Source organism: Salmonella sp. A29-2, from assembly GCF_020150755.1.
In the GTDB taxonomy this organism is placed as follows: Bacteria; Pseudomonadota; Gammaproteobacteria; order Enterobacterales; family Enterobacteriaceae; genus Salmonella; species Salmonella enterica.
This window is the reverse complement of record NZ_CP083731.1, coordinates 3,918,255-4,031,168: the sequence shown is the minus strand read 5'-3', so window position 1 is coordinate 4,031,168 and position 112,914 is coordinate 3,918,255. Positions and strand designations below refer to the sequence as shown.

115 protein-coding genes and 15 pseudogenes (2 of these 130 running past the window's edge) are annotated in these 112,914 nt (G+C 50.7%); 75 read left to right on the top strand and 55 right to left on the bottom strand.

The window, feature by feature from the left end; translation table 11 throughout:
• The 3 genes in view from thrA to thrC are tightly spaced (at most 3 nt apart) and all read left to right on the top strand, a layout consistent with a single transcriptional unit that may run on beyond the window.
• A protein-coding gene (thrA, locus tag K8W53_RS19660) for a bifunctional aspartate kinase/homoserine dehydrogenase I (protein WP_023216929.1) crosses the window boundary here: on the top strand, positions 1-1,619 show its 3' portion. 844 nt of this gene lie to the left of the window's left edge; only the last 1,619 of its 2,463 coding nucleotides appear in the window; its start codon lies beyond the left edge, outside the window; it ends in the stop codon at positions 1,617-1,619.
• A gap of 1 nt (position 1,620) precedes the next feature.
• A complete protein-coding gene (gene thrB, locus K8W53_RS19655) occupies positions 1,621-2,550 on the top strand; it encodes a homoserine kinase (protein WP_000241685.1) in 930 nt (309 codons plus the stop codon).
• A 3-nt stretch (positions 2,551-2,553) separates the two neighbouring features.
• Entirely contained in the window at positions 2,554-3,840 is a 1,287-nt protein-coding gene (gene thrC / locus K8W53_RS19650; protein ID WP_000781110.1) for a threonine synthase, read from the top strand.
• 93 nt (positions 3,841-3,933) lie between these two features.
• Here the strand turns inward: thrC and yaaA are convergent, their stop codons facing one another.
• Positions 3,934-4,707, bottom strand: a complete 774-nt coding sequence (gene yaaA / locus K8W53_RS19645) for a peroxide stress protein YaaA (RefSeq protein WP_000906175.1) — start codon at positions 4,705-4,707, stop codon at positions 3,934-3,936.
• A 78-nt stretch (positions 4,708-4,785) separates the two neighbouring features.
• On the bottom strand, positions 4,786-6,216 hold the full coding sequence (locus K8W53_RS19640; protein ID WP_001113812.1) for an alanine/glycine:cation symporter family protein: 1,431 nt from the start codon (positions 6,214-6,216) through the stop codon (positions 4,786-4,788).
• Positions 6,217-6,484: 268 nt separating this feature from the next.
• Here K8W53_RS19640 and tal point away from each other — a divergent pair, with 268 nt between their 5' ends.
• Positions 6,485-7,438 carry a transaldolase gene (gene tal, locus K8W53_RS19635; RefSeq protein WP_000130175.1) on the top strand — a complete coding sequence of 318 codons (954 nt, stop codon included), beginning with the start codon at positions 6,485-6,487 and terminating at the stop codon, positions 7,436-7,438.
• A 110-nt stretch (positions 7,439-7,548) separates the two neighbouring features.
• Positions 7,549-8,139 (top strand): molybdopterin adenylyltransferase, encoded by a 591-nt coding sequence (gene mog / locus K8W53_RS19630; protein ID WP_000380373.1) that lies wholly within the window; start codon positions 7,549-7,551, stop codon positions 8,137-8,139.
• Positions 8,140-8,195: 56 nt separating this feature from the next.
• On the opposite strand, the gene satP is transcribed toward mog, so the two are convergent.
• The 3 genes from satP to K8W53_RS19615 form a co-directional block, all read right to left on the bottom strand.
• Positions 8,196-8,762 carry an acetate uptake transporter gene (satP, locus tag K8W53_RS19625; RefSeq protein ID WP_000528525.1) on the bottom strand — a complete coding sequence of 189 codons (567 nt, stop codon included), beginning with the start codon at positions 8,760-8,762 and terminating at the stop codon, positions 8,196-8,198.
• Between the two features lie 149 nt (positions 8,763-8,911).
• Positions 8,912-9,625, bottom strand: a complete 714-nt coding sequence (gene msyB / locus K8W53_RS19620) for an acidic protein MsyB (protein WP_001103477.1) — start codon at positions 9,623-9,625, stop codon at positions 8,912-8,914.
• Between the two features lie 35 nt (positions 9,626-9,660).
• Positions 9,661-10,065, bottom strand: coding sequence for a DUF2541 family protein (locus K8W53_RS19615; RefSeq protein WP_023224128.1), 405 nt, complete (start codon positions 10,063-10,065; stop codon positions 9,661-9,663).
• Positions 10,066-10,413: 348 nt separating this feature from the next.
• Between K8W53_RS19615 and dnaK the strand changes: the two genes are divergently transcribed.
• The 4 genes from dnaK (at position 10,414) to K8W53_RS19595 (ending at position 15,254) form a co-directional block, all read left to right on the top strand.
• The gene (gene dnaK, locus K8W53_RS19610; RefSeq protein WP_000516126.1) at positions 10,414-12,330 is read left to right on the top strand and encodes a molecular chaperone DnaK; all 1,917 of its coding nucleotides are present in this window, start codon (positions 10,414-10,416) and stop codon (positions 12,328-12,330) included.
• 85 nt (positions 12,331-12,415) lie between these two features.
• On the top strand, positions 12,416-13,555 hold the full coding sequence (gene dnaJ / locus K8W53_RS19605) for a molecular chaperone DnaJ (protein WP_001119009.1): 1,140 nt from the start codon (positions 12,416-12,418) through the stop codon (positions 13,553-13,555).
• A 280-nt stretch (positions 13,556-13,835) separates the two neighbouring features.
• Positions 13,836-14,783 carry a LysR family transcriptional regulator gene (locus K8W53_RS19600; protein WP_000534911.1) on the top strand — a complete coding sequence of 316 codons (948 nt, stop codon included), beginning with the start codon at positions 13,836-13,838 and terminating at the stop codon, positions 14,781-14,783.
• Positions 14,784-14,909: 126 nt separating this feature from the next.
• The gene (locus K8W53_RS19595; RefSeq protein WP_000026889.1) at positions 14,910-15,254 is read left to right on the top strand and encodes a phage holin family protein; all 345 of its coding nucleotides are present in this window, start codon (positions 14,910-14,912) and stop codon (positions 15,252-15,254) included.
• Positions 15,255-15,314: 60 nt separating this feature from the next.
• Here K8W53_RS19595 and K8W53_RS19590 read toward each other — a convergent pair whose 3' ends face one another.
• Together K8W53_RS19590 and K8W53_RS19585 are read right to left on the bottom strand one after the other, a co-directional pair.
• On the bottom strand, positions 15,315-15,848 hold the full coding sequence (locus tag K8W53_RS19590; RefSeq protein WP_001068132.1) for a glycoside hydrolase family 108 protein: 534 nt from the start codon (positions 15,846-15,848) through the stop codon (positions 15,315-15,317).
• A gap of 16 nt (positions 15,849-15,864) precedes the next feature.
• The gene (locus K8W53_RS19585) at positions 15,865-16,308 is read right to left on the bottom strand and encodes a winged helix-turn-helix domain-containing protein (RefSeq protein WP_000860681.1); all 444 of its coding nucleotides are present in this window, start codon (positions 16,306-16,308) and stop codon (positions 15,865-15,867) included.
• Between the two features lie 380 nt (positions 16,309-16,688).
• Between K8W53_RS19585 and K8W53_RS19580 the strand changes: the two genes are divergently transcribed.
• The 13 genes and pseudogenes from K8W53_RS19580 to K8W53_RS19520 all read left to right on the top strand — a co-directional run bounded on the left by K8W53_RS19580 (position 16,689) and on the right by K8W53_RS19520 (position 32,022).
• Positions 16,689-18,788 carry a glycosyl hydrolase family 18 protein gene (locus tag K8W53_RS19580; protein ID WP_023224131.1) on the top strand — a complete coding sequence of 700 codons (2,100 nt, stop codon included), beginning with the start codon at positions 16,689-16,691 and terminating at the stop codon, positions 18,786-18,788.
• 92 nt (positions 18,789-18,880) lie between these two features.
• Entirely contained in the window at positions 18,881-21,877 is a 2,997-nt protein-coding gene (locus K8W53_RS19575) for a hypothetical protein (RefSeq protein WP_052939527.1), read from the top strand.
• 280 nt (positions 21,878-22,157) lie between these two features.
• Complete coding sequence (locus tag K8W53_RS19570; RefSeq protein WP_000738619.1) at positions 22,158-22,862, top strand: winged helix-turn-helix transcriptional regulator; 705 nt, start codon at positions 22,158-22,160, stop codon at positions 22,860-22,862.
• Between the two features lie 429 nt (positions 22,863-23,291).
• The gene (locus tag K8W53_RS19565) at positions 23,292-23,834 is read left to right on the top strand and encodes a fimbrial protein BcfA (RefSeq protein WP_000743357.1); all 543 of its coding nucleotides are present in this window, start codon (positions 23,292-23,294) and stop codon (positions 23,832-23,834) included.
• A gap of 100 nt (positions 23,835-23,934) precedes the next feature.
• Positions 23,935-24,621, top strand: coding sequence for a fimbrial biogenesis chaperone BcfB (bcfB, locus tag K8W53_RS19560; RefSeq protein ID WP_000739906.1), 687 nt, complete (start codon positions 23,935-23,937; stop codon positions 24,619-24,621).
• A 4-nt stretch (positions 24,622-24,625) separates the two neighbouring features.
• Positions 24,626-27,247, top strand: a complete 2,622-nt coding sequence (gene bcfC, locus K8W53_RS19555) for a fimbrial usher BcfC (RefSeq protein WP_023224133.1) — start codon at positions 24,626-24,628, stop codon at positions 27,245-27,247.
• Positions 27,248-28,255 (top strand): fimbrial protein BcfD, encoded by a 1,008-nt coding sequence (locus tag K8W53_RS19550; RefSeq protein WP_023224134.1) that lies wholly within the window; start codon positions 27,248-27,250, stop codon positions 28,253-28,255.
• On the top strand, positions 28,256-28,801 hold the full coding sequence (locus K8W53_RS19545) for a fimbrial protein BcfE (RefSeq protein WP_001082039.1): 546 nt from the start codon (positions 28,256-28,258) through the stop codon (positions 28,799-28,801).
• Positions 28,802-28,816: 15 nt separating this feature from the next.
• Entirely contained in the window at positions 28,817-29,335 is a 519-nt protein-coding gene (locus tag K8W53_RS19540; protein WP_023224135.1) for a fimbrial protein BcfF, read from the top strand.
• Positions 29,301-30,032, top strand: a complete 732-nt coding sequence (gene bcfG, locus K8W53_RS19535) for a fimbrial chaperone BcfG (protein ID WP_077944503.1) — start codon at positions 29,301-29,303, stop codon at positions 30,030-30,032. Before K8W53_RS19540 ends, bcfG begins: the two co-directional genes overlap by 35 nt.
• A 64-nt stretch (positions 30,033-30,096) precedes the next feature.
• A pseudogene (locus K8W53_RS19530) lies at positions 30,097-30,273 on the top strand (DsbA family protein); the annotation flags it as partial.
• 53 nt (positions 30,274-30,326) lie between these two features.
• Entirely contained in the window at positions 30,327-31,031 is a 705-nt protein-coding gene (locus K8W53_RS19525; protein WP_001067855.1) for an IS6-like element IS26 family transposase, read from the top strand.
• A 175-nt stretch (positions 31,032-31,206) separates the two neighbouring features.
• On the top strand, positions 31,207-32,022 hold the full coding sequence (locus K8W53_RS19520; RefSeq protein WP_000018321.1) for an aminoglycoside O-phosphotransferase APH(3')-Ia: 816 nt from the start codon (positions 31,207-31,209) through the stop codon (positions 32,020-32,022).
• A 293-nt stretch (positions 32,023-32,315) separates the two neighbouring features.
• On the opposite strand, the gene K8W53_RS19515 is transcribed toward K8W53_RS19520, so the two are convergent.
• Positions 32,316-33,020 (bottom strand): IS6-like element IS26 family transposase, encoded by a 705-nt coding sequence (locus K8W53_RS19515; protein ID WP_001067855.1) that lies wholly within the window; start codon positions 33,018-33,020, stop codon positions 32,316-32,318.
• Here K8W53_RS19515 and K8W53_RS19510 point away from each other — a divergent pair.
• Positions 33,011-33,367 carry an H-NS family nucleoid-associated regulatory protein gene (locus K8W53_RS19510; protein WP_065311124.1) on the top strand — a complete coding sequence of 119 codons (357 nt, stop codon included), beginning with the start codon at positions 33,011-33,013 and terminating at the stop codon, positions 33,365-33,367. The genes K8W53_RS19515 and K8W53_RS19510 overlap by 10 nt on opposite strands.
• Before the next feature lie 341 nt (positions 33,368-33,708).
• Here K8W53_RS19510 and K8W53_RS19505 read toward each other — a convergent pair whose 3' ends face one another.
• The 14 genes from K8W53_RS19505 to K8W53_RS19440 all read right to left on the bottom strand — a co-directional run bounded on the left by K8W53_RS19505 (position 33,709) and on the right by K8W53_RS19440 (position 43,054).
• The gene (locus tag K8W53_RS19505) at positions 33,709-33,912 is read right to left on the bottom strand and encodes a hypothetical protein (protein WP_001194555.1); all 204 of its coding nucleotides are present in this window, start codon (positions 33,910-33,912) and stop codon (positions 33,709-33,711) included.
• 61 nt (positions 33,913-33,973) lie between these two features.
• Positions 33,974-34,831 (bottom strand): HNH endonuclease signature motif containing protein, encoded by an 858-nt coding sequence (locus K8W53_RS19500; RefSeq protein ID WP_000784387.1) that lies wholly within the window; start codon positions 34,829-34,831, stop codon positions 33,974-33,976.
• 15 nt (positions 34,832-34,846) lie between these two features.
• Positions 34,847-35,155: a hypothetical protein gene (locus K8W53_RS19495; protein WP_001224687.1), complete on the bottom strand. Its 309-nt coding sequence runs from the start codon at positions 35,153-35,155 to the stop codon at positions 34,847-34,849.
• A gap of 548 nt (positions 35,156-35,703) precedes the next feature.
• Positions 35,704-35,877: a hypothetical protein gene (locus K8W53_RS19490; RefSeq protein WP_224435200.1), complete on the bottom strand. Its 174-nt coding sequence runs from the start codon at positions 35,875-35,877 to the stop codon at positions 35,704-35,706.
• A gap of 95 nt (positions 35,878-35,972) precedes the next feature.
• Entirely contained in the window at positions 35,973-37,508 is a 1,536-nt protein-coding gene (gene tnpC / locus K8W53_RS19485; protein ID WP_001000406.1) for an IS66 family transposase, read from the bottom strand.
• A gap of 49 nt (positions 37,509-37,557) precedes the next feature.
• A complete protein-coding gene (gene tnpB / locus K8W53_RS19480; protein WP_000609174.1) occupies positions 37,558-37,905 on the bottom strand; it encodes an IS66 family insertion sequence element accessory protein TnpB in 348 nt (115 codons plus the stop codon).
• Complete coding sequence (locus K8W53_RS24055) at positions 37,902-38,234, bottom strand: transposase (protein WP_050586387.1); 333 nt, start codon at positions 38,232-38,234, stop codon at positions 37,902-37,904. Before K8W53_RS24055 ends, tnpB begins: the two co-directional genes overlap by 4 nt.
• A gap of 130 nt (positions 38,235-38,364) precedes the next feature.
• Positions 38,365-38,574: a hypothetical protein gene (locus tag K8W53_RS19470; protein ID WP_223533973.1), complete on the bottom strand. Its 210-nt coding sequence runs from the start codon at positions 38,572-38,574 to the stop codon at positions 38,365-38,367.
• 253 nt (positions 38,575-38,827) lie between these two features.
• Positions 38,828-39,643 carry an HNH endonuclease signature motif containing protein gene (locus K8W53_RS19465; protein ID WP_001572439.1) on the bottom strand — a complete coding sequence of 272 codons (816 nt, stop codon included), beginning with the start codon at positions 39,641-39,643 and terminating at the stop codon, positions 38,828-38,830.
• A gap of 12 nt (positions 39,644-39,655) precedes the next feature.
• Positions 39,656-40,066: a hypothetical protein gene (locus tag K8W53_RS19460; protein WP_000985911.1), complete on the bottom strand. Its 411-nt coding sequence runs from the start codon at positions 40,064-40,066 to the stop codon at positions 39,656-39,658.
• A gap of 101 nt (positions 40,067-40,167) precedes the next feature.
• On the bottom strand, positions 40,168-40,374 hold the full coding sequence (locus K8W53_RS19455; RefSeq protein ID WP_000134171.1) for a hypothetical protein: 207 nt from the start codon (positions 40,372-40,374) through the stop codon (positions 40,168-40,170).
• 60 nt (positions 40,375-40,434) lie between these two features.
• Positions 40,435-41,760 carry a type II toxin-antitoxin system HipA family toxin gene (locus K8W53_RS19450; RefSeq protein WP_000088046.1) on the bottom strand — a complete coding sequence of 442 codons (1,326 nt, stop codon included), beginning with the start codon at positions 41,758-41,760 and terminating at the stop codon, positions 40,435-40,437.
• 4 nt (positions 41,761-41,764) lie between these two features.
• Positions 41,765-42,058 (bottom strand): helix-turn-helix transcriptional regulator, encoded by a 294-nt coding sequence (locus tag K8W53_RS19445; protein WP_024136327.1) that lies wholly within the window; start codon positions 42,056-42,058, stop codon positions 41,765-41,767.
• Positions 42,059-42,661: 603 nt separating this feature from the next.
• Complete coding sequence (locus K8W53_RS19440; protein WP_000341066.1) at positions 42,662-43,054, bottom strand: hypothetical protein; 393 nt, start codon at positions 43,052-43,054, stop codon at positions 42,662-42,664.
• Between the two features lie 372 nt (positions 43,055-43,426).
• On the opposite strand from K8W53_RS19440, the gene K8W53_RS19435 reads away from it, so the two are divergent.
• Positions 43,427-43,762, top strand: a complete 336-nt coding sequence (locus tag K8W53_RS19435) for a hypothetical protein (RefSeq protein ID WP_065311125.1) — start codon at positions 43,427-43,429, stop codon at positions 43,760-43,762.
• 38 nt (positions 43,763-43,800) lie between these two features.
• Here K8W53_RS19435 and istB read toward each other — a convergent pair whose 3' ends face one another.
• Together istB and istA are read right to left on the bottom strand one after the other, a co-directional pair.
• On the bottom strand, positions 43,801-44,598 hold the full coding sequence (gene istB, locus K8W53_RS19430; protein WP_000544828.1) for an IS21-like element IS21 family helper ATPase IstB: 798 nt from the start codon (positions 44,596-44,598) through the stop codon (positions 43,801-43,803).
• Positions 44,598-45,770, bottom strand: coding sequence for an IS21-like element IS21 family transposase (gene istA, locus K8W53_RS19425; protein ID WP_000952349.1), 1,173 nt, complete (start codon positions 45,768-45,770; stop codon positions 44,598-44,600). Before istA ends, istB begins: the two co-directional genes overlap by 1 nt.
• Positions 45,771-45,835: 65 nt before the next feature.
• Between istA and K8W53_RS19420 the strand changes: the two genes are divergently transcribed.
• From K8W53_RS19420 to K8W53_RS19375, 10 genes are all read left to right on the top strand, one after another.
• Positions 45,836-46,291 (top strand): hypothetical protein, encoded by a 456-nt coding sequence (locus K8W53_RS19420; protein WP_224435199.1) that lies wholly within the window; start codon positions 45,836-45,838, stop codon positions 46,289-46,291.
• Positions 46,292-46,356: 65 nt separating this feature from the next.
• Positions 46,357-46,638, top strand: a complete 282-nt coding sequence (locus K8W53_RS19415; protein ID WP_000710431.1) for a hypothetical protein — start codon at positions 46,357-46,359, stop codon at positions 46,636-46,638.
• Between the two features lie 184 nt (positions 46,639-46,822).
• Positions 46,823-47,101, top strand: a complete 279-nt coding sequence (locus K8W53_RS19410; RefSeq protein WP_000953953.1) for a hypothetical protein — start codon at positions 46,823-46,825, stop codon at positions 47,099-47,101.
• Positions 47,102-47,221: 120 nt separating this feature from the next.
• Positions 47,222-47,518 (top strand): hypothetical protein, encoded by a 297-nt coding sequence (locus K8W53_RS19405; protein WP_000744346.1) that lies wholly within the window; start codon positions 47,222-47,224, stop codon positions 47,516-47,518.
• Between the two features lie 44 nt (positions 47,519-47,562).
• A complete protein-coding gene (locus K8W53_RS19400) occupies positions 47,563-48,000 on the top strand; it encodes a hypothetical protein (RefSeq protein ID WP_000286107.1) in 438 nt (145 codons plus the stop codon).
• A gap of 67 nt (positions 48,001-48,067) precedes the next feature.
• Complete coding sequence (locus K8W53_RS19395; protein WP_000800252.1) at positions 48,068-48,604, top strand: hypothetical protein; 537 nt, start codon at positions 48,068-48,070, stop codon at positions 48,602-48,604.
• Between the two features lie 164 nt (positions 48,605-48,768).
• Positions 48,769-49,137 (top strand): hypothetical protein, encoded by a 369-nt coding sequence (locus K8W53_RS19390; RefSeq protein WP_000537761.1) that lies wholly within the window; start codon positions 48,769-48,771, stop codon positions 49,135-49,137.
• Between the two features lie 432 nt (positions 49,138-49,569).
• A complete protein-coding gene (locus K8W53_RS19385) occupies positions 49,570-49,872 on the top strand; it encodes a hypothetical protein (RefSeq protein WP_000442694.1) in 303 nt (100 codons plus the stop codon).
• A 356-nt stretch (positions 49,873-50,228) separates the two neighbouring features.
• Positions 50,229-50,513 (top strand): hypothetical protein, encoded by a 285-nt coding sequence (locus tag K8W53_RS19380; RefSeq protein ID WP_001032029.1) that lies wholly within the window; start codon positions 50,229-50,231, stop codon positions 50,511-50,513.
• A gap of 65 nt (positions 50,514-50,578) precedes the next feature.
• The gene (locus K8W53_RS19375; RefSeq protein ID WP_000210769.1) at positions 50,579-50,932 is read left to right on the top strand and encodes a hypothetical protein; all 354 of its coding nucleotides are present in this window, start codon (positions 50,579-50,581) and stop codon (positions 50,930-50,932) included.
• A gap of 286 nt (positions 50,933-51,218) precedes the next feature.
• Here the strand turns inward: K8W53_RS19375 and K8W53_RS19370 are convergent, their stop codons facing one another.
• From K8W53_RS19370 to K8W53_RS19355, 4 genes are read right to left on the bottom strand one after another with little or no spacing between them, the layout of a single operon-like run.
• Complete coding sequence (locus K8W53_RS19370) at positions 51,219-51,950, bottom strand: nuclease-related domain-containing protein (protein ID WP_000338612.1); 732 nt, start codon at positions 51,948-51,950, stop codon at positions 51,219-51,221.
• Between the two features lies 1 nt (position 51,951).
• A complete protein-coding gene (locus tag K8W53_RS19365) occupies positions 51,952-53,133 on the bottom strand; it encodes a S49 family peptidase (protein WP_000952983.1) in 1,182 nt (393 codons plus the stop codon).
• A gap of 10 nt (positions 53,134-53,143) precedes the next feature.
• On the bottom strand, positions 53,144-53,806 hold the full coding sequence (locus tag K8W53_RS19360; RefSeq protein WP_000718549.1) for a DUF4400 domain-containing protein: 663 nt from the start codon (positions 53,804-53,806) through the stop codon (positions 53,144-53,146).
• A complete protein-coding gene (locus K8W53_RS19355; RefSeq protein WP_223533971.1) occupies positions 53,793-54,134 on the bottom strand; it encodes a hypothetical protein in 342 nt (113 codons plus the stop codon). The genes K8W53_RS19360 and K8W53_RS19355 overlap by 14 nt, the downstream gene beginning before the upstream one ends.
• Before the next feature lie 94 nt (positions 54,135-54,228).
• On the opposite strand from K8W53_RS19355, the gene K8W53_RS19350 reads away from it, so the two are divergent.
• On the top strand, positions 54,229-54,933 hold the full coding sequence (locus K8W53_RS19350; protein WP_001067858.1) for an IS6-like element IS26 family transposase: 705 nt from the start codon (positions 54,229-54,231) through the stop codon (positions 54,931-54,933).
• 53 nt (positions 54,934-54,986) lie between these two features.
• Here K8W53_RS19350 and intI1 (K8W53_RS19345) read toward each other — a convergent pair.
• Positions 54,987-55,430, bottom strand: a pseudogene (intI1, locus tag K8W53_RS19345) (class 1 integron integrase IntI1); the annotation flags it as partial.
• A 155-nt stretch (positions 55,431-55,585) separates the two neighbouring features.
• Here intI1 (K8W53_RS19345) and dfrA14 point away from each other — a divergent pair.
• The 7 genes and pseudogenes from dfrA14 to mphR(A) all read left to right on the top strand — a co-directional run bounded on the left by dfrA14 (position 55,586) and on the right by mphR(A) (position 60,849).
• Positions 55,586-56,059, top strand: coding sequence for a trimethoprim-resistant dihydrofolate reductase DfrA14 (dfrA14, locus tag K8W53_RS19340; RefSeq protein ID WP_004201280.1), 474 nt, complete (start codon positions 55,586-55,588; stop codon positions 56,057-56,059).
• A gap of 110 nt (positions 56,060-56,169) precedes the next feature.
• Entirely contained in the window at positions 56,170-56,622 is a 453-nt protein-coding gene (locus K8W53_RS19335; RefSeq protein WP_000237816.1) for an NAD(+)--rifampin ADP-ribosyltransferase Arr-2, read from the top strand.
• A gap of 320 nt (positions 56,623-56,942) precedes the next feature.
• Positions 56,943-57,236 (top strand): annotated as a pseudogene (locus tag K8W53_RS19330) (MFS transporter); the annotation flags it as partial.
• Positions 57,237-57,298: 62 nt separating this feature from the next.
• Positions 57,299-58,003, top strand: a complete 705-nt coding sequence (locus K8W53_RS19325; RefSeq protein ID WP_001067855.1) for an IS6-like element IS26 family transposase — start codon at positions 57,299-57,301, stop codon at positions 58,001-58,003.
• A gap of 121 nt (positions 58,004-58,124) precedes the next feature.
• The gene (locus K8W53_RS19320; protein WP_000219391.1) at positions 58,125-59,030 is read left to right on the top strand and encodes an Mph(A) family macrolide 2'-phosphotransferase; all 906 of its coding nucleotides are present in this window, start codon (positions 58,125-58,127) and stop codon (positions 59,028-59,030) included.
• Entirely contained in the window at positions 59,027-60,265 is a 1,239-nt protein-coding gene (gene mrx(A), locus K8W53_RS19315; protein ID WP_000004159.1) for a macrolide resistance MFS transporter Mrx(A), read from the top strand. The genes K8W53_RS19320 and mrx(A) overlap by 4 nt, the downstream gene beginning before the upstream one ends.
• Positions 60,265-60,849 carry a macrolide-binding transcriptional repressor MphR(A) gene (mphR(A), locus tag K8W53_RS19310; protein WP_001137892.1) on the top strand — a complete coding sequence of 195 codons (585 nt, stop codon included), beginning with the start codon at positions 60,265-60,267 and terminating at the stop codon, positions 60,847-60,849. Before mrx(A) ends, mphR(A) begins: the two co-directional genes overlap by 1 nt.
• Before the next feature lie 492 nt (positions 60,850-61,341).
• Here the strand turns inward: mphR(A) and K8W53_RS19305 are convergent, their stop codons facing one another.
• Complete coding sequence (locus K8W53_RS19305; protein WP_100250109.1) at positions 61,342-61,695, bottom strand: DDE-type integrase/transposase/recombinase; 354 nt, start codon at positions 61,693-61,695, stop codon at positions 61,342-61,344.
• Here K8W53_RS19305 and K8W53_RS19300 point away from each other — a divergent pair.
• Positions 61,672-62,376, top strand: coding sequence for an IS6-like element IS26 family transposase (locus K8W53_RS19300; protein ID WP_001067855.1), 705 nt, complete (start codon positions 61,672-61,674; stop codon positions 62,374-62,376). The genes K8W53_RS19305 and K8W53_RS19300 overlap by 24 nt on opposite strands.
• A gap of 52 nt (positions 62,377-62,428) precedes the next feature.
• Here K8W53_RS19300 and intI1 (K8W53_RS19295) read toward each other — a convergent pair.
• Positions 62,429-63,226 (bottom strand): annotated as a pseudogene (intI1, locus tag K8W53_RS19295) (class 1 integron integrase IntI1); the annotation flags it as partial.
• 148 nt (positions 63,227-63,374) lie between these two features.
• Here intI1 (K8W53_RS19295) and K8W53_RS19290 point away from each other — a divergent pair.
• The 3 genes and pseudogenes from K8W53_RS19290 to K8W53_RS19280 all read left to right on the top strand — a co-directional run bounded on the left by K8W53_RS19290 (position 63,375) and on the right by K8W53_RS19280 (position 65,976).
• Positions 63,375-64,213, top strand: a pseudogene (locus K8W53_RS19290) (AadA family aminoglycoside 3''-O-nucleotidyltransferase).
• An 84-nt stretch (positions 64,214-64,297) separates the two neighbouring features.
• Positions 64,298-65,119: a lincosamide nucleotidyltransferase Lnu(F) gene (gene lnu(F), locus K8W53_RS19285; protein ID WP_000939727.1), complete on the top strand. Its 822-nt coding sequence runs from the start codon at positions 64,298-64,300 to the stop codon at positions 65,117-65,119.
• A gap of 152 nt (positions 65,120-65,271) precedes the next feature.
• Entirely contained in the window at positions 65,272-65,976 is a 705-nt protein-coding gene (locus K8W53_RS19280; protein WP_001067858.1) for an IS6-like element IS26 family transposase, read from the top strand.
• A 52-nt stretch (positions 65,977-66,028) separates the two neighbouring features.
• On the opposite strand, the pseudogene K8W53_RS19275 reads toward K8W53_RS19280, so the two are convergent.
• Positions 66,029-66,703: pseudogene (locus K8W53_RS19275) on the bottom strand (IS4-like element ISVsa5 family transposase); the annotation flags it as partial.
• Between the two features lie 142 nt (positions 66,704-66,845).
• Here K8W53_RS19275 and aac(3)-IId point away from each other — a divergent pair.
• The 10 genes and pseudogenes from aac(3)-IId to K8W53_RS19225 all read left to right on the top strand — a co-directional run bounded on the left by aac(3)-IId (position 66,846) and on the right by K8W53_RS19225 (position 74,386).
• On the top strand, positions 66,846-67,706 hold the full coding sequence (aac(3)-IId, locus tag K8W53_RS19270) for an aminoglycoside N-acetyltransferase AAC(3)-IId (RefSeq protein WP_000557454.1): 861 nt from the start codon (positions 66,846-66,848) through the stop codon (positions 67,704-67,706).
• Between the two features lie 12 nt (positions 67,707-67,718).
• A complete protein-coding gene (locus K8W53_RS19265; protein WP_065523405.1) occupies positions 67,719-68,228 on the top strand; it encodes an AAA family ATPase in 510 nt (169 codons plus the stop codon).
• Between the two features lie 11 nt (positions 68,229-68,239).
• Entirely contained in the window at positions 68,240-68,944 is a 705-nt protein-coding gene (locus tag K8W53_RS19260) for an IS6-like element IS26 family transposase (protein WP_001067858.1), read from the top strand.
• Positions 68,945-69,224: 280 nt separating this feature from the next.
• Positions 69,225-69,782 (top strand): recombinase family protein, encoded by a 558-nt coding sequence (locus K8W53_RS19255; protein ID WP_001235713.1) that lies wholly within the window; start codon positions 69,225-69,227, stop codon positions 69,780-69,782.
• Positions 69,783-69,964: 182 nt separating this feature from the next.
• The gene (locus K8W53_RS19250) at positions 69,965-70,825 is read left to right on the top strand and encodes a broad-spectrum class A beta-lactamase TEM-1 (protein WP_000027057.1); all 861 of its coding nucleotides are present in this window, start codon (positions 69,965-69,967) and stop codon (positions 70,823-70,825) included.
• Positions 70,826-70,994: 169 nt separating this feature from the next.
• The gene (locus tag K8W53_RS19245) at positions 70,995-71,750 is read left to right on the top strand and encodes a 16S rRNA (guanine(1405)-N(7))-methyltransferase RmtB1 (protein WP_012372818.1); all 756 of its coding nucleotides are present in this window, start codon (positions 70,995-70,997) and stop codon (positions 71,748-71,750) included.
• Positions 71,751-71,875: 125 nt separating this feature from the next.
• Positions 71,876-72,580 (top strand): IS6-like element IS26 family transposase, encoded by a 705-nt coding sequence (locus K8W53_RS19240; RefSeq protein WP_001067855.1) that lies wholly within the window; start codon positions 71,876-71,878, stop codon positions 72,578-72,580.
• 54 nt (positions 72,581-72,634) lie between these two features.
• A pseudogene (locus K8W53_RS19235) lies at positions 72,635-73,060 on the top strand (TetR/AcrR family transcriptional regulator); the annotation flags it as partial.
• Between the two features lie 19 nt (positions 73,061-73,079).
• Positions 73,080-73,868, top strand: coding sequence for a winged helix-turn-helix domain-containing protein (locus K8W53_RS19230; protein WP_014839978.1), 789 nt, complete (start codon positions 73,080-73,082; stop codon positions 73,866-73,868).
• Positions 73,868-74,386 carry a FidL-like protein gene (locus tag K8W53_RS19225; RefSeq protein WP_014839979.1) on the top strand — a complete coding sequence of 173 codons (519 nt, stop codon included), beginning with the start codon at positions 73,868-73,870 and terminating at the stop codon, positions 74,384-74,386. Before K8W53_RS19230 ends, K8W53_RS19225 begins: the two co-directional genes overlap by 1 nt.
• 4 nt (positions 74,387-74,390) lie before the next feature.
• Here K8W53_RS19225 and K8W53_RS19220 read toward each other — a convergent pair whose 3' ends face one another.
• Entirely contained in the window at positions 74,391-74,807 is a 417-nt protein-coding gene (locus K8W53_RS19220) for a fosfomycin resistance glutathione transferase FosA3 (RefSeq protein ID WP_014839980.1), read from the bottom strand.
• A 385-nt stretch (positions 74,808-75,192) separates the two neighbouring features.
• On the opposite strand from K8W53_RS19220, the gene K8W53_RS19215 reads away from it, so the two are divergent.
• The 3 genes and pseudogenes from K8W53_RS19215 (at position 75,193) to K8W53_RS19205 (ending at position 77,425) form a co-directional block, all read left to right on the top strand.
• Positions 75,193-75,897: an IS6-like element IS26 family transposase gene (locus tag K8W53_RS19215; RefSeq protein ID WP_001067855.1), complete on the top strand. Its 705-nt coding sequence runs from the start codon at positions 75,193-75,195 to the stop codon at positions 75,895-75,897.
• A 49-nt stretch (positions 75,898-75,946) separates the two neighbouring features.
• Positions 75,947-76,690, top strand: a pseudogene (gene bla / locus K8W53_RS19210) (class A beta-lactamase); the annotation flags it as partial.
• A 258-nt stretch (positions 76,691-76,948) separates the two neighbouring features.
• The gene (locus K8W53_RS19205) at positions 76,949-77,425 is read left to right on the top strand and encodes a WbuC family cupin fold metalloprotein (RefSeq protein ID WP_013023839.1); all 477 of its coding nucleotides are present in this window, start codon (positions 76,949-76,951) and stop codon (positions 77,423-77,425) included.
• 46 nt (positions 77,426-77,471) lie between these two features.
• Here K8W53_RS19205 and K8W53_RS19200 read toward each other — a convergent pair whose 3' ends face one another.
• Positions 77,472-78,347: an extended-spectrum class A beta-lactamase CTX-M-55 gene (locus tag K8W53_RS19200; RefSeq protein WP_015387340.1), complete on the bottom strand. Its 876-nt coding sequence runs from the start codon at positions 78,345-78,347 to the stop codon at positions 77,472-77,474.
• 421 nt (positions 78,348-78,768) lie between these two features.
• A complete protein-coding gene (locus K8W53_RS19195) occupies positions 78,769-79,473 on the bottom strand; it encodes an IS6-like element IS26 family transposase (protein ID WP_001067858.1) in 705 nt (234 codons plus the stop codon).
• 63 nt (positions 79,474-79,536) lie between these two features.
• Between K8W53_RS19195 and K8W53_RS19190 the strand changes: the two are divergent.
• A pseudogene (locus tag K8W53_RS19190) lies at positions 79,537-79,815 on the top strand (tetracycline resistance MFS efflux pump); the annotation flags it as partial.
• Here K8W53_RS19190 and K8W53_RS19185 read toward each other — a convergent pair.
• The 11 genes and pseudogenes from K8W53_RS19185 to K8W53_RS19135 form a co-directional block, all read right to left on the bottom strand.
• Positions 79,761-79,970, bottom strand: a pseudogene (locus tag K8W53_RS19185) (IS91 family transposase); the annotation flags it as partial. The pseudogenes K8W53_RS19190 and K8W53_RS19185 overlap by 55 nt on opposite strands.
• A gap of 111 nt (positions 79,971-80,081) precedes the next feature.
• A complete protein-coding gene (locus K8W53_RS19180) occupies positions 80,082-80,387 on the bottom strand; it encodes a LysR family transcriptional regulator (protein ID WP_001255015.1) in 306 nt (101 codons plus the stop codon).
• A 27-nt stretch (positions 80,388-80,414) separates the two neighbouring features.
• The gene (gene floR / locus K8W53_RS19175) at positions 80,415-81,629 is read right to left on the bottom strand and encodes a chloramphenicol/florfenicol efflux MFS transporter FloR (protein WP_065311137.1); all 1,215 of its coding nucleotides are present in this window, start codon (positions 81,627-81,629) and stop codon (positions 80,415-80,417) included.
• A 216-nt stretch (positions 81,630-81,845) separates the two neighbouring features.
• A complete protein-coding gene (locus tag K8W53_RS19170; protein WP_012728215.1) occupies positions 81,846-82,730 on the bottom strand; it encodes a DUF3363 domain-containing protein in 885 nt (294 codons plus the stop codon).
• Between the two features lie 30 nt (positions 82,731-82,760).
• On the bottom strand, positions 82,761-84,254 hold the full coding sequence (locus tag K8W53_RS19165) for an IS91-like element ISVsa3 family transposase (protein ID WP_001120888.1): 1,494 nt from the start codon (positions 84,252-84,254) through the stop codon (positions 82,761-82,763).
• A gap of 210 nt (positions 84,255-84,464) precedes the next feature.
• Positions 84,465-84,689 (bottom strand): hypothetical protein, encoded by a 225-nt coding sequence (locus tag K8W53_RS19160; RefSeq protein ID WP_000743213.1) that lies wholly within the window; start codon positions 84,687-84,689, stop codon positions 84,465-84,467.
• On the bottom strand, positions 84,686-85,423 hold the full coding sequence (locus K8W53_RS19155) for a recombinase family protein (protein ID WP_001366550.1): 738 nt from the start codon (positions 85,421-85,423) through the stop codon (positions 84,686-84,688). Before K8W53_RS19155 ends, K8W53_RS19160 begins: the two co-directional genes overlap by 4 nt.
• 485 nt (positions 85,424-85,908) lie before the next feature.
• The gene (locus K8W53_RS19150) at positions 85,909-86,049 is read right to left on the bottom strand and encodes a hypothetical protein (RefSeq protein ID WP_001044210.1); all 141 of its coding nucleotides are present in this window, start codon (positions 86,047-86,049) and stop codon (positions 85,909-85,911) included.
• Positions 86,050-86,054: 5 nt separating this feature from the next.
• Positions 86,055-86,759, bottom strand: a complete 705-nt coding sequence (locus K8W53_RS19145; RefSeq protein WP_001067855.1) for an IS6-like element IS26 family transposase — start codon at positions 86,757-86,759, stop codon at positions 86,055-86,057.
• A 266-nt stretch (positions 86,760-87,025) separates the two neighbouring features.
• Positions 87,026-88,030, bottom strand: coding sequence for an IS110-like element IS4321 family transposase (locus K8W53_RS19140; protein ID WP_021546935.1), 1,005 nt, complete (start codon positions 88,028-88,030; stop codon positions 87,026-87,028).
• Between the two features lie 417 nt (positions 88,031-88,447).
• Positions 88,448-89,884, bottom strand: a complete 1,437-nt coding sequence (locus tag K8W53_RS19135; RefSeq protein ID WP_000105383.1) for a glutathione synthase — start codon at positions 89,882-89,884, stop codon at positions 88,448-88,450.
• Positions 89,885-90,150: 266 nt separating this feature from the next.
• Here K8W53_RS19135 and K8W53_RS19130 point away from each other — a divergent pair.
• A pseudogene (locus K8W53_RS19130) lies at positions 90,151-90,387 on the top strand (IS6 family transposase); the annotation flags it as partial.
• A gap of 264 nt (positions 90,388-90,651) precedes the next feature.
• Entirely contained in the window at positions 90,652-90,900 is a 249-nt protein-coding gene (locus K8W53_RS19125; RefSeq protein WP_065809026.1) for a DUF1158 domain-containing protein, read from the top strand.
• 17 nt (positions 90,901-90,917) lie between these two features.
• Here K8W53_RS19125 and K8W53_RS19120 read toward each other — a convergent pair whose 3' ends face one another.
• Positions 90,918-91,259 (bottom strand): RamA family antibiotic efflux transcriptional regulator, encoded by a 342-nt coding sequence (locus tag K8W53_RS19120; RefSeq protein WP_004202492.1) that lies wholly within the window; start codon positions 91,257-91,259, stop codon positions 90,918-90,920.
• A gap of 30 nt (positions 91,260-91,289) precedes the next feature.
• Positions 91,290-91,637 (bottom strand): annotated as a pseudogene (locus tag K8W53_RS19115) (MBL fold metallo-hydrolase); the annotation flags it as partial.
• Between the two features lie 177 nt (positions 91,638-91,814).
• On the opposite strand from K8W53_RS19115, the pseudogene K8W53_RS19110 reads away from it, so the two are divergent.
• The 3 genes and pseudogenes from K8W53_RS19110 to K8W53_RS19100 all read left to right on the top strand — a co-directional run.
• Positions 91,815-92,111, top strand: a pseudogene (locus K8W53_RS19110) (helix-turn-helix domain-containing protein); the annotation flags it as partial.
• A gap of 676 nt (positions 92,112-92,787) precedes the next feature.
• A complete protein-coding gene (gene dqlB, locus K8W53_RS19105) occupies positions 92,788-92,883 on the top strand; it encodes a DinQ-like type I toxin DqlB (RefSeq protein ID WP_000609149.1) in 96 nt (31 codons plus the stop codon).
• A 66-nt stretch (positions 92,884-92,949) separates the two neighbouring features.
• Positions 92,950-93,129: a hypothetical protein gene (locus K8W53_RS19100; RefSeq protein ID WP_000347021.1), complete on the top strand. Its 180-nt coding sequence runs from the start codon at positions 92,950-92,952 to the stop codon at positions 93,127-93,129.
• Between the two features lie 386 nt (positions 93,130-93,515).
• On the opposite strand, the gene K8W53_RS19095 is transcribed toward K8W53_RS19100, so the two are convergent.
• The 3 genes and pseudogenes from K8W53_RS19095 to K8W53_RS19085 form a co-directional block, all read right to left on the bottom strand.
• Positions 93,516-95,417: an AAA family ATPase gene (locus K8W53_RS19095; protein WP_065311127.1), complete on the bottom strand. Its 1,902-nt coding sequence runs from the start codon at positions 95,415-95,417 to the stop codon at positions 93,516-93,518.
• Positions 95,418-95,522: 105 nt separating this feature from the next.
• Entirely contained in the window at positions 95,523-96,032 is a 510-nt protein-coding gene (locus tag K8W53_RS19090; protein ID WP_065311128.1) for a peptidase M14, read from the bottom strand.
• Between the two features lie 161 nt (positions 96,033-96,193).
• Positions 96,194-97,012, bottom strand: a pseudogene (locus K8W53_RS19085) (Tn3 family transposase); the annotation flags it as partial.
• Between the two features lie 60 nt (positions 97,013-97,072).
• Here K8W53_RS19085 and K8W53_RS19080 point away from each other — a divergent pair.
• The 3 genes and pseudogenes from K8W53_RS19080 (at position 97,073) to K8W53_RS19070 (ending at position 98,674) form a co-directional block, all read left to right on the top strand.
• Positions 97,073-97,777 carry an IS6-like element IS26 family transposase gene (locus K8W53_RS19080; protein WP_001067855.1) on the top strand — a complete coding sequence of 235 codons (705 nt, stop codon included), beginning with the start codon at positions 97,073-97,075 and terminating at the stop codon, positions 97,775-97,777.
• Positions 97,778-97,820: 43 nt separating this feature from the next.
• Positions 97,821-98,348: pseudogene (locus K8W53_RS19075) on the top strand (DsbA family protein); the annotation flags it as partial.
• 38 nt (positions 98,349-98,386) lie between these two features.
• Positions 98,387-98,674 carry a hypothetical protein gene (locus K8W53_RS19070; RefSeq protein WP_000839833.1) on the top strand — a complete coding sequence of 96 codons (288 nt, stop codon included), beginning with the start codon at positions 98,387-98,389 and terminating at the stop codon, positions 98,672-98,674.
• 99 nt (positions 98,675-98,773) lie between these two features.
• Here the strand turns inward: K8W53_RS19070 and K8W53_RS19065 are convergent, their stop codons facing one another.
• Positions 98,774-99,223 carry a winged helix-turn-helix domain-containing protein gene (locus K8W53_RS19065; RefSeq protein WP_023224137.1) on the bottom strand — a complete coding sequence of 150 codons (450 nt, stop codon included), beginning with the start codon at positions 99,221-99,223 and terminating at the stop codon, positions 98,774-98,776.
• A 369-nt stretch (positions 99,224-99,592) separates the two neighbouring features.
• Between K8W53_RS19065 and K8W53_RS19060 the strand changes: the two genes are divergently transcribed.
• Positions 99,593-100,597 carry a LysR family transcriptional regulator gene (locus K8W53_RS19060; RefSeq protein ID WP_052939526.1) on the top strand — a complete coding sequence of 335 codons (1,005 nt, stop codon included), beginning with the start codon at positions 99,593-99,595 and terminating at the stop codon, positions 100,595-100,597.
• Positions 100,598-100,604: 7 nt separating this feature from the next.
• Here K8W53_RS19060 and K8W53_RS19055 read toward each other — a convergent pair whose 3' ends face one another.
• Entirely contained in the window at positions 100,605-101,042 is a 438-nt protein-coding gene (locus tag K8W53_RS19055) for a winged helix-turn-helix domain-containing protein (RefSeq protein WP_023224140.1), read from the bottom strand.
• Between the two features lie 522 nt (positions 101,043-101,564).
• Here K8W53_RS19055 and K8W53_RS19050 point away from each other — a divergent pair.
• Positions 101,565-103,283, top strand: a complete 1,719-nt coding sequence (locus K8W53_RS19050; RefSeq protein ID WP_023224141.1) for an aryl-sulfate sulfotransferase — start codon at positions 101,565-101,567, stop codon at positions 103,281-103,283.
• 45 nt (positions 103,284-103,328) lie between these two features.
• Here the strand turns inward: K8W53_RS19050 and K8W53_RS19045 are convergent, their stop codons facing one another.
• Together K8W53_RS19045 and K8W53_RS19040 are read right to left on the bottom strand one after the other, a co-directional pair.
• The gene (locus K8W53_RS19045) at positions 103,329-104,900 is read right to left on the bottom strand and encodes a bifunctional metallophosphatase/5'-nucleotidase (RefSeq protein WP_000262866.1); all 1,572 of its coding nucleotides are present in this window, start codon (positions 104,898-104,900) and stop codon (positions 103,329-103,331) included.
• Positions 104,901-104,998: 98 nt separating this feature from the next.
• Complete coding sequence (locus tag K8W53_RS19040) at positions 104,999-105,760, bottom strand: outer membrane protein OmpK (RefSeq protein ID WP_000791534.1); 762 nt, start codon at positions 105,758-105,760, stop codon at positions 104,999-105,001.
• A 594-nt stretch (positions 105,761-106,354) separates the two neighbouring features.
• On the opposite strand from K8W53_RS19040, the gene K8W53_RS19035 reads away from it, so the two are divergent.
• From K8W53_RS19035 to nhaA, 5 genes are all read left to right on the top strand, one after another.
• Positions 106,355-107,848, top strand: a complete 1,494-nt coding sequence (locus tag K8W53_RS19035; RefSeq protein WP_000831886.1) for a sulfatase — start codon at positions 106,355-106,357, stop codon at positions 107,846-107,848.
• Between the two features lie 98 nt (positions 107,849-107,946).
• The gene (locus tag K8W53_RS19030; protein WP_000971150.1) at positions 107,947-109,137 is read left to right on the top strand and encodes an anaerobic sulfatase maturase; all 1,191 of its coding nucleotides are present in this window, start codon (positions 107,947-107,949) and stop codon (positions 109,135-109,137) included.
• An 18-nt stretch (positions 109,138-109,155) separates the two neighbouring features.
• The gene (locus K8W53_RS19025) at positions 109,156-110,409 is read left to right on the top strand and encodes a hypothetical protein (protein ID WP_001055829.1); all 1,254 of its coding nucleotides are present in this window, start codon (positions 109,156-109,158) and stop codon (positions 110,407-110,409) included.
• Between the two features lie 126 nt (positions 110,410-110,535).
• Positions 110,536-112,251, top strand: a complete 1,716-nt coding sequence (locus tag K8W53_RS19020) for an aryl-sulfate sulfotransferase (protein ID WP_023224144.1) — start codon at positions 110,536-110,538, stop codon at positions 112,249-112,251.
• 162 nt (positions 112,252-112,413) lie between these two features.
• On the top strand, positions 112,414-112,914 hold the 5' end (the start) of the coding sequence (gene nhaA / locus K8W53_RS19015) for a Na+/H+ antiporter NhaA (RefSeq protein WP_000681340.1). 666 nt of this gene lie beyond the right edge of the window; only the first 501 of its 1,167 coding nucleotides appear in the window; its start codon is at positions 112,414-112,416; the stop codon falls past the right edge of the window.

Sequence of the window (112,914 nt, the reverse complement as noted above, 5' to 3'; positions counted from 1 at the left end):
TTAAAAATACCGGTAATCCGCAGGCGCCAGGAACGCTGATCGGCGCGTCCAGCGACGATGATAATCTGCCGGTCAAAGGGATCTCTAACCTTAACAATATGGCGATGTTTAGCGTCTCCGGCCCTGGAATGAAAGGGATGATTGGGATGGCGGCGCGTGTTTTCGCCGCCATGTCTCGCGCCGGGATCTCGGTGGTGCTCATTACCCAGTCCTCCTCTGAGTACAGCATCAGCTTCTGTGTGCCGCAGAGTGACTGCGCGCGTGCCCGCCGTGCGATGCAGGATGAGTTCTATCTGGAGCTGAAAGAGGGGCTGCTGGAGCCGCTGGCGGTTACTGAGCGGTTGGCGATTATCTCTGTTGTCGGCGACGGTATGCGCACGCTACGCGGCATTTCAGCGAAATTCTTCGCCGCGCTGGCGCGGGCCAATATCAATATCGTGGCGATCGCTCAGGGATCTTCTGAGCGTTCCATTTCTGTGGTGGTGAATAACGACGATGCCACCACCGGCGTGCGGGTAACGCACCAGATGCTGTTCAATACCGATCAGGTGATTGAAGTGTTTGTCATTGGCGTCGGCGGCGTCGGCGGCGCGCTACTGGAACAGCTTAAACGTCAACAAACCTGGCTGAAGAACAAGCACATCGATCTACGCGTGTGCGGCGTGGCGAACTCAAAGGCGTTGCTAACCAATGTGCATGGCCTGAATCTGGACAACTGGCAGGCGGAACTGGCGCAAGCGAACGCGCCGTTCAATCTGGGACGCTTAATTCGCCTGGTGAAAGAATATCATCTACTCAATCCGGTGATTGTTGATTGTACCTCCAGTCAGGCGGTGGCCGACCAGTATGCCGACTTCCTGCGTGAAGGGTTCCATGTGGTGACGCCAAACAAGAAAGCGAACACCTCGTCGATGGACTACTACCATCAGCTACGTTTCGCCGCCGCGCAATCACGGCGCAAATTCTTGTATGACACCAACGTCGGCGCCGGTTTGCCGGTAATCGAAAACCTGCAAAACCTGCTGAATGCGGGTGATGAACTGCAAAAATTTTCCGGCATTCTTTCCGGGTCGCTCTCTTTTATTTTCGGTAAACTGGAAGAGGGGATGAGTCTCTCACAGGCGACCGCCCTGGCGCGCGAGATGGGCTATACCGAACCCGATCCGCGCGACGATCTTTCCGGTATGGATGTGGCGCGGAAACTGTTGATCCTCGCCCGCGAGACGGGCCGCGAGCTGGAGCTTTCCGATATTGTGATTGAACCGGTGTTGCCGGACGAGTTTGACGCCTCCGGCGATGTGACCACCTTTATGGCGCATCTGCCGCAGCTTGACGACGCGTTTGCCGCCCGTGTGGCGAAAGCTCGTGATGAAGGTAAGGTATTGCGCTATGTGGGCAATATCGAAGAGGATGGCGTGTGCCGCGTGAAGATTGCCGAAGTTGATGGTAACGATCCGCTCTTCAAAGTGAAAAATGGTGAAAACGCGCTGGCGTTCTACAGCCACTATTATCAGCCCTTGCCGTTGGTGCTGCGCGGCTACGGCGCAGGCAATGATGTGACGGCGGCGGGCGTGTTTGCCGATCTGTTACGGACCCTCTCATGGAAGTTAGGAGTTTAACATGGTGAAAGTGTATGCCCCGGCTTCCAGCGCGAACATGAGCGTCGGTTTCGACGTGTTGGGCGCAGCCGTCACACCCGTTGACGGCACGTTGCTGGGCGATGTGGTATCCGTTGAAGCAGCGGACCATTTCCGTCTGCATAACCTGGGGCGATTTGCCGATAAACTGCCGCCGGAGCCGCGTGAAAATATTGTTTATCAGTGCTGGGAACGTTTTTGCCAGGCATTGGGGAAAACCATCCCGGTGGCGATGACGCTGGAAAAAAATATGCCGATTGGTTCCGGGTTAGGGTCCAGCGCCTGTTCCGTCGTCGCCGCGCTGGTCGCGATGAATGAGCACTGCGGCAAACCGTTAAACGACACGCGTCTGTTGGCGCTGATGGGCGAGCTGGAAGGCCGTATCTCCGGCAGCATCCATTACGATAACGTCGCGCCGTGCTTTCTTGGCGGTATGCAGTTGATGATTGAAGAAAACGGCATTATTAGTCAGCAGGTGCCGGGCTTTGATGAGTGGCTATGGGTACTGGCTTATCCGGGCATTAAAGTTTCCACCGCAGAAGCACGGGCCATTTTGCCTGCGCAGTATCGCCGTCAGGATTGCATTGCGCATGGACGGCATCTGGCCGGTTTTATTCACGCCTGTTACTCGCGGCAGCCGCAGCTTGCCGCCGCGCTGATGAAAGATGTTATTGCCGAACCATACCGCGCGCGTTTACTGCCGGGCTTTAGCCAGGCGCGGCAGGCGGTGTCGGAGATCGGCGCGCTGGCGAGCGGGATTTCCGGGTCGGGGCCGACGCTGTTTGCGCTATGCGATAAACCGGAGACGGCGCAGCGCGTTGCGGACTGGCTGAGCAAACATTATCTGCAAAATCAGGAAGGCTTCGTTCATATTTGCCGGCTGGATACGGCGGGCGCACGAGTAGTGGGATAATCAATGAAACTCTATAATCTGAAAGACCATAATGAGCAGGTCAGCTTTGCGCAGGCCGTCACGCAAGGACTGGGCAAACAGCAGGGACTTTTTTTTCCGCACGAACTGCCGGAGTTTAGCCTGACGGAAATTGATGAGATGCTCAACCAGGACTTTGTCAGCCGTAGCGCAAAGATCCTCTCGGCATTTATTGGCGATGAAATACCGCAGCAAATTCTGGAAGAGCGCGTCCGCGCGGCGTTTGCGTTCCCGGCGCCGGTAGCGCAGGTAGAAAGCGATGTCGGCTGCCTGGAGCTGTTCCATGGTCCAACGCTGGCCTTTAAAGACTTCGGCGGGCGTTTTATGGCGCAAATGCTGACGCATATCAGCGGCGACAAACCGGTGACGATTCTGACCGCAACGTCAGGTGATACCGGCGCGGCGGTGGCTCACGCGTTCTATGGCCTGGAAAATGTGCGGGTCGTCATTCTCTACCCGCGCGGTAAGATCAGTCCGTTGCAGGAAAAACTGTTCTGTACGCTGGGCGGCAACATTGAAACCGTGGCGATCGACGGCGATTTCGACGCTTGCCAGGCGCTGGTGAAACAGGCATTTGATGACGAAGAACTGAAAACGGCGCTGGGGCTGAATTCGGCTAATTCGATTAATATCAGCCGCCTGTTGGCGCAAATTTGCTACTACTTTGAAGCCGTGGCGCAACTGCCGCAGGGGGCGCGTAACCAACTGGTAATCTCCGTCCCCAGCGGCAACTTTGGCGATTTGACGGCAGGACTGCTGGCGAAGTCGTTAGGCCTACCGGTGAAACGTTTTATCGCCGCCACCAACGTCAACGACACGGTGCCGCGTTTTCTGCATGACGGGAAGTGGGCGCCGAAAGCGACGCAGGCGACCCTGTCGAATGCGATGGATGTCAGCCAGCCGAATAACTGGCCGCGCGTGGAGGAGCTATTCCGCCGTAAAATCTGGCGCCTGACTGAGCTGGGCTATGCGGCGGTGGATGACACTACGACACAACAGACGATGCGCGAGCTGAAAGCGAAAGGTTATATCTCGGAACCTCATGCGGCGGTAGCGTATCGGGCATTACGCGACCAGTTAAACCCTGGCGAGTATGGCTTGTTTCTCGGAACGGCGCATCCGGCGAAGTTTAAAGAGAGCGTGGAGTCCATTCTGGGAGAAACGCTGGCCTTGCCTGAAGCGCTCGCCGAACGCGCCGATCTGCCGCTGCTTTCACATCATCTGCCTGCGGATTTTGCCGCCCTGCGTAAGCTGATGATGACCCGCCAGTAACCATTGCGCCCGGTGGCGCTGTCGCTTACCGGGCCTATGGGGTGGTGTCGATTTGTAGGCCGGATAAGGCGTAACCGCCATCCGGCGATGCCGTTACTGCTCGTAGCGTTTAAAGACCAGCTCGTCTTGTGTGGAGGTTTCTTCATCAAAGAAATACCCTTCACGGTCAAACGCGGTAAGCTGTTCCGGCTTCGTTAAGCGGTTTTCAATAATAAAACGGCTCATCAGTCCGCGCGCTTTTTTGGCGTAGAAGCTTACCACCTTAAACTTGCCGTTTTTCTCATCAAGGAACACGGGCTTAATCAGTTCGGCATTCAGTTTCTTCGGCTTCACCGATTTAAAATATTCCTCAGAGGCCAGATTCACCACCACCCGATCGCCCTGCGCCTCAAGCGCTTCGTTGAGCTTATCGGTAATGATATCGCCCCAGAATTGATAAAGATCTTTGCCGCGCGGATTCTCCAGGCGAATCCCCATCTCCAGACGATAAGGCTGCATTAAATCCAGCGGGCGCAATACGCCATACAAGCCAGAGAGCATACGCAGATGTTGTTGAGCAAAATCAAAATCCGCGTCGTTGAACGTTTCCGCCTGTAGGCCGGTATAAACATCGCCTTTGAACGCCAGAATCGCCTGGCGTGCATTATCCGGCGTAAAATGAGGCTGCCAGTCATGAAAACGCGTGGCGTTGAGATCCGCCAGTTTGTCGCTAATTCCCATCAGCCTGGAAATTTGCGGCGCCGAAAGCTGGCGGGCCTGTTGAATAAGCTGCTGGCTGTGATCCAATAGCTCCGGCTGGGTATAGCGGGTCGTGGCCAGCGGGCTTTGATAATCAAGCGTTTTTGCAGGTGAAATCAGAATCAGCATATCCAGTCCTTGCAGGGAATTTTCTGCGACTTTAGCAAAAAAACGCCGCAGAGTTGACCGATGGTTGCGATTGTCGGCTTAATCGCGCGATGCCGCATCCCAGGTATCTGGCGCCAGTTGTGGTTCGATATCCGGGAAGCGCCGCGGATCGAACTGCGGTCTTACGCCCAGTTTCCGTTGTCGCAGATAATCGCCGGCGAGGGTATACACCACCGGTGAGAGCAACAAAATCGCCGTCAGATTGGTAATAGCCATACAGGCCATGATCATGTCAGCAAGCTGCCATATCAGCGGAAAACTGATGAGCGTACCGGCGATGACCATGCCAAGCGTCGCAAGGCGTAATAGCCAGATGGCCTTTGCGTTATGTAACCGCAGAAAAAACAGATTGTTCTCGGCGTAAATATAGTTGGCGACGATAGAACTGAACGCGAACAGAATGACGATAAGCGCGACAAAACTGGCGCCCCATTCACCGGTCAACGAAACCATTGCATGTTGGAGAAGCTGAATGCCTTCTGTTGACGAATGGGACGCGTGATTCCCCGCCAGCAGGATAATCATCGCGCTGGCGGTACAGATGATAATGGTGTCGCTGAATACGCCAATCATTTGCACAATCCCCTGCGCGACAGGGTGAGGGGGATACGACGTTGCCGCTGCGGCCGCATTAGGCGTCGACCCCATTCCCGCTTCATTAGAGAACATCCCACGCTGAAAACCGCTGGTAATAGCCTGGGTGAGCGTATATCCGGCTGCGCCTGCCGCGGCTTCCTGCCAGCCAAATGCGCTTTTGACTATCGAGGCGATAACGCCAGGCATTTGCTCAATATGCCAGAGGCAAATGAATACGCTGCCGGCGACCCACAATAACGCGATGATGGGAATCAGCCATTGCATCAGGCGGGCGACGCCTTTGATGCCGCGAATGATAATTAACAGGGCACAGAACGCCAGAGCAATGCCGGAGATAAGCGGCGGAATGTTGAAGGCGAAATGGAGCGCGCGTGAGACGGCATTCGCCTGCACGCTATTAAAAATCAACCCGTAGGCGACGAGCAGAAAGAGGGCGAAAACCACGCCCATCCAGCGCATTCCCAGTCCGCGCGCCATATACCACGCCGGGCCGCCACGGAACTGGCCTGTCGGGTCACGTTCTTTATAAAGCTGGGCAAGCGAACATTCGGCGAAGGAGGTCGCCATGCCAATGATGGCCGAGACCCACATCCAGAATACCGCGCCGGGACCGCCTGCGGCGATAGCCAGCGCCACGCCGGCCAGATTACCGCTGCCAATCCGCGCCGCGAGGCTGGTACACAGCGCCTGAAATGACGTCAGGCCGCCTGGCTGCGGGCTAAGGCTGCCTTTCAGACTGCGGCTAAATTGGCGAATATAACGAAATTGAATGAATCCGGTACGCCAGGTAAACCAACATCCTGCGCCGAGCAGCAGGTAAATCATTACCGAGCCCCAGAGTATTTCGTTAATAAAACTGAAAAACTCAGGCATTAACGTCCCTCTTGTTGATGCCGTCACGCTTTGATGATCCTGTATAAGCGTGACCCATGATGTAGATGACCTTGTCAGACTAATATTAACGGCAGTTTACCATAAATACGGCGGTATCCTTTAATTGCGCATCAACCGTCGGCAGATACGCAAACAGTGCACAAGGGCAGCCAGGTGCATGTAGGCGGTTGCGCTGTGAGTGCGTCGTGTTATCATCAGGGTAGACCGGTTACATCCCCTAACAAGCTGTTTAAAGAGAAACTCTATCATGACGGACAAATTGACCTCCCTTCGTCAGTTCACCACCGTAGTGGCTGATACCGGAGATATCGCGGCAATGAAGCTGTACCAGCCGCAGGATGCTACAACTAACCCTTCTCTCATTCTTAACGCAGCGCAAATCCCGGAATATCGTAAGCTGATTGACGATGCTGTCGCCTGGGCGAAACAGCAGAGCAGCGACCGCGCGCAGCAGGTTGTTGACGCGACCGATAAGCTGGCGGTGAATATTGGCCTGGAAATCCTGAAGCTGGTGCCGGGGCGTATTTCTACCGAAGTTGACGCGCGTCTGTCTTATGACACTGAAGCGTCTATCGCCAAAGCAAAACGTATCATTAAACTCTACAATGATGCGGGGATCAGCAACGATCGTATCCTGATCAAGCTGGCGTCCACCTGGCAGGGCATTCGTGCAGCCGAACAGCTGGAAAAAGAAGGCATCAACTGTAACCTGACGCTGCTGTTCTCCTTCGCGCAGGCGCGTGCGTGCGCCGAAGCGGGCGTCTACCTGATCTCGCCGTTCGTAGGTCGTATTCTTGACTGGTATAAAGCCAATACCGACAAGAAAGACTATGCGCCAGCTGAAGATCCGGGCGTGGTTTCCGTAACGGAAATCTACGAGTACTACAAACAGCATGGTTACGAAACCGTCGTTATGGGCGCAAGCTTCCGTAACGTAGGCGAAATTCTGGAGCTGGCGGGCTGCGACCGCCTGACTATCGCACCGGCATTGCTGAAAGAACTGGCGGAAAGCGAAGGGGCGATTGAGCGTAAGCTCTCTTTCTCCGGCGAAGTCAAAGCGCGCCCGGAACGCATTACCGAAGCCGAGTTCCTGTGGCAGCATCACCAGGACCCCATGGCGGTGGACAAACTGGCGGATGGTATCCGTAAGTTTGCGGTAGACCAGGAAAAACTGGAAAAAATGATCGGCGATCTGCTGTAATCATTAACGCGTGGCCCTGATATGGGTCACGCTACCTCTTCTGAAACCTGTCTGTCCTTCCCTTCGCAGTGTATCATTCTGTTTAACGAGACTGTTTAAACGGAATAATCATGGATACCTTACGTATTGGCTTAGTTTCTATCTCCGACCGCGCTTCAAGCGGCGTTTACCAGGATAAAGGCATTCCTGCGCTTGAGGAGTGGCTCGCTTCTGCGCTGACCACGCCTTTCGAGGTCCAACGGCGCTTAATTCCTGATGAACAGGAAATTATCGAGCAAACGTTGTGTGAACTGGTTGATGAGATGAGCTGTCATCTGGTGCTGACCACTGGCGGTACCGGTCCGGCGCGTCGCGACGTCACGCCGGACGCGACCCTTGCCATCGCCGACCGTGAAATGCCAGGTTTTGGCGAACAGATGCGCCAGATCAGCCTGCGCTTTGTGCCGACCGCCATTCTTTCCCGCCAGGTGGGCGTTATCCGTAAACAGGCGTTAATTCTTAATCTGCCTGGACAGCCAAAATCGATCAAAGAAACGCTGGAAGGCGTAAAAGCGGACGATGGCAGCGTTAGCGTGCCGGGCATTTTTGCGAGCGTGCCGTATTGTATACAGCTGCTTGACGGGCCGTATGTCGAAACCGCGCCGGAAGTGGTTGCCGCTTTCCGTCCGAAGAGCGCCAGACGTGAGAATATGTCGTCCTGACCGGAAGATACTGATAGTAGGGTTATTCCTCCCGGTGCGGGAGGAATAAAAGAGATTTAGTGCGCCTCGCCGATTGGCAGAATAGTGCGGCCAAATTGCTCGTTTAGCACTTCACCCATCGCCAGATAAATAGCGCTGGCGCCGCAAACCAGACCAACCCAGCCTGCGATATGGATAATGGCTTCGTTACCGGTGATATTGCCGACCGCCAGCAGAGCGAACAGTACGGTCAGGCTCAGGAAAACAAATTGCAGCGCGCGGGCGGCTTTCAGCGTACCGAAGAACATAAACAGCGTGAACACGCCCCACAGACCTAAATAAGCGCCGAGTAGCTGAGCGTCAGGCGCATCCGTCAGGCCCATTTTCGGCATCAGCAGGATAGCGACCAGCGTCAGCCAGAACGAACCGTAAGAGGTAAAGGCCGTTAAACCAAAGGTATTGCCTTTTTTATACTCCAGCAGACCGGCAAAAATTTGCGCGATACCGCCGTAGAAAATCCCCATCGCCAGAATAATACCGTCCAGGGCGAAAAAACCGGCATTGTGCAGGTTAAGCAGAATGGTGGTCATGCCGAAGCCCATCAGGCCCAGCGGTGCCGGATTAGCCAACTTAGTGTTGCCCATAATTCCTCAAAATCATCATAATTGAATGGTGAAATAGTTTCCCAGAATAACGAGTTCTGTATTCGGGGCGCGGCATAATAATCAGGGGGAAGAGGACTGTCTATGATCTAATAAGGGGGAAAAGAAAATATTTCCCCCTGTGAGGGCATTCACGCCTGAACGGCTGCCATCATTCGTCGCAGGCAGGCTATTTGCAACACCGCCGGAATAGTCACGCGATACGCGCTGCCGCTCATCGCTTTGACGCCGTTTAACGCCGCGCCAACCGGGCCGCCAAGACCTGCGCCGCGCAGCAATCCGTGGCCCAGGATGCTCATTGCGGCATGGGTACGTAAAATGCGGGTAAGCTGGGTGGAAAGCAGGTGGGAGACCCCTTTTGCCAGACTGCGATCTTTCATGAGCAGCGGCAGCAGCTCTTCCAGTTCAGAAACTTTGGCGTCTACGGCTTGCAGAAATTCCTGCTTATGCGCCGCGTCCATCTTCTGCCAGGTATGACGTAAAAAATGCTCCAGCAGTTGCTGTTCTATTTCAAACGTCGACATGCTTTTATCTGCTTTGAGTTTTAGCCGTTTTGCGACATCCAGCAGAATCGCGCGGTACTGTTTTCCGTGCCCGCGTAATTTGTTGGCGATACTGTCGCCGCCGTAATGCTGAAACTCGCCGGCAATGAGCTGCCAGTTACGGCGGTGTTGCTCCGGGTGACCTTCCATCGCTTTGAACAGCTCGTTATGACTAAGGACGCTTGACAAGCGAGCCTTGCCCTTTTCGTTATGCGTCAGCAAACGGGCGAAATCGGCGAGTTGTTCTTCGCTACAATGCTGAAGAAAGTCTAAATCCTCGTCGTGTAAATAGGTGACGTTCATTTTCAGTCTGGCTTTTGGAATAGAAATAACAGCGATTAATCGTCGCCAATGACTTTAAGTCTCGCCATATCGGAAGAATTTACCGTATGGCCTGAGAAGGTAATCTTTGATACGCAGCGTTTGTTGTCGTTATCGCTATTAATATTGATCCAGCCTGTCGTCTGGCCCTCTTTGATTGAGGAAGGGACGTTCAGGCTTTGGCTGGCGCTACGCGCAGTTTTAAAATAGACGGATGCGCCGCTAAGTTCGATGTCGCCGTGATCCGCCGTGAGTTGAATGCGCTTCACGATGCGGCAGACGGGAATTTTCAGCGTGAGATCGTTCGTTTCATTTCTGGGCATGGCAATAACACCCAGTACTTTATGGTCGTTCGCGTGCGCGACGCTACTTAACGCCAGGCCGAAAAGCAGGCCGGCGGAAATCGTTAACACAGATCGCATGGAATTTCTCTTTGACGGGTTCAATAAGCAATTACCGTCTATCATACTCTGCTCATGACAACGATTCAGTTTTGTAATCTTTTCTTTTTATTACAATTTTTCTGTGAATAGTATTCGTTGTTTAATTTACTTCATGAATGTTTATCTGTCTGGTTTTCCATCGCGCCCTCTCGTCACTAAAAAATTTTTTCATCTCCCCCTTGATGACGTGGGTTACGACCCCATCTTGTAGTCAACCGCAGTGGTGAGTCTGAAAAAAAACGATTCAGGGTAGTTGAAACCGCACGTTTCGCCCTTATTACAGATTCACAACCACATGATGACCGAATTTTTAGTGGAGACGTTTAGATGGGTAAAATTATTGGTATCGACCTGGGTACTACCAACTCTTGTGTAGCGATTATGGATGGAACGCAGGCACGCGTGCTGGAGAACGCCGAGGGCGATCGCACTACGCCTTCTATCATTGCTTATACCCAGGATGGTGAAACTCTGGTTGGTCAGCCGGCTAAACGTCAGGCAGTGACAAACCCGCAAAACACCCTGTTTGCGATTAAACGCCTGATTGGCCGCCGCTTCCAGGACGAAGAAGTTCAACGTGACGTTTCTATCATGCCGTACAAAATCATCGGCGCCGACAACGGCGACGCATGGCTTGATGTGAAAGGTCAGAAAATGGCGCCGCCGCAGATTTCTGCCGAAGTGCTGAAGAAAATGAAGAAAACGGCTGAAGATTATCTGGGCGAACCGGTAACTGAAGCGGTTATCACCGTACCGGCTTACTTTAACGATGCGCAGCGTCAGGCTACCAAAGATGCTGGTCGTATCGCGGGGCTGGAAGTTAAACGTATCATCAACGAACCGACTGCCGCAGCGCTGGCTTACGGTCTGGATAAAGAAGTCGGCAACCGTACTATCGCGGTTTACGACCTCGGTGGTGGTACTTTCGATATCTCTATTATCGAAATCGACGAAGTTGATGGCGAAAAAACCTTTGAAGTTCTGGCAACCAACGGTGATACCCACTTGGGTGGTGAAGACTTCGATACCCGCCTGATCAACTACCTCGTTGACGAGTTTAAGAAAGATCAGGGCATTGACCTGCGTAACGATCCGCTGGCCATGCAGCGCCTGAAAGAAGCCGCAGAAAAAGCCAAAATCGAGCTGTCTTCTGCGCAGCAGACCGACGTGAACCTGCCGTACATTACCGCAGATGCCACCGGTCCGAAACACATGAACATCAAAGTGACTCGTGCAAAACTGGAAAGCCTGGTTGAAGATCTGGTAAACCGTTCTATCGAGCCGCTGAAAGTCGCACTGCAGGACGCTGGCCTGTCCGTGTCTGATATCAACGACGTGATCCTCGTTGGCGGTCAGACCCGTATGCCAATGGTGCAGAAAAAAGTGGCTGAGTTCTTTGGTAAAGAGCCGCGTAAAGACGTTAACCCGGACGAAGCTGTGGCTATCGGCGCAGCGGTACAGGGCGGCGTATTGACCGGTGATGTGAAAGACGTACTGCTGCTGGACGTTACCCCGCTGTCTCTGGGTATCGAAACGATGGGTGGCGTGATGACTCCGCTTATCACCAAAAACACCACCATCCCGACCAAGCACAGCCAGGTGTTCTCTACTGCGGAAGACAACCAGTCTGCGGTAACCATCCATGTGCTGCAGGGTGAGCGTAAACGTGCGTCTGATAACAAATCTCTGGGTCAGTTCAACCTGGATGGCATCAACCCGGCGCCGCGCGGTATGCCGCAGATCGAAGTTACCTTCGATATCGATGCTGACGGTATCCTGCACGTTTCCGCGAAAGACAAAAATAGCGGTAAAGAGCAGAAGATCACCATCAAGGCGTCTTCTGGTCTGAACGAGGAAGAAATTCAGAAAATGGTTCGCGATGCAGAAGCGAACGCTGAATCCGACCGTAAGTTCGAAGAGCTGGTTCAGACCCGTAACCAGGGCGACCATCTGCTGCACAGCACCCGTAAGCAGGTTGAAGAAGCAGGCGATAAACTGCCGGCTGATGACAAAACCGCTATCGAGTCTGCCCTGAGCGCGTTGGAAACTGCCCTGAAAGGCGAAGATAAAGCCGCTATCGAAGCGAAAATGCAGGAACTGGCGCAGGTTTCCCAGAAACTGATGGAAATCGCTCAGCAGCAACATGCGCAGCAGCAGGCTGGCTCCGCTGACGCTTCTGCAAACAACGCGAAAGATGACGACGTTGTCGACGCTGAGTTTGAAGAAGTAAAAGATAAAAAATAATCGCCCTTTGAACGGGTAATTACTGGCACGGGCGAAGAGGTTTCCTCTCCGCCCGTGCATGCATGTTAAGGGCAGATAAAAAGAGATGGCGAAAAGAGATTACTACGAGATTTTAGGCGTTTCCAAAACAGCGGAAGAGCGTGAAATCAAAAAGGCGTATAAGCGCCTGGCCATGAAATATCATCCGGACCGCAATCAGGGTGATAAAGAGGCCGAAGCTAAATTTAAAGAGATTAAAGAAGCCTATGAAGTGCTGACCGATGCGCAAAAACGCGCAGCCTACGATCAGTATGGTCACGCCGCGTTTGAACAAGGCGGTATGGGCGGCGGATTTGGCGGCGGCTTTAATGGCGGCGCTGATTTCAGTGATATCTTTGGTGACGTTTTTGGCGATATCTTTGGCGGCGGGCGTGGTCGCCAACGTGCGGCGCGTGGGGCTGATTTGCGTTATAACATGGATCTCACCCTGGAAGAAGCGGTGCGTGGCGTGACCAAAGAGATCCGTATTCCGACGCTGGAGGAGTGCGACGTTTGCCACGGCAGCGGCGCGAAAGCTGGCACGCAACCGCAAACCTGTCCGACCTGTCATGGTTCTGGTCAGGTACAGATGCGCCAGGGATTCTTTGCTGTACAGCAGACCTGCCCACACTGTCAGGGACGCGGTACGCTGATCAAAGATCCGTGCCATAAATGTCACGGTCATGGGCGTGTTGAAAAGAGTAAAACTCTGTCCGTTAAAATCCCGGCGGGCGTGGATACCGGCGATCGTATTCGTCTGGCAGGCGAGGGCGAAGCGGGCGAGCATGGCGCACCGGCAGGCGACTTGTACGTTCAGGTCCAGGTGAAACAACACCCTATTTTCGAGCGTGAAGGCAATAATCTTTATTGCGAAGTGCCGATCAACTTTGCGATGGCGGCGCTGGGCGGTGAAATTGAAGTGCCGACGTTAGATGGTCGCGTGATGCTGAAAGTACCGAGCGAAACACAAACGGGCAAGCTGTTCCGTATGCGCGGCAAAGGCGTGAAGTCCGTACGTGGTGGCGCGCAGGGCGATTTGCTGTGCCGTGTGGTGGTTGAAACGCCGGTCGGTCTGAGCGAAAAACAGAAGCAATTGCTAAAAGATCTTCAGGAAAGTTTTGGCGGCCCGACGGGAGAGAAAAACAGCCCGCGTTCAAAAAGCTTCTTTGACGGCGTGAAAAAATTCTTTGACGATTTGACTCGCTAATCTTTTTCCCGTTGTATTTTTCTTCAGCCCGGGTGTATATCCGGGCTTTTTTCTGCCTGTACGCGCCCAGGCTTCTGTTAAACGCATCGTATCCTCTCATTTGTTGATATTTTGTTTTTACTGATAAACAAATTGATGTTAATCAGCAGGTTTGTATACGCTTATTCTTTAAAAAAACGTGATGTGATGACATTAATGATTGCTTTTTTAGATGCTGTGAATTGATTTATCTTGAGTATTATCTATATTGCTTTTTTTAGTTTCCGGAGGCAGACAGCGAATGGGATCGAAAGGTGCCAACAAGAGCTTTGATTATAATTTAATCAAAATTCTTGACGCTGTTATTTTGTCAGGAAATGCGGCTATGGCGGCAAAAAAGTTAGGCATTACACCGGCTGCCGTTTCTCTGGCGTTAAAGCGCCTGCAGAGTTATTACCCGGAAGAACTGTTTAGCAGAGGGAAAGGCGGGCTCATCCCCACAGCTAAGGCTGTCGACATTCACCAAAATTTCAGTCAGGTGATGAAACTGGTGGATGACACATTTCTCTGTAATAGTAAAAAAGATGAAGCGTTCCAGATAACGTTATTAGGCAGTGATATTGTTGAAAGCTATTATCTTTCTCAGCTCTATAACAGCGATATATTTGACCGTATTTTGATAAATCATTTCACTGTCAGAAATATGAGTCGGGAGCATATCAGCGAACTTCTGTTTACTGCGCAAGGCGATCTGTTGATTAGTGCCGAACCTTTGCTGGAGTCCGGCATAGAGAATCAAATTATTGATAGTTTTAAATCATTTGTTTGTATCTGTAGCAGTAAACACATGCTGAGTACCCTCTCACAACTGTCGCTACATCATTTTTATTCTTCGCGTCATGCGTTATATCAGCCGGGGATGGGGGCTTCAGTGATATATCATGATAGTGAATTATTTAAGGATGAGCTTTACTATACTGGCAGGCGTATTGTCGGCTATCGCAGTGATTCGCTTAACGGTTTGATGAGCATGATCGAACGAACCTCATTGATTGCATTGATGCCTTTGAAATTAGCGCTTTTTTATAAAAATCATCGTAAATATGACATTAAATTTATTCAGCCTCCGCCCGAACTGGCTTTGAAGTCAGTTCAGGTCTATGCATCCTGGAATAAAAATAGTAGAAATATATCGACGATTAATGAGATGGTAAGTATGTTACAAACGCTTTCCTCCTTCCGTCGCTAATACACCTCATTTTTACGCTTTGATTTAATATGGTTTTAAATGATGTGCTTTGATTTTTACCCTTCTGACAGGGCGCTTACACTCCTTGTGTTAATTATTCATTTATAATGATTTCGGAGTGTTAAAATGTCTATTCCCAACCATGTGTCGACAACGGAAGTTGTGCTATTGGAGCTAGAGATCTTACTCACTATTATTTCGATTGGCGCGTGGGGAGGCTTTGTCAGCTATCTTTTACGCAAAGATAAGACAGAATATAATAGTTCTCATGAAAGTATTAAATATTGCTTAACGCAGATCGTGATTTCCTGCTTCACCAGTTTCTTGTTAAGCGCGATTGCAATCGAAAAAGAATGCAGTTTCAACATTGTTCTGTTGGCGGCAGGCTTAGGCGGTGTTTTCGCGAGTCCGATCTTAAAAATTCTTGGGCGGCGGATTAAAAAAATTATCGAAGGAAATAATTCAGATTAATTATCATTCGCAGTATCAGGCTCATCCGTGAGCCTTTTACGCGTCTTTTTTCAGCCGGGTCTAGGTCACTCTATTCTTGATCCAGCCATAAATAAATTGTTCGTTATTGTGGTTTTTCTCAGCAACGTTTAAGTAGTACGTGCCCTGACTGCAATTGAGGGCTTTCACCAAAACGGCTTCCCCTTCCTGGCCTCGCCAGGCCAAATAATGTTCGAGAGCGGCAAGCGTCCGCGGGCCAATATTGCCATCCACATGAATATCCGGGTAGCGTTTACCTTCGTGATTAAAGACGTTCAACCAGCGTTGCAGCCACGCGCTGGGGTGGTAAGCGCCTATGTTGACTGCCGCATCGCACAGCTCGAAGGAGACTGGCCACGATAGCGTCGAGATGACGTCAAAGCCTGGTTTTATCCAGTAATCCTCTTCGAGAATCGCATAGGCTTCAGCGTGGGTCAGATCCCGCATATCGCCAGCATAGCCATGCGCTCGCGCCGTGGCTTCGGTAATGCCCCAATGGGTGGCGCCGCCTTTATCTTTAGGGTTAAATACGTAACCGCCTTCAAGCGCAATAATTCCATCTATAATTGGATTCATCTTCCCTTTCCTTCGCTTAGTGAATATGCAGATACATGAGAGAACCTAACGTTACTGAAAATACGGTCGTCAGGGCGGCGATGGTTTGCCGTACAATCTGTTTTTTTCTTCCCTTTGTTTCGCTATCCGTCGCGATAATGGCGATATCACTATTCACTTTGAGACCTTGTCTTGGAATGGTAATAAAAAGATCGTTAATACCAAGCGCTTTAAGGTCACGTCTGATTAAATAGAGAATCTGCGTTAGATTTGCATCATTAACATAGTGGCTTCGACTTCCCCATAACGCAGTGGTTATTTTTTGTCGCTCGATAATCTCCAGATGAGCATTCTCGATGATGAAACTGAGGCATTTGGCTCTCATCGCAGTCATTTTAATAACCTGTGAATTTGAGACCGTCCTCAGTTCATATTTACCTTCATTGTAAATGCAGTTGCTATTAATGATATAAGTTTTCATAACGTCTTCCTTTAGAAATGTACATCCTGGTTGTCTGTGGTGACTATATTGTATGAGAAATGTCTTAATCCAATAAATGTCACTGGTTTTATTGTATTGTCATTGTCTATAGCGAGTGTAATCACATTATTTCATTGAAATTAAATGATATTTAATTACATGATAAATGATATTTACTATGCTCTCACCAGAACGGACTAAGCGGGCGCTGAGAGATGTTGTTTTCTCTTCGACAGACGGTGTTGTTAACCTCATTTTTATGATTTTTATATCATCTAAAAAGATGATGTTTTGTGATTAGCTATTTTTTATGCCTGTAACGATTATGGACCCCGCAGAACGAGCTGCGACAATTTTGAAACGTAAAAGGAAATTTGAAAATGGCTACAAGCAAACTGATTCAAGGCGATACAATTACTGAAACTACTCATGCAGCGAATGGTTTTGACCCTGCAACAAGCGATGATAAAATAAGCTATACTTCCGCTCGTGTTGCGAAACCGGTATACAATAAATATAAAAATTCCACGACTAAACCGAAGGTATTCGGTTATTACACCGACTGGTCACAGTATGACAGCCGTCTGCAAGGCAATATGTCCGAACCAGGCCGTGGTTATGATTTAACCAACGTTTCACCGACGGCTTATGACAAACTGATTTTCGGCTTTGTTGGCATCACCGGTTTCAGAAAAATTGATAAAGAAGACCGCGACGTCGTAGCAGAAGCGGCAGCACAGTGCGGCAAAGTGAAATATGAACCGACCTTCCTCGATCCGTGGGGCGATTTCCAGTCTTATATCAACCTGGGTTTTGAAACCAGCGGCTGGGATGTTGATCCGAAAACCGTGACCCAGGCTAACGCCAAAGGTATGCTGGGCGCGCTGCGTGATATGCAAGCAAAAGCGAAAGCCGCAGGTCACACGCTGGCGCTCTCCATGAGTATCGGCGGCTGGAGCATGAGTAACGGGTTCCACGAAACCGCCGCTTCTGACTCTTCTCGTAAAACTTTCGCCAAAGGCGTGGTGAAACTGTTCAAACAGTTCCCGATGTTCAGCGAAGTGGATATTGACTGGGAATACCCGAACGATGAAGGGGCGGGCAACCCGTTTGGTCCGGAAGATGGCGCTAACTACGCGCTGCTGATTGCCGAACTGCGTAAACAGCTGGATTCCGCGGGTCTGAGCAATGTGAAAATCTCTATTGCCGCTTCTGCTGTCACTACTATTTTTGACTATGCGAAAGTAAAAGATCTGATGGCTGCCGGCCTGTATGGCATCAACCTGATGACCTATGACTTCTTCGGTACGCCGTGGGCGGAAACGCTGGGCCACCACACTAACCGCAAAGCGCTGGAAGAGGGCGGCTGGGCTGTCGAAACTATCGTTGATCACCTGCTGGCGGAAGGTTTCTCCGCTGACCGTATCAACATCGGTTATGCCGGCTATACCCGTAACGCTCGTCAGGTAGAAATTGAATCCCTGTCGCCGCTGAAAGGTTCTTACAACCCAGGTTCTGGCGTTACTACCGGTTCCTTCGAATCCGGCACCAGCGAATGGTATGACGTCATTTATAGCTACCTGGATCTGGAAAACCAGAAAGGCCGTAACGGTTTCAACGTTTACACCGACCAGGTCGCTGACGCTGACTACCTGTATAGCCCGGAATCCAAACTGTTTTTATCCCTGGATACGCCGCGTACCGTCAAAGCAAAAGGCGAATATGCAGCGAAACTGGGCCTGGGCGGCGTGTTTACCTGGACTATCGATCAGGACAACGGCGTGCTGGTTAACGCCGTGCGTGAAGGTCTGGGTTATGAAATCGAATCTGAAGTTATCGATATGGAACCGTTCTACTTTGAAGGTATCAATGTAGAAAAAGATGAAGAGCAGAGCGACAGCGACGACGCGCAGAAGGTCAATCACGCGCCGAAAGCGGCGATTGAACTGCTGGTCGTAGGCGGATCTACGGTACAGCTGTCTGGCGCAGGTTCTTCTGATGAAGATAACGATGAGCTGTCCTTTAGCTGGGGCGTGCCTTCTCAAATCGATGTGGCAGACAAAACGGCTGAAATCATTGAGGTTGTGGTACCGGAAGTTAGCGAAAAAACAGCCTTCCAGTTCACCCTGTTTGTACGCGACTGCTACAACGAACCGTCCTCTCAACAGCGCTTTGTTCTGACGGCTGTGCCTGCGCTATCTCAGGTTCAACCGGAACCGGAAGAGGAAGAAGAGATTATCGTTCCTGTACCGGACGAGGAAGAAGATACCACGCCGGCTGAGGATGATACGTCAGCAGATGACAAAACGTCACCTTACGCGCAGTGGGATGCTTCTACCGTTTATGGCGCAAACTGGGGTTCTTTCGAAATCGTTAGCTGGAAAGGCCATAACTATCAGGTGAAATGGTGGTCTATGGGCGACCAGCCTGACCTGAACTGCGGTGTCGGCGGTGCATGGACCGATCTTGGCGCTTACTAATACACGGCATTAAGCACGATGTATTGGGCTTCATGATTCAAGCCCCGGTTTACCGGGGCTTTTCTCCACCAGGGACAGAGGAAGAGCAGACCATGACCATTTCCATTCACGCCAGCGCATTTGACGTCAACAGCTGGTATCAAAAAATCACCTTAACCTTTATCAATGAGAGCGGTAATCCGGTCGATATGAACCATGCCGCAATATCATTCACGGCTTCCGGGCACATCGATCCATGGGGAAATAGCGGCGGTACGCTCAAAGGGAACCTGCCGCTTACGCTGAATGAGAGTTCGTATGGCACGCTGGAAACTAACAACATCATCATTAATAACAGCGATGCATTACTTCTTCAGCCGGGCGAACGCGGGACGCTCTCTTTCAGCCTCGCGGCGACGCAGGTGCCGGTAAAAATGTCCGCCATCACCTTGACGCTGGCGTCATCGTCATCCGAAGACACAGAGTCTGAAACCCCATCCGATCAGGAGACGCCAGCGATACCCGCCGCAGACGAACAACCCGCCGAACCCGATGTGCCGGAAAAGGACAATGACCTTCAGGAACGCGGCCTTACGCTTAACGTTAGCGAGTTGAATACCGCGAGTTGGTATCAACGCGTCACCTTTACGCTGACCAACCTCTACGCTCAGGCGGTAGATCTCAATCAGCTTCAACTGAATTTTACGGCCAGCGCGCACCCCGATCCCTACAGTCCGTTTCAGGGAACAATGCTGGGGAATCAGGCCGTGACGCTGGCCAGCGATGGGGGATGGCCCATCGAGAAGAATACCATCACCATTAATCATGACGGCGCGCTGATGCTGGCGGCGGGGGATACCGCCGAATTACAGTGCTATCTGGCTGCCACGCAGATGCCAGTTGCCATCAGCGATTTGAGCGCGACGTTGGCCCATGACCCTGCCCGTCAGGGAAAAATTTGCGTTCATTTTCCTGCCATGACGCAGACCGTGGCGCTCAAACCGGCGATTGAGCTGCTGTTTCCTGCCGGCGAAACCCGGCGCTTTGTCGGTGAGTGGGGAGAGGTTCTGACAATAAGCGATCTTAGCGCAGGAACGTATCGGCTTACCGTACCGGTACTGGCGAATGATGAGATGCAAATCGCGCCAGTCGAGTCCTCTTTTACCGTTACGCTGCAATCCGGCGGTGCCGCCGCGCAGGTCCAGGTATCCTGTCTGCCAATTGTCCGTTATGCCAGCGCGCGTCTGATGATTGACGCCCCTGCGCTTGGTCATGCGAAATTGACCGTTGATATCGCCGATACTACGCAAGCGGATGAGCGTACCGTCACGCTGATCGCCAACCAACCGCAGTTAATCACCCGGCTACTGGCGGGGCATCATTATACGGTCAATCTGCAGCCTGCGATGATTAATAACCGCTTTATATCGGCACCCATACAGCTTACGGGGTTTATCCCTGCTGCGGCGCAGGTTGCCGAGGTTGCTGTCGCTTACCAACAGTCAGCGCTCGACACGGCGAGTTTCGTGACGGTGGATGCCACTATACTGGGTCTGCCCGATGGCGTCGCGCCGCAGCGTTATCTGTTCAGCAGCGGTAAATATCAATACTCATTAATGCTGGAGAGCGGCAGCGATCGGCAGACGTTGGCATTACGCTTTGCGCCCGGGCTGTATGATGTTCAGACGGACGATATTTTCATCGACAGCGTGCCGTGGCGTTGTGAACAGGCCGGGCCGCTACGGTTGTTGCAAAAGGTCAACCATGTGGCGCTGGAGTTTCTGCCCGGCGTGACGCTACAGGTAAAAGGTTGGCCTGATTACCTTGCTCATGGCGGCGTGACGGTTAACGCGCCAGAGACGGTTTCTCTTTATCGCGATATACCGTTTAGCGCGTTGTTTAAATACGATGGTTTTGACGGCGGCGGCGATCCGGTTCCGGCCGCGGAGGTTGACGTGAACGGGGATGGTTTTCTGGATTACGCGACGTTACCGATCCATAAAACCGTTGCGCTGGTGCGCCAGATAGAAAAAGAAGCCGGGCGTAGCATCATGCCGGTAATGGTCATTTATACCGCGAATGCCAGCGGCGGTAGCGCGCTGGCGGATTTACAGGATGCGCAAAAGCTACGTAACCATTTTGGTAACTTTATTACCCAGTGTCTGGCGGCGCAGTCATACAAAGATGAGACGCATCCTGTCCCGGCCACCTTTGTGCTTAACCCGGATTTTCTCGGGGCGCTACAGCAAGGACCGTATGGCTATACCGTAGTACGGCAAAAAAACAGTGTGCCGGTGAATGCCCAACTGGCGGCGGCGATACAAGCATTACCGGCGATGGCTGGCTTTATCGCGCCTTCGTTGCCGACGTTTAGCGACGATCTCTACGGCTATATTCAGGCGGTGAACTATCTTGTTCGTCAGTTTGCCCCGGATGTGGCTTTTGGCTGGCAGACGAATGTCTGGGCGACAGGAACGGCGGACTGGGTGCTGCGCGATACCGCTGATCCGGTAGCTGAAGGGCAGGCGATCGCCGGATTTATTCATGAACTGGGCGTTTACAGCGGAGAATATGCGCCGGACTTTATTGCGTTTGATAAATTTGAGCGTGACTGTTTCAGTCCTGATGCGCTTGCCCACTATGGCTGGAATGCGACATGCTGGCTTAATTACCTGGCGATGGTCAAACAGGTGACGAAAGTGCTGCTGACGCCCGCCATGCTGTGGCAAATCCCAGGCGGCCATATGCCTACAGTAGAAGAGGGCGTCAGTAAAATCAGCGCTGCGCACTTTGCATCCGGCGGAACCTTTTTTATGGGGGACGCCCGCATTGGCAGCGATCCTGACACGCTCTCTTTGCAGCTACTCAATACGGCCTTAAATAGCGCGACTTACGGCGTCCCGACCGTCGGCGACTTTTTACGTAAAGATAAAGGGTATGACTGGGGCCAGATGCAGGCGCTGAACCTACCGGACTTTAACGTCTTTTCGATCTTATGGGGCGGTGGTTCTACTATCAGTATTACGACAATCCATTCTAACGGTGAAGACGGCGGCTGGCTGGCGGATAAAATGGTAGAGTATTATGCTGCTCCACGCTATTTCAGATAATATCACTGCTTATTTGCATTAATCTGGACTATTAGTTTGAGATTCGAAGGCGTGCTCTTTCGAATCTCTTTTCTTGCGCCCCCTGACCTCTCATTCTTTATGCGTAATTCGTTATTAATTTTCTGTAATCATTTTGTATTAAGAATTGTCTTAATCTTAAAAATATTGCGTATTAGTGCGTTGTGAATACAGAAATACTGCATAGTGATGTTATTTATTATTAATTTAAGTACTTTTTGAGAGGTTATACTGTGGCGCTACATTGAGTAGACAACCGTTAATGAAAAAAATGATGAACGACGCTTTTGCTAAAGATAATAATGAGAATTCATTACACTCTTTTCTTTTTTCTCAGCAGGCTAAACCTCACGCGGCGATTGATGCCTTATTTTCGGCCTTGTTGCCATTTGGCCAACCGTTTACGCTGGGTATCGGCGATGAGTTTTATTTACAGGCAAATGATGAACACTACATTGTATTACTGGAGTCTGGCGTTGTTTCTTTCTGTCATAATGACAAACGACTCCATATATCTTCATCGTTTGCGCCATCGGTCGTGGGTATGGTTGACAGCTATGGCGCTACCTATAATGTCCCCGCGCGACCGGAACACTTTTTGCTCGCAGAAACGGTTTGTACCGGTAGATTTGTTCGCCTGCCGGATTTTATAAAAATCGCAGATGAATGCGATTTGTGGCACGACGTGGCCCGTTGTCTGGCTTACCGTCTGATGGTGATGAGCGCGCGCGATCGTGAATTAGTCGGCGTCGATTCTTATCTGAAAGTTCGGGCGCTGCTGACTGAAATCTGGGCTTATCCACAGGCCTACCGGGAAAGCATTATCGTGTTGAATTTTATTCAACGGCGTACCGGGATATCGCGCAGTCGGACCATGAAGATTCTGTCTGAACTAAAAAAAGGCGGGTATATTCATATTGATAATGGGCGGCTGACGGCGCTCGGAAAACTGCCAGTGGCGTATTAATGTACTATACGCAACGATATATTTACATATCTCGACTGAATTTGCCTGTTATCGTTAATAAAATGTTTTATTGAAGGTTGTTATGAAGGCTATTTTTAAAAAGTCAATACGGCTAAAGGAGATAGGCCGAACGACTGGTGTAAAGTTAATATAAAACAATAAGTTATGCCTGGTCCTATAAAACCAAATGTCGATGATTGCAACTTGCCGTTGGCTTGCTAATAATTAATAACATCGTTATCTCATTATAACGTAAAGATTAACTCACGACGTTGAGTGGCTGTTTTATTGCTTCTGACATTTATATCAGAACAAGAAGACACTTTTTTTCGCATAAGAAAAAGTCGTGATATTGCTGTGAAGAAATATCAGCAGCCGTTTCGTTAAAAAATCTGATTACCCTCATTTTTATATTTAAAAGGAGCTTGAATGAAAAAGCCTGTACTAGCATTAATGGTCTCTGCAATTGCCTTTGGCGGAATGTTGTCCACCGCGCAAGCGGATACTACAACCGTCACTGGCGGTACGGTAAATTTTGTCGGACAGGTCGTTGACGCCGCCTGTTCTGTTTCCGCTGACTCTGTCGATCAGACCGTGACATTAGGCCAGGTGCGCGCCAGTAAATTAACCGAGGCCGGTATGGTGGCGAATCAAAAAGAAGATTTCACCATTAAACTGGAAGACTGCGATACTCAGACCAGCCAGAATGCGGCGGTGATTTTTAATGGTCAACAGGACGCAAACCAGCCGGGGTCGCTGGCGAATACCGCTGGGGCAGGTTCGGCGACGAATGTGGCATTACAACTTTATGGACCAGATGGCCAGGCGCTGAATATCGGTGAATCGTCCAGTACTGTTACCTTGAACGATGGCGAAAACGTTATTCCGCTTAGCGTGGATTATATCGCTACCGGTACGGCGACTGCCGGTAATGTTACCGCGACGGCGACATTTAGCATGGTTTATTCCTGATTCCTTATCGGGATTTTTTTCTCGTCTGTTGGGAGGCGAGAAAGGGGCGTTACGCGCGTCACTGCGCGTAACAAACCGACGGCATCAGGATATTACGCAGATGAAAAAAAACTTACCGATTTTCCTTCGATTATTGCTACTGCTGTCGGCGGCCGGCCTGTCGTTTGCCGCGCAGGCGGGAGGCATTGCGCTGGGCGCGACCAGGGTGATTTATCCGCAGGGAAGTAAGCAAACCTCCTTGCCGATTATTAATTCTTCTGCCAGCAATGTTTTTTTAATTCAGTCATGGGTCGCCAATGCCGATGGTTCACGCTCGACGGACTTTATCATTACGCCGCCTCTCTTTGTGATCCAGCCTAAAAAAGAAAATATATTACGTATTATGTATGTCGGGCCGTCATTACCGACCGATCGCGAAAGCGTATTTTATTTAAACAGTAAAGCGATACCCTCTGTCGATAAAAATAAATTGACCGGCAACTCCCTGCAAATTGCGACGCAAAGCGTGATTAAGCTATTTATTCGCCCGAAAAATCTGGCGGAGGCGCCAGCTCATGCCCCGTCGACGCTTCGCTGCCGTAACGAGCGCGGCCAGCTAACGATTACTAACCCTTCGCCGTACTACGTTTCGATGGTTGAACTGTACAGCGCGGGGAAAAAACTGCCGAATACTATGGTACCGCCGAAAGGCGCGATCACTCTCCCGGCGACGCCCGGCCAGGTATCTTTGCGCACGGTAAACGATTTTGGCGCAACGACGCCAGCACGCGTTTGTCCAGCTTCATGATGTTATGCGTAATCAGCTTTTCATGACGCGATATTACTCCAGCGTAGCTAAACCCGTATTAACCCCGCTGGCGTTGGCTATCGCACTGGCGCCTGCGTCGGGGTGGGCGGAAAACTATTTCAACCCGGCGTTTCTGTCTGACGACCCGTCTGCGGTGGCCGACTTATCGACCTTTTCCCGTAATGCCCAGGCGGCGGGGATGTATCGCGTTGACGTTTACCTGAACAATACGTTTCTCGCGACCAGAGACATTGCCTTCCAGGCGGTGAAGACGACGGGAAAAAGCGCGCCCACCGATGACAGCGGATTACGCGCCTGCCTGACGCCTGAAATGCTTAAAAATATGGGAGTAAACACCGGGGCGTTTCCACTGTTGGCGAAGGCGGCGGCGGGAAGTTGCCCGGATCTCGCCAGTGCGATACCGGCCGCCGGGACCCGCTTTGATTTTGCGCAGCAACGTCTCGACATTAGCATCCCGCAGGCGGCGATGGTTGCCAGCGCCAGAGGCTATATCCCACCGCAATACTGGGATGAAGGTATTAACGCGTTGCTATTGAATTACACCTTTACCGGCGCGAATAGTCAGGATCGGAGCCCAGGCGGCAGTGCGGAGAACAGCTATTTTCTTGGATTGAATAGCGGCCTTAATCTGGGGGCCTGGCGGTTACGCGACTACTCCACATGGAACGCGAATAGCGGCGATCAGAATAGCGACAGCGACTGGCAGCACATCAGTACTTATCTGGAACGTGATGTGGTCTTTTTGCAGGGAGAACTGACGGCAGGCGATAGTTATACCCCCTCCGCATTATTCGACAGCCTTCCTTTTCGCGGGCTACAACTGGCGTCTGACGACAATATGTTGCCAGACAGCATGAAGGGCTTCGCGCCGACCATTCACGGCATTGCCAGAAGCAACGCGCAAGTGACCATTCGGCAAAACGGCTACATCATCAATCAGCGCTATGTGCCGCCCGGGGCATTTACTATTAATGATCTCTATCCCACCGCCGCCAGCGGCGATTTGACTGTGGAAGTCAAAGAGTCCGACGGTTCTATTAATCGCTATAACGTGCCCTATTCCGCCGTGCCGATTCTACAACGAGAAGGGCGGCTGAAGTATGCGGCGACGGTGGCGGAGTATCGCAGCGATAGTAGTCAAAAAGAGAAGGTGAAATTCAGTCAGGCGACCTTGATATGGGGGTTACCGCATGGTTTTACGCTGTATGGCGGAACACAACTTTCCAGTCATTATCACGCGCTGGCGATCGGCAGCGGCGCAAATCTGGGCGACTGGGGCGCGGTGTCGCTGGATGTCACCCAGGCTACCAGTACGCTGGCGGATAATAACACCTACCAGGGGCAATCGCTGCGTTTCCTGTATGCCAAATCGCTTGCACAGTCAGGAACCAATTTACAGCTTATGGGCTATCGCTATTCAACCTCGGGCTTTTACACGCTGGATGATACCACGTGGAAACGGATGAGCGGCTATGACGAGGACGATCGGACTGACAGCGATAAAAGCAGGCCGGAATGGGCGGATTATTACAATCTTTATTATACCAGGAGGGGGAAAGTACAACTCGATATCAATCAACAGCTAGGCGGGTTGGGATCGCTTTTTATTACCGGCAGTCAGCAAAGTTACTGGCACACTGATGAAAAGGATTCTTTGTTGCAGGTGGGATACAGCGATACGCTGGCGGGTATTGCATGGAGCGTTTCTTACAACAATAACAAATCCGCAGGCGATGCGGAGCGCGATCAAATTTTCGCGCTGAATATCTCGGTGCCGCTAAGTCAATGGCTGCAACACGATGATGAGGTCACGCGCCATCACAATGTTTACGCTACCTTTAGCACCAGTACGGACAAACAGCATAACGTTACGCAGAATGCGGGCCTTAGCGGCACACTGTTGGACGAAAACAATCTTAGTTACAACATACAGCAAGGTTATCAGAATCACGGTATTGGCGAAAGCGGCGCCGCTAGCCTGGAATACGATGGCGCGAAAGGTAACGCCAATATTGGCTATAACGTTAGCGATAACGGCGATTACCAGCAGGTGAACTATGGCCTGAGCGGCGGCCTGGTGGCGCACGCGCATGGAGTGACGCTAAGCCAGCCGTTAGGCAATACCAATATTTTGATTGCCGCGCCGGGCGCAGCCAATGTCGGCGTTGTCGACCAGCCGGGTATTCATACGGACGCGCGTGGCTATGCGGTGGTGCCGTATGCGACGACATATCGCCAAAACCGTATGGCGCTGGACGTTAACGCCATGGCTGATGATGTCGATATTGATGACGCGGTGACTCGCGTTGTGCCGACCGAAGGCGCGCTGGTTCTGGCCAGCTTTAAAGCGCGGGTTGGCGCGCGTGCCCTGGTAACGCTGAATCATAACGGTAAGCCTGTACCCTTTGGCGCAACGGTGACGGTGAATGATCGCCATGCGGAGGCGATTGTTGACGAAGCCGGGGAGGTCTATCTTTCCGGGTTGTCAGCGCAAGGCGTTCTGCACGTTCGCTGGGGGAACCTGCCGGATCAACAGTGCGTCGCGTCCTATCATCTCTCTTCCTCCCGTCAGATTCTGAGTCGACAACATGCGGAGTGTCATTAAATGAAAATACCTCTTTTATTTGCTCTGCTGGCGGGAAGTGTCGTATCGCAGTACGCCTTCGCAGACGTGTGTAAAAACGTTAACGGTGTACCTTCCAGTATTAATTACGATTTAACGACCACTCTGACGGCAGAACAAAACCAGGTGGGAAAGACGGTTCAACTGGAAAAAAGCCAGGAAGTTAATGTACAGGCGGTGTGTCCCGCCGGCGCGTCGACCTATAGCCAGACTTATCGCTCCTATGTGTCGCCATATCCGGTCGTAGAAACGAGCGGTAACTGGAAATATTTAAAGCTGGACCCGGACTATCTTGAAGGCGGAATGCGAATTGAGGATTCTTCGGCGGGCGATATCTATCCGCCAATGAACAACGTTCTGATGGGATATGATGAAAATGTGAAAGCGGGTCAACCGTTTTACGTTCGTGACTCAAATCTGGAGTTTCAGCTCAAAATTGTTAAACCGTTCGTCGGCACGGTGAATATTAGTCCTAAGACTATGTTCAATGTTTATGTCATGACCGCCGCAGGCGATCCGCTGACAGATGTCGTATACAGCATTCTTTATAGTGGAACGGTGACCGTACCGCAAAGCTGTGAAATCAACGCCGGACAAACGATTCTGGTAAATTTCGGCGCATTATACAGCGGCAATTTCAACCATGCAGGCCAAAAGCCGGAGGGGGTACGAGCGAAAAAATTCAGCGTACCGGTAAAGTGCAGCGGTCTGGATTCGCAGGTCAATTTAACAATGCGTCTTATCGCTACGCCGGATAGCCACTTTCCCCAGGCTATCGCTTCGGATAATGCCGATGTCGGCGTAGTGGTCGAAACCGATGAAGGAAACGCGCTTATCCCCAATGATGCACAGAGCGTCGCGCCTTTTATCACCGATAGCGCCGGACGCGCTAACATCACATTGCAAGCCTACCCGGTAAGTACAACAGGCGAAACGCCAGCGGAAGGGGCGTTTACCGCACTGGCCAGCCTGCGAGTGGACTTTGACTAAATGAACAGATCACACTGCGCTCTTTTTGCCATGGGACTGATGCTGTGTCCACAAATCAATGCCAGCGCTGACGACCTCGCTTATAACCTCGAATTTACCGGCACTATTGTGGCGCAAACCTGCGACATAGATATTTCCAGTCTCAGTCAAAGTATTGATTTAGGGCAGTTTGCAGTTGGCGATTTCCCCTCGACGGGAACAACGACAAAATTTAAGCCCTTTAATATCAACCTCAAAAATTGTTCCCGAGGAATTACCGGGGCGAAGATCTGGTTTACCGGCGAACCCGATCCGGACAATCCCGCGCTACTGGCAATAACCGATACCGGAATGGGAAGCGGAAACATGTTAGCAAGCGGGGTAGGGGTGGAAATTCTGAATGATGATCAGGATACCATCAGTATCAATAATGCCGACTCGGTGGTCTATCCGTTGAAAGCCGGACGCAACACGCTGTCTTTTTATATTCGCTATAAATCGACCCGGCCGACGGTCACGTCCGGGAACGCGACGGCGGTCATGTATTTCGATATGCAGTATGAATGAGGAGCCATCGTAATTATGCGTAACGATATCCTGTACGGCATCGGGATGCTGCTGGCGGCATCCGGCGTCCAGGCGCACGATGGCCGGGTCTATGTTTCCGGAACCATCACGGACAATACGTGTTCGCTCTCTCCTGGCTCGGAAAATATTAACGTGGCGATGGGCGCGGTTTCTCAACGGCAGTTTTATCGCGCAGGCGACGGTTCCGCATGGCAACCTTTTGCTATCGATTTACAGAACTGCGGCAGCACTGCCAGCGGCGTAACGGTCAGTTTTAGCGGTGCGGCGGACAGTCGTAATACGGATTTATTGGCGCTTACCGCAGGGGAAAGCGACGCTTCAGGCATTGGGATTGCGCTTTATGATCAAAATAAAACCTTAATCCCACTGGGGCAGGAGAGTGATGTGGTGACGCTCAGTCCGGGCCAGGCGTCGGCACATCTGCAATTTTATGCGCGTTATCTTGCTGATGGCGGCGCGGTAACGCCCGGGGACGCCAATGCCTCCACAACCTTCATTCTTGCCTATGAATAAGTTCTTTTTACGCTGCGCGATATATTGGTGCTTGCTTCCCATATCATGGGCGCAGGCTGGCGTGGTAATTGGCGGTACTCGCTTTATCTATCATGCGGGCGCCCCGGCATTAAGCGTACCGGTAAGTAACCATTCAGAAGCGTCCTGGTTAATTGATACGCATATTTTACCTGGTGGCCGCTGGCCAGGAACCAAAAACGAAGGGAATATCACGCCCTTCGTGGTCACGCCGCCATTATTTATGCTTTCAGCGCGCCAGGAAAACTCAATGCGGGTGGTTTATACCGGCGGACCGCTACCCGCCGACAGGGAAAGTCTGTTTACCTTGAGTATCGCCGCCATTCCCTCCGGTAAACCTGAGGCGAACCGTGTACAAATGGCGTTTCGTTCGGCTTTAAAATTGCTCTATCGCCCTGAGGGACTCGTCGGCAATCCGCAGCAGGCCTACCGGCATCTGATCTGGTCGCTTACCCCCGATGGCGCGACGGTACGCAATCCGACACCCTATTACGTTACGCTCTTTTTATTACGCGCTAACGAGCGCGCCCAGGACAACGCCGGGGTCGTGGCTCCCTTTGCAACGCGTCAAACGGACTGGTGCCGGCACACGGTTCGCTGCACTGTGCGCTGGCAAAGTATTAATGACTATGGGCGGGTAATGCCAGCGCAAACCGTGGATCTGACGCGTATTCATTAACCTATTTTTCAGGCGTCTCCCGATAGCGGGAGGCTTTCCGATCTTATCGAACGAGACTTTTATTATGTATTATCACGCGTTAAAACTTTCCCGACTGGCGATGTTGACGTTGGCAGGCGTTGCCGTATCCGCCTCGGCAATCGCCGCCGATTCTGCCCCGACGTCGCAAATTGGCCCGACGGCGGAAGCCTACATCGTCAGTCATCCGGATAAAGTGGGAGAGGTGGTGGCGGCACTGTTGCAAATAGTCGGTGGTGATAAACTTATCATCCCCTTTTGCTGATGGAGCTGCACATGAACCCATTCAAAGGCCGGCATTTTCAGCGTGACATCATTCTGTGGGCCGTACGCTGGTACTGCAAATACGGCATCAGTTACCGTGAGCTGCAGGAGATGCTGGCTGAACGCGGAGTGAATGTCGATCACTCCACGATTTACCGCTGGGTTCAGCGTTATGCGCCTGAAATGGAAAAACGGCTGCGCTGGTACTGGCGTAACCCTTCCGATCTTTGCCCGTGGCACATGGATGAAACCTACGTGAAGGTCAATGGCCGCTGGGCGTATCTGTACCGGGCCGTCGACAGCCGGGGCCGCACTGTCGATTTTTATCTCTCCTCCCGTCGTAACAGCAAAGCTGCATACCGGTTTCTGGGTAAAATCCTCAACAACGTGAAGAAGTGGCAGATCCCGCGATTCATCAACACGGATAAAGCGCCCGCCTATGGTCGCGCGCTTGCTCTGCTCAAACGCGAAGGCCGGTGCCCGTCTGACGTTGAACACCGACAGATTAAGTACCGGAACAACGTGATTGAATGCGATCATGGCAAACTGAAACGGATAATCGGCGCCACGCTGGGATTTAAATCCATGAAGACGGCTTACGCCACCATCAAAGGTATTGAGGTGATGCGTGCACTACGCAAAGGCCAGGCCTCAGCATTTTATTATGGTGATCCCCTGGGCGAAATGCGCCTGGTAAGCAGAGTTTTTGAAATGTAAGGCCTTTGAATAAGACAAAAGGCTGCCTCATCGCTAACTTTGCAACAGTGCCCGATTTATTCAACAAATCCACGTTGTGTCTCAAAATCTCTGATGTTACATTGCACAAGATAAAAATATATCATCATGAACAATAAAACTGTCTGCTTACATAAACAGTAATACAAGGGGTGTTATGAGCCATATTCAACGGGAAACGTCTTGCTCGAGGCCGCGATTAAATTCCAACCTGGATGCTGATTTATATGGGTATAAATGGGCTCGCGATAATGTCGGGCAATCAGGTGCGACAATCTATCGATTGTATGGGAAGCCCGATGCGCCAGAGTTGTTTCTGAAACATGGCAAAGGTAGCGTTGCCAATGATGTTACAGATGAGATGGTCAGACTAAACTGGCTGACGGCATTTATGCCTCTTCCGACCATCAAGCATTTTATCCGTACTCCTGATGATGCATGGTTACTCACCACTGCGCTCCCCGGGAAAACAGCATTCCAGGTATTAGAAGAATATCCTGATTCAGGTGAAAATATTGTTGATGCGCTGGCAGCGTTCCTGCGCCGGTTGCATTCGATTCCTGTTAGTAATTGTCCTTTTAACAGCGATCGCGTATTTCGTCTCGCTCAGGCGCAATCACGAATGAATAACGGTTTGGTTGATGCGAGTGATTTTGATGACGAGCGTAATGGCTGGCCTGTTGAACAAGTCTGGAAAGAAATGCATAAGCTTTTGCCATTCTCACCGGATTCAGTCGTCACTCATGGTGATTTCTCACTTGATAACCTTATTTTTGACGAGGGGAAATTAATAGGTTGTATTGATGTTGGACGAGTCGGAATCGCAGACCGATACCAGGATCTTGCCATCCTATGGAACTGCCTCGGTGAATTTTCTCCTTCATTACAGAAACGGCTTTTTCAAAAATATGGTATTGATAATCCTGATATGAATAAATTGCAGTTTCATTTGATGCTCGATGAGTTTTTCTGATAGTTAGTCTTTGTAGAGACACAAACCTGAAATTCCGGACACCGCGCTTCAGGACATCTCCCTGGACGCCGATATCTGGCAGTATCCGGACGGTACTATCGAACGCCGGGCCAACGGTACTCCCCTGCCCTTTATGACTGACGACCGGCTATTTCACCCACGCACTTCTCCATGAAATTTAGCATCGTCGCGGTTAATGTCGAAAATTTGCCACCTGACGTGGTTGGCATCGAGGGTGAAAGGCACTGTTGCAAAGTTAGCGATGAGGCAGCCTTTTGTCTTATTCAAAGGCCTTACATTTCAAAAACTCTGCTTACCAGGCGCATTTCGCCCAGGGGATCACCATAATAAAATGCTGAGGCCTGGCCTTTGCGTAGTGCACGCATCACCTCAATACCTTTGATGGTGGCGTAAGCCGTCTTCATGGATTTAAATCCCAGCGTGGCGCCGATTATCCGTTTCAGTTTGCCATGATCGCATTCAATCACGTTGTTCCGGTACTTAATCTGTCGGTGTTCAACGTCAGACGGGCACCGGCCTTCGCGTTTGAGCAGAGCAAGCGCGCGACCATAGGCGGGCGCTTTATCCGTGTTGATGAATCGCGGGATCTGCCACTTCTTCACGTTGTTGAGGATTTTACCCAGAAACCGGTATGCAGCTTTGCTGTTACGACGGGAGGAGAGATAAAAATCGACAGTGCGGCCCCGGCTGTCGACGGCCCGGTACAGATACGCCCAGCGGCCATTGACCTTCACGTAGGTTTCATCCATGTGCCACGGGCAAAGATCGGAAGGGTTACGCCAGTACCAGCGCAGCCGTTTTTCCATTTCAGGCGCATAACGCTGAACCCAGCGGTAAATCGTGGAGTGATCGACATTCACTCCGCGTTCAGCCAGCATCTCCTGCAGCTCACGGTAACTGATGCCGTATTTGCAGTACCAGCGTACGGCCCACAGAATGATGTCACGCTGAAAATGCCGGCCTTTGAATGGGTTCATGTGCAGCTCCATCAGCAAAAGGGGATGATAAGTTTATCACCACCGACTATTTGCAACAGTGCCGTCAGGAAGAATCATCCAAAGCTGCCGAACTGCAAGCTCGTCAGGAGAAACTTGACGCCCTGCGTAAGTTAATGGAAGAAGATGGTATCAACCCGGAAGAGCTGCTTGGCTCATTCCAGGCCAAATCTACGGCTACCAAGAAAAGCCGTGGACCACGCCCGGCCAAATACTCATTTACTGATGAAAATGGCGAAACAAAAACGTGGACTGGACAGGGCCGTACCCCCAAAGCTCTGGCAGAACAAATTGCAGCCGGTAAAAGTCTTGATGATTTCCTGATCTAACTTTTGCCACCAGTTTTGATAGAGGCCACTTCGGTGGCCTTTTCTCATACGGAATCAATTTCAGGTACAGAACATATGAAAAATTCAGAACCTAAGAGCTGTGATCCCTATGTGGACAGTTTGATTAGAAATGCAGATGCAAAGGAAGCCAGGGCATTTCTCAAAATATTGAAGCCCTTACCATTCCTTATCGTTATCATCGCTGTATTCTTTTTTTGGGTATCGTTTTCCCGTTTATTATCCCAGGTCGCGTAAAACCTTTTTAAAGACTCTTCTTTACCAGATATGCTCCCTCACCGGGATGGTTTCAACCTCTTCAGTTTCCCATATTGGCAAAACCGTCAGGAAATAAGACGATACCCTCCACGCTTTCCATTAAAGCGGGATGACGACGCCCAGTTCTTACGACCAGACTCCACGTTTTCGATAAGGATGCCTTTGGGCCCTTCTAACGAGGCCACCTCAACAACCCGCACTTTCCGGATCAGTCTTGGATCCACTTCTTCCCAGATCTGGCCAACTGTAATTTCTTTTTGGGTTTGCATTTAATCTCTCGCTGTCATTTAGTGAACAAGACTAATCCTCGCCGTGGTTCAGCTTATGGCTTTATTTACGCTGACGATCCTTAGCCTTAAATTTTTGCCATCGTATCCGAAGGTTTTCGATGTTAACCGGAACCTGCATGCGTGTCGTCTCTATCTCATTCCCATGCCATTTCAGGAGATCATCATCCAACTCCCGGGCCTCCCGGCTGAAGTAAATTTTCATAGTGTCAGGGTTTATGGCGCAATGGTCATTGTCGAACAGTGTATGGATATCACGGCGAAGTAAAATTCCGTTCGTTACGTCGGGAATGCCTTCTTCATGACGTGGCGTTAAGTGCGCGGCCTCAGTACGCCAGGGGGACCTTACGCCGGTGACAACACATCGCCCGTAGCAATTCAACCTAACATCCCGGGCGAAAGGACCTTGGTCAGGACTGGTGACAGAAGTACATTCCTGGCCCTCTTTGTAGATACGCTTCGGGAAGTCGATAGTGGTTTGAGCTGTTTGGGAAAGTGACACATACGTAACCCCTTTGTATCTCTTTATCCCACCATTAAAAGTGGTAGGAATCGAGCTGGTTATGGCCACCAGTTTCACATCGCCCATTTCGACGATCTTAAGGCTCTTATTAGCGGCTACATGTAACTGGATGAATTTACCTACGTACACATCATGGTTCTCATCTTGTCTTTCAACACACAGAACGACATGGTCGAAGGTTCTCTTGTCAGAGATTACCCAGTTGCCGGTTTTCACACGGCCTGCTTCACTCACCCCTGCGGTAAGATCGGGTATGAGCGTCCCCTGCATGCCGTCAGTTCGAATTGAAAGAATTTCACCCGATAAACCCAGCTCTGCAAGCTCACTAATAAACGGTCTTTTCATCCGGCTTACCGGTTTTGGCTTCGTCATTTTCATCTTTGCTGTAGCACCTCAGTACCCCATTGCTCGTTCCTGGCGGGACAGCCGTTCATCAGCAGCCTGAAGACGCTCATCACGCCGCCGTGCTGCCAGAACCCGTCGTTCTGAAAAAGACATAGCCGCTACGTTTGGTACGCTGAGCTTACCGTCACCGGCACAAACGTTACAGCGAACATCAAATGCTCCGGCAAAATACTTTTCACGCATTTCTGGCTCCCACTCAGCCATTTCTGATTGGGTGAATCCATTTTCAAAGGCCGGGTTTTCCATGGTCCCGTGGCCTTCGCACTGGTGACAGATTATGTACTTAAATTTGCGCATGTAACGCTCCTGTATATGATGGATGAACCACTCTCGTTCAGGGTTATGGCGAAATGTTTATCGCCGCAGCGAGAGATTCAGTCTTGCTATCAATATTCCTGAAGGTTGTCCGCCTGATTTCAGGGTAAGCATTCATTCACTGGCCGGTTCTACCTTATTATTCATACAGATTAAAGTAGTTGTGCCTGCTACTGCGGTCACCTTCCTTGACAAAGTAAGCAAAGTTTGAAAAATTTAACACCGACGAAAGGCCATACCTTCGTTAGTGTGCGAAAGCCGCTTGCGAGCGACGGAATAGGTGAAAGCTTTAGTCAGGGTTAATTACCCTGTCTGCGGTGATGGGATGGCTCAGGCGTATATCATCACTCCTTCCAAAGTCCGTACACACTCTTTCAGCCTTTGCAGAAATGCAGGGGCTGTTTCATATCAGACAAGCGCAATGAAATTTTCAAATGCTTTCCAAAAATTCAAAGGCCTTAAGCTTTATCTGTATCTTACGGTCCCCGCACGGAAAGTAACTTTCCTGAACAGAAACCGCCTTGCCAGCCTTAACTTTCTAAACGGTTAAAGTTACACCAGGCTGTAAATGGTGAAACAGTTTTTGAAGCCCATGAAACACCGCTGTCGGAAAGATAACTAGCCCCAAGACGTCTAACTTCTTTTTGATGTAGAGCTAATTCTTTCGGATCGGCAATATCTTCCACCACGCTCATCATGGCCATCTGAACTCCGGGAGATGCCATTTTATAAGCTGTCGAGCTTGCAACTGAATTTTTGTAAGCGTGCAGTGAGAACCGTATTGACGAAGTGAAGCTGGTCAGGCAGGCAGAGTAACCCGCCACGGGAGCAGAGCACCCACCCGGTTCACAGGCCAGTCGGCGATGACATCAAGTACATGATGCAGATAGCGTTCCGGATCCACGCCGTTTAATTTGCACGTCCCGATAAGACTGTACAGTGACGCACCGCGCTCACCACCATGATCCGAGCCGAAGAACAGCCAGTTTTTTCTCCCCAGACTGACCAGTCGTAGGGCGTTTTCGGCAATGTTATTATCCACCTCCACCCAGCCATCTTCTGCATAGCGGGTCAGCGCCGGCCACTGGTTCAGCGCATACCCGAACGCCTTCGCCAGTTCTGAGTGCCTTGAGAGGGTTTTCTGTTTCTCCCGCAGCCACCCCTCCAGTGACGCCAGCAGCGGCAGCACTTTTTGGTGCCGGACTGCCTGCCGTTCCTCTGCTCTTTTACCTCTGAGCTCCGACTCGATGGCATACAGCTCGCCGATCCGTTTCAGCGCCTCCTCCGTCAGGGCTGACGGGGTACGGACGTGAACATCGTGGATTTTTCGGCGGGCATGGGCCCAGCACGCGGCTTCCTTTATATGGCCGTCGCGGTAGAGCTCGTTGAACCCGGCGTAGGCATCAGCCTGCAGTACGCCACTGAAGCCTGCAAGATGGGTCTGAGGGTGGATACCTTTTCTGTCCGGGCTGTAAGCGAACCACACTGCGGGGGCCAGCGCTGATCCGGCGTTGCGGTCGTCTCGAACGTACGTCCATAAGCGCCCGGTCTTCGTCTTCTTATTGCCTGGCAACAGCACCGGGACAGGCGTATCGTCAGCATGGAGTTTGCCGTCGGTCAGGACATAGTGCTGAAGGGCTTCATCCAGCGGTGCCAGCAGACGACAACACGCATCCACCCAGCCCGACAGTACAGAACGACTCAACACTACACCCTGGCGGGCATAGATCTCCGACTGGCGATACAGCGGTGTGTGCTCTGCATACTTTGAGGTCAGCACTCGGGCCAGCAGCCCCGGTCCGGCGATCCCCCGTTCGATGGGGCGCGAAGGAGCCGGGGCCTGAACGATGCGATCGCACCGACGGCAGGCATGCTTTTCACGGACTGTCCGGATAACCCGGAAGGCGCTGCGCATCAGCTCCAGCTGTTCGGCGGCATCCTCACCCAGGTAACTCAGCGAACCACCGCACTCCGGGCAACACGGCTCAGTCGGCAGCAGCCGCTTCTCATCCCGTGGGAGTGACTCAGGGAACGGTTTGCGGGTGCGGGTCTGACGCAGCGGGCGCTGCACTGCCGGGTCATCCACCCGGCCGGTCAGCGTATCGCTTTCCTGCTGCAGCAGGTTCAGGTCAGCTTCCATTTGCGCGATACGGCGGGATACCTTTTCGGAACGACTGCCGAAGTTCATCCGGCGCAGCTTATCCAGTTGCGCCTGCAGATGGTCTATTTCGCGTTCCCGGTTGCTCAGCTTTTCCTGCAGGGCGTGGATCAACGCTTCCTGTTCGGCCAGGCGCTGTTTCAGCAGAAGGATGTCGTCAGAAGAGGTGTCGTTCATAAGCCTGTATTTTACCAGGCTTATTCTGCGACAACCAGGATAAAGAGCGCTACAACATGGTCAGGGATGTCAGTAACCGCTTTGGCTGTCGCCAGTCGATACCTTCCATCAGCATCGCCAGTTGCGCCGGCGTCAGGAACACTTTGCCATCGCGGGCTGAGGGCCAGGCGAAGCGACCACGTTCCAGTCGCTTTGTCAGCAGGCACAGACCATCGCCGGTGGACCAGAGCAGTTTTACCTGACTGCCGCTGCGTCCCCGGAAGATGAAGACGTGGCCGGACATCGGGTCATCTTTCAGCGCGGTCTGCACCTTTGCGGCGAGGCCATTGAAGCCGTTGCGCATATCGGTGATACCGGCAACCAGCCAGATTTTTGTGCCTGCGGGAAGATTTATCATACAGGCCCCCGCATCAGTTCGCGCAGGACAGTGCTCATGAGTTCAGCAGAGGGATGAGTCAGTGTTATTTCTCCTCCCCGACATTTTATGTGGCAGGTAGCGGGAGGAGAGCAGGATGGTAGTTCGAAGGTTGGGAGAGAAGAGCCCGCCTGAAGCTGCACGGGTATCAGGGCAGGAAGCGACGATGAGTTTTTTCGGGGCCGACAGACCCGCCCTTCACGCTGCCAGAGCCTTATCCATTTAAAGAGCAGGTTATCATTGACGTCATGTTTCCGGGCCAGTGCGGCAATACTGCCTTCTTCTTCAAGAGCCAGCCTGACCAGTTCCATTTTGAATTCAGGGGAATAGTGTTTCCGGGGAAGTCTTTCTTTAGCGCGCATGAGGTGTCCACCTGCAAAATAAGTGGGTGCTTAAGTTACAGGATCCTGGATTCGGGACCAGACGGTACTCAGACGACGCTTACGAATTTTTCAGGATTGCCACTCTTTCTTTTTCTGGTCGTCCATTGTCAGACGTATTCGCATAAGTTGTACCGGCAATCAACAACGGAAGGCTGGCATTGGCACAGAAATGCATAACGCGTTTTTGCTGGAGCTGTAATTCAGTGGCTGCAAATGCTTTACCACATCCGAGGATTCCCAGAATCATAATTAAAGCTGTTTTATTCATAAAATTAAAACCGTCCTTTTTAGCTCTTTAACTGTTGCGGTTATCTCGGTGTGGATATTTCTGAAGTGTATGATACCCACTTACCTGAGACTGCCAGTATACTGGCTCAGGTATTAAACCTAAGAGGTCTGGTGCACCGGTTTTAACCTTTTCATTTCGCTTTTATCTTGTGCCAGGCTCTTGAGTCAGAATTTAAAGGTTTGTGGCATGCAGGTTTTACTGCCAGGTTTAGGCACAACCTGGCTGTCACCCTTCATTGGTCCTGAGCAAGGCCCTGGTATTCTGCCCAGCGTACGGCCAGCCGCTCTAAGTCCAGATCGTACACCAGCGGTGTGATTTTACGGCCTTCAAACAGCTCGCCCACCTCAATGCCTGGCTTAAAATGAACGGTCAGGGTGGCCGGATCTATGCCCATAAGATCGGCATCAAACAGCGCATGCATTGTTGGAGTCATCAGGATGCCATTAGACGGATTGTACCGGGTTCCATGTTCAATGTGTGCCGCATCCAGGACACCTCCATTAACCCAACCGGTTACCGCACAACGGCCTGCGAAATTCTCGATGAGCAGAGCTTTGAATTTACCCTGTGCCACGCCACTACGTTGCGTCACTACGCGCTCGCAGTGCTCACCCTGGATATCTACGTCAGGTTTCCGAATTGGCTCGCTGGTGGCCGTCTCAGCTTGTTTTAGGGTGGAACGTGGATAGGCCAGGTTATATGCTGCGCCTGTGGTCATTTGCTCGATGACCGCAGGCGCATAACCTTCTGCTTCCAGCTTACGATATGCAGCCCGGTAGTCTCTTTGGGTTTTCAGCGGGTAAATCTTCCCGCCTTTACCATCGAAAGCGATAAACCAGAAATCGTCCGTGCCAGTTTCAAGATTTCTGCAACGTTTCAGATGCCATCCGCCTTCTCTCGCCCAGATGGTACGGTTATTTCTGGCATTCGTTTTGTCATACCCGTGCTCGTCAAGCCAGCTATCAAAGCTGGTCAGCCCCAGGTCCTGAACCTCCAGAGAAGGTACACGAATGACCTGCAAGGTATGGCGTGGTCTTGGCTCTCTCATCTTGATCTCTTCCTAGCGCTGGTCTGGGAAATACGGATATTGCGGGCCATATTCATAATCATGCGGGCCTGGCTCAACTTCCCAGAATGGACGGCCGCTAATTGTCTTTGGACCGCGCTCGTTTACGATGTCTTCTACATCCTGAATATTAAATGGCATCGTTGCCAGTAACAGCTGATCTTCGGGTGTCAGCGTCACAGTTGCACCGTCGATACGGCTGTAAAGGTCGGCAAACTGTTTACCTGCACCGTGCAACCGGTGCTCCGCTACACTTCTGATTGCGTGTAAGTCCAGCTCCGCCGCTTCCATGCGATCCACGTATAGTTTCATTTCTTTACGCAAAGCGCTCAGCTCACGGGTTTTAATAAATCCGTAGGCGTACCCACCCAGGGCGATAACTGCAATGATTGCTAAAATAGCCATTTATTTTCTCTTACGTTACTGCGGCCGCCGCTTTAGTCTTAATGTGAAGCCTGGGAATTCGCTGAATGAAGAATACGTTTTCACCCCCAGACCGACAGCTGTTAAGGCGCGATCCCAACACTCCATTTGTAAGTATCAGGCCCATCTTCTCCGCTGGTGGCATCAGCTACAATCTGTGCATAACGTTCTCCAGCAAGTTCTCTTACCATCTGATCCACGACCCATTGCAGATGATGCATTTCATCGGTTCCGCCGTAACGACAAGCCAACTCAATAGCCCGCTCTATTCTTTTTTGTTCTTCAGTCATACTGAATCCTCACGCTTACATCAGCTATTCTGAAAACATGCACACTATAAATTGCGGCTGTCATTTCTCAGCCAGGCGCCTGCATTGCTGCCTCATTCCATCAAAAATACTTTCCGCAAGCTGCTGGGGGAACTGGTCCGGAAGAAGCCCGCTAACACGTTCAATGACACCCGGGGTTCTGGCGATGATTTCCTCTATCATCGCCTCTGTCTGCTGTTTACTCAGGCCGGTTATCTCACCATGCCTGATCCAGTGGCGTCGTTGTATTCGATATATCTGGTAATAGTTGCTACTGCCACGTACGGCCATCGCCAGTTTGCACTTCTGCCAGGATATCTGATTGTTCCCATGACCGATCACCGGCCATGCCGACAACACATCATAGTTTGGTGTAAGGTGATAACGTCCCTGTGGCCCAATAGAAATACTGAAATTTTTAGCGTGGCCATCTGTTGCGGCCATCATCCAGAAAATTATCTGCGTCATAAAAAACTGCGCTTTGTCACGCTCAGCACGGTCTGAATTACTCAGAACCTCCATAATTTCCGATATACCTGGCCCGCCGTCCGCCTGATATTTTCGTAATGGCGAAACGCCCAGGGCCTGACACATATCCTCCTGGGGTAAACGAATGATCCATTGTCCGTCTCCTGACCATTTTCGGTCAAAACGTTCTACCACCAGCGCTTTCTGATCTTCAAAGTGAGCAATCTGCGTTCTTGCCACGGGGAGCCCGTACTGGCCGAGAAGTACCGAGCAGAGCCATTCATTTTCAACCGACGAGCTCATGTCGGCTTTCATGTTCCCCACAAGTCCGAGCGGTAGCTTGAATATATGCGTCGTTGGTGTATTACCCTCCGGCATACACCACCGATCTTCATGCCACAGTAGGGCTGTTTTCTCCTGAGCACCGGCAATAGATAAACGTAAGTCGTCGTTATCTTCTGGCCTGCCCGGTAGCAATGTCTCCGTGGTATTACGCAAAGTTGCCGCAATTTCTGATTCAGTAAGCGGGTGATACTTCACGGAATATAAATCAGTGGGTTCATCTCCGTCATGAAGCAGCTGTATCGCGCCCACGCAGTCTTTTCCCAGCTCCGTCAGCAGATCAAAAGGCTCCAGGCTATCGGCCTTGTAACGCATTGCCAGACGTCTGCGTATGCCTTCGCTGTCCGGCAGTAAATTATCAAAATAGTCACGTACCACATTTCCACGCCAGACCTGGTTCCCGGGAGTAAAAGGAAGGGACAATGACAGCGGCCTTCCCTGTTCGTCAGCAACCCATTCAGGAAGGTATTCTAAGCTGTCTACCCCTTTGCTTTTTTCCCAGTACCCGACTTTGATGCCGTTCATCCAAATTACCAGACGTTGCTGTTTCCGGCTCATATCGTTACCAATCCTCCTGTCGTGCAGGTGAGTTTGATTTAAGCATTTCTTCCGTCTGCTTCCTCTCTGAAGAGGTGGTTGCCGAGGAGAAGCTGATTTTTACGCCCAGGATGGAAAACACCTTGAATAGCCGTTCAATGCTCGCACTGGCAGGGTTGGCTTCCAGACGTGAGTATGTCTGTTGAGTGACGCCTAACCTTTCGGACAGGTCTTTTTGCGTCAGGCCATTCGCCTTGCGAAAACCAATGAGCAAGGGACGCAGCTGGTTGAGCGTGTTTAACGGGTAATCATTATTGATCATAAGCTGGCCTCAGTAGTTTCCTCTGATACACCTTGCAGGCTGTTTCCTAAACATACACCCTAAAAGCTGTAATATCAAATTAACAGCCTAAAAGCTGTTAAATAGGGCGTACAACTTTTAGGCTGTTACTATGTGGCAGCATAAATCTTGTTAGCGATACAACTTTATTGTCTCATCGCTCCTCTTTGCAACCAGCTACATACGATCATAAGTGACACAACATTAATATGAAGCGACATTCACCAAATGAACCTTCGTCATTTCAGATAGTTAGCTTACTTGCATGTCCTCATCCCATGAAGGGGAGGGCCTACCCCTGGCATCGAGCAAAACTGACCACCCTGCCCTTATTAAGACCCCACATGCGGCAATGGTGCCCTGTCCACGCCGCCCGCGATTTTTGAGGAAATGGGAAGAAAATAAAAAGAAAACAAAAAGTTATCGGCTGAAGTATCGGCGCAGATCGGGAATCAGGCGAAGCCTGACAGCACGTTGGGGCCTGGCAGGGGGCTTGAGGGATGAGGACATGCAACTCTGATAGCCTTCCCGCCACGGGGTCGGTTAAATTCGTATCCGGCCGGTGCAATTCCAACGGCCGCGTTACCAGTTCGCCGGGTAGCATGGCCAGCAAAGCCAGGCATCGAGCACCCGGGTTTCACTAACGGCCGCTGCATAGACGCCGGTATCCGGAAAGAAATAAACCGGGGTGGCGTTGTTCAGCTGGTCGCCTTCATCGGCCAGAGCGCCGATCACCTCATGAGGCTTCAGCAGCATATCCGTTAAATATTCATCCGGGTGGATGGCATTCAGCGATATGGCCATCTCCAGAAATTCATCCAGTGTGTGGCGGGTACGATACCCCCGGAAAACCTCGTATGAAGGCGTGACGCATTCACCATCCAGGGAACAGGCATCGTACCCGGCCAGCTGCTCTTCGGTGAGTCCGGAGGCATGCTTTGCCACAAGATTCGTAAACTGCTCTTTATCGTCCATCACAATCCTTACGCTGTAGGGGCCTGTTTGTGTTATCACTGCTTCCGGATTTTACATCGCACAACCCGGCAGGTATCCGGTCGCCCGGGCGTCCTTTGCGGTCATGTTAGCCTTTGGCCTGTATTACGACGAATCCCTTTCACTACACGGGCTCGCAGGGTGACACCTCCCCTTTTCACCGGAAGCGAAAGAGGAAGAACAGTTTAACAGCCCGGATCCTCAATAATTTTTGCATAACGGACTAAATGACCGGTTTATGCAGCCCCTGTTACTTACTGTCGCGGTAAGGATAAAACCCTGGTTATGAAACAGAGTTTGTATCGACGTTTAGGTTTTGGTTGAATGAGTAACTCTAAGCAACCGGAATATGACATGGCCAAAGTACAAGGGCTCTTTGTTGGATACCGAAAATTTGCTGTTGATCGCGAGTGGCTTCGGCAGCAGGAAGAACAACGTTATCGGGATCGCCAGCGACAATTTGATGAATGGTCCAGAAAATGGGTCACTGTAACTAGGCTAAAAGAGACTCGTTTATGGACTGACGGAGCCATCAGGCGATGGCTGGGTGAACCTCAGCAACAGGGTAAATATAAAGTTTTCCCCGTTGAAGCGGTTTTGGCTGCTGAGAAGTTGAATGAGTTTCAGCTCTGGCTTAAACCCCGGCTGGAAAAGAAACGTGCCCAGCATTGTCAACGCCACGATGTTTGACCGTTATTTGCCATTTTCATGCCCGCTAAATACTTTCGTTACTGATGCTGTCCGCTTTCCACCATTTCATCATCACTGATTGGCGTTGTGTTTTTGGTCAGCACTCCAGCTTTACGTTTCTCTTTTAACCGGTAACTCTCTCCTTTGATATTCAGCGTGGTTGAGTGATGTAGCAGCCGATCCAGGATCGCTGTTGCCAGCACGTGATCTCCGAACATTTCTCCCCAGTCTGCGAACCCTTTGTTTGACGTCAGTATGATGCTCGCTTTTTCATATCGACGGTTCAGTAGCCGGAAGAACAGACTGGCTTCCTCTCTGTTCATCGGCAGATAGCCTATTTCATCCAGGATCAACACCCGGGCATAACTCAGTTGCTGTAGCTGACGCTCCAGCCGGTTTTCCTGTTTCGCTTTCATCAGTGTCGCGATCAGTCTGTCCAGTGGCATAAACAGTACCCGATGTCCCGCATCCACCGCTTTCACGCCAAGAGCTATGGCCAGATGAGTTTTTCCGACACCAGGAGGGCCCAGCAGGATCACGTTTTCGCTGCGCTCCACGAACGCCAGACCAGCCAGTTCCCGGACAACCTTACGGTCGATGCCCGGCTGGAAGGTAAAGTCGAACTGCTCCAGCGTTTTGACCCACGGCAGACGAGCCTGCTTCAGCCTGGACTCCATACCGCGCTGATGCCTGCCGTTCCATTCCTGCTGTAGCGCCATGCACAGGAACTCCCGGTAGTTCAGCTCTTTTTTAGCTGCCTGTTCCAGCAGGCTTTCAACGTGATAACTCAGATGCTCCATTTTCAGGCGACTCAGCAGGACTTCCAGTTCATGCATCACAACAGCTCCTCATAGGCACTCAGTGGTCGATGTTCCACCTGACTGACCTGCTGCCAGAGCGGGGCGTGATGCTCCGGCACTGTCTGCCAGCCAGACGATACTGAACAGAGGCGATGTGAGGCCACCAGTTTCTCATTACTGTAGATCCGCAACTCGTCATCCAGCGATATTCGTATCGATACCGGCTGACCACACAGCGCTTCGGGAACGCTGTAACGATTACCACCAACCTCGATATAGCTGTCCCAGGACACATGGCGGATGTCGAAGTAACTGGTATCAAAGTCCGTATCCGGTAACGGCTGCAGATGTTCCTGCTCCAGCGCGAAGCGCTGTTCCGGCGTTTCTTTGAACTGGCGAAGCTCCCGTTTGTCAGCCACATCGGCTATCCATTGCTCCAGTTGTTGATTGACATGAGTGAAGCTGTCGAACCTGCGGTACCGGACGAAGAAGTTCTCCTTGAGGTATTTCACCATCCGCTCAACCTTACCTTTTGTTCTGGCCCTGCGTGGACGGCATGCCCGTGGCAGGAAGTTATAGTGGTCAGCCAGCAACAGGAATCCGGAGTTGAACACGACTTTCCCGTTGTTATTCTTCAGCACCGCAGCCTTCTGGTTATCAACCAGCACCGTTTTCACACAACCACCGAAGTAGCGGAAGGCGCGAACCAGTGATTCGTAGGTATGCTCAGCATCCTGTTTTGGTGCGGCGAAGACATGGAAGCGGCGGGAGAACCCCAGCGTATTAACCGCAAAGTTAACTTTGCACCGTTGCCCGGCAACCTCCACCTCAACTTCGCCCCAGTCGTGCTGGAGCTGGTATCCAGGCTGAGTTTCGAAGCGAACTGTTCTTTTTGACGGACGCATTTTACGTTTGGGCTGGATGTAGTAACGCAGCATGGAACGTCCGCCCGTATAACCCATTGCCTTAATCTCCGCGAAGATAACCTCGCTATTCCAGACATTCTCTGCCAGGCGCATGTCGATGTAATCCATAAACGGTTTCAGCTTAGCCATTTTGTGGCGGGTCTTTCTGGCTGGCGGTTCAGGGTATTTGAGGTAGCGTCTGACCGTCCGTTCAGAGCAACCAATCTGAGTCGCAATATCGACAATGTACGCGCCCTGCTGGCGCATTTGCTTTATCATGTAAAAGTCCTCTCTGCTCAGCATGTTGATGTCCTTTCTGGTGTGAGAACCTTAAGGAAACAACATGTTGGGTGGAGCGGACAATCCAAATGGCGAATTACCGTCTTATATCACTGGCGCTGACAGATCCGCAGACTCCGGAAAACATCGGTGCTGAGCAACCGGCAGATGATACTACCGATAACACCCCGGTACCGGATCAACTGAACGATGAAAGCAATACGGAGACGCTGGATACGCCACCGGTACAGGAACCGGCTCCAGCTCCAAAGGACAGCGCTCCTAAACAGAACCCGGCAGGTAAAGCACCTTCCATGTCCAGCGTTCTGAACAAAAAGACTGTGACCGTCATTGCAGACACCGCGATCCCGATTTTTGAACGTATTGCTGAAGAAGCCAAGCTTAAAGAAGGTGAATCTGTCAGTACTGATACTTACACGCTTGTTCTGACCAATGATGAAATGAACGATATCATCAACGCTCATGCTGACCTGAAAGAGTACCTGCGTAAGCATGCTGATAAGATGAACAAGGGACAGTCATGATTTTCTGACCGACCCCTCCATCCGGACGGGTCGGTAACTTTTTCAGGACAAGGGGAAACAGGGCAATGAAGAAGGCTGTTATCAACGTAGACAAAACTAACCCACTGCCAGTCCTGACGGATTCGGTGACCCGGGTAAGTATTCAGTGCACGGCAAAAGATGAAAACGGGGCAGGGATCGAAGTGAATATACTCGACCTGATTCAGGATCATGATACGGCTGAAGTGAAAGTGCAGTTTGGGAGCTCGCCTGTTCAGGCTCTGGCGATGCTCCGCCGGGTTATGACAGCACTGGAAAAGCAGGCAAACGCAGAACTGAATACAAACCACTATTCGCGTATGCAGTGATCTACTCTGGCAATTTCATCCATGCTGCCTCTGATCTGTCAATCGCGGGCGAAACCTCAGGATGAATAACGCTGATGTTAGCAGCTGGTGGAACAAACAGACTTAAATGGAAAATTGCAGTGAGTAAAACAATGCGTAACGTTGTTGCGGGTTACATTCAGCCGCTAAGCGGTTCCCGGACACTATGCTAAGCGTGGTCAGACGAAAGCTCAGCAGTATCGTCGACATGCAGGAGACCGTCAGACAGTCCTCACAAATGCTTGAGTCTGATGCAGCCATATTCCTGAAACGCGCCATAGTTGCGAGGATGCTTCAAAAAATAAAATATCAGGATAGTGAAGTTTTAAAAGACTGCCTTGGCGATTTTTTTATTTATGAACAACGTGAAAAATTGCGCCGACTTGGCGTGATTACTAACTGGGGGATTAATAAAACAGCAGACGGGAAGAATAATAAGTTGTGATAACTCAGTAAATATTAATTTAAAAAGCGTCTTCAGAAATAGAAAAAATGCAAATTATATTGCTACGGGTTATTAGCCGCTGAGGCTGTTTACATATAATACTTCTAAACAGGAGGTATTATGAAAAAACAACTGGCGTACGCTTCAAACTGTTCTGACAGTCTTTATTCGTATATTTATCGCACTCTGCAAAAACGGGCTGGTGATGAGAATGAAAGCCTTTATCAGCAGGCCATTTCCCGCTGCCGTACAGCTAAACAAAAAAAGAAACTGGCCGGGTATTATGCCGGTCCATGGCAGCTGCTTTTCAACGCGTGGTGTAACAATCGCGTCCCTAACACAGCGGTGCTGGCTCTTCTACTCCAGCAGTGCTTATCTCATTTCCAGTGCGAAGAAGTGATCGCAGCCTGGCAGTAACCCTATCAAGCCCCTTCGTATAGCGGAGGGGCAGGAGATATCTCATGTACAGAAACGACAGAAACGTGGATTCCTTCAACCTGGTTAATGCTCTTCAGCCGGTCTTTCGTAACACCGGCTGTGGGATATTTGAATACGATCGTAAAAAGCAGAATGAAACCGCTGATTCAATCTTACGAGCGTTGGCGTTAAATGCCGATTTCGCGAGGGCCTTAAAACAGTACGTCCGGATTAATTCTGTACGACGGGTTGTTCAGTTCGATGACGGCTCGGTTCGCTATGGTATTCATGCCGAATTTGAAGGGCATGATAAAATTAATTCCTTCCGTATTTTTAAAGATGAAGATACAGACGCATTTGACTCCTATTTTTATTTGGTTTGCGATAATAAAGCTGAGCTGGTGGATTTTAAAATGAACTCTCTCGATATTCAATTACAGGCTGTTTTTGAAAAAGTGACAGGTATTTATCTGTCACATTAAATATTCAAATTTTCAATCCTCGGGCTGATAGACAAAAAACGCACTTTAGAATAAAGATGAGATGAATATGAAAAACGTAAATATTTTGACTACCGATATCGCGGCCATTAATGCTCTTTCTGGCGTAGAACTGACGGACTTTCTCACTGCCGGGTATCAGGTAAACTGGTCAGGAGAAAGGGAGGTTTCGCTGGTGGGCTTTCCGTGTTTAGCAAGCAACAAGCAGCCGGTAGAAGTTGGTCCCGGTATTTTCATTAATCGCGTGTACAGCAAAGACAGCCAGTCTCTGTGCGGGAAATTGCGCTATGACCTGTCTAATGGTCTGGCATCCGGCGCATTTTCATTTTTCTCCCATTCAGGCTGGTATGGGGGATTCCGTGTCGTATCCTTCCGTGACAACGGGCCAGCTGCGTTGATCAACATTGGCATTGTCCATGAAAATGTTTTGAATGCGTTTTGTGCTGACTTCCCCCGGGCCAATGTGAGCGTAAACCGTTTTCATTGTGGCATGACGCTTGAGCAGATCCGCATGTTCATTTCAGACACCGCTTACGATATGCCGCTTTATAACAACGAGTCTGACTTTCGCAGGCTCGCCAGTTAGCATGGAGACTGGCTTCAGTGCTTACGCCTAAAAACCAATGAGCGAAGTGGCGGAACCGGTTGGCTTCGCCCAGTTGGCGTGAGCGATTAGTTCTATACGGGAAGAAGTCATAGTATTCTGAAATGATAGTTATCTCATACGAACGATAGTAATGGAGTTTCTTAATGGGCGTTGATATCTGCTGGCGATTTCAAAGGGAAGAAAAGCCTGGTAAATGGATTAATTTATCAAGCAATTATAAAGGGGACCGATCATATCTCCACTTTGCCTGGCTCGGATTTGATGTAGATCGTGAAAGGGCGAGCACATCAGCAGTTTTTATCCACGCATTACGCGGATTACCTGATGATATACCGTCCGAAGATGATGATTTATTCGGTGAACATTCATACTCATGGCTGACTTCGGAAGAAATTTTGTCAGCCATACCACCCGATAACGCCGGAGAGGTGATCCAGGAATTTGTCGAAGAAGTAAAGCGTCTCCACGTGGAGAACGGCAGCGTCCGTTTCGTCTTTGGATTTGAAGGGTAACCCGTAAGAAAGTAGCTATCTTACCCGGCTAGGTCTCCAATCTCTCAGATGCTCAAAGAGGGCCGGGCATGGTGCCCACACATCCCCTACCATTCCGATTTGATATTCGTCTAATACACCCTTTAAAGAAAACAAGCAGACGGCAATGAGACGTCGGATTAGCGTCAGCAAATATGAGACGTCAGTAGTCGATGTTTGTCCTGCGGAACGTGAATCTGTTTACAGGGGGTAAAGCCGTACCATCCATGAGGGCTCAGAGAGCCGGGGTCTCCTCCAGATCACTGGAAGTTATTGACTCTGGCAGGCCTATCCCTATGACTTTTTCCCGGATGGCAAATTAAGATCGAACAGGGCCAAATTAGTACTCTTTTCTAAACGGAAATACTGAATCACCCTGATATAACTGGTCTCTCACAAGACAGGAGATCATCAATGGAACGTGTAATATTTTCAGTAATCTTTTTTATGATGCTGGGCGTACCTTTTTACCTTCTTTATAAAATTGCCCGGGACATTTTTGGGACCGCCGGTGCTGGTGAGCCTGCACAATTGCCTCAGGGCAAGCAAAGACGCTCAGGAGGCGCTGGTTCGGGTTCGATCTGGCAAGGACACCATCTACAGGGGAGCAGCCATTTGAACCCCCTCGGAGGTGATTGTAATGGTGAAAATAGCATAGCTGGTGGTTGTGATGGTGGCGGTGGAGGAGGAGGAGGAGGAGGTGGTGGTGGTGACTGATAGCCTGCAATTTTAACTATCAGGATGAAACCCATGTCCAGCAACCGGAAAAAGAATTCATATCAACCGAAAAGCCCTGCCTTAAAGTGAAGCGTATTAAACGTGAAGGATGCTGAATTAGAGGGTATCGGTTTTATACTGAAGCGTAACTGGAAGAAGGATCTGAAATTAACTATTACGGAAAAGTAACTTTCTGACTCACCACGTACGCCCCTCGGTTATGCCATACAGTTTGATACGAAAACAGATCAGTAAGTAGATTGCTATACGCCGGAGAGAAGTCTATTTTTCATACACCGAACCTGTTTGGCCTGCAATGGAAGCAGGTATAATAATCACATACAAAGGAGGGCATTATGAATAAATTTTTATACGTGCTTTTGGCCTGGATTGTTGTGCTTTTTATCGCCAACAAACTGCTCGCAAGACGTAAGCCCAAGACGGTTAAAATCCTGGTACAGCGCAACGGGAAAGCCGCAGAGGTTGATGCTGTAGTGGTTCAGGGTTCAAAGAGAGCTAACAACAGTTCTGTTGCGGACAGCGACGCGGTAGATAGTTATTTTGAAATGAATCCTTACTCCCGCGAAAACCAGTCGAATGGTTGGGCTATGCTGGCCAGAGACGATGACCAGCTTAAATAATCAGTTGAGTGTGATGTGTAAAGCAGCTTAAAACTCTAAATGGACGAACAGGGGAGGTGACAAAGATGACAACCAATACAACAACGACCACCTACCGCTCAGAAGAAATCGTGCCGTTCAGACGGCCCAAAGGGGATCTGGATAGTCGGTATATGCCTCAGGTGTATGCAATGGTGCGGAACTGGGCAAGTAACCCTGCTCAATATGGTGAGGGTGTACTGGCCTCCTACCGCCAACCGGCAGTAAACCTTGCCTACCAGGTAAAAGGAACTCGTGTTGTTTTAATTCTGGTACCAGTAGAGTGCGAGCCACCTGGAGTGATAATGACGGAAACAGTCCTGTGGCCGTCACTATCACTTGTAGAAGTCTTGCAGACCTTGCAGGAGGCCTGGCAAAATATTCCGGCGTTAAACCCCTGACGACTTCTGTCAATATCACCGGCTAGTGATTTACCTCTCTGCTGGTGGTCAGCCCGCCTAAGTTCAAATTATCTCTTTCTAAATTAGCCCGGATAAAAATCGGTCCCTCTAAAATAGCCTGCCCTGAGTAGGCTACGTCATACAAAGCGTTGGCCAGTCACCAGCTGGCTGGTGGCCATAATGCTCCACAGGATAAACCGTATCAGAACTACGCAAAGAAAAAGCCCCAACAATTTACCGATGGGGCCTTTTGCAGACATTTTACAGCCTTACCAATGATAGAGCGCTAAGGCTTCTGCTTAGTGAACAGACTTGCCCACAGATAATGGATAAAGTTGAGCAGAATGTATGTTACTCGTTGCTCGAATTTCATCGGGGCTTTGTACTTTGTCGTTATGTTGTGAATATGAGTAAGGTCCGTATAGAGCCCTGGCGACTTCCTTGTTGACTTCAACACCGAACAGATGTGCTGAACAGACTCCGGTGTGAACAACCGTAGCCCTCGTCGTTGTTTGACTTTATGGATAAAATCGTCCATCCCCATACATAACCATTCCGGCTTGATGCCATCAAACTTACAACGTCCGTTTATGATGACGACATTGATACATTCCAGTTCTCTAGCCTTAAGAGCAGACTGAATAGCCCTGATGTGCCCCTGGTTTTGCTTAAACGGGTTCTGCAACTTGAGGGTTCGGGACTGAGTCCATTTCCGCCAGTGGCTTTCCTCCAGAGTACCGTAGAGCTTGCCTACGTAGTTTTTCTGCTCTATGACGTATATACCATGTGGGGCTACGAGAATGTGATCAACCTGAGTAGTGCTATGAGCCGACAACTGAAAGGTGAGATCACTAAGTAGCCCCTGAGCTTCTTCAGGAAGCCCAGATTCAATTGCCTTTGCAGTCCGCCGTTCCGCTATGGCAGAGGTCATAAAACCCAACAGACACAGCAACACGACGAAAATAAGGATAATGAAAGCTACCCCCGTAATGCTCCACAGCAGATTGAAAGCATCCATGTTACCTCACAGAGGGGTAGCTGGTGGCATTAACAGATTCTACCAAGCGGGTAGTGGTACCGGTAAGGCTCTCAATATTTGAAGACAGGCTCATCAGCATGCCGAGTGCAGAACGGAGATTACGATGAGGCTCATTGTAGTTTTTGAACGTGTCAGTGGAGTACATTTTTGAAAGACGTGTACGGATCTCTACTGACGTAAGATCTCCATCCACCAGGCCGTACTTAACTGCCTGAGGTGTTGGCCATACACGGCCTGAATAGAGAGAAACAGCATCGGCATCATGACGCGAGAGAAGCTTTTTACCCCGTCCAAGTTCAACATCAGTTATAAATTTTTCATGCATCGTGTTCAGGATCTCCTTCTGCATGAACTCCCTCGTTGAATCGGACAATGGGTGGAAGGGGTCAAGAGCATCTTTGAACTCACCGGCCGTAAGGGGCTCATTCTTGACGCCTACTGTGCTCATGATCTCTGACAGATTCCAGTGGTCCATACGCACACCGATAGAACCGATCAGGGCATTACTGTCGGCATAAATTGCATCAGCGGGCGATACCGCGTAATAGCATGCGGATGCGCATATGCCTTTCACACTAACGATGATTGGTTTATATGAGTCTGCGATATCAGAGAAAAAACGACCGGTACCGCTGGAGAGTACTTCGAGGGAGTTTTGCTTCGACCGTGCTTCATCGCCACGTTCTGTGCTCCCGGTTTTGTTACTCTTGTCAGCGGCTACAGATGAAAGAGAGCAACCGGCATCTGATACGCGTTCAATCTGTGGCTGGTGGTTTTTAAGCGCGTTTATCTGGCGGTAAATAATGATGGCGTCAGAGGGACCACCACCACCTGACTCTGCCTCGATAATAACTGCTTTGGCATGGGGATTATTGTAAGCTTTGGCAAGAGCTGTTGCGATCACTGTTCCATCGCCCGTTTCCGAGCCGGTACCCATCTCGCCAGAAATCCGTATTACAGCTATATGGTCTTTCTTCCCTTCAGCGTCCTGCCATTGTTCGTAAAGATTGTAGAAAGAAAACCCTACAGCGGTCATGGCAATTAGCGACATAGCAACTTTTGCCGTGGTATGAATGCGAAACATCTTATAAAAACGGTCAGCGTTATCATTGAGCGATTCTTTGATATTTGTAGGGGACTTCCTTTTTTTACTGCTTAACATCTGACCACCTTTACATGAGTTTTTGAAAGTTAGACCACAAGCGATTCAATGCAATTCCCAGTATCAATAAAGCGACTGGTGGGAAAAGTTGAGCGATATTGTTAAATAGTGACATATTCGGCATGACCAGGTAGACCATCGTTAAAGCACTGATCACCCAAAATGCTCGAAACCAAATACGATAAAACTGAACTGTAACCTTACCAAATACGTACCTCTTCAATTTCCACTGGTACATTCCATCTGCTAGCATGGCAAATAGATAGGGCAGAAAAACGATTAGCCACCCCAGGATTAAGTTCCACCGGAAAATGGACTGATAAAGTAAGAGGGGTATGTTTTTGGCCATAGTGTAATTAATAGAGGTAAATTTTTCAGCAACAATGTTAATACCTCTGGCTGGTTTTTTGGTGTCAGGGATCAGAATAGTATTCAGATAGTCAATTAACTTATAGTCATGTACCAACCAATTTAAAGTCGCTTCACTATTTGCAATAACAGACTTCCAACGGTCATTTGATATGATGGACCGGCTTGCATTAACCTCCTGAGTAATCTGATATTTGAGCTCCTCAGTATTCTGGAAAGCCAGGCTGTAACCAAAATAAATGACCATGCCAAAAAAAAGCATTGTTCTGAGCACTGCTGCTCTGCTTGTATTATCCGCAGCCATTGCTTTCCCTCCATTCACGAAAAAGAGCTAGCCTCTGATCGTGATTGCAATAGTTGTTACGCCACATCGTCGGGATACCCAGGAGCCAGTGGTACTGTTTAGGTATGATTTGGTCGATGAGGCTTAACTCCGCCAGTTCTTTATGCTCTGCGCTTTTCCACTCGATCTGTCCCACATCAGGAACAAATACAGCGGTCCTTGCTTTTGCGGCCTGGCGGGAAAATTCTATAAAGTTGATGCCCCACGGCGTCCAGTATCTGTACTGCTCGTTTAGGCCGATGTTAAACACCGGCAGAGAAAGAGTTGAGTCGGCAAAAGCCGAAATCACATTTTTGCAGACTCTTGGACTATCTATTTTTGGCACTGTTGCAAATAGTCGGTGGTGATAAACTTATCATCCCCTTTTGCTGATGGAGCTGCACATGAACCCATTCAAAGGCCGGCATTTTCAGCGTGACATCATTCTGTGGGCCGTACGCTGGTACTGCAAATACGGCATCAGTTACCGTGAGCTGCAGGAGATGCTGGCTGAACGCGGAGTGAATGTCGATCACTCCACGATTTACCGCTGGGTTCAGCGTTATGCGCCTGAAATGGAAAAACGGCTGCGCTGGTACTGGCGTAACCCTTCCGATCTTTGCCCGTGGCACATGGATGAAACCTACGTGAAGGTCAATGGCCGCTGGGCGTATCTGTACCGGGCCGTCGACAGCCGGGGCCGCACTGTCGATTTTTATCTCTCCTCCCGTCGTAACAGCAAAGCTGCATACCGGTTTCTGGGTAAAATCCTCAACAACGTGAAGAAGTGGCAGATCCCGCGATTCATCAACACGGATAAAGCGCCCGCCTATGGTCGCGCGCTTGCTCTGCTCAAACGCGAAGGCCGGTGCCCGTCTGACGTTGAACACCGACAGATTAAGTACCGGAACAACGTGATTGAATGCGATCATGGCAAACTGAAACGGATAATCAACGCCACGCTGGGATTTAAATCCATGAAGACGGCTTACGCCACCATCAAAGGTATTGAGGTGATGCGTGCACTACGCAAAGGCCAGGCCTCAGCATTTTATTATGGTGATCCCCTGGGCGAAATGCGCCTGGTAAGCAGAGTTTTTGAAATGTAAGGCCTTTGAATAAGACAAAAGGCTGCCTCATCGCTAACTTTGCAACAGTGCCCACTGATCCGCATGCCCGTTCCATACAGAAGCTGGGCGAACAAACGATGCTCGCCTTCCAGAAAACCGAGGATGCGAACCACTTCATCCGGGGTCAGCACCACCGGCAAGCGCCGCGACGGCCGAGGTCTTCCGATCTCCTGAAGCCAGGGCAGATCCGTGCACAGCACCTTGCCGTAGAAGAACAGCAAGGCCGCCAATGCCTGACGATGCGTGGAGACCGAAACCTTGCGCTCGTTCGCCAGCCAGGACAGAAATGCCTCGACTTCGCTGCTGCCCAAGGTTGCCGGGTGACGCACACCGTGGAAACGGATGAAGGCACGAACCCAGTGGACATAAGCCTGTTCGGTTCGTAAACTGTAATGCAAGTAGCGTATGCGCTCACGCAACTGGTCCAGAACCTTGACCGAACGCAGCGGTGGTAACGGCGCAGTGGCGGTTTTCATGGCTTGTTATGACTGTTTTTTTGTACAGTCTATGCCTCGGGCATCCAAGCAGCAAGCGCGTTACGCCGTGGGTCGATGTTTGATGTTATGGAGCAGCAACGATGTTACGCAGCAGGGCAGTCGCCCTAAAACAAAGTTAACCCAGGATGAGAACCTTGAAAGTATCATTGATGGCTGCGAAAGCGAAAAACGGCGTGATTGGTTGCGGTCCAGACATACCCTGGTCCGCGAAAGGGGAGCAGCTACTTTTTAAAGCATTGACCTACAATCAGTGGCTTCTGGTGGGTCGCAAGACGTTTGAATCTATGGGCGCACTCCCCAATAGGAAATACGCGGTCGTTACCCGCTCAGGTTGGACATCAAATGATGACAATGTAGTTGTATTTCAGTCAATCGAAGAGGCCATGGACAGGCTAGCTGAATTCACCGGTCACGTTATAGTGTCTGGTGGCGGAGAAATTTACCGAGAAACATTACCCATGGCCTCTACGCTCCACTTATCGACGATCGACATCGAGCCAGAGGGGGATGTTTTCTTCCCGAGTATTCCAAATACCTTCGAAGTTGTTTTTGAGCAACACTTTACTTCAAACATTAACTATTGCTATCAAATTTGGAAAAAGGGTTAACAAAGCTATGCAATCGACGGCAAAAAGCTTCGTTCGCTTCGCGCACTACGCCTTTTCCGCGATTGATAGCGACGTTATGCAGCCAAATCCCAACAATTAAGGGTCTTAAAATGGTAAAAGATTGGATTCCCATCTCTCATGATAATTACAAGCAGGTGCAAGGACCGTTCTATCATGGAACCAAAGCCAATTTGGCGATTGGTGACTTGCTAACCACAGGGTTCATCTCTCATTTCGAGGACGGTCGTATTCTTAAGCACATCTACTTTTCAGCCTTGATGGAGCCAGCAGTTTGGGGAGCTGAACTTGCTATGTCACTGTCTGGCCTCGAGGGTCGCGGCTACATATACATAGTTGAGCCAACAGGACCGTTCGAAGACGATCCGAATCTTACGAACAAAAAATTTCCCGGTAATCCAACACAGTCCTATAGAACCTGCGAACCCTTGAGAATTGTTGGCGTTGTTGAAGACTGGGAGGGGCATCCTGTTGAATTAATAAGGGGAATGTTGGATTCGTTAGAGGACTTAAAGCGCCGTGGTTTACACGTCATTGAAGACTAGTCCTTTGCATAACAAAGCCATCAAACCGGACGCCAGAGATTCCGCGCCTGTTGCGCATGGCTTCGCCATTTTATGCGCAATAGGCGCGCCACCCTGTCGCCGTTTATGGCGGCGTTGGGCGCACAATAAGGCTCCTCGCAGAGTTGCTTGAAAGTTGTTACGATTCAAATTCAATCATGAGATAGTCAGCAGATGAGCACTTCCAAGAACGCAGACAAGTAAGCCGCAGCAACCTTCATTTTTCGGTTGTTGCGGCGTTCTCATGAATCCTTTTGCTCTACGGGAGCGCCGCCAAATCCTTTGTTCAAGGAGATGGTTTCGTGCGCTCAAAAAACTTTAGTTGGCGGTACTCCCTTGCCGCCACGGTGTTGTTGTTATCACCGTTCGATTTATTGGCATCACTCGGCATGGACATGTACTTGCCAGCAGTGCCGTTTATGCCAAACGCGCTTGGTACGACAGCGAGCACAATTCAGCTTACGCTGACAACGTACTTGGTCATGATTGGTGCCGGTCAGCTCTTGTTTGGACCGCTATCGGACCGACTGGGGCGCCGCCCCGTTCTACTGGGAGGTGGCCTCGCCTACGTTGTGGCGTCAATGGGCCTCGCTCTGGCACTGTTGCAAATAGTCGGTGGTGATAAACTTATCATCCCCTTTTGCTGATGGAGCTGCACATGAACCCATTCAAAGGCCGGCATTTTCAGCGTGACATCATTCTGTGGGCCGTACGCTGGTACTGCAAATACGGCATCAGTTACCGTGAGCTGCAGGAGATGCTGGCTGAACGCGGAGTGAATGTCGATCACTCCACGATTTACCGCTGGGTTCAGCGTTATGCGCCTGAAATGGAAAAACGGCTGCGCTGGTACTGGCGTAACCCTTCCGATCTTTGCCCGTGGCACATGGATGAAACCTACGTGAAGGTCAATGGCCGCTGGGCGTATCTGTACCGGGCCGTCGACAGCCGGGGCCGCACTGTCGATTTTTATCTCTCCTCCCGTCGTAACAGCAAAGCTGCATACCGGTTTCTGGGTAAAATCCTCAACAACGTGAAGAAGTGGCAGATCCCGCGATTCATCAACACGGATAAAGCGCCCGCCTATGGTCGCGCGCTTGCTCTGCTCAAACGCGAAGGCCGGTGCCCGTCTGACGTTGAACACCGACAGATTAAGTACCGGAACAACGTGATTGAATGCGATCATGGCAAACTGAAACGGATAATCGGCGCCACGCTGGGATTTAAATCCATGAAGACGGCTTACGCCACCATCAAAGGTATTGAGGTGATGCGTGCACTACGCAAAGGCCAGGCCTCAGCATTTTATTATGGTGATCCCCTGGGCGAAATGCGCCTGGTAAGCAGAGTTTTTGAAATGTAAGGCCTTTGAATAAGACAAAAGGCTGCCTCATCGCTAACTTTGCAACAGTGCCGGATTGAATATAACCGACGTGACTGTTACATTTAGGTGGCTAAACCCGTCAAGCCCTCAGGAGTGAATCATGACCGTAGTCACGACCGCCGATACCTCCCAACTGTACGCACTTGCAGCCCGACATGGGCTCAAGCTCCATGGCCCGCTGACTGTCAATGAGCTTGGGCTCGACTATAGGATCGTGATCGCCACCGTCGACGATGGACGTCGGTGGGTGCTGCGCATCCCGCGCCGAGCCGAGGTAAGCGCGAAGGTCGAACCAGAGGCGCGGGTGCTGGCAATGCTCAAGAATCGCCTGCCGTTCGCGGTGCCGGACTGGCGCGTGGCCAACGCCGAGCTCGTTGCCTATCCCATGCTCGAAGACTCGACTGCGATGGTCATCCAGCCTGGTTCGTCCACGCCCGACTGGGTCGTGCCGCAGGACTCGGAGGTCTTCGCGGAGAGCTTCGCGACCGCGCTCGCCGCCCTGCATGCCGTCCCCATTTCCGCCGCCGTGGATGCGGGGATGCTCATCCGTACACCGACGCAGGCCCGTCAGAAGGTGGCCGACGACGTTGACCGCGTCCGACGCGAGTTCGTGGTGAACGACAAGCGCCTCCACCGGTGGCAGCGCTGGCTCGACGACGATTCGTCGTGGCCAGATTTCTCCGTGGTGGTGCATGGCGATCTCTACGTGGGCCATGTGCTCATCGACAACACGGAGCGCGTCAGCGGGATGATCGACTGGAGCGAGGCCCGCGTTGATGACCCTGCCATCGACATGGCCGCGCACCTTATGGTCTTTGGTGAAGAGGGGCTCGCGAAGCTCCTCCTCACGTATGAAGCGGCCGGTGGCCGGGTGTGGCCGCGGCTCGCCCACCACATCGCGGAGCGCCTTGCGTTCGGGGCGGTCACCTACGCACTCTTCGCCCTCGACTCGGGTAACGAAGAGTACCTCGCTGCGGCGAAGGCGCAGCTCGCCGCAGCGGAATGAGCGAACGTCGATATAGCCCGCTCGCGACGCTGTTCGCGGCGACCTTTCTCTTCCGGATCGGCAACGCGGTGGCGGCCCTCGCGCTTCCATGGTTCGTCCTGTCTCATACAAAGAGCGCGGCCTGGGCGGGCGCCACGGCCGCTAGCAGCGTCATCGCGACCATCATCGGCGCGTGGGTTGGTGGTGGCCTCGTCGATCGGTTCGGGCGCGCGCCCGTCGCATTGATCTCGGGTGTGGTGGGCGGCGTGGCCATGGCGAGCATCCCACTGCTCGATGCCGTTGGCGCCCTCTCGAACACTGGGCTGATCGCTTGCGTGGTGCTCGGTGCTGCGTTCGACGCACCCGGTATGGCCGCGCAGGACAGTGAGCTGCCCAAACTCGGCCACGTCGCCGGGCTCTCCGTTGAGCGCGTCTCGTCACTGAAAGCGGTGATCGGGAACGTCGCGATTCTAGGTGGCCCGGCCCTTGGGGGGGCCGCAATCGGCCTGCTTGGCGCTGCGCCAACGCTCGGGCTGACGGCGTTCTGCTCCGTCCTTGCAGGTCTGCTCGGCGCGTGGGTGCTTCCCGCGCGTGCCGCTCGGACGATGACCACGACGGCGACTCTCTCCATGCGCGCCGGCGTCGCTTTTCTCTGGAGCGAACCCCTGCTGCGCCCTCTCTTTGGTATAGTGATGATCTTCGTGGGCATCGTTGGCGCCAACGGCAGCGTCATCATGCCTGCGCTGTTTGTAGATGCAGGACGCCAAGTAGCAGAGCTCGGGCTGTTCTCCTCAATGATGGGGGCTGGTGGTCTCCTTGGCATTGCCATTCATGCGTCGGTCGGCGCCCGGATATCAGCGCAGAACTGGCTGGCGGTGGCATTTTGTGGCTCTGCGGTGGGCTCGCTTCTGCTTTCACAGTTGCCAGGCGTGCCGGTGCTGATGTTGTTGGGCGCGCTCGTGGGACTGCTGACCGGCTCAGTCTCTCCCATTCTCAACGCTGCCATCTACAACCGCACGCCGCCAGAACTTCTCGGCCGGGTACTCGGCACGGTCTCGGCGGTGATGCTGTCAGCCTCGCCCATGGTTATGCTTGCGGCCGGCGCGTTTGTCGACCTTGCTGGTCCGCTCCCTGGCCTCGTTGTATCGGCCGTGTTTGCGGGGCTCGTGGCTCTACTCTCGCTCCGTCTTCAATTTGCTACAATGGCGGCGGCAGCCACAGCCTCCGCCCCAACCCATACAGAAGGTGAACACTGATGCCCCGCCCCAAGCTCAAGTCCGATGACGAGGTACTCGAGGCCGCCACCGTAGTGCTGAAGCGTTGCGGTCCCATAGAGTTCACGCTCAGCGGAGTAGCAAAGGAGGTGGGGCTCTCCCGCGCAGCGTTAATCCAGCGCTTCACCAACCGCGATACGCTGCTGGTGAGGATGATGGAGCGCGGCGTCGAGCAGGTGCGGCATTACCTGAATGCGATACCGATAGGCGCAGGGCCGCAAGGGCTCTGGGAATTTTTGCAGGTGCTCGTTCGGAGCATGAACACTCGCAACGACTTCTCGGTGAACTATCTCATCTCCTGGTACGAGCTCCAGGTGCCGGAGCTACGCACGCTTGCGATCCAGCGGAACCGCGCGGTGGTGGAGGGGATCCGCAAGCGACTGCCCCCAGGTGCTCCTGCGGCAGCTGAGTTGCTCCTGCACTCGGTCATCGCTGGCGCGACGATGCAGTGGGCCGTCGATCCGGATGGTGAGCTAGCTGATCATGTGCTGGCTCAGATCGCTGCCATCCTGTGTTTAATGTTTCCCGAACACGACGATTTCCAACTCCTCCAGGCACATGCGTAAACGGAGGTGTGCAGAGTCCCTGCGGCAGGCGACGAACACGACCGTCGTCGATTAGTACCGGTACGGTCGGTGGTATCGAAGTCTTGATCACCACTCAGGTCTACGGCTTACAAATGGTGACCATCCCGATACTTGCGTCAGAGCACCGGGCCGATTCTTTGACAGTGAATCACTCCCGTAAGGTTGTGCCGGTGTGGGTGTCCCGGGTCGAGACGATACTCCGCCAATGCGCCCAGCAAACAACCTGGCCATCGCAGGTGGTGGGGAGCGGTGTGGCGGATGAGTTGGACAAGTTGGTGTAGCAGCACGAGCACGGCGAGATAACATCGCAGGAGTTCGACATGCTCAAGAGACAGCTGATTGCGAATCGCGATGCAGATTCATAACCCGATTGCGGGTTGGCTTCACTCCACCATCACCGAGCAGACTAGCACGGCGGGCTCTGTTGCAAAGATTGGCGGCAGTCAGAGGTAGGCTGTCGCTCTGCGCCGATCAGGCGGCTGCTGCGAAATGGTGGTTGAGCATGCCCATGGCCTCCGTCAGCGCCGAGGGCCCAATGCCAAAAGCTCTCTCCACAAGGCGCACCTCGCCCCTGATGCCGGGCTGCAGGCACCAGGGGCGAGCCTGTCCTTTGCGCAGGGCTCGCATGACTTCGAATCCCTTGATCGTGGCATAGGCCGTGGGGATCGATTTGAAACCGCGCACCGGCTTGATCAGTATCTTGAGCTTTCCGTGATCGGCCTCGATCACGTTATTGAGGGCACTGTTGCAAATAGTCGGTGGTGATAAACTTATCATCCCCTTTTGCTGATGGAGCTGCACATGAACCCATTCAAAGGCCGGCATTTTCAGCGTGACATCATTCTGTGGGCCGTACGCTGGTACTGCAAATACGGCATCAGTTACCGTGAGCTGCAGGAGATGCTGGCTGAACGCGGAGTGAATGTCGATCACTCCACGATTTACCGCTGGGTTCAGCGTTATGCGCCTGAAATGGAAAAACGGCTGCGCTGGTACTGGCGTAACCCTTCCGATCTTTGCCCGTGGCACATGGATGAAACCTACGTGAAGGTCAATGGCCGCTGGGCGTATCTGTACCGGGCCGTCGACAGCCGGGGCCGCACTGTCGATTTTTATCTCTCCTCCCGTCGTAACAGCAAAGCTGCATACCGGTTTCTGGGTAAAATCCTCAACAACGTGAAGAAGTGGCAGATCCCGCGATTCATCAACACGGATAAAGCGCCCGCCTATGGTCGCGCGCTTGCTCTGCTCAAACGCGAAGGCCGGTGCCCGTCTGACGTTGAACACCGACAGATTAAGTACCGGAACAACGTGATTGAATGCGATCATGGCAAACTGAAACGGATAATCGGCGCCACGCTGGGATTTAAATCCATGAAGACGGCTTACGCCACCATCAAAGGTATTGAGGTGATGCGTGCACTACGCAAAGGCCAGGCCTCAGCATTTTATTATGGTGATCCCCTGGGCGAAATGCGCCTGGTAAGCAGAGTTTTTGAAATGTAAGGCCTTTGAATAAGACAAAAGGCTGCCTCATCGCTAACTTTGCAACAGTGCCTTCTACGGCACGTTTGAAGGCGCGCTGAAAGGTCTGGTCATACATGTGATGGCGACGCACGACACCGCTCCGTGGATCGGTCGAATGCGTGTGCTGCGCAAAAACCCAGAACCACGGCCAGGAATGCCCGGCGCGCGGATACTTCCGCTCAAGGGCGTCGGGAAGCGCAACGCCGCTGCGGCCCTCGGCCTGGTCCTTCAGCCACCATGCCCGTGCACGCGACAGCTGCTCGCGCAGGCTGGGTGCCAAGCTCTCGGGTAACATCAAGGCCCGATCCTTGGAGCCCTTGCCCTCCCGCACGATGATCGTGCCGTGATCGAAATCCAGATCCTTGACCCGCAGTTGCAAACCCTCACTGATCCGCATGCCCGTTCCATACAGAAGCTGGGCGAACAAACGATGCTCGCCTTCCAGAAAACCGAGGATGCGAACCACTTCATCCGGGGTCAGCACCACCGGCAAGCGCCGCGACGGCCGAGGTCTTCCGATCTCCTGAAGCCAGGGCAGATCCGTGCACAGCACCTTGCCGTAGAAGAACAGCAAGGCCGCCAATGCCTGACGATGCGTGGAGACCGAAACCTTGCGCTCGTTCGCCAGCCAGGACAGAAATGCCTCGACTTCGCTGCTGCCCAAGGTTGCCGGGTGACGCACACCGTGGAAACGGATGAAGGCACGAACCCAGTGGACATAAGCCTGTTCGGTTCGTAAGCTGTAATGCAAGTAGCGTATGCGCTCACGCAACTGGTCCAGAACCTTGACCGAACGCAGCGGTGGTAACGGCGCAGTGGCGGTTTTCATGGCTTGTTATGACTGTTTTTTTGGGGTACAGTCTATGCCTCGGGCATCCAAGCAGCAAGCGCGTTACGCCGTGGGTCGATGTTTGATGTTATGGAGCAGCAACGATGTTACGCAGCAGGGCAGTCGCCCTAAAACAAAGTTAGACATCATGAGGGTAGCGGTGACCATCGAAATTTCGAACCAACTATCAGAGGTGCTAAGCGTCATTGAGCGCCATCTGGAATCAACGTTGCTGGCCGTGCATTTGTACGGCTCCGCAGTGGATGGCGGCCTGAAGCCATACAGCGATATTGATTTGCTGGTTACGGTGACCGTAAGGCTTGATGAAACAACGCGGCGAGCTTTGATCAACGACCTTTTGGAAACTTCGGCTTCCCCTGGAGAGAGCGAGATTCTCCGCGCTGTAGAAGTCACCATTGTTGTGCACGACGACATCATTCCGTGGCGTTATCCAGCTAAGCGCGAACTGCAATTTGGAGAATGGCAGCGCAATGACATTCTTGCGGGTATCTTCGAGCCAGCCATGATCGACATTGATCTAGCTATCCTGCTTACAAAAGCAAGAGAACATAGCGTTGCCTTGGTAGGTCCGGCAGCGGAGGAATTCTTTGACCCGGTTCCTGAACAGGATCTATTCGAGGCGCTGAGGGAAACCTTGAAGCTATGGAACTCGCAGCCCGACTGGGCCGGCGATGAGCGAAATGTAGTGCTTACGTTGTCCCGCATTTGGTACAGCGCAATAACCGGCAAAATCGCGCCGAAGGATGTCGCTGCCGACTGGGCAATAAAACGCCTACCTGCCCAGTATCAGCCCGTCTTACTTGAAGCTAAGCAAGCTTATCTGGGACAAAAAGAAGATCACTTGGCCTCACGCGCAGATCACTTGGAAGAATTTATTCGCTTTGTGAAAGGCGAGATCATCAAGTCAGTTGGTAAATGATGTCTAACAATTCGTTCAAGCCGACCGCGCTACGCGCGGCGGCTTAACTCCGGCGTTGTGCTGACGAAAAAAAACAAAAATCTGCGTATACCTTTCCTCATAATCTGTGGCTTCAATAAAAGGATATTTCTATGCTTCAACTGAAAATGATCGAACTCTTCAAGGAAGGTTGTCATGAGGATGCACGAATAATCGCGGCATTGATGTTCGGCTCATTTGCTATCGGAGAGGGTGACGAGTTCTCTGATATCGAATTCGCAGTGTTCATCCAGGATGACCATTTTGAAAATTTCGATCAGCGCTCGTGGCTTAATGCCGTAAGTCCGGTTGCTGCTTACTTTCCGGACGACTTCGGCCACCACACCGCACTTTTTGAAAACGGCATTCGCGGTGAATTCCATTTCATGCGAAAATCGGACATACCGGTCATTTCCACTTGGCAAGGCTATGGGTGGTTTCCCTCGCTTGAGGCGGCTGTTTTGTTGGACCGATCAGGAGAGTTGTCAAGGTACGCAAGCGCTCTCGTGGGCGGTCCCCCGATACGTGAAGGCGCGCCGCTGGTGGAAGGGCTTGTGTTGAACCTCATCAGCCTGATGCTCTTTGGGGCCAATCTTTTAAATCGGGGAGAGTACGCTCGCGCCTGGGCTTTGCTCAGCAAAGCACATGAAAACCTACTCAAGCTGGTTCGACTCCACGAAGGGGCAACAGACCACTGGCCGACACCTTCACGCGCGCTCGAAAAGGATATCTCGGAGGACTCGTATAATCGCTATCTGGCATGCACAAGCAGTGCAGAACCAAGAGCACTATGTGCAGCCTATCATCAAACGTGGACGTGGAGTCTCGAATTGTTCAAGAGCGTGACAGAACCTCTGAATATCGAGCTTCCGAGAACTGTAATTGCGCAGGCAAAAAGGTTGCTCAATGAGTCTGCGACGCCGCACAACAAGTAAATCCAGCGGACGCATAAAAACGCGCCGCTGATTTTGACGTTAGATGCACTAAGCACATAATTGCTCACAGCCAAACTATCAGGTCAAGTGGCACTGTTGCAAATAGTCGGTGGTGATAAACTTATCATCCCCTTTTGCTGATGGAGCTGCACATGAACCCATTCAAAGGCCGGCATTTTCAGCGTGACATCATTCTGTGGGCCGTACGCTGGTACTGCAAATACGGCATCAGTTACCGTGAGCTGCAGGAGATGCTGGCTGAACGCGGAGTGAATGTCGATCACTCCACGATTTACCGCTGGGTTCAGCGTTATGCGCCTGAAATGGAAAAACGGCTGCGCTGGTACTGGCGTAACCCTTCCGATCTTTGCCCGTGGCACATGGATGAAACCTACGTGAAGGTCAATGGCCGCTGGGCGTATCTGTACCGGGCCGTCGACAGCCGGGGCCGCACTGTCGATTTTTATCTCTCCTCCCGTCGTAACAGCAAAGCTGCATACCGGTTTCTGGGTAAAATCCTCAACAACGTGAAGAAGTGGCAGATCCCGCGATTCATCAACACGGATAAAGCGCCCGCCTATGGTCGCGCGCTTGCTCTGCTCAAACGCGAAGGCCGGTGCCCGTCTGACGTTGAACACCGACAGATTAAGTACCGGAACAACGTGATTGAATGCGATCATGGCAAACTGAAACGGATAATCAACGCCACGCTGGGATTTAAATCCATGAAGACGGCTTACGCCACCATCAAAGGTATTGAGGTGATGCGTGCACTACGCAAAGGCCAGGCCTCAGCATTTTATTATGGTGATCCCCTGGGCGAAATGCGCCTGGTAAGCAGAGTTTTTGAAATGTAAGGCCTTTGAATAAGACAAAAGGCTGCCTCATCGCTAACTTTGCAACAGTGCCGATTGGATTGCTTTTAGTCAGCCTCTTATAGCCTAAAGTCTTTGAGTGACTAGATGACATATCATGTAAGTTGCTGATAGGTTTCCAGTTTTCCGCTCCTAGGTCTGCATATTGTACTTTTCCTCTTACTCGACTTAACCAGTACCAACCCAGCTTCTCAACGGATTTATACCATGGCACTTTAAAGCCAGCATCACTGACAATGAGCGGTGTGGTGTTACTCGGTAGAATGCTCGCAAGGTCGGCTAGAAATTGGTCATGAGCTTTCTTTGAACATTGCTCTGAAAGCGGGAACGCTTTCTCATAAAGAGTAACAGAACGACCGTGTAGTGCGACTGAAGCTCGCAATACCATAAGCCGTTTTTGCTCACGGATATCAGACCAGTCAACAAGTACAATGGGCATCGTATTGCCCGAACAGATAAAGCTAGCATGCCAACGGTATACAGCGAGTCGCTCTTTGTGGAGGTGACGATTACCTAACAATCGGTCGATTCGTTTGATGTTATGTTTTGTTCTCGCTTTGGTTGGCAGGTTACGGCCAAGTTCGGTAAGAGTGAGAGTTTTACAGTCAAGTAATGCGTGGCAAGCCAACGTTAAGCTGTTGAGTCGTTTTAAGTGTAATTCGGGGCAGAATTGGTAAAGAGAGTCGTGTAAAATATCGAGTTCGCACATCTTGTTGTCTGATTATTGATTTTTCGCGAAACCATTTGATCATATGACAAGATGTGTATCCACCTTAACTTAATGATTTTTACCAAAATCATTAGGGGATTCATCAGCGTATAGTGTTTTGCAGTTTAGAGGAGATATCGCGATGCATACGCGGAAGGCAATAACGGAGGCGCTTCAAAAACTCGGAGTCCAAACCGGTGACCTCTTGATGGTGCATGCCTCACTTAAAGCGATTGGTCCGGTCGAAGGAGGAGCGGAGACGGTCGTTGCCGCGTTACGCTCCGCGGTTGGGCCGACTGGCACTGTGATGGGATACGCGTCGTGGGACCGATCACCCTACGAGGAGACTCTGAATGGCGCTCGGCTGGATGACGAAGCCCGCCGTACCTGGCTGCCGTTCGATCCCGCAACAGCCGGGACTTACCGTGGGTTCGGCCTGCTGAATCAATTTCTGGTTCAAGCCCCCGGCGCGCGGCGCAGCGCGCACCCCGATGCATCGATGGTCGCGGTTGGTCCGCTGGCTGAAACGCTGACGGAGCCTCACGAACTCGGTCACGCCTTGGGGGAAGGATCGCCCGTCGAGCGGTTCGTTCGCCTTGGCGGGAAGGCCCTGCTGTTGGGTGCGCCGCTAAACTCCGTTACCGCATTGCACTACGCCGAGGCGGTTGCCGATATCCCCAACAAACGGTGGGTGACGTATGAGATGCCGATGCTTGGAAGAGACGGTGAAGTCGCCTGGAAAACGGCATCGGATTACGATTCAAACGGCATTCTCGATTGCTTTGCTATCGAAGGAAAGCCGGATGCGGTTGAAACTATAGCAAATGCTTACGTGAAGCTCGGTCGCCATCGAGAAGGTGTCGTGGGCTTTGCTCAGTGCTACCTGTTCGACGCGCAGGACATCGTGACGTTCGGCGTCACCTATCTTGAGAAGCATTTCGGAACCACTCCGATCGTGCCTCCGCACGAGGCCGTCGAGCGCTCTTGCGAGCCTTCAGGTTAGAGGCCGTCGACAATGATAATCTGGATCAACGGACCTTTCGGCGCCGGAAAGACGACGCTCGCTAAGCGGCTGCGCGATCGGCGTTCCAAATCGCTGATCTTTGACCCCGAGGAAATCGGGTTCGTGGTGAAAGAAACGGTCCCCATGCCAGCGAGCGGAGACTATCAGGATCTCCCCTTGTGGAGGGGACTTACGATCGCGGCGGTCAGGGAGATTCGAAGGAATTACTCGCAGGACATCATCATCCCAATGACGCTCGTGCACCCGGACTATCTGACTGAGATACTCGACGGGGTAAGGCGGATCGACGATCAGCTGCTGCACATCTTTCTGACGCTCAACGAGGACCTATTGCGTCACCGGATCGCGAACCAGACCATGCATCCTGACCCGAATCGAAATGCGGAGATTCGAGAGTGGCGATTAGCGAATGTCGCCCGATGCTTGGCCGCAAGGGAACGGCTTCCATGGGCACTGTTGCAAATAGTCGGTGGTGATAAACTTATCATCCCCTTTTGCTGATGGAGCTGCACATGAACCCATTCAAAGGCCGGCATTTTCAGCGTGACATCATTCTGTGGGCCGTACGCTGGTACTGCAAATACGGCATCAGTTACCGTGAGCTGCAGGAGATGCTGGCTGAACGCGGAGTGAATGTCGATCACTCCACGATTTACCGCTGGGTTCAGCGTTATGCGCCTGAAATGGAAAAACGGCTGCGCTGGTACTGGCGTAACCCTTCCGATCTTTGCCCGTGGCACATGGATGAAACCTACGTGAAGGTCAATGGCCGCTGGGCGTATCTGTACCGGGCCGTCGACAGCCGGGGCCGCACTGTCGATTTTTATCTCTCCTCCCGTCGTAACAGCAAAGCTGCATACCGGTTTCTGGGTAAAATCCTCAACAACGTGAAGAAGTGGCAGATCCCGCGATTCATCAACACGGATAAAGCGCCCGCCTATGGTCGCGCGCTTGCTCTGCTCAAACGCGAAGGCCGGTGCCCGTCTGACGTTGAACACCGACAGATTAAGTACCGGAACAACGTGATTGAATGCGATCATGGCAAACTGAAACGGATAATCAACGCCACGCTGGGATTTAAATCCATGAAGACGGCTTACGCCACCATCAAAGGTATTGAGGTGATGCGTGCACTACGCAAAGGCCAGGCCTCAGCATTTTATTATGGTGATCCCCTGGGCGAAATGCGCCTGGTAAGCAGAGTTTTTGAAATGTAAGGCCTTTGAATAAGACAAAAGGCTGCCTCATCGCTAACTTTGCAACAGTGCCTCCGGTTCACCGGTGAATCTGCCATAGCTTTCAGTCTGCTCAGTGGTCAGAAAGTCAACGGGCATATCGGCCTCCCTGCCTGACGGGCATTTAGTAACATTTTTCCAACCGTACGAAATGTTATAAATTATCGGACATCGTAAAACTGTTACATTAATATGTCTATTAAATCGTAAATTTGTAATAATAGACATGAGTTGTCCGATATTCGATTTAAGGTACATTTTTATGCGACTTTTTGGTTACGCTCGGGTCTCAACCAGTCAGCAGTCTCTTGATCTTCAGGTCAGAGCACTCAAAGACGCAGGTGTGAAAGCAAACCGTATATTTACCGATAAGGCATCCGGCAGTTCAACAGACCGGGAAGGGCTGGATTTGCTGAGGATGAAGGTGGAGGAAGGTGATGTCATTCTGGTTAAGAAGCTCGACCGTCTTGGCCGCGACACTGCCGATATGATCCAACTGATAAAGGAATTTGACGCTCAGGGCGTGGCAGTCCGGTTCATTGATGACGGGATCAGTACCGACGGTGATATGGGGCAAATGGTGGTCACCATCCTGTCGGCTGTGGCACAGGCTGAACGCCGGAGGATCCTAGAACGCACGAATGAGGGCCGACAGGAAGCAAAGCTGAAAGGAATCAAATTTGGCCGCAGGCGTACCGTGGACAGGAACGTCGTGCTGACGCTTCATCAGAAGGGCACTGGTGCAACGGAAATTGCTCATCAGCTCAGTATTGCCCGCTCCACGGTTTATAAAATTCTTGAAGACGAAAGGGCCTCGTGATACGCCTATTTTTATAGGTTAATGTCATGATAATAATGGTTTCTTAGACGTCAGGTGGCACTTTTCGGGGAAATGTGCGCGGAACCCCTATTTGTTTATTTTTCTAAATACATTCAAATATGTATCCGCTCATGAGACAATAACCCTGGTAAATGCTTCAATAATATTGAAAAAGGAAGAGTATGAGTATTCAACATTTTCGTGTCGCCCTTATTCCCTTTTTTGCGGCATTTTGCCTTCCTGTTTTTGCTCACCCAGAAACGCTGGTGAAAGTAAAAGATGCTGAAGATCAGTTGGGTGCACGAGTGGGTTACATCGAACTGGATCTCAACAGCGGTAAGATCCTTGAGAGTTTTCGCCCCGAAGAACGTTTTCCAATGATGAGCACTTTTAAAGTTCTGCTATGTGGTGCGGTATTATCCCGTGTTGACGCCGGGCAAGAGCAACTCGGTCGCCGCATACACTATTCTCAGAATGACTTGGTTGAGTACTCACCAGTCACAGAAAAGCATCTTACGGATGGCATGACAGTAAGAGAATTATGCAGTGCTGCCATAACCATGAGTGATAACACTGCTGCCAACTTACTTCTGACAACGATCGGAGGACCGAAGGAGCTAACCGCTTTTTTGCACAACATGGGGGATCATGTAACTCGCCTTGATCGTTGGGAACCGGAGCTGAATGAAGCCATACCAAACGACGAGCGTGACACCACGATGCCTGCAGCAATGGCAACAACGTTGCGCAAACTATTAACTGGCGAACTACTTACTCTAGCTTCCCGGCAACAATTAATAGACTGGATGGAGGCGGATAAAGTTGCAGGACCACTTCTGCGCTCGGCCCTTCCGGCTGGCTGGTTTATTGCTGATAAATCTGGAGCCGGTGAGCGTGGGTCTCGCGGTATCATTGCAGCACTGGGGCCAGATGGTAAGCCCTCCCGTATCGTAGTTATCTACACGACGGGGAGTCAGGCAACTATGGATGAACGAAATAGACAGATCGCTGAGATAGGTGCCTCACTGATTAAGCATTGGTAACTGTCAGACCAAGTTTACTCATATATACTTTAGATTGATTTAAAACTTCATTTTTAATTTAAAAGGATCTAGGTGAAGATCCTTTTTGATAATCTCATGACCAAAATCCCTTAACGTGAGTTTTCGTTCCACTGAGCGTCAGACCCCGAAAACGATTTAGGAGACACCGATGAACATCAACGATGCCCTCACCTCCATCCTGGCCTCAAAAAAATACCGCGCCCTTTGCCCGGATACCGTGCGGCGCATCCTGACTGAGGAATGGGGGCGGCATAAATCCCCCAAACAGACCGTAGAGGCTGCACGCACCCGGCTGCATGGAATTTGCGGGGCATATGTCACCCCGGAATCGCTCAAGGCTGCTGCCGCCGCGCTTTCTGCGGGCGATGTAAAAAAGGCATTGTCGCTGCATGCCTCCACCAAGGAGCGACTGGCCGAGCTGGATACCCTGTACGATTTTATCTTTTCAGCCGAAACTCCCCGCCGCGTGCTGGATATCGCCTGCGGTCTTAACCCCTTGGCGCTATACGAGCGCGGCATTGCATCCGTGTGGGGCTGTGATATCCACCAGGGATTGGGGGATGTCATCACCCCCTTTGCTAGGGAAAAAGATTGGGATTTTACCTTTGCCCTGCAGGATGTGCTGTGTGCGCCGCCCGCCGAAGCCGGCGACCTGGCGCTGATTTTTAAGCTTTTGCCCCTGCTGGAGCGGGAGCAGGCCGGTTCTGCCATGGCACTTTTACAATCCCTCAATACCCCGCGCATGGCTGTCAGCTTTCCCACGCGTAGTTTAGGCGGGCGTGGAAAAGGCATGGAGGCGAACTACGCCGCATGGTTCGAGGGCGGCTTGCCCGCCGAGTTTGAGATTGAGGATAAAAAGACCATCGGAACAGAACTTATATACTTGATAAAAAAGAATGGATAAGCCAATCAGAAGGCAAATCATCTAAAAAAGAGGAACGAAAAATATTTTTCGTTCCTCTTTTGGGCACTGTTGCAAATAGTCGGTGGTGATAAACTTATCATCCCCTTTTGCTGATGGAGCTGCACATGAACCCATTCAAAGGCCGGCATTTTCAGCGTGACATCATTCTGTGGGCCGTACGCTGGTACTGCAAATACGGCATCAGTTACCGTGAGCTGCAGGAGATGCTGGCTGAACGCGGAGTGAATGTCGATCACTCCACGATTTACCGCTGGGTTCAGCGTTATGCGCCTGAAATGGAAAAACGGCTGCGCTGGTACTGGCGTAACCCTTCCGATCTTTGCCCGTGGCACATGGATGAAACCTACGTGAAGGTCAATGGCCGCTGGGCGTATCTGTACCGGGCCGTCGACAGCCGGGGCCGCACTGTCGATTTTTATCTCTCCTCCCGTCGTAACAGCAAAGCTGCATACCGGTTTCTGGGTAAAATCCTCAACAACGTGAAGAAGTGGCAGATCCCGCGATTCATCAACACGGATAAAGCGCCCGCCTATGGTCGCGCGCTTGCTCTGCTCAAACGCGAAGGCCGGTGCCCGTCTGACGTTGAACACCGACAGATTAAGTACCGGAACAACGTGATTGAATGCGATCATGGCAAACTGAAACGGATAATCGGCGCCACGCTGGGATTTAAATCCATGAAGACGGCTTACGCCACCATCAAAGGTATTGAGGTGATGCGTGCACTACGCAAAGGCCAGGCCTCAGCATTTTATTATGGTGATCCCCTGGGCGAAATGCGCCTGGTAAGCAGAGTTTTTGAAATGTAAGGCCTTTGAATAAGACAAAAGGCTGCCTCATCGCTAACTTTGCAACAGTGCCGTAAAGGCGGCCTTATCCACCATTTCCCGAACAAGCAGGCGCTAATATTCGCCCTGTTCGCGCGTCTGCTGGCAATCATGGAAGAAGCGATTACCGCGCTGATGCAACAGGATGGCGTGAGCTATGGCCGGTTTACCCGCGCCTATCTGAACTATCTGGCGGATCTCACGGACACCCATGAAAGCCGCCAGCTTATGGTTTTGTCGCTGGCAATGCCCGATGAACCGGTGCTGCGCAAATGCTGGCGCGACTGGATGCTGGAGAAACTGGCGCAGGGCGATGAGCTGGATAACAGCCCAACCGGCACGCTGGTGCGCTACGCCGCTGACGGCATCTGGCTTTCGGAGTTGACGGAAGGGATCACCATGAGCGCCGACCACCGTCGCGCGCTGGTTGACTCCCTGAATAAAATGACGCTTCCCGCGTGAAGCACAGACTGAGGCCGCGATGCGCTACAACATCAATGCCCGTTTTATCTACGACGCCACCGACGGAACCCTGACGCTGCCGCAAAGCGATGAACCGGACAGCCAGCTATCCCTCACCGCCAGCGCCCTGTTTAACTATTTTCTGCGCCATACCGAGATTGTCAGCCGGGAAGATGTTCTGAAAAAAGTCTGGGATGACAATGGATTAACCTCATCCAACAGCAATCTGAATCAGTATCTCAGCATGCTGCGGAAGACCTTTCGCCATTACGGCGTCGATAACATCATCGTCACCGTCTCGCGCGGCTATTTGCAGCTTAATCCCGAGGTCATTATCGAAGCGCTGGACGACGCGCCGCCGGTTTCACCACAACAGACGCCTGCCGAACCGCCGCCCGTTACGACAACGCCAGACGCACCGCGCTCCGCACATGCTCGCGGGATGTGCTGGTACATGGCCGGAGCCTGCTTGCTCACCATTGCCCTGCTTCTGGTTGCCTTCAGTCTGGTCGGCATCAGTGAATCCCAGCCTATCGCGCTGACCCGCCTCAGCCATAGCCAGTGCGAACTGCTGGCCAGCGATGAAATGCGACGTTCGGTCAGTGAAGAGTCCTACGGCAAAAACTTCGATGAGGTACGCCAGCGGCTGAATATTGCCTGTAAACCCGGTGAACGTTTTCTTTTCTTCTACGGCGATCGGCTCGAAACCAACGGGCTGGGGCGCGTGTTCCTTGCCCACTGCGCCATGCATGAAGATAACCCGTTCAGCTATTGCGATAACTACTTTTACTACTCCTGGAAGCCGTAATGAGACTCGCGCCGCGTCCGTTCTTTGCCCTCTGCGTTCTGGTATTTATTGCCGCCGCCGCGTTTAGCGCCTGGCGGCTGCTGCCTGCCGACAACGCGGGTGTCATGAGCTGTTCCACTAAGGGCATCATGCGCTTTGAGAACATGGACAAAGAGAACGTTAACGGCAATATTCACTTCAATTTTGGCGCGCAGGGTAAAGGCTCGATGGTGGTCGAAGGTTACACCGACTCCGCCGCCGGCTGGCTCTACCTGCAACGCTACGTGAAGTTTACCTACAGCAGCAAACGCATCTCGGCCACCGAGCGTCATTACCGCATCAATCAGTGGGAATCGAGCGCCTCCTCGATTGATGAATCGCCGAACGTGATTTTCGACTACTTTATGCGCGAGATGTCCGACAGCCACGACGGGCTGTTTCTCAACGCTCAGAAGCTCAACGAAAAGGCTATCTTGCTCAGCTCTATCAATTCACCGCTGTGGATCTGCACGTTGAAATCCGGCAGTAAGCTGAACTAACCCGTCAATCAAAAAAGACCATCCCCTTGTAGGGGCGTTCGCGACAGGCGGCCAGCCGCTGCGCCAGATTCCCCACATGCAGCTCCAGCTTATGGCCGTCAGGGTCGAGAAAATAGTAAGACGCCCCTTCACTGCGGTTATCTTTCCATACCTCAGCCCCCGCCTGCGCCAGCAGAGCCACCACCCCGGCAAACTCTTCTTCCGCCACGCTGAAGGCGTAGTGGGTATAGTCGCTTTCCTGAGGGGGCGTTTTACGCCGCTGCTCATCCAGCGACAAGCACAGCCACAGCGCCCCACAGGAGAGATAGGCTCCGCTATCCCAGCTGGCGTGCAGGCGCATTCCAGGTAACTGCTGATAAAATGCCAGGCTTGACGCCAGATCGCTGACCGCCAGCGTCAGATGATTCAATCCCTGCAGCATGACTTTTCCTCCCGTTATCAAACCCTGTTGTAAACTGTGATCGGCGACGCATCCCCTCCCGGCCTCACCTCATCACCGGCTAAAAAGCGCATTTTTTGCGTTTAGCCTGCCATCGGAAACCTGCGCCTCGCCACACTAATCCCCGCTCTATGTTACCCCTTTTTTGAAATCATTTAGCAATCCAATAACATTTCATCCCCCCGGAAAAAGCGGGCTAAAAATCGCCTTATTGAAGACCAAATCAGCACCGACATTACAGCATAAAGACATAAATAAACGCCCTAAAAAGACTAAATCACAGAGCTATATCCTAAATAATTACGGCACTGTTGCAAATAGTCGGTGGTGATAAACTTATCATCCCCTTTTGCTGATGGAGCTGCACATGAACCCATTCAAAGGCCGGCATTTTCAGCGTGACATCATTCTGTGGGCCGTACGCTGGTACTGCAAATACGGCATCAGTTACCGTGAGCTGCAGGAGATGCTGGCTGAACGCGGAGTGAATGTCGATCACTCCACGATTTACCGCTGGGTTCAGCGTTATGCGCCTGAAATGGAAAAACGGCTGCGCTGGTACTGGCGTAACCCTTCCGATCTTTGCCCGTGGCACATGGATGAAACCTACGTGAAGGTCAATGGCCGCTGGGCGTATCTGTACCGGGCCGTCGACAGCCGGGGCCGCACTGTCGATTTTTATCTCTCCTCCCGTCGTAACAGCAAAGCTGCATACCGGTTTCTGGGTAAAATCCTCAACAACGTGAAGAAGTGGCAGATCCCGCGATTCATCAACACGGATAAAGCGCCCGCCTATGGTCGCGCGCTTGCTCTGCTCAAACGCGAAGGCCGGTGCCCGTCTGACGTTGAACACCGACAGATTAAGTACCGGAACAACGTGATTGAATGCGATCATGGCAAACTGAAACGGATAATCGGCGCCACGCTGGGATTTAAATCCATGAAGACGGCTTACGCCACCATCAAAGGTATTGAGGTGATGCGTGCACTACGCAAAGGCCAGGCCTCAGCATTTTATTATGGTGATCCCCTGGGCGAAATGCGCCTGGTAAGCAGAGTTTTTGAAATGTAAGGCCTTTGAATAAGACAAAAGGCTGCCTCATCGCTAACTTTGCAACAGTGCCCGAGTGGGTTACATCGAACTGGATCTCAACAGCGGTAAGATCCTTGAGAGTTTTCGCCCCGAAGAACGTTTTCCAATGATGAGCACTTTTAAAGTTCTGCTATGTGGTGCGGTATTATCCCGTGTTGACGCCGGGCAAGAGCAACTCGGTCGCCGCATACACTATTCTCAGAATGACTTGGTTGAGTACTCACCAGTCACAGAAAAGCATCTTACGGATGGCATGACAGTAAGAGAATTATGCAGTGCTGCCATAACCATGAGTGATAACACTGCTGCCAACTTACTTCTGACAACGATCGGAGGACCGAAGGAGCTAACCGCTTTTTTGCACAACATGGGGGATCATGTAACTCGCCTTGATCGTTGGGAACCGGAGCTGAATGAAGCCATACCAAACGACGAGCGTGACACCACGATGCCTGCAGCAATGGCAACAACGTTGCGCAAACTATTAACTGGCGAACTACTTACTCTAGCTTCCCGGCAACAATTAATAGACTGGATGGAGGCGGATAAAGTTGCAGGACCACTTCTGCGCTCGGCCCTTCCGGCTGGCTGGTTTATTGCTGATAAATCTGGAGCCGGTGAGCGTGGGTCTCGCGGTATCATTGCAGCACTGGGGCCAGATGGTAAGCCCTCCCGTATCGTAGTTATCTACACGACGGGGAGTCAGGCAACTATGGATGAACGAAATAGACAGATCGCTGAGATAGGTGCCTCACTGATTAAGCATTGGTAACTGTCAGACCAAGTTTACTCATACTGAAATAATTGGGGGGTGATTACCACCGTAAATTTTTCCCAGACGGTAAAAAGAATTACAGACTTTTATCAACTAAAAAAGTGGCCTGAATATCAGCACTACCGTCAATACCATTTCAGTAAATCAGGATAGGGAAAAATTGGCAAACCCAGTTCTTCACTTGCTCTGCGGGTTCTGTCACCCTGACGTCATACGGTAATCCCCCCCAATTCATTAATCGACAAGGTCATCCTGATGAAACAAATTACCATGAGCGATATGCAGCAACAGAGCGCAGCGGCTGTGCAATCGCCTCGGCTCCGCGCGCACCGTAATTTCCATCCAGAATTAAGCGATTCGGTCCAACGTCTGGCTATTGCCATGGAACCTGGGACCTACGTGCGCCCGCACCGACACCCTCACACCTTCGAGCTACTGTTGCCATTAAGGGGTCGTTTCGTGGTGCTGAATTTTGACGATCGGGGTACCGTCACCCATCGGGCGATATTGGGGGAAACCTGTACGGTGCTGGAGATGGCCGCAGGAACCTGGCATGCCGTGCTGTCGCTGGATACCGGTGGCATAATTTTTGAAGTAAAACACGGTGGCTATCAACCCGTGGCTGCCGATGACTATGCGCACTGGGCTCCAGCGGAAGGAGAACCAGGAACCACGGAGCTTATGGCCTGGTATGCGCAAGCGCAGGTGGGCGACAGCACTTTTGCCGTCTAAGGCGATAAACAAAAACGGAATGAGTTTCCCCATTCCGTTTCCGCTATTACAAACCGTCGGTGACGATTTTAGCCGCCGACGCTAATACATCGCGACGGCTTTCTGCCTTAGGTTGAGGCTGGGTGAAGTAAGTGACCAGAATCAGCGGCGCACGATCTTTTGGCCAGATCACCGCGATATCGTTGGTGGTGCCATAGCCACCGCTGCCGGTTTTATCCCCCACAACCCAGGAAGCAGGCAGTCCAGCCTGAATGCTCGCTGCACCGGTGGTATTGCCTTTCATCCATGTCACCAGCTGCGCCCGTTGGCTGTCGCCCAATGCTTTACCCAGCGTCAGATTCCGCAGAGTTTGCGCCATTGCCCGAGGTGAAGTGGTATCACGCGGATCGCCCGGAATGGCGGTGTTTAACGTCGGCTCGGTACGGTCGAGACGGAACGTTTCGTCTCCCAGCTGTCGGGCGAACGCGGTGACGCTAGCCGGGCCGCCAACGTGAGCAATCAGCTTATTCATCGCCACGTTATCGCTGTACTGTAGCGCGGCCGCGCTAAGCTCAGCCAGTGACATCGTCCCATTGACGTGCTTTTCCGCAATCGGATTATAGTTAACAAGGTCAGATTTTTTGATCTCAACTCGCTGATTTAACAGATTCGGTTCGCTTTCACTTTTCTTCAGCACCGCGGCCACGGCCATCACTTTACTGGTGCTGCACATCGCAAAGCGCTCATCAGCACGATAAAGTATTTGCGAATTATCTGCTGTGTTAATCAATGCCACACCCAGTCTGCCTCCCGACTGCCGCTCTAATTCGGCAAGTTTTTGCTGTACGTCCGCCGTTTGCGCATACAGCGGCACACTTCCTAACAACAGCGTGACGGTTGCCGTCGCCATCAGCGTGAACTGGCGCAGTGATTTTTTAACCATGGGATTCCTTATTCTGGAAGAGACGAAATAACAACAACATGAATAGTCAATATTTTACCTGAAGCGAGCCACAACGCGTCCGATTTTATGCTTCCGAAAGGCAAATACGGACGTCGCCAGAATGAAACCTAAATTCCACGTGTGTTTTTTATTAGCTTCAAAAATCACTATTTCACGAAGAATTTAGACTGCTTCTCACACATTGTAACATTATTTACAACCACCTTTCAATCATTTTTGATAAATCATTGATTTCATCTTTGCTGCAATGATACTTAATAAACTCTGCAAGTTATCCACAGAGCAACACTCAATTTTATTGATGATATTCTTATTATACCAGACATTTTTCATACACTCCCTTGTACGGGCACTGTTGCAAAGTTAGCGATGAGGCAGCCTTTTGTCTTATTCAAAGGCCTTACATTTCAAAAACTCTGCTTACCAGGCGCATTTCGCCCAGGGGATCACCATAATAAAATGCTGAGGCCTGGCCTTTGCGTAGTGCACGCATCACCTCAATACCTTTGATGGTGGCGTAAGCCGTCTTCATGGATTTAAATCCCAGCGTGGCGTTGATTATCCGTTTCAGTTTGCCATGATCGCATTCAATCACGTTGTTCCGGTACTTAATCTGTCGGTGTTCAACGTCAGACGGGCACCGGCCTTCGCGTTTGAGCAGAGCAAGCGCGCGACCATAGGCGGGCGCTTTATCCGTGTTGATGAATCGCGGGATCTGCCACTTCTTCACGTTGTTGAGGATTTTACCCAGAAACCGGTATGCAGCTTTGCTGTTACGACGGGAGGAGAGATAAAAATCGACAGTGCGGCCCCGGCTGTCGACGGCCCGGTACAGATACGCCCAGCGGCCATTGACCTTCACGTAGGTTTCATCCATGTGCCACGGGCAAAGATCGGAAGGGTTACGCCAGTACCAGCGCAGCCGTTTTTCCATTTCAGGCGCATAACGCTGAACCCAGCGGTAAATCGTGGAGTGATCGACATTCACTCCGCGTTCAGCCAGCATCTCCTGCAGCTCACGGTAACTGATGCCGTATTTGCAGTACCAGCGTACGGCCCACAGAATGATGTCACGCTGAAAATGCCGGCCTTTGAATGGGTTCATGTGCAGCTCCATCAGCAAAAGGGGATGATAAGTTTATCACCACCGACTATTTGCAACAGTGCCGTCCTGCTTGCTTCGGGTGGCATCGGAATGCCGGCGCTGCAAGCAATGTTGTCCAGGCAGGTGGATGAGGAACGTCAGGGGCAGCTGCAAGGCTCACTGGCGGCGCTCACCAGCCTGACCTCGATCGTCGGACCCCTCCTCTTCACGGCGATCTATGCGGCTTCTATAACAACGTGGAACGGGTGGGCATGGATTGCAGGCGCTGCCCTCTACTTGCTCTGCCTGCCGGCGCTGCGTCGCGGGCTTTGGAGAAATTCTTCAAATTCCCGTTGCACATAGCCCGGCAATTCCTTTCCCTGCTCTGCCATAAGCGCAGCGAATGCCGGGTAATACTCGTCAACGATCTGATAGAGAAGGGTTTGCTCGGGTCGGTGGCTCTGGTAACGACCAGTATCCCGATCCCGGCTGGCCGTCCTGGCCGCCACATGAGGCATGTTCCGCGTCCTTGCAATACTGTGTTTACATACAGTCTATCGCTTAGCGGAAAGTTCTTTTACCCTCAGCCGAAATGCCTGCCGTTGCTAGACATTGCCAGCCAGTGCCCGTCACTCCGCGGTCTTCACTGCGTGATCGAGTTGATCGACACCCGCCGTGACACGCTCCATGAAGTGCCTGCCTGCGTCTGTTAGCCGAACGCCCCGCGCATGGCGCTCAAATAGCAGGACACCAAGGTTATCCTCCAGCGCTTTCACACGCGCGCTGACGCTCGACTGGCTGATACCAAGTGCCTTGGCCGCATGCCGAAAATTCAGATGCTCGGCGACGGCGATGAACTGAACAAGGGAAATGAGCGGTATCCTGCCAGACAGGATACCGACATTCACGAGGTTTCGATGGTTAGTGCGCCGCATCGGAGCGGGCCTGCTACCAGTCGTCGGTTAGACGACTGGCGACTTCTCGGTGGCAGCCCCACGGAGCCGAAGGAGCACCAGCCCCAACGAAACCAGTACCGCCATCGCCGTGGCGTAACAGATCACGGGCCACGCTGTGTCACGGTTTAAAAGTGCCACCGCCAATGTCCCGACAATGCTGACTATCAGGCTTTGAACGCAGAAGTAGAACGCGACCGCTGATCCCGCGATGTCGTCGAACTCTGCCAAAGCGCCGTTCGCGGTAACGGACACCGTGAAGACAATACCGACCGCGACAACCCACATCGGTAGGATGAAGGTGAGGAATGACGGCGAGCCGTAAAGTTCGCCGATCCCCAACAGGACCGCTCCGCAAACAAGCAACGCCATCCCACGCGCCACGCATCCTGCGATGCCCCATCTGGCGACAAAGGACTTCGCGAAACGGGTTGTCACGATCATTACAAGCGCGACAGTGGCGAAGGCAAAGCTGAATCCGATCTCGGAATATTCCGCTTGGCCTATGAGCACACGGGGAGCCGTCGAGAAGAAGACGAAGTAGGTGCCCATACCGGCGCTAAAGCCGACAGTGTAAACCCAAAAAGCCGGACTCGCGAAGATCGGCAAGACAGATCGGCGCGTCTTGACTTGATCCAGAGGGCGGGTTTCGTGCCACCTGAAACCCGCATTTAGGAGTGCGAGCATCGCCAGTATAGCCAAAGTAATGAATATCGCCTGCCATCCCAAGAACTCGCCGATCAATGCTCCGGCGATAGGGCCGAGCGCAGGCACGAACGCCAGCACCGAACTGAAAAGGCCGTAGATGACGACACCCTCAGGACGGTTGGCATAAACGTCGCGAACCGTCGCGAACGTCGCCACCAGCATGGCCGACGCGCCCACTGCTTGAAGTAGACGGAAAGCGACAAAGGCCGGTGCAGTTGAAGACCAAGCTGCTCCCAGAGACGCAATGACGAAAGCCGTTGCGCCCGCAAGTAGAATTGGCCGTCGCCCGATTCTGTCTGAGAGCGGACCAAAAATCACCTGGCCCACGCCGAGCATCACCATATAGAGGCTCAACGTGAGTTGGATCATAGCGGGCGTCGTGTTCAGGATGCCGGGCATCGCTGGAACGACAGGGAGATAAATATCCATCGCCAGTGAAGCGAGGATGTCGAAAGGAGCCATCAGCAGCAGTGCTGCCGGCAGCGTATAGGCCCACGCGGGGCGTGTGGTGGTCATGACGAATCAACCCTCGATTAAGGAATACCGGGCGACGTCTGCTCGTCAGCAATCAGATGAGACTAGCCTTACAGAGCGCCGCAACAACAATACTGGTTGTTGCGGCTTACTTGTCTGCTGACTTGGAATTTCCCATCTGATTACTCCACGCTTACGAATATGAATTGCTACATTTTATCCGATTATCTTTTGCTTCGCAATGCGGCATGGGCGCACTCAGCGTTCCAGCCCCCTCTGCCGCCCTAACTGCCACGACACCGACCCGCCCTGCACGATGCCCATAACCTCGCGGCCGAGTTGGCGGTCGATGATCGGCCGCCACGGGACAAGGGTGAACTCATGGGATTTCTCGACCACGGCGAACTTGCCGCTCGATAGATGCACGGTTCCGGTAAACTTGCCGCTGACGCTCTCGCCGTCCGTGGCGGCGCGGAACGGCAGGCCCTTACTCAAAGCCATATCCGATCCGACGCCGACTACCTCGCGCTCCCGCAGGATGGCGAGAAGGTTGCGCCGGTAGAAGACGCGGCTGTCCCGGCTGCGGGTGGCGTCGCCCTGTTCGATATGGTGCTCGCGGCGCTGGTCCATGGCTTCGCGGACTTGTTGCCCGAAGCCGGTTGGCGCAAGGTCGGCCGTCTCGCCGTGGATCAGCCGCCGGTCCAGCCAGGTCGCGCCGTCCGATCCGATCTGTTTGTTCAGATCGACCGGGGAAAGGACGCGAACGCTGGCCTGACTGTCTCGGCCGGCGTCATGGGCGGCGGCACGGCTGACCAGATCATCGGGGATGCGCCATTGGTCGGCGTCGATCCGCTCGACGATACCGGCCCGGCGTAGCGCCTCCAGCCGGCGCACATGGGCATCGACATAGCCCTCATAGTCGCCGCCTGGAACGCGGCACGTATAGGAAGAATAAACGCCCTTTTCACCCAAGTCCAACAGCTTTGGACCGCAGTTGACTCTTTCGACACCCCTGCGATGCAACCCAATCCGGCTGACGGGGAGCCAGCAACGCTGAAAATTTACCCTCCTCTTTCCCACTAGCGGCTCCTTTTCCGACAACCAGCACGGCGGATCCCTGCCGCGGCGCTGTGAACGCAGCATTTTGATTGGTATCGTTGGCCTTCAGGCTCGTCAGTCAAACAGACCCAGGAGCAGCTCAGCCGGTGGCGCCCGGCTTTCGGGTAACGCCCTGGTCCCGCTGGTTTCGGCTTTGTGCTTCAGGTGATCAAGGATCTGCTTGATCACTATAGGGTCTTCAATGCAGGCGATGACTTTCATGGCGCCGCCGCAGCCGCTGCAGGTCTCGATGTCGATATTGAAAACACGCTTGAGCCGTTGCGCCCATGTCATCGACGCTCGCCGTTGTGCTGGTGTTGCCGGTTCATCAGCCACCCTGACCTTGTTGCCCCTGCCCCGTTTTGCCGGCGTGACCAACGCCCGGTGCCGACTGTTGGGTGCGAACACCCCGTGGAAGCGGGTTAGGTTGACTCTGGGCTTCGGTACCAGGGCGGCCAGCCTTGCAATGAAATCCAATGGTTCGAAAATGACGTGCGTGGTGCCGTCCCGGTACGGCGTCTTGAGCTGGTAGCGCACGTTGCCGCCTCGTGTTAACGACAGCCGCTTCTCGGATACCGCCGGGCGGCTGATGTACCGGCACAGCCGTTCGAGCTTCTTGCGTTCATCGGCCCTGGCCGCCACGCCGGCGTGCAGGCTGGACCCGGCTACCTTGCCAATCCCGTCACCGAACGGATCACCACTGGTCGGCAGAGTTTGCAAAGTGAACACCTTTCGCCCCGCCTGTGAACCGACAGCGATACGGTAAGTGATCGAGTGCCCCAGCAGGGGTGTCATCGGGTCGTCATCCACCGCATCCGAGGCCAGATAGCTGTTTTCGACATCCCGTTCCAGCAGGCCTTGCCGTTCCAGATAGCGACCCACCCGGTGGGCGATGGTGTGCGTCAGCTGGGTGAGCTCTGGGCTGGTCGGCGCCTTGACCCAGCGGAAACGCGCTGAGCCGTGGGATTGCTCGACATACACACCGTCGAGAAACAGCATGTGGAAGTGAACATTCAGATTGAGCGCCGATCCAAAACGCTGGATCAGGGTGACCGCGCCCGTCTTGGCCACTTGGTGGGTATGGCCCGCTTTCTTGACCAGGTGCGTGGCAATGACGCGGTAAACGATGCCCAGCACCCACCCCATGATCTCGGGCCGGCTGGCAAACAGGAAACGCAGCTGAAACGGGAAGCTCAACACCCACTGACGCATGGGTTGTTCAGGCAGTACTTCATCAACCAGCAAGGCGGCACTTTCGGCCATCCGCCGCGCCCCACAGCTCGGGCAGAAACCGCGACGCTTACAGCTGAAAGCGACCAGGTGCTCGGCGTGGCAAGACTCGCAGCGAACCCGTAGAAAGCCATGCTCCAGCCGCCCGCATTGGAGAAATTCTTCAAATTCCCGTTGCACATAGCCCGGCAATTCCTTTCCCTGCTCTGCCATAAGCGCAGCGAATGCCGGGTAATACTCGTCAACGATCTGATAGAGAAGGGTTTGCTCGGGTCGGTGGCTCTGGTAACGACCAGTATCCCGATCCCGGCTGGCCGTCCTGGCCGCCACATGAGGCATGTTCCGCGTCCTTGCAATACTGTGTTTACATACAGTCTATCGCTTAGCGGAAAGTTCTTTTACCCTCAGCCGAAATGCCTGCCGTTGCTAGACATTGCCAGCCAGTGCCCGTCACTCCCACTCGATTGTAAACAAGCACACAAAACCCTTTAGTGACAACAATTTGCAAGAACTATCAGGCTCAGTGCCATGAAAAATACCATGACCAGATCATGAGGTTGAACACGGCTTGCGCCGGCAGCGTTCACGCTCCTGGTCGGCGATCTCGCCCGGCTGCAATGCTAGCTCAGCATCGGTCATGCGCTCCAGCACGTCGCGTAGGCGGATGGTGCAAGGAATGGGCGGCAGCTCGAACTCATAGCCGCCGGCGATCATTTCGGCCGCAATCTCCTCGGTGATGAAAAACGGCTCGTCGTCTTGGTTCGGCTTCTTCATGCCCTTTCCTCCTGGCGCTCATCCTGGCCGACAGCGGCCAGGGCATCGGCTTCCGTCAATGCGTCCTCCACGAACGCGCCGTGCTGCTTCGCTTCGGCCTGGCTGACCTCGGCCCATATCCGTTTCACCTGGGCCGCACTGTACCCGGCCAGCTCGGCGGTCTTGTTGATGCTGTAGCCGGACTTGCGCAGCGCGACAACTTGGGCGCGGCGCTTCGGATCAGCACGGCGGCCCTTGTACCGCCCGGCCTGGCGGGCCAACTCAATGCCTTGGCGCTGGCGTTCGCGCCTGTCCTCGTAGTCGTCGCGGGCCATCTGCAAGGCCAGGCGAAAAAGCATGATCTGCACGGCTTCCAGCACGATCTTGGCGACGCCCTGGGCCTCGGCCGCCAGGTCGGATAGATCGACCACTCCAGGGACGGCCAGGCGTGCGCCTTTGGCCTGTATCGAGGCCACCAGGCGCTCGGCCTCGGGCAAAGGTAGGCGGCTGATGCGGTCGATCTTCTCGGCAATGACCACCTCGCCGGGCTGTAGGTCGCCGATCATGCGCAGCAGCTCAGGCCGGTCGGCGCGTGCGCCGGATGCCTTCTCACGGTAGATGCCGGCGACGTAGTAGCCGGCGGCCTTCGCGGCCGTAGTGATCGCCTCTTGGCGTTCCAAGTCCTGCGCGTCGGTGCTGACGCGCAGATAGACCCGCGCCACCATCGGCGCGGCTACTGGCTTCGTCCTGCGCATACTTGCGGGCTCCTTTGGGCATACGCAAAGTGTCCGGTCATGCTACCCCCGGCCAAAAAGGCCGTCATGCGATTTATCTTGGCCGGGTCGTTATTGGCGGGTCTAAATGGCCGCTCCGTGGATCTCATCGCCAGAAATGGCGATGCGAGATCCAGGGCAGGGCGGCCGCCATCGTCAGACCTGGCGATGGTCGACGCCGGCGCGCATCGTCGGATGTGGCGATGCGAGCTCGAGGTCGGTGGCCACCGCCGGCGACCTGGTGCCATCGTCGGCAATGGCGATGCTGCAGCTCGACGTGCGCGGCCTGGTCGTCTCGGCATCGTCGGATGCGGCGATGCTCGAGCGAGGCGAAAAAAAACCGCCTCGGGGTGTCCGAGGCGGCAAGTCTGCATGCGGTTCAGGGAGGAAGAAACCGCGCCGGCGATCAGGGAGGAAAACCGCGCGGCCTGATGTGCAGCTCGGCCACTTTAGCCGGATTTTTCGACTTATCCGATGCGAGCGGCCCGCCGTGGGCGCTGCTCGATCTGCTGTTGCTTTTTCTCGACGTGCTTCTGCTCCTGGTGCTGCTGCTCGTCGCGCGGCACTGTTGCAAAGTTAGCGATGAGGCAGCCTTTTGTCTTATTCAAAGGCCTTACATTTCAAAAACTCTGCTTACCAGGCGCATTTCGCCCAGGGGATCACCATAATAAAATGCTGAGGCCTGGCCTTTGCGTAGTGCACGCATCACCTCAATACCTTTGATGGTGGCGTAAGCCGTCTTCATGGATTTAAATCCCAGCGTGGCGCCGATTATCCGTTTCAGTTTGCCATGATCGCATTCAATCACGTTGTTCCGGTACTTAATCTGTCGGTGTTCAACGTCAGACGGGCACCGGCCTTCGCGTTTGAGCAGAGCAAGCGCGCGACCATAGGCGGGCGCTTTATCCGTGTTGATGAATCGCGGGATCTGCCACTTCTTCACGTTGTTGAGGATTTTACCCAGAAACCGGTATGCAGCTTTGCTGTTACGACGGGAGGAGAGATAAAAATCGACAGTGCGGCCCCGGCTGTCGACGGCCCGGTACAGATACGCCCAGCGGCCATTGACCTTCACGTAGGTTTCATCCATGTGCCACGGGCAAAGATCGGAAGGGTTACGCCAGTACCAGCGCAGCCGTTTTTCCATTTCAGGCGCATAACGCTGAACCCAGCGGTAAATCGTGGAGTGATCGACATTCACTCCGCGTTCAGCCAGCATCTCCTGCAGCTCACGGTAACTGATGCCGTATTTGCAGTACCAGCGTACGGCCCACAGAATGATGTCACGCTGAAAATGCCGGCCTTTGAATGGGTTCATGTGCAGCTCCATCAGCAAAAGGGGATGATAAGTTTATCACCACCGACTATTTGCAACAGTGCCCTTGAATCTATCCGGCGTCTGAATGGGATTTTATTCCCGCGCCTTGATGAGTTCCGCGCCTGATGAACCTCCAGAAAATATACGGCTTCAATGAGCCTTTCCGTTTTACAGGTTCCTCAACAGGCCGGTGGGCCGTTAGTATCATCAATATCAGTATTCGCAAAACCAGATCAGTAATTCTTTAAACCGGTGTATTTCTGCCGTTATGCTACATAAGTTTGCTGTCGTGCCGTTAGGGCCCAGGCTATTCTGGCCAGCTTGTTTGCCAGAGCACAAGTGACGACAAAGTTGCTTTTCCGGCACAGTAAATCCCTGACCCAATCGGCCAATTTGCCAGACTGGTGTTCCAGTTTTTGTATGAATACCCTGGCACATTGAACCAACAAAGTTCGGATCTTTTTATTACCTCGCTTACTAATTCCCAGCAATGTCGTCCTACCTCCCGTGCTGTACTGCCGAGGTACAAGCCCTGTTGCCGCCGCAAAGTCACGGCTGCTGGCGTACTGCTTCCCGTCGCCAATCTCAGTTGAAATAGTACTCGCTGTCAGTGTTCCGACGCAGGGAATGCTCAGCAAGCGCTGTCCAACCTCATCTTCGTCCAACTTTCGTTTCAACTGGGATTCCAAATCTTTAATCTGCTCAACAAGATAGTGATAATGCTGTTGTAATTTCAGCAATAACTGGCTGAGGTAAAGAGGCAAACTACTGTCCTCAAGAATGGTACTCAGTCGGCTAATAACGGCAGCTCCTCGGGGAACGCTAATGCCAAATTCCAGCAGAAAAGCATGCATTTGATTGGTTGTTTTTACCTTATCCTGAACCAGGGATTCACGGACACGATGCAGAGCCCGCATTGCCTGCTGAGATTCCGTTCTGGGCTGCACAAAACGCATAGACGGACGCGATGCAGCTTCACAAATAGCTTCGGCGTCGACAAAGTCGTTTTTATTGCTTTTAACGAACGGGCGGACAAATTGTGGTGATATCAGCTTTGGGGAATGCCCCAACTCTTCCAACTTGCGTGCCATAAAGTGAGAACCGCCACAGGCTTCCATTGCGATGGTTGTAGCGGGGCATGTCGCCAAAAATTCGATCAACTTTGGCCGGGTAAATTTTTTACGGTAAACAGCCTTCCCGCGACGATCCTGGCAATGAATATGGAAAGAGTTTTTACCCAGATCGATACCAATGAGCGCAATGTTTTCCATGATAGTTCTCCGAATGAAAGCCTGTCCTCAGCATAGTACCGGGAAGGAGGGAGTGACCATCTCATTAAATATCCCACGCTAAGACTGTTTGCTGTACAAATTGATGTCGACAGCGCGTAATGACCGTAGTCACAGGAACAGCTAATGGTATTGAAAATTGACCCGTAACTGAAACAGCATCGACCCAGCAGCGATGATGTGAACCTTGAAGAACTTTGGGTGCAGCCTCTTATAGCAGCAGTTTTTGCTGTTGTTCCCTTAATAAGATATGCCCTGTAAATACCCTCATGGCTTCATTTATAATACTATTATTAGCTTACTACGACTCAGTCTAGAAACAGCATCATCTCCACTGGGGCTAAAACACCACTTACCGCATGCTTTCATATAACCAGATTTCAGCCCCCTTGAAAGGGACTAATCGCTGTATACCAGCGAGTCTAAAACACCTTGTCCACTATGGACCCCTCCCTCTGTCGATTCAGCTGATTTGCTACGAATTAGATATCCAGCAAAACTGTGCTCAGCACTGGAGGGATTGTTATCTGTCTGCACGGAGAACATTCCAAGTTCGCTTATCAAATCATTCACCTTATGCAACTCCCCTTTACGCACAATCAAGGTGGGCATAGCTCGGGGCTGAGGGTGTAAACGGCGCATCAGCGACCAGGACTGATATTGTTGTGGAGTGAGTTCCGTCAGTTTTGTCAGGATATCCGCACCAAACAGACAATGCCCCCCGCCTTCACCCTGATTTTTGAGAACCCAGGTTTCCGAAGGAGACTCTTTTGCAAGGTTGATACTATCCGGGCTGATGGGTAACATCTCACCCAGTATCGTTTTTGCTATTTTAGCTTCCTGCAGTGTTAATCCAAATGCGACAAACTCGTCGTAACCCAATTGCGAGAGCAGCATTTGTACTCGCTTGCTGGTCGCCAGTTGCTGGCCAACTGTGGCGTTCACTGCAACCCGGTGCTGCTCAATGAATACTCGGGTCGCCATCAGCGCCTGACAACACTCCTGCTCATCGATATTGAATGCTTCATAATCAGAATACTGATATCCGGCACGTAAGTAGACGGTATCAAGTGGGCCTACACCCTCGAGAATGAGCCTGTTGTCGGCGCCTGTACTCAATTGATTATGCAGTTCACGAAAAGTCCTGCGATGCGTTTCGATTCCTTTTTGCTGGAGGGCGAGCTCAAGCAAGTGTTGATCAAACACATTATTTTCATTCTCCTGCACAATCATCAGGAACCTGGCAGGGCCGGGGTCTCCGAACTCCTGCTTAATTCTGCAAGTTGCCTGACAAATCGCTGCTGATAACCCTTCGATCGCTTGATTGTCGACAAGCGCCCCTGTTGCCTGATTCGATAAATCAGAAAAGACAGCGGGATATTGCCGTTGTAGATAGTGATGCAGATCATGTATCCGCTGACCAAACGGCCCCATTCCTGCAGCTATACCATTGAACTCTATAAGCCTGAACCCATCACGATTATCATCCATAAAGTCGCTACGCATAATGAGTAATGGTAATCGAGGAGCATGCCTTGATGATGAATGGATTTGTTGATGCATGTTCAGGAGGGCTGAAAAGAAGGCATTCCCGGCCTTGATGGGATAAATCGCAGAGTACAAAAAATCATGATCCTCAGAAACTGAATAGATTAATTTGCTGAGTATTCCTGTTGCATTCTTTAAGTACTGATAGGATTTACGGCTGATAGGTGTTGGTGTCAGGGTAAACGGGGTATGCACTGCGGAATACGACGATTCCTTGAAAGCAACACCATGAGTTAAGGCCCATTCGACGGCATCATCCTTGAGCTTCTGAACATCAAGAGTACTCATTTTACGTCCCCTGATTTTACCTGGCATATCATTGGTGGTTGTTACTTGGCTATCAGCCTATAAAATTTGATTGATTACTTCAATAGTTCACGTATAGGAAATTGAAAAACCAGTCGATACCATTGTCCACGCCTTATGCCACGTGAGCCTTTCTGCTTTTCCCACCACTCCGGTGGTTTCCCTCTCTGTATGGTCGATTTTTAGGCACTGTTGCAAATAGTCGGTGGTGATAAACTTATCATCCCCTTTTGCTGATGGAGCTGCACATGAACCCATTCAAAGGCCGGCATTTTCAGCGTGACATCATTCTGTGGGCCGTACGCTGGTACTGCAAATACGGCATCAGTTACCGTGAGCTGCAGGAGATGCTGGCTGAACGCGGAGTGAATGTCGATCACTCCACGATTTACCGCTGGGTTCAGCGTTATGCGCCTGAAATGGAAAAACGGCTGCGCTGGTACTGGCGTAACCCTTCCGATCTTTGCCCGTGGCACATGGATGAAAAGCCAAATCAGCGCCCAAAAGGTCTGCACTTGGATAAGCTGGAAACCTTGAATATTTTTGGTGTGCGCGCCAGCTATATGGCGGCATTTAAGGATTATCTGAAGGAAGAAGGTATCACCCCAAGTGATGAGATCATCGAGCTAGACTTCCCGACTCAGCCAAACCTGCCGACCAAAAAATTAAAGACACTGGCGTTAAAGGATGGCTACAAAGACAACCAAAAGTTGGGGTTTAAGCGTACCCACTATCCTTGGTTGTACGAAATCCCAGCCGAGTTTGACGGTAAGATAAAAACACCCGGGATCCTGCTCCTGGCTCTGCTCTCCTGTCTGCTGTTGCCCGCGCCGTCGCTGGGCCTGACGCTGGCGCAAAAGCTGGTTGAGACATTCCATATGATGGATCTCAACCAGCTTTATACGGTGTTGTTTTGTTTGTGGTTCTTAGCACTGGGCGCCATTGAGTATCTGGTGCTGCGCTGGGTGTGGCGTCGCTGGTTTTCGCTCGAACGCTAAACCAGGAAGGGCGCGCCTCAGTGGGCGCGACTGTGGTTCTCTTTACGGTAGGCGCCCGGCGGCAGATTGAAGGTCCGGGTGAAGACGCGGGTAAAGGTCTGTTGCGAATCGAAGCCATACTTCAGGCAGATATCGTAGACCCGCTGATCGGTGTCACGCAGATCGCGGGCGGCCAGCAGCAGCTTCCTTTCGCGAATATAGCGCCCCAGGCTCTCCCCTTTATACTGTAAAAACAGCCGTTGCAGATGCCATTTCGAATACCCGGCATGGCGAGCGATATCATCAATACGCAGCGGTTGATGCAGGTTGTCATCAATCCACTCGACGATAGTATCAATCACCTGAGCGGAAATCGTCATATGCTCTCTCCTCTGATACTGCACTGGCGCTTAGCGCCACCAGGCGTTAAATGATTGCGTCTTATCGGCGACCCACACCGGCTCGCCCTGCACAGGCGTCAGCAGACGCCAGGCCCTTCCTTCGCTGGCAGCCGCCAGCCGTTGATACGGTTCATCCCAGCTGTGTTTCGCCAAAACGAATCGTCCTGCATGCCCAGGCAGCACCGCGCGAGCGCGCAGGTCGTCGGCGGCCTGAGCTGTTTCATCCGGCATCATGTGAATATATTTCCAGTCCTGGTCATACTGCCCGTTCTCCATGATCGCCAGATCGACCGGACCAAATTCATCGCCTATCGCTTTAAAGTGCGGCCCATAGCCGCTGTCGCCGCTGTAATAAATCCCTAAATTCCACGTGTGTTTTTTATTAGCTTCAAAAATCACTATTTCACGAAGAATTTAGACTGCTTCTCACACATTGTAACATTATTTACAACCACCTTTCAATCATTTTTGATAAATCATTGATTTCATCTTTGCTGCAATGATACTTAATAAACTCTGCAAGTTATCCACAGAGCAGGAAAAGTTCGAAGCATTCTTCTTTCAGATGTTTCTAAACACTGGAAATTGAGAGATTTAGCTGATTATCTTTACATGAGCGAGAGCTTAATAAAGAAAAAGCTATTATTAGAAAACACTTCTTTCAGTAAAATATTACTTGATACTAGGATGTCGCTCGCCATTAAATTGTTAAAGCAAAATCATCCGATAAAATATGTGTCTGAAATGTGTGGGTTTAGTAGTACATCGTACTTTGTATGCCTTTTCAGACAATACTATGAGTGTACACCACGTAAATATCTAAAGCATTAGAGAACACCTGCCTTTACTTCCTTATTTTACCAATAATTTCAGCTAAGAGATTTTGATCTAAATGTTCGTTAATCGTTAAGCTTACTTCTGTACATGCCCTTATATAGATGTTCTGAACGGTGTTATTTCTGACAATGGACTTAAATGTCAGTAACGCCATTACACAGTTGGCCAACGCGAACAGCAGTATTGGTCGCAACAAAAAATGAAAGAAAAATCCCCCAAATGAAGGGAAAAAACGGAAGAACAGTCGAACGACAGGCACAAAAAAACCCGACTGGTAATCGGGCTTTTTCGTGTTTTCCAGTCCTGAGTTGGTGGCTCTGACTGGAGGAAGATACTCTACATCCAACATCCACAATATTATGGCACTAGACACCAGTTGTCTAGTTTGACTTCAGATTGTCTGTCAATGGCCATTTCTTTAAATGAATTTTATGCGTGCATCTGTATAATCTTTGCGTTGGCGCTGTACAGTGTGCCTCCCTTGCTTCTAAACCCTGCGCTATCTGGGTATGAACGAATTAAAGTCCTGGCTGAACAAACAGGTGGTGCTGTGTTCAGTGCTCTGGCAGGAGGAAGGTACTCTACATCCAACAATGTGAGAGAGCCGTTGTGACAGGCGATGTATGAGCAAGCAACGGCGACTTCCTCCAGTATCAACCTGGAGAAACGGATGATTAACCTGTTAATCATCGTTCTCAGGGCTGTGGTCGCCGTTGCAAACGCGCTGATTGCAGTTCTGGAACTGATCCGTCAGTTCATCGACTGATGACTGCGGAAACGTAACTAAGGGCAGGAAGTGCACCGCTTCCTGCCCTTTAACAAAGGAGGATTTATGGATTTTATGAGCATTTTGGGGCGCTGTTTACTTCTTCCTTTCCCTGTTGCGATGTTTGTCGGTTGCCTGTTTCCAGGCATTGATGATCGTTTTACTGGAATGTTCATGAGTTTTATTGTCGGTTGTCTATCGTGGTATATCACCAAGCCAAAACCGCAAAAGGCTGAGGTCGCGTAAGCGGCCTTTTTTACGTCTCTCGTTTAATTCCTCGCCATTCTGTCCAGAAATAGTATTGCGGCTAATCAAGCCAATTCCTACGTCTTTTCGCTGTTGCACGATCTAAAAGAAAATATGGGAAAATTTCATGAAAGTATGGTACTAAAGGGTCTTTAATTCCTTTATCTTGTTCCTTCAACTGCACAGTATCTCGTAAAAACCAACAAGCCGGTTGTTTAAAAAACGCTCTTAGCGTAGGATGTTTTCCATTTTCCAAGTGGAACCCAAGTACGATGCCCGCGAAAAAGACAGCCCTCTTATGAAGAGGGCTGTTATCTGATATAGGCTTGTTATGGTCTCACTCTTGATTAATCAGGTGTATGTGCAACCTTGGTGCACACAATCGATTATGCAGCTTGATGATCTGAAGTGTTACCGGAAGTATCTTCGGTTCGTTTTTTGTTTGTGATGGATTCACTTTTATCTCGCAAGGCTGAGTCTATGACGTTAAACACCTTTTCCCACCGAGAAATCCAACCGCATATAGGTTGAACACGACATTTTTCCAGGAAGAAATTTAATAAGTTAGTTTTTTTATTATCTTGCACTTTGAATGGTTCAATTACATCATCGGCATCAACAGATTTTCCTCCGATAAACCACGACGGATGGGTTTCCATTGCGTCAGAAATGAAATCGTCAGGGAAGAGGCCTTCAATAGCAAAACCACTTCTTACAGAAATATAGTCTTTATTTGACTCAAATCTAATTTGTTTTTTACCAAAGTAGCTTTGTAATCTGGTTCTTTCTTTGACCCCAGCTTCATCACCGTCAAAAACAGATATTACGGGGACATCTTTAGAAATAAACTCGTAGCACCCTTTCAAGAATCCCCCAAGTTGACTGACTCCACCAAACTCATCAACTTTAGCACTCCTCAGAAAAGGCCATCTGTTCTTAAACTCATCATCTTCAGATGTCAATTTCAATATTGATTCTATATATTGTTTGTCGGTGATACCTTCAACGAAAACTGCACTACTTGATATGTTAAAGAAATCAGAAAATCTGACCCCAAGATTTTCTCTTATGCTTGCAACTGCATTAAATCTTTTTTCATGCTTTTTATCTTTTGTAACACCGGCGTCATCTTTATATAACTCAATGATCTTACTTGGCTCATCACTGACAAATGATAAGGAATGAGTTGTAATAAGAACATAAGCAACATCCATCAGTGATTTGAAAATGTGATTACATGACCGGCCTAATGAGGGATGCAAGAAAGACTCAGGCTCCTCAACCATCCAAATCGTTTTCTTACCTAGAGTAAGTTTTCTCTCTGAAATAGATTTAAATGAAGAAAATAAAGATAAGCATTGTAGCCCCATACCTTTACTCGATATCACATTCTCAATAGTATCTTTTATTGAAACCTCAAAGCGACCAAATAACTCATCAAGAGATGGCGGAGCTTTAATAATAAAGCTACAGTCATCTATACCGCTTAGAATCATTTCATTTGTTATCTTTTCAGATACTTCCAACAGTTTATCATGAATCACTTGAACCGATGTTTTCATGGCTGAAGCTACTTCACTCCTAACATATGGAACTAATAGATTATGATATATATCATCAATACTTTTTGACGATGGTATATACACACACTCAAAACTAGAAAGTATTTTTTCTATGAACCTTCTTTCAACAGATGTATACATGGAGGAAGTTACTTCAGGTTTCCTCTTGTAACCTTTAAAGACAGTGTAAAAGTAATTGTTTTTATTAGATATTGTCAGATGTACGGTCACTTCGTTTTGAGGTGACTTTAACCTGGAGTCATCAATCATGTTAAACAGCTGCAAATATCTATCTCTCAAACTTAGCTTTCTGCCTCTTGATTGAGTTGGTTTTGATTCTTGTTGTTTAGAGCTGCCATCATCAAATGAAATAGAATTACTAGGCTCTTCTTGCTCCCCTAAAACACCAAGTTCAATAATCGAGTCATCATCGTCATCATCATCGTCTTGGCTCAAATCCTCAGAGACATCATCTAGCTCACTTTCAGAAAAAGTAAATCTTACAGCAAAACTAGTTTGTCCTTGCTTAACACCATGTGGCTTATCTTTTTCATAGTCATATAAGTCAGGATTAAATTTTCCTTCAAAAAAAACCCTCATAGCTTTTAATAGGTTTGTTTTACCACTGTTGTTTTGCCCAACAATGGTTAATCCATTAAAGTTATCAGAGGATATCTCCCCTGAAATAGACCTATACTGAGAAACTTTAAATGATACTATTTCCATTTTTCTTCCTACGATAGAATATTGCTCGGATTATCGACATTTTTTCCCAAGGCTTTAACTGTCTTTCGCTACTTGGATAAATGGCTCTTCCTCCACTGTTCTGCTTTATTTTCGCCAGAAAGCCCACCATGCATGTTGTTTGTCCTGAAGTGCTGCTTTATCCTGAAGCAATTCAGCACTCACTGCCCCCTGAAGCACAGAAACGGCGTTTCTCGCGGCATTGCGACAGGAATCAATAACCTCTGGTTCGTTGGGCTTTCTGAGCAGGATAAATTGCGATACTTTGGACTGAGTATCAAAAGCATAGATTCGCAATTCAGGGGAGGATGTCAGGCTTACAATATTATGCAACCGCATATAATTGGTGTAGTCCTTGCTACTTGGATCACATGATTCATAAAGATATTTCTGCATTAGCGTTTGCGATGAAGAAAGAAAATCTATATAGCGGTCAGTTTTTTTATCTATATCCCGCAGTCGCTGAGCTATTGCATCTTTTCTTATTTCGTGGCAGTGTGTTAATTTCAGTGTAATCCAGCCACCAACAATGGTGATTAATGCACCCAGCCCAATTTTAACGGCATTATCAGCCACATCTACCCACTCAGTTGCCATCTGTTACGTGTTCTTCCTGTGATGATCATGGTCGCTAGTATAATTCTCCGGCTGACTGGACATACAGCATTTTCTGTCCAAGATTAATAACCTCGAACTGCAACTACAATGCCGCAGATGATGCAAAGGGGGAGCCCGCAGAATTCGGAAAAAATCGTACGCTAAGGTTTTCCGGGCATCCGTAAGGGCCGAAACTTCCCGTCTTCCAGTCTGCGGCTCTGCCGCCAGACGTAATCGCCGGTTAGGTTGATGTGCTCCCAGCCCAGCGGCGACAGGAATTGCAGCAGCTCGCCGTCCACCGGCTTGCCGGCCTCGACCAACCCCTGGGTGGCGCGTTCCAGGTACACCGTGTTCCACAGCACGATAGCCGCCGTCACCAGGTTGAGGCCGCTGGCCCGGTAGCGCTGCTGCTCGAAGCTCCGATCCCTGATTTCCCCAAGGCGGTTGAAGAACACCGCCCTGGCCAGCGAGTTGCGCGCCTCACCTTTGTTCAGGCCGGCATGCACGCGGCGGCGCAGTTCAACACTTTGCAGCCAGTCCAGGATGAACAGCGTGCGCTCGATCCGGCCCAGCTCGCGCAGGGCCACGGCCAGTCCGTTCTGGCGCGGGTAGCTGCCGAGCTTGCGCAGCATCAGCGAGGCGGTGACGGTGCCCTGCTTGATCGAGCTGGCCAGGCGCAGGATGTCGTCCCAGTGGGCACGCACGTGCTTGATGTTCAGGGTGCCGCCGATCAGCGGGCGCAACGTCGGGTAGGCTTGCACGCCCTGCGGCACGTACAGCTTGGTTTCGCCGAGGTCGCGGATGCGCGGCGCGAAGCGGAAGCCTAGCAGGTGCATCAGGGCAAAGACGTGATCGGTGAAGCCGGCCGTGTCGGTGTAGTGCTCCTCGATCCGCAGGTCGGACTCGTGGTACAGCAGGCCGTCGAGCACATAGGTGGAATCGCGGACGCCGACATTCACCACGCGGGTGCTGAACGGGGCACTGTTGCAAATAGTCGGTGGTGATAAACTTATCATCCCCTTTTGCTGATGGAGCTGCACATGAACCCATTCAAAGGCCGGCATTTTCAGCGTGACATCATTCTGTGGGCCGTACGCTGGTACTGCAAATACGGCATCAGTTACCGTGAGCTGCAGGAGATGCTGGCTGAACGCGGAGTGAATGTCGATCACTCCACGATTTACCGCTGGGTTCAGCGTTATGCGCCTGAAATGGAAAAACGGCTGCGCTGGTACTGGCGTAACCCTTCCGATCTTTGCCCGTGGCACATGGATGAAACCTACGTGAAGGTCAATGGCCGCTGGGCGTATCTGTACCGGGCCGTCGACAGCCGGGGCCGCACTGTCGATTTTTATCTCTCCTCCCGTCGTAACAGCAAAGCTGCATACCGGTTTCTGGGTAAAATCCTCAACAACGTGAAGAAGTGGCAGATCCCGCGATTCATCAACACGGATAAAGCGCCCGCCTATGGTCGCGCGCTTGCTCTGCTCAAACGCGAAGGCCGGTGCCCGTCTGACGTTGAACACCGACAGATTAAGTACCGGAACAACGTGATTGAATGCGATCATGGCAAACTGAAACGGATAATCGGCGCCACGCTGGGATTTAAATCCATGAAGACGGCTTACGCCACCATCAAAGGTATTGAGGTGATGCGTGCACTACGCAAAGGCCAGGCCTCAGCATTTTATTATGGTGATCCCCTGGGCGAAATGCGCCTGGTAAGCAGAGTTTTTGAAATGTAAGGCCTTTGAATAAGACAAAAGGCTGCCTCATCGCTAACTTTGCAACAGTGCCAAAGCGGCGGTGGTGATGTTCTTTGATTACCAGTGTTCGTGGTGCAGCAAAATGGCGCCTGTGGTCGAAAACCTGATTAAGACGAACCCGGATACCCGGTTTATTTTCAAAGAGTTTCCTATTTTTTCCTCCCGCTGGCCGGTATCCGGACTGGCGGCCAGAGTTGGCGAGCAGGTATGGCTTACCCAGGGTGGGGCGAAATATCTCGACTGGCATAATGCGCTTTATGCCACAGGGAAGGTGGAAGGCGCGTTAACGGAACACGATGTCTATACCCTGGCGCAACATTATCTAACGCCGACGCAGCTGGCCGCCGTAAAAGAAGCGCAAAGCAGTGGTGCAGTACATGATGCGCTCCTCACTAACCAGGCACTGGCGCAGCATATGGACTTTAGCGGCACGCCTGCTTTTGTCGTCATGCCTCAGACGCAAAACGGTGATGTAAAACGGGTGACCGTGATCCCGGGAAGCACGACTCAGGATATGTTGCAAATGGCGATTCAGAAAGCGAAGGGGTGATATTCGCTCAGAGGAGAACGCACAGGAGTGAAAGTAAAATGAAGTCTATGCGTTGCGTCATACCGGTGATTTTACTTTCCTTTATCGTTCATGAAGGGACAGCGAAACCGACCGCTCAGATTCATTTTATGGGATCGGTTGTTGAGGCAGGCTGCTGGAATGACGTGGGAACCTTAGAAATTCAATGCCATAATAAAGAGGGAGTTGAACGTTATATTATTGTCGAGAATATTATCACGCCGATATCGTCTCCTCATGCAACGGTAAAACGAGATTATTTGGATGAAGATAAGCAATTAACAGTGCTACGCATTGTCTATGACTGAACCGCGTAGCAGACCGCAGATGGTGTCCCGTCAGTGTCGTGTGAGGATATTATGAAAAATGTTCTCACCTTCCCGGGACACGGTCTACAGACTTTATCTTCAGATAAACGGCGCTAAAAAGAAAAGCACGATCAATAAAAAAAGAGTGGGAATACCAATGGATATAATTTTATTACATCGGTGAGTATGATGTTGAATAGCTTGTGGCGGTATGTCAGCAGCGTCAATGATAAATCTTTCATCGATTTTTATCCCCTGCCTGGGGAGCGTAACGAACAGTTCGAAAAGCCCGATTTGTTGTAAATCTCGTCGCAACAGATAAAGAAGTTGCGTCAAATTAGCATCGCTAACAAATTGACTTCGCTCTCCCCAAACTGCGTGTGAAATCATCTCCCGCGTAATCAACTTCCTGTAGGCATTTTCAAAAAGATAGCTTAAACAACGCGCACGCATTAGCGTCACCTTTAGCACTTTTTTATCATGTAATGATATTATTTCTCTTAACGACTCATTATAAATAAATTCGTTATTAATAGTGTATTGTCTCATGAATTCACTCCGTTTTGATATTCATAAGGTAAGTTTCACACTGTCAGTGTGTTCACTGGCGGTAAAGTACTCCTTACATCAGTGCGGATAAGCGTAGAGAACCGCAAAGAAATAAGAGAATCATTTGTGATTAAACTGAATAATATTATGCTTTTTTACTTTTTTATAAAGTGTGCCAGATGTTTTTGATGTTTTTTATAAAATAGCATCATGTGTTTTTATTTCACACAGGCTGAAATGATATCAATAAAATTATAATTTAATAACAAACAGGTAGAGGAAATGATTTACTTATTGAAATAAGTGTGGTGCAAGGTTAATCTGCGCCTTAAATGATGGTGCCAGATTATACCAGCCAGGATAACCTATATGCGACCAATAAAAAATGCTAAAAAAATTGACTACAATCTGATCAAAGTGTTCGATACGGTTATTACTGAAGGAAATGCAACCAGAGCGGCGAGGAAACTGGATGTCACGCCTGCGGCGATCTCTCAGGCTCTTCTTCGTTTACAAAATCTTTATGGCGAAGAGTTATTTATCAGAACCCGCAAAGGATTAGTTCCGTCCAGCAAAGGTAAATCGCTCCACCAGGTATTTCGCCAGGCAATTGAATCTATAGAAAGCACACTGTGCGATAAAACAGATGCTCAGGATAGTAATGAACTCATTGTTCTGGGAAGTGATATCACTGAAAATTACTATTTTCCGGCATTGCTGGATACTGTGTTGATGAATCGATATATTATTAAACACTATGCGATTAAAAAAACAGGGGAATACTCGCCAGCCTCCATGCTGACGCATGGCTATGCGGATGTCATCATGGGAATTCTGGAAATTAAGAATAAGATGATCGAAAGTTATCTTATTGATAATTTATCTGATTTTGTTTGTGTTTGTGGTGAAAAAAGTCCATTGGTTGGGCTTGAAAAAATGTCTTTATATAATTTTTATGCTGCCAGACATGCTGTTTATCATTCAGATATGTTCTCTTCTTTCACCGCTGATAGCATTGATTTATTCAAGAGCAGTACGCCTTATGCGGGGCGCAGGGAAATAGGTTATTATAGTGATTCACTATTTGGAGTTATCGGCGTTGTTGAAAAAAGCGATATGGTTGCGATTTTGCCAGGAAAGATTGCTACTTATTTTAGAGATGTGCGGCGTTATAATATAAAAATACTACGCATGCCTGATGAAATGATTTTTCGTACGTTACCCGTTTATGCTTATCTGGCTATAAACAGTACCCATTATAAAAATGCCAAAAAACTGATATCAACATTTCAGTCGACCTTTCTTTTTAGCCAGGAAAAGCAGCCTGACGCTTTGGTTGAAGGAAGCACATCCTTATGCGATTTGTCGGTTTAATATCAAATTATCGTATTAAATAAATAACCATTATGACCGTGGTCAATAAAGCGAAAAATAATACTATATATTTATACTCTTCTTTTTTTAAAGAAGAGGGGAGGTTTTTCTTTTCATTGCTGATAATAATTTTAGCATCTACTTTAATACCCGTTCGAGGCACCGTGGAAAAAAACTGGCTCAGGCCAAAGCCTTTAAGATCGCGCCGCAGTAGATATAAAATCTGGGTCAGGTTGGCGTCGCTGATAAATTGACTTCTTTCCCCCCAAAGTTCATTAGTGAGTTGTTTTTTATAAATAATCTCTTGTTGTGCATGATTCAGCATATATTCCAGACACTTTATGCGCATTGCGGCAATTTTTATCATCTTTCCCGTTTTTATGTTTTTTAGCTCATTGGTCTTATCATTGTAAGTGTGCGTGCTGTTAATTAAATAAATAGTCATGATGTTATTTAATGGGTTTAATTGGGGTAGCGATAATAATATGCATATTAAATTTGTGGATCAACTGGTGTGATTGTAATAGCGTCTTTTTTCCAGAGAAAATCGTATCGTGTCACAAAAATGATGGTTTTTTAGAAAAACTAAAATTTTATTTTTAGTCGCTCTAAAAATAAAATGATAGTAGTGTTAATTTTTATCAGTATATTGATATGCTTTGATTGATTTATTGTTGGCATAAAATAATTTGAATTATGGCGCAAGGCCTATGCCAACCATAAAAAAGGTATAGGCTATTGGTCACAATGCATTAATGCTACATAATTGTTATGCTTTTATAGTAGCGCCAGGGAAATAAAATCTTCGGACGATAAAGAATAGTTTTAGTCTGGGTGTTATTTTATGGATGTTTTATTTTAAATTATTAAACCGATTTCTCTTGTTGACGTAGGGTTATTTGCTAAGCAACGGGCTGGCATGTTGTAGCTGCTCGTTGCCTATATCCCAATTAATCAGGAGAAACGTATGAATAAGAAAAGTTCGTCAATGGTTAACATGCCCGCACCGCGTGAGCCGATTAACCAGAAAATCGATACCAATAACGCACTGGTTTTAAACCATAACGCCATATATGAACAACGATTAGCGGAGATCACGCAATCTAATACCAGTGACAAGGCCATTGTCACCGTAAATCCCTACGGGACCGCCCCGTTGAGTCTCTATCTGGGGGTTTGGATGGATGAAGCTGCCGCGCTTGAGATCAATGTTGTTGATAGCGAAGCGACGACAGAGGCAGTGCGTTATCAATATGATGTACATCCGGGCGCTAACCTTATTCCTGTGTGTGGGATGGTATCCGCGGTGAATAATCAGATTACCCTACGCCTTGCCTCGCAAATTGTCGGGCAATATACAGTAATGACAGACGCATTACCGCCCACGGATTCGGCTAACGTGAGCCTCGGCTTCCCTATTATTAGCGTCTCCTGTCCTGCGCAGCAGGCCTCGCTGATGGAGGAAGGACTTTATTTCTCCACTTATTTTGATCGGTATAATCTGGCTTTTGATCATAACGGGATTGTCCGGTGGTATGTCAGTCAGGAAATCCCTTCTTATAATTTTGTCAGAATGGATAACGGCCATTTCCTGGCGACGTCACAGGGAATAAACCATTGTCTGAATATGTATGAATTTGACATTATGGGACGGGTTTATACGGTTTATCTTCTCGACAATGAGTTCCATCACTCCATTCTTCCCATTGAGAACAATCTGGCGATTGCGCCTTCAGAATATAGCAATGGAAGGCCAGATGGTTACTCAACCGGGAAAGATGGCGTTTCTATTATTAACTTATCTACCGGACTTGAAGTCGCCTATTACGATATGCTGTATGTGATGGATTATTCCAGATCGCCGCGTCCTTCCGGAAGCGCGCCAGGTCAGGATGTATCAATGGATGACTGGCTGCATATCAACCAAAGCTATATTAATGAACCCAACAATTTGCTGATCTGTTCCGGTCGACATCAGAGCGCGATTTTTGGCGTAAATGTGGATTCCGGCGAACTGCGCTTTATTATGGCGAACCATGAGGATTGGTCTGACGAATTCAAGCAATACTTATTAACCCCTGTCGATGATGATGGTGTCCCGCTGTACGATCTTACCTCGCCGGGAGGGATTGATGCGGCAGATAAGAATTTCTGGACCTGGGGGCAGCATAACATTGTTGAAATTCCAAACGATGAGCCTGGTATCCTGGAGTTTATGGTCTTTGATAATGGTAACTATCGTTCACGCGAAGATGCGAAAAGTCTGTTGCCGCTCGATAACTTCAGCCGGGTGGTGCAGTTTAAAATAAACCTAAACACGATGACCGTAACGCGTCCGTATGAATATGGTAAAACGGAAGTCGGGAACCGGGGCTATAGCAGTTTTGTGAGCGCTAAGCATTTATTGACTAATGGTCACCTGGTTATTCACTTCGGCGCGACGACGGTTGATGAGTTTGAACATACCATTACCGCGCAACCAGGTTCCAGCGATCTTGTCGATCCGGATGAAGGGCAACAGGCGTTAGGCCGACTGGTATTACAAGAAATCAATAAAGAGACGAAAGAGGTTTTATTCGAAGCGATGGTGACGTCGGGCTATTTCAAGAACGAAGAGACGAATGGCACGAATTATCGTTATGATATTTCTGCATTTCGGGTATACAAAATGCCGCTGTTTGCATAACTAAGTATGTTATGCGGCCGGTTATCGACCGCATAACATTATGGCTTATTTGCTAATATCATCCACGCGCATGGTGTGGTCAGGTTGAATATTGTTAACCTGCTTCATATAGTTAACCAACGCTGGTGCGGTTTGTATCCCTATATATTTGATATTTTTACCTTTAGTGAAGGTAAATCCGCCACCACCTTTACCGATAAAGGAATCCAGCGCGACGGTATAGAGTTTATTGTCTTCTACCGGTTTGCCTTTGATATCAAATTCAACAATACGCTGGCCCAGCGGTTTGGTGCTGTCATATTTAAACTGGACGGTTTTCGATACGTGCAGCATACCGTTTTTCAGATCGGCAGCGTGTGACATGATGGATTTCAGGTCCTTACCGCTGATTTCCATGCTCATGACATCGTTGGTGAACGGATACATACTCAGCACATCACCATAGGTGATATTACCTTTAGGCAATTCGGTACGGATGCCGCCAGCATTATAGAAGGATGCGTCGGCGCCAGGAACGGTAGCCATCAGGGCATCGGTGATTAAGTTGCCGGTTGGCGCGGATTCACCGTAAGAACGGGTCAGCACTTCCGGAGAGTGCGCGACCACCTCATCGGTAATTTTCTTAACCTTGTTATCCCATTCGTCAATTTTGGCCTGCGTGACCGGATCTGGCTTATAAGTATCCGCATACATGGTGATCAACTTACCATTGTAGCTGTCCACTTTTTTGGTTTCCGGGTTCCAGTCAAGCACCAGTTTACCTAATTCGATGGTGTACGCATCCGTGGAAACGACAAGAGTATCGCCCACTTTAATCGGTTCTGGCGTACCTTTATGCGCATGGCCGGTAATCAGGACGTTAAGTCCATAGCCTTCCAGCGATTTCGCCATATCAACGTCGGTTTTCAGTGCGCGTGCGACATCAGCCTCGCCCGCGCTGGACTGCATACCCGGCACGCCTTCGTGGGCGAGCAGCACGGTCAGGTCAACTTTCCCTTTTAACTCTTCCAGCTGTTTTTTCACATAAGGAATCGGATCGCGGCAGTCAACGCCTTCACGCACGCCTGCGGCAATCGCTTCATAGAATGCGGAAACGCCGTGCATACCGATGACGCCGATCTTGAATCCATCTTTTTCCACGATGGTATACGGTTCTTTAATTAATGGCGTATCTGTGCCGCTGTAAAAAACATTATCCAACAATACCGGGAATTGCAATTTGCTGAGCTGTTTAACCAGATTCTCATGGCCATGGTCAAATTCATGGTTACCGACAGAGACGGCGTCGTAAGGCATGGTATTTAAAATATCAATAATAGCCTCGCCTTTGGTCAGCGTACTGATAAAAGGTCCGGTGAAATAGTCGCCAGCATCAAAGAAAAAGACATCTTTCTCTTTCGCTTTTGCATCTTTGACAATTTTCGAGATGGGCGCAAAGCCCCCTACCGGACGTGTCTTGGATACATAGGGGATAATTTCTGGGGTTACATGGGCATGTAAATCGTTTGTATAATAAATTGTGATGTCACGCGCATCGGCTGAAAAGGAAATGGCTGAAGACAAACCAATGCACAGCGACAGTAGGGATATCGAAAACTTTTTGTTCATATAAACCATCCATTTACGCTACATTAAAGAAAAACAATGCCTGTAGTCGTGTCATTCACGACTACAAACCGGGGAAATTAAGTAATATTCATCAAGTTTATTAATTATTAAAACTCGAAGCCGATCAGGTAATTCATACGGTCGCCGTAGCCGTCATACCCCAATTTATTATTGAAGTAACGGTAAGAGACGGAGGCGGTCCATCGCGGCATAAATTTCCATGTAAACGTTACCGCGCCGTTCAGGCCGGTCGTCCCACCCTGTTGTTCGGCGTAGGCGTCATTACGATCCATTTCAACTTCGTTCCAGTTTGAAATGACGAACTTTTCATTAAACATATCGAAGTTATAAGCCGCGACCCAACCGAGAACATAACCGTTAAAGCCTGTCGCCTGTCCATACTTTTTAGAGGTATAATCGTTCGATAAGTTATGAACAGCGAAATAGGGCTTAATAAAGCCTGATGGGCTGGTTAAACCCAGATAACCTACCCCGTACATCATGTTTAATTCATCACCGAATTTATTCTCCATCGACATATAGAGTTTCATCATTGCGGTAAAGTTAGAGCCTTCTACTACCCTATAATGTCCCAGAAATTGGGTAACATGGTTACGGCCTTCTACCGGATGGTTGAGCACGTTCATTTCATAAAATGATGCAAATTCGCCCCTGTCAAACACGGCGCCGAAATCGGCTACCGCTTTCCACACTTCGCCGCGATCGACATTGACAAAGCCTTTATTCCAGTCGCCATATCCGAAGCTAAGTTTACCGTATACGCGTTTCAATTCCGCTGCCTGGCCATTAAAGCAAGAGAAAAGAACACATGCGGCGAGTAGACTATTAATATATTTCTTATTTTTCATGCTCAACTCCATGAGGTAAAAACACAGTGAAATGTTGTGTAAAGAAGCGAATTCTAAGGAGTGTCTTTTTATACGTAGGTGATAGATGTCTCAAAAATATCAGCGACATATAATCGTCAAATATTCGTGTCAGATAATGTTGTTTATTACGTGATAACTATTTGATTTATAGTTTATGTCTCTGTTGTAAAAGTCACACCGGATAGCATGAAATTAATGAAACTTCGAATGGGAATAATCTCTCGTAAAGACAACTTACTGCCAGTAAATGAGGGTGTTACCGTTGAAACAGCAACATATATTGACATCACAATAGCGGTTCTGACATATGGGCCATATTTGAGATCTGCATCACTCGTTCGCGATTTCTTTTTTTATAGACTGCTTTAGGCGTGTTTTCTTTAGCACGAAATATATTTATGGCATTAATATTATAATGAGTATGAATAATTTTCTACGATAAAATGATGTTAATGGAAGAAATATAAGACAAATCGAATATATATAGTGCAATTAATTCAGGCTGTATTCCGCAGCCGGGTCTATCGGCAAATATATCGTAATCAGACCGTGCGATAACTCAAAGGAGTTGAAATGAAAAGAACAGTCGTTGCCAGTATGATAGGGTTGGCGCTATGCGCTGGAAGCGTATTATCAACCGCGCAAGCGGCAACCGCAAAGCGTCCTAACTTAGTCATTATTCTGGCGGATGATTTAGGGTATGGCGATCTCGCCACCTACGGGCACCGCATCGTTAAAACACCTAACATAGACAAATTGGCGCAGGAGGGGGTGAAGTTTACCGACTATTATGCGCCAGCGCCTCTGTGTTCTCCTTCCCGCGCGGGCCTGTTAACCGGCCGTATGCCGTTCCGTACCGGAATCCGTTCCTGGATACCGGAAGGCAAAGATGTTGCGCTGGGGCGTAATGAACTGACTATCGCCAATCTGCTAAAACAGCAGGGCTACGATACGGCGATGATGGGGAAATTACACCTGAATGCGGGCGGCGATCGCACCGATCAGCCGCAGGCGAAAGACATGGGCTTTGACTATACGTTGGTTAATCCGGCGGGATTTGTCACCGATGCTACGCTGGACAACGCCAAGGAGCGCCCGCGCTATGGCGTGGTGCATCCTACGGGGTGGATTCGTAATGGCCAACATATTGGCCGCGCAGATAAGATGAGCGGCGAGTTTGTGAGCTCTGAAGTGGTGAACTGGCTGGATAATAAGAAAGACGATAATCCGTTCTTCTTATATGTCGCCTTTACCGAAGTCCATAGCCCGCTGGCGTCGCCGAAAAAATACCTTGATATGTATTCGCAGTACATGACCGACTACCAGAAGCAGCATCCGGATCTGTTCTACGGCGACTGGGCAGACAAACCGTGGCGCGGCACTGGCGAATATTACGCCAATATCAGCTACATGGATGAGCAGGTCGGTAAAGTGCTGGATAAAATTAAGGCGATGGGCGAGGAAGATAACACCATCGTCATCTTTACCAGCGACAACGGCCCTGTCACGCGTGAAGCGCGTAAGGTATACGAGCTGAACCTGGCCGGGGAAACCGACGGTCTGCGCGGGCGTAAAGACAACCTGTGGGAAGGCGGCATTCGCGTACCGGCAATCATCAAATACGGCAAGCACATTCCACAGGGGATGGTAACGGACACGCCGGTATATGGTCTTGACTGGTTGCCGACGCTGGCCAACATGATGGACTTTAAACTTCCGACCGATCGTACCTACGACGGTCAGTCTTTAGTTCCGCTCCTGAAGGACAAGACTTTAAAACGCCAGAAACCGCTGATCTTCGGTATCGATATGCCGTTCCAGGATGATCCGACGGATGAGTGGGCGATCCGCGACGGCGACTGGAAGATGATCATCGATCGCCAGAATAAACCTAAATATCTCTATAACCTGAAAACCGATCGTTTCGAGACGCTCAATCAAATTGGTAAACAGCCGCAGATTGAGAAACAGCTTTACGGTAAGTTCCTGAAGTATAAAAAGGATATTGATAACGATTCGCTGATGAAAGCCCGTGGCGATAAGCCGACGCCTGTCACCTGGGGCTAATGGAATAATTATAAAAAATTAAGTATGCCACTTAGGGCGATGCCCACCTGATCCGGTCACTCTGTGCCGGATCAGGTTCTTTTATTTCAGGGAAGGTAATGATGTTTGGGAAAAGTTGTCAGGTCATGGTTAAACCAACCGGATCGGTGTGTAACCTTGACTGCAAGTACTGTTTTTATCTGGAGAAAGAAAAGCTCTATCCGGATCGAAAAAACCATTACAAAATGTCGGAAGAGACCCTCGAACTCTTCATCAGGCAGCAGATTGCCGCACAGGATATTGATGAGGTCATTTTTGCATGGCAGGGCGGGGAACCCACATTAATGGGCATCCCGTTTTATCGTAAAGCCGTTGAATTTCAGCAGCGCTATTGTGGCGGCAAAACCATCGTCAATACCTTCCAGACTAACGGCATCCTGATCAACGACGACTGGGCGACCTTCTTCCGGGAGCATGATTTTCTGGTTGGCGTCTCTATTGATGGCGATGCCGCGTTACACGATGAATGGCGAGTGACGCGCTCCGGAAAGCCGACGCATGAAAAAGTAGAAAATGCGGTGCGTTGTCTGGCGCAGCACGACGTGGAATTTAATACCCTCACGGTGGTTAACCGTACCAATATGCACCATCCTGTTCAGGTCTATCGCTACCTGAAAAGCATTGGTAGCCGCTATATGCAATTTATCCCTTTAGTTGAACGCTGTGGGGAAAATGGGCTGGCGCAGCCGCAGGATAAACATATCGCGATGACGCCGTGGTCGGTCGATAGCCTGCAATTTGGTCAGTTTCTGAATGCGGTATTTGATGTCTGGATCCGTGAGGATATCGGCGATATCGGCATCCAGCTATTTGAACAGACGCTGGCGGCCTGGTGCGGCCTGCCGCCGCAGGTTTGCGTTTTTGCTCCCACCTGCGGCAGCGCGTTTGCGATGGAAATGAACGGCGATGTTTATAACTGCGATCACTTCGTATATCCGCAATTTAAACTGGGGAATATCCACCAGAAGACGCTGCGTCAAATGAATCAGGGCGAACAAAATCGCCAGTTCGGCAGCGATAAACAGCATTCAATGGCGCAGGAGTGCCATCGCTGTCAATGGAAGTTCGCCTGCTATGGCGGCTGTCCGAAACATCGTTTTTTACCCTCCGCGTCAGGCGCAACCAATCATAACTATCTGTGTGCAGGTTATCAGGCTTTTTTCTCGCATACCGCGACGGCGATGAGTGCCATGCGAACCCTGTATGAAAAAGGCATCTCACCTGCAGAAATAAAGTCAATATTTGTTTGAAGGTAGTATTCGCAGGGAGTGAATATGTTTTCTCACATTAATGTCGATGCTTGCAAGACGCCAGGCTGCAAAAATCTGGGGATTCTGGGGAGTCCAGACTATCTACCGCAAGGGAAAAATGTTCTCTGTCGAGCGTGCGGTTTTTTGTTCCCCATTATCTCAGCCAGATCGCTTAATCTTTTTCGCCAGGCGGCGAATCAACCCTGGAAAGGTCTGGTGAAGTCCTGTCCGCATTGTGGCGGGACGTCGCTGAAAAAATATGGATTTTCCACTAAAGGTGAACGGCGTATGTATTGCCGCCAGTGTAATAAAACGTTCATCTCCTATACCGCTATCAGAAGCGACGCCAGACAAGAGAACCTTGCCACGTTGATTGGCGAAGGAGCGTCGCTAGTTGAAATACGCGCGGCGCTGGCGATAGACAGCACGGGTTTTAGCCGCGAATTACAAAAACTGTCCCGTCGCGCTAATCAAGCGGAACGCGATTTTGTGTTTCCCGCGTTTGACATCGCTATGAGCACGCGGGCGTTTCGCGTGAAATTTAACGGCGGCGACAGCAGCTTATACGTGTTGGTGACGGCGGAAGAAGAGAGCGGTAAGGTCGTCGCGATCTCAACGAATTACTCCGCACAACCGGTGGAAGCGGATTATCAATATCATTCTGATTACGAAGAACGACTCCCGTCCGGCACGCTGGCGCATCTGGTGCAGCGAAAAGAGGCGCTGACCATGCGCCGCAATGTATTATTTGATGTGGATTACGGCCCCGCCATTTTATATAAAAACGATCCGGGGATGTTAGTAAAACCCGTATTACCTGCTTATCGACATTTTGAGTTGGTTCAGGCGTTGACGGATGAGCGCTCCCTGAATGTCCAGCATTATCTCGATCACGAATGCTTCATTCTGGGCGGCTGTATGATGGCGAATTTTAGCTATCTTCGTCAGGGTCGCTGCCATATTTCGTTTGTGCGTGAAAGAGGCGTTACGCCGCCCAAGCGCGATCTCCCTCCGCGGTTGTTTTTGAGCGGCGGAATTCGCAACAACGTCTGGCGTACATTTTCCACACGGGATTATGCGATGGCGGTATGCAATCTCACAGGAAATAAAAAGGTGAGTTTGTTACGCCATGCAACGTTAAATAGCGCGACGGCGTTTATTCGCTATGTTCACAACCATCCCTTCCTGCCGCATCTTAACCGGATGTCTCCTGGCAATGTTGTTGCCGTACTGGATTACCTAAAATTTGAATATAACGCTTCACGTAACTGAATTGCTAAAATAAAAAGTGTGATGAGGTGTTGTTGCGGTATTTTATTCGGACGGCTTAAAAATCCAGAGTATTAATTTTCGTGGTCCCCATGAGGGGCGATGAGATTAATACACTGGAGATTTATCATGAATACGTTAACTGCAACGTCTGTTGTCCTTCCTGCGCCGCGTCCGGCGATTAATCAGGGTATCGATATCAATAATGAAATGGTGCTTAACCATACTGCTATTTATGAAAATTGCCTTGCGCAGGTCACGCAAGAGAATACGGTAGAAAATGCGCTGATGTTGTTAGACCCTTACGGCACGGCGCCTTTAAGCGCTTATGCCGGCGTCTGGAGTCTGGAACCGGCTGAGATCATAGTCACGGTCCAGGATGCGGCAAAAACGGCGATGCCGGTAGAACATCTTTACACCCTTACGCCAGGCGCAAATCTGTTGCCGGTTCTGGGGCTGGTAGCGGAGACTGAAAACCGTATTGTCTTTTCTCAGGCAGATACGCCGCTTGCCGTCTATACACTCACCACACAGCCGCTACCGCCGGTAGATTCCGCGGAAGTCGTATTAGGTTTTCCGATTATCAACGTGACGCAACCTGCTACCGATGCGGACAAGATGGCGCCAGGGTTTTATTTTATTACGCATTTCGATCGCTATAATTACGCATTAGATCAGAATGGTCTGGTGCGCTGGTACGTTACTCAGGATTATCCGTCTTATAATTTTGTTCGAATTGATAATGGCCATTTCCTCACTACTTCAGAAGCGAAAAATACCTATCTGGATATGTATGAGTTCGACATGATGGGGCGTCTTCACACATTCTATAATCTCGATAATCAATTTCACCATTCTATCTGGCCGTGGGACAGCAATACCATTGTTGCGCCCTCTGAATATACCTCGGGTCGGCCCGACGATTTGAAAACCAATGAAGACGGCGTATCGGTTGTCGATCTGACTACCGGGCTGGAGACCGCTTACTACGATATGGCGAAGGTGCTGGATACGACGCGGGTTTCCCGTCCTTCAGGTACGGCGCCGGGAGAAGACCCGACGGTTAAAGACTGGCTGCACATAAACCAGAGCTACGTGAATGAGACGAATCAGTTGTTAATTGCGTCAGGGCGTCATCAGAGCGCGGTGTTTGGCGTCGATCTGCAAACGCAAGCGCTACGCTTTATTTTGTCAACGCATGAAGACTGGGACGACGCTTATCAGCCTTATCTTTTAACCCCGGTCGACAGTGAGGGTGTGGCGCTTTACGACTTTAGCAAACAGGAGGATATCGACGCGGCCGACCGTGACTTTTGGACGTGGGGCCAGCATAACGTCGTTGAAATCGCCAATAATACGCCGGGTATAGTGGAGTTTATGGTATTTGATAACGGTAACTACCGTTCACGTGATGACAGCAAAAGCCTGTTACCGCCGGATAACTACAGCCGCATTGTCCATTTCGTGGTGAATATGAATGAGATGACCGTTATGCGGCCATTTGAATACGGCAAGGAGCTGGGCGCGCGTGGCTACAGTAGCTGCGTTAGCGCGAAAGCGATCCAGCAGAATGGCAATATTGTGGTGCATTTTGCCGACTGCACGTTTGATGAAAATGGCCGCGCCATCTCTTGCCAGCCTGGCGAGAGCGATATTATCGATCCGCAGGCGGGCAGCGAGGCGATGGGGCTGCTAATTTTACAGGAGATTGCGCCTACGGAGAAAACCGTGCTTTTTGAAGCGACCATGACGTCAGGTTACTACAAAAACGCGGAAACGAACGGGGAAGGCTATCGCTACGATATTACCAGTTTCCGGGTGTATAAAATGGATCTGTACGCGTAGCGGTCTATCATCAATGACTGACTGCACTAAAAAAGTCCGGCGTAAGTCGGACTTCATTTCGTAAAAAACGAGCTATTCATCATATATAATCTAATTTTAACGATGAGTCAGGCGAGGTAAGATAGTAGATTCGAAGAATTCACCTGATTGAGAGAATAAAAAGTGAAACATCTGCACCGATTTTTTAGCAGCGATGCCTCTGGGGGCATCATTCTCATCATCGCCGCTGCGCTGGCTATGCTGATGGCCAATATGGGCGCGACCAGTGGATGGTATCATGATTTTCTGGAGACGCCGGTTCAGCTACGGGTTGGGGCGCTTGAAATCAACAAAAACATGCTGCTGTGGATCAACGATGCGCTGATGGCCGTGTTTTTCCTGTTGATTGGCCTGGAAGTTAAGCGCGAACTGATGCAAGGCTCGTTAGCCAGTCTGCGCCAGGCTGCTTTTCCGGTGATTGCCGCCATCGGCGGGATGATTGTACCGGCATTGCTCTATCTGGCCTTTAACTACTCCGATCCGGTCACTCGCGAGGGCTGGGCTATTCCTGCCGCGACGGATATCGCCTTTGCGCTGGGCGTGTTGGCGCTGTTGGGCAGCCGGGTTCCGCTGGCGCTGAAAATATTCCTGATGGCGCTGGCGATCATCGATGATCTCGGCGCC

What these genes read in the sequence shown, in the direction of transcription:
- K8W53_RS19640 (WP_001113812.1), bottom strand. Translation starts at nt 6,216, where the DNA reads ATGCCTGAGTTTTTCAGTTTTATTAACGAAATACTCTGGGGCTCGGTA.
- K8W53_RS19450 (WP_000088046.1), bottom strand. Translation starts at nt 41,760, where the DNA reads ATGAGCCGGAAACAGCAACGTCTGGTAATTTGGATGAACGGCATCAAA.
- K8W53_RS19165 (WP_001120888.1), bottom strand. Translation starts at nt 84,254, where the DNA reads ATGCCTCATGTGGCGGCCAGGACGGCCAGCCGGGATCGGGATACTGGT.
- K8W53_RS19455 (WP_000134171.1), bottom strand. Translation starts at nt 40,374, where the DNA reads ATGACTGAAGAACAAAAAAGAATAGAGCGGGCTATTGAGTTGGCTTGT.
- satP (WP_000528525.1), bottom strand. Translation starts at nt 8,762, where the DNA reads ATGGGCAACACTAAGTTGGCTAATCCGGCACCGCTGGGCCTGATGGGC.
- K8W53_RS19600 (WP_000534911.1), top strand. Translation starts at nt 13,836, where the DNA reads ATGGGATCGAAAGGTGCCAACAAGAGCTTTGATTATAATTTAATCAAA.
- thrC (WP_000781110.1), top strand. Translation starts at nt 2,554, where the DNA reads ATGAAACTCTATAATCTGAAAGACCATAATGAGCAGGTCAGCTTTGCG.
- K8W53_RS19460 (WP_000985911.1), bottom strand. Translation starts at nt 40,066, where the DNA reads ATGGCTATTTTAGCAATCATTGCAGTTATCGCCCTGGGTGGGTACGCC.
- K8W53_RS19140 (WP_021546935.1), bottom strand. Translation starts at nt 88,030, where the DNA reads ATGGAAAACATTGCGCTCATTGGTATCGATCTGGGTAAAAACTCTTTC.
- K8W53_RS19505 (WP_001194555.1), bottom strand. Translation starts at nt 33,912, where the DNA reads ATGCAAACCCAAAAAGAAATTACAGTTGGCCAGATCTGGGAAGAAGTG.
- K8W53_RS19580 (WP_023224131.1), top strand. Translation starts at nt 16,689, where the DNA reads ATGGCTACAAGCAAACTGATTCAAGGCGATACAATTACTGAAACTACT.
- K8W53_RS19540 (WP_023224135.1), top strand. Translation starts at nt 28,817, where the DNA reads ATGCGTAACGATATCCTGTACGGCATCGGGATGCTGCTGGCGGCATCC.
- K8W53_RS19595 (WP_000026889.1), top strand. Translation starts at nt 14,910, where the DNA reads ATGTCTATTCCCAACCATGTGTCGACAACGGAAGTTGTGCTATTGGAG.
- istA (WP_000952349.1), bottom strand. Translation starts at nt 45,770, where the DNA reads ATGCTGAGCAGAGAGGACTTTTACATGATAAAGCAAATGCGCCAGCAG.
- bcfB (WP_000739906.1), top strand. Translation starts at nt 23,935, where the DNA reads ATGAAAAAAAACTTACCGATTTTCCTTCGATTATTGCTACTGCTGTCG.
- K8W53_RS19615 (WP_023224128.1), bottom strand. Translation starts at nt 10,065, where the DNA reads ATGCGATCTGTGTTAACGATTTCCGCCGGCCTGCTTTTCGGCCTGGCG.
- K8W53_RS19095 (WP_065311127.1), bottom strand. Translation starts at nt 95,417, where the DNA reads ATGGAAATAGTATCATTTAAAGTTTCTCAGTATAGGTCTATTTCAGGG.
- K8W53_RS19255 (WP_001235713.1), top strand. Translation starts at nt 69,225, where the DNA reads ATGCGACTTTTTGGTTACGCTCGGGTCTCAACCAGTCAGCAGTCTCTT.
- K8W53_RS19060 (WP_052939526.1), top strand. Translation starts at nt 99,593, where the DNA reads ATGCGACCAATAAAAAATGCTAAAAAAATTGACTACAATCTGATCAAA.
- K8W53_RS19070 (WP_000839833.1), top strand. Translation starts at nt 98,387, where the DNA reads ATGAAGTCTATGCGTTGCGTCATACCGGTGATTTTACTTTCCTTTATC.
- K8W53_RS19045 (WP_000262866.1), bottom strand. Translation starts at nt 104,900, where the DNA reads ATGGTTTATATGAACAAAAAGTTTTCGATATCCCTACTGTCGCTGTGC.
- K8W53_RS19055 (WP_023224140.1), bottom strand. Translation starts at nt 101,042, where the DNA reads ATGACTATTTATTTAATTAACAGCACGCACACTTACAATGATAAGACC.
- K8W53_RS19220 (WP_014839980.1), bottom strand. Translation starts at nt 74,807, where the DNA reads ATGCTGCAGGGATTGAATCATCTGACGCTGGCGGTCAGCGATCTGGCG.
- dqlB (WP_000609149.1), top strand. Translation starts at nt 92,788, where the DNA reads ATGATTAACCTGTTAATCATCGTTCTCAGGGCTGTGGTCGCCGTTGCA.
- K8W53_RS19300 (WP_001067855.1), top strand. Translation starts at nt 61,672, where the DNA reads ATGAACCCATTCAAAGGCCGGCATTTTCAGCGTGACATCATTCTGTGG.
- tnpB (WP_000609174.1), bottom strand. Translation starts at nt 37,905, where the DNA reads ATGATAAATCTTCCCGCAGGCACAAAAATCTGGCTGGTTGCCGGTATC.
- dnaK (WP_000516126.1), top strand. Translation starts at nt 10,414, where the DNA reads ATGGGTAAAATTATTGGTATCGACCTGGGTACTACCAACTCTTGTGTA.
- K8W53_RS19390 (WP_000537761.1), top strand. Translation starts at nt 48,769, where the DNA reads ATGGGCGTTGATATCTGCTGGCGATTTCAAAGGGAAGAAAAGCCTGGT.
- K8W53_RS19265 (WP_065523405.1), top strand. Translation starts at nt 67,719, where the DNA reads ATGATAATCTGGATCAACGGACCTTTCGGCGCCGGAAAGACGACGCTC.
- K8W53_RS19420 (WP_224435199.1), top strand. Translation starts at nt 45,836, where the DNA reads ATGGCGAATTACCGTCTTATATCACTGGCGCTGACAGATCCGCAGACT.
- K8W53_RS19205 (WP_013023839.1), top strand. Translation starts at nt 76,949, where the DNA reads ATGAAACAAATTACCATGAGCGATATGCAGCAACAGAGCGCAGCGGCT.
- K8W53_RS19590 (WP_001068132.1), bottom strand. Translation starts at nt 15,848, where the DNA reads ATGAATCCAATTATAGATGGAATTATTGCGCTTGAAGGCGGTTACGTA.
- K8W53_RS19035 (WP_000831886.1), top strand. Translation starts at nt 106,355, where the DNA reads ATGAAAAGAACAGTCGTTGCCAGTATGATAGGGTTGGCGCTATGCGCT.
- K8W53_RS19500 (WP_000784387.1), bottom strand. Translation starts at nt 34,831, where the DNA reads ATGAAAATGACGAAGCCAAAACCGGTAAGCCGGATGAAAAGACCGTTT.
- K8W53_RS19385 (WP_000442694.1), top strand. Translation starts at nt 49,570, where the DNA reads ATGGAACGTGTAATATTTTCAGTAATCTTTTTTATGATGCTGGGCGTA.
- K8W53_RS19065 (WP_023224137.1), bottom strand. Translation starts at nt 99,223, where the DNA reads ATGAGACAATACACTATTAATAACGAATTTATTTATAATGAGTCGTTA.
- K8W53_RS19490 (WP_224435200.1), bottom strand. Translation starts at nt 35,877, where the DNA reads ATGGCCATGATGAGCGTGGTGGAAGATATTGCCGATCCGAAAGAATTA.
- K8W53_RS19435 (WP_065311125.1), top strand. Translation starts at nt 43,427, where the DNA reads ATGGCCAAAGTACAAGGGCTCTTTGTTGGATACCGAAAATTTGCTGTT.
- K8W53_RS19515 (WP_001067855.1), bottom strand. Translation starts at nt 33,020, where the DNA reads ATGAACCCATTCAAAGGCCGGCATTTTCAGCGTGACATCATTCTGTGG.
- K8W53_RS19400 (WP_000286107.1), top strand. Translation starts at nt 47,563, where the DNA reads ATGTACAGAAACGACAGAAACGTGGATTCCTTCAACCTGGTTAATGCT.
- msyB (WP_001103477.1), bottom strand. Translation starts at nt 9,625, where the DNA reads ATGAACGTCACCTATTTACACGACGAGGATTTAGACTTTCTTCAGCAT.
- K8W53_RS19120 (WP_004202492.1), bottom strand. Translation starts at nt 91,259, where the DNA reads ATGACGATTTCCGCTCAGGTGATTGATACTATCGTCGAGTGGATTGAT.
- K8W53_RS19160 (WP_000743213.1), bottom strand. Translation starts at nt 84,689, where the DNA reads ATGAAGAAGCCGAACCAAGACGACGAGCCGTTTTTCATCACCGAGGAG.
- K8W53_RS19020 (WP_023224144.1), top strand. Translation starts at nt 110,536, where the DNA reads ATGAATACGTTAACTGCAACGTCTGTTGTCCTTCCTGCGCCGCGTCCG.
- K8W53_RS19195 (WP_001067858.1), bottom strand. Translation starts at nt 79,473, where the DNA reads ATGAACCCATTCAAAGGCCGGCATTTTCAGCGTGACATCATTCTGTGG.
- thrB (WP_000241685.1), top strand. Translation starts at nt 1,621, where the DNA reads ATGGTGAAAGTGTATGCCCCGGCTTCCAGCGCGAACATGAGCGTCGGT.
- K8W53_RS19365 (WP_000952983.1), bottom strand. Translation starts at nt 53,133, where the DNA reads ATGTTAAGCAGTAAAAAAAGGAAGTCCCCTACAAATATCAAAGAATCG.
- floR (WP_065311137.1), bottom strand. Translation starts at nt 81,629, where the DNA reads ATGACCACCACACGCCCCGCGTGGGCCTATACGCTGCCGGCAGCACTG.
- K8W53_RS19280 (WP_001067858.1), top strand. Translation starts at nt 65,272, where the DNA reads ATGAACCCATTCAAAGGCCGGCATTTTCAGCGTGACATCATTCTGTGG.
- yaaA (WP_000906175.1), bottom strand. Translation starts at nt 4,707, where the DNA reads ATGCTGATTCTGATTTCACCTGCAAAAACGCTTGATTATCAAAGCCCG.
- dnaJ (WP_001119009.1), top strand. Translation starts at nt 12,416, where the DNA reads ATGGCGAAAAGAGATTACTACGAGATTTTAGGCGTTTCCAAAACAGCG.
- K8W53_RS19240 (WP_001067855.1), top strand. Translation starts at nt 71,876, where the DNA reads ATGAACCCATTCAAAGGCCGGCATTTTCAGCGTGACATCATTCTGTGG.
- mog (WP_000380373.1), top strand. Translation starts at nt 7,549, where the DNA reads ATGGATACCTTACGTATTGGCTTAGTTTCTATCTCCGACCGCGCTTCA.
- K8W53_RS19525 (WP_001067855.1), top strand. Translation starts at nt 30,327, where the DNA reads ATGAACCCATTCAAAGGCCGGCATTTTCAGCGTGACATCATTCTGTGG.
- K8W53_RS19570 (WP_000738619.1), top strand. Translation starts at nt 22,158, where the DNA reads ATGAAAAAAATGATGAACGACGCTTTTGCTAAAGATAATAATGAGAAT.
- K8W53_RS19260 (WP_001067858.1), top strand. Translation starts at nt 68,240, where the DNA reads ATGAACCCATTCAAAGGCCGGCATTTTCAGCGTGACATCATTCTGTGG.
- K8W53_RS19090 (WP_065311128.1), bottom strand. Translation starts at nt 96,032, where the DNA reads ATGGCAACTGAGTGGGTAGATGTGGCTGATAATGCCGTTAAAATTGGG.
- K8W53_RS19375 (WP_000210769.1), top strand. Translation starts at nt 50,579, where the DNA reads ATGACAACCAATACAACAACGACCACCTACCGCTCAGAAGAAATCGTG.
- K8W53_RS19360 (WP_000718549.1), bottom strand. Translation starts at nt 53,806, where the DNA reads ATGGCTGCGGATAATACAAGCAGAGCAGCAGTGCTCAGAACAATGCTT.
- K8W53_RS19305 (WP_100250109.1), bottom strand. Translation starts at nt 61,695, where the DNA reads ATGCCGGCCTTTGAATGGGTTCATGTGCAGCTCCATCAGCAAAAGGGG.
- K8W53_RS19030 (WP_000971150.1), top strand. Translation starts at nt 107,947, where the DNA reads ATGATGTTTGGGAAAAGTTGTCAGGTCATGGTTAAACCAACCGGATCG.
- K8W53_RS19180 (WP_001255015.1), bottom strand. Translation starts at nt 80,387, where the DNA reads ATGCGGCGCACTAACCATCGAAACCTCGTGAATGTCGGTATCCTGTCT.
- K8W53_RS19245 (WP_012372818.1), top strand. Translation starts at nt 70,995, where the DNA reads ATGAACATCAACGATGCCCTCACCTCCATCCTGGCCTCAAAAAAATAC.
- K8W53_RS19410 (WP_000953953.1), top strand. Translation starts at nt 46,823, where the DNA reads ATGCTAAGCGTGGTCAGACGAAAGCTCAGCAGTATCGTCGACATGCAG.
- tal (WP_000130175.1), top strand. Translation starts at nt 6,485, where the DNA reads ATGACGGACAAATTGACCTCCCTTCGTCAGTTCACCACCGTAGTGGCT.
- K8W53_RS19415 (WP_000710431.1), top strand. Translation starts at nt 46,357, where the DNA reads ATGAAGAAGGCTGTTATCAACGTAGACAAAACTAACCCACTGCCAGTC.
- K8W53_RS19350 (WP_001067858.1), top strand. Translation starts at nt 54,229, where the DNA reads ATGAACCCATTCAAAGGCCGGCATTTTCAGCGTGACATCATTCTGTGG.
- K8W53_RS19440 (WP_000341066.1), bottom strand. Translation starts at nt 43,054, where the DNA reads ATGGACGATAAAGAGCAGTTTACGAATCTTGTGGCAAAGCATGCCTCC.
- K8W53_RS19230 (WP_014839978.1), top strand. Translation starts at nt 73,080, where the DNA reads ATGCGCTACAACATCAATGCCCGTTTTATCTACGACGCCACCGACGGA.
- K8W53_RS19100 (WP_000347021.1), top strand. Translation starts at nt 92,950, where the DNA reads ATGGATTTTATGAGCATTTTGGGGCGCTGTTTACTTCTTCCTTTCCCT.
- tnpC (WP_001000406.1), bottom strand. Translation starts at nt 37,508, where the DNA reads ATGAACGACACCTCTTCTGACGACATCCTTCTGCTGAAACAGCGCCTG.
- K8W53_RS19495 (WP_001224687.1), bottom strand. Translation starts at nt 35,155, where the DNA reads ATGCGCAAATTTAAGTACATAATCTGTCACCAGTGCGAAGGCCACGGG.
- K8W53_RS19510 (WP_065311124.1), top strand. Translation starts at nt 33,011, where the DNA reads ATGGGTTCATGTGCAGCTCCATCAGCAAAAGGGGATGATAAGTTTATC.
- istB (WP_000544828.1), bottom strand. Translation starts at nt 44,598, where the DNA reads ATGCATGAACTGGAAGTCCTGCTGAGTCGCCTGAAAATGGAGCATCTG.
- K8W53_RS19250 (WP_000027057.1), top strand. Translation starts at nt 69,965, where the DNA reads ATGAGTATTCAACATTTTCGTGTCGCCCTTATTCCCTTTTTTGCGGCA.
- K8W53_RS19465 (WP_001572439.1), bottom strand. Translation starts at nt 39,643, where the DNA reads ATGAGAGAGCCAAGACCACGCCATACCTTGCAGGTCATTCGTGTACCT.
- K8W53_RS19320 (WP_000219391.1), top strand. Translation starts at nt 58,125, where the DNA reads ATGACCGTAGTCACGACCGCCGATACCTCCCAACTGTACGCACTTGCA.
- K8W53_RS19200 (WP_015387340.1), bottom strand. Translation starts at nt 78,347, where the DNA reads ATGGTTAAAAAATCACTGCGCCAGTTCACGCTGATGGCGACGGCAACC.
- K8W53_RS19155 (WP_001366550.1), bottom strand. Translation starts at nt 85,423, where the DNA reads ATGCGCAGGACGAAGCCAGTAGCCGCGCCGATGGTGGCGCGGGTCTAT.
- K8W53_RS19050 (WP_023224141.1), top strand. Translation starts at nt 101,565, where the DNA reads ATGAATAAGAAAAGTTCGTCAATGGTTAACATGCCCGCACCGCGTGAG.
- K8W53_RS19135 (WP_000105383.1), bottom strand. Translation starts at nt 89,884, where the DNA reads ATGAGTACTCTTGATGTTCAGAAGCTCAAGGATGATGCCGTCGAATGG.
- K8W53_RS19575 (WP_052939527.1), top strand. Translation starts at nt 18,881, where the DNA reads ATGACCATTTCCATTCACGCCAGCGCATTTGACGTCAACAGCTGGTAT.
- K8W53_RS19335 (WP_000237816.1), top strand. Translation starts at nt 56,170, where the DNA reads ATGGTAAAAGATTGGATTCCCATCTCTCATGATAATTACAAGCAGGTG.
- bcfC (WP_023224133.1), top strand. Translation starts at nt 24,626, where the DNA reads ATGCGTAATCAGCTTTTCATGACGCGATATTACTCCAGCGTAGCTAAA.
- bcfG (WP_077944503.1), top strand. Translation starts at nt 29,301, where the DNA reads ATGCCTCCACAACCTTCATTCTTGCCTATGAATAAGTTCTTTTTACGC.
- K8W53_RS19225 (WP_014839979.1), top strand. Translation starts at nt 73,868, where the DNA reads ATGAGACTCGCGCCGCGTCCGTTCTTTGCCCTCTGCGTTCTGGTATTT.
- K8W53_RS19145 (WP_001067855.1), bottom strand. Translation starts at nt 86,759, where the DNA reads ATGAACCCATTCAAAGGCCGGCATTTTCAGCGTGACATCATTCTGTGG.
- K8W53_RS19380 (WP_001032029.1), top strand. Translation starts at nt 50,229, where the DNA reads ATGAATAAATTTTTATACGTGCTTTTGGCCTGGATTGTTGTGCTTTTT.
- K8W53_RS19325 (WP_001067855.1), top strand. Translation starts at nt 57,299, where the DNA reads ATGAACCCATTCAAAGGCCGGCATTTTCAGCGTGACATCATTCTGTGG.
- K8W53_RS24055 (WP_050586387.1), bottom strand. Translation starts at nt 38,234, where the DNA reads ATGGAACTGGTCAGGCTGGCTCTTGAAGAAGAAGGCAGTATTGCCGCA.
- K8W53_RS19395 (WP_000800252.1), top strand. Translation starts at nt 48,068, where the DNA reads ATGAAAAACGTAAATATTTTGACTACCGATATCGCGGCCATTAATGCT.
- K8W53_RS19565 (WP_000743357.1), top strand. Translation starts at nt 23,292, where the DNA reads ATGAAAAAGCCTGTACTAGCATTAATGGTCTCTGCAATTGCCTTTGGC.
- K8W53_RS19585 (WP_000860681.1), bottom strand. Translation starts at nt 16,308, where the DNA reads ATGAAAACTTATATCATTAATAGCAACTGCATTTACAATGAAGGTAAA.
- K8W53_RS19405 (WP_000744346.1), top strand. Translation starts at nt 47,222, where the DNA reads ATGAAAAAACAACTGGCGTACGCTTCAAACTGTTCTGACAGTCTTTAT.
- K8W53_RS19370 (WP_000338612.1), bottom strand. Translation starts at nt 51,950, where the DNA reads ATGGATGCTTTCAATCTGCTGTGGAGCATTACGGGGGTAGCTTTCATT.
- K8W53_RS19520 (WP_000018321.1), top strand. Translation starts at nt 31,207, where the DNA reads ATGAGCCATATTCAACGGGAAACGTCTTGCTCGAGGCCGCGATTAAAT.
- K8W53_RS19550 (WP_023224134.1), top strand. Translation starts at nt 27,248, where the DNA reads ATGAAAATACCTCTTTTATTTGCTCTGCTGGCGGGAAGTGTCGTATCG.
- K8W53_RS19215 (WP_001067855.1), top strand. Translation starts at nt 75,193, where the DNA reads ATGAACCCATTCAAAGGCCGGCATTTTCAGCGTGACATCATTCTGTGG.
- K8W53_RS19040 (WP_000791534.1), bottom strand. Translation starts at nt 105,760, where the DNA reads ATGAAAAATAAGAAATATATTAATAGTCTACTCGCCGCATGTGTTCTT.
- K8W53_RS19170 (WP_012728215.1), bottom strand. Translation starts at nt 82,730, where the DNA reads ATGCTGCGTTCACAGCGCCGCGGCAGGGATCCGCCGTGCTGGTTGTCG.
- K8W53_RS19545 (WP_001082039.1), top strand. Translation starts at nt 28,256, where the DNA reads ATGAACAGATCACACTGCGCTCTTTTTGCCATGGGACTGATGCTGTGT.
- K8W53_RS19080 (WP_001067855.1), top strand. Translation starts at nt 97,073, where the DNA reads ATGAACCCATTCAAAGGCCGGCATTTTCAGCGTGACATCATTCTGTGG.
- K8W53_RS19470 (WP_223533973.1), bottom strand. Translation starts at nt 38,574, where the DNA reads ATGAATAAAACAGCTTTAATTATGATTCTGGGAATCCTCGGATGTGGT.